The 115,343-nt window shown below is 68.7% G+C and carries 81 protein-coding genes (1 of these 81 running past the window's edge); 51 read left to right on the top strand and 30 right to left on the bottom strand.

Annotation, left to right across the window (positions count from 1 at the left end):
• A protein-coding gene (locus QZ814_RS14585; protein ID WP_294333576.1) for a tryptophan halogenase family protein crosses the window boundary here: on the bottom strand, window positions 1-966 show its 5' portion. The gene continues 561 nt to the left of window position 1, outside the view; the window shows 966 of its 1,527 coding nt (coding positions 1-966); the start codon lies at window positions 964-966; its stop codon lies off the left edge, out of view.
• A 116-nt stretch (window positions 967-1,082) separates the two neighbouring features.
• Here QZ814_RS14585 and QZ814_RS14580 point away from each other — a divergent pair, with 116 nt between their 5' ends.
• The 4 genes from QZ814_RS14580 (at window position 1,083) to QZ814_RS14565 (ending at window position 7,436) form a co-directional block, all read left to right on the top strand.
• On the top strand, window positions 1,083-2,978 hold the full coding sequence (locus tag QZ814_RS14580; protein ID WP_294333573.1) for an NPCBM/NEW2 domain-containing protein: 1,896 nt from the start codon (window positions 1,083-1,085) through the stop codon (window positions 2,976-2,978).
• A gap of 135 nt (window positions 2,979-3,113) precedes the next feature.
• On the top strand, window positions 3,114-3,671 hold the full coding sequence (locus QZ814_RS14575; RefSeq protein WP_294333570.1) for a PAS domain-containing protein: 558 nt from the start codon (window positions 3,114-3,116) through the stop codon (window positions 3,669-3,671).
• Window positions 3,668-7,114, top strand: a complete 3,447-nt coding sequence (locus tag QZ814_RS14570) for a chemotaxis protein CheB (protein ID WP_294333568.1) — start codon at window positions 3,668-3,670, stop codon at window positions 7,112-7,114. The genes QZ814_RS14575 and QZ814_RS14570 overlap by 4 nt, the downstream gene beginning before the upstream one ends.
• On the top strand, window positions 7,083-7,436 hold the full coding sequence (locus tag QZ814_RS14565; protein ID WP_294333565.1) for a response regulator: 354 nt from the start codon (window positions 7,083-7,085) through the stop codon (window positions 7,434-7,436). Before QZ814_RS14570 ends, QZ814_RS14565 begins: the two co-directional genes overlap by 32 nt.
• A 2-nt stretch (window positions 7,437-7,438) precedes the next feature.
• Here QZ814_RS14565 and QZ814_RS14560 read toward each other — a convergent pair whose 3' ends face one another.
• Window positions 7,439-8,422: a phosphatase PAP2 family protein gene (locus tag QZ814_RS14560; RefSeq protein ID WP_294333563.1), complete on the bottom strand. Its 984-nt coding sequence runs from the start codon at window positions 8,420-8,422 to the stop codon at window positions 7,439-7,441.
• A gap of 245 nt (window positions 8,423-8,667) precedes the next feature.
• On the opposite strand from QZ814_RS14560, the gene QZ814_RS14555 reads away from it, so the two are divergent.
• Window positions 8,668-9,222 (top strand): hypothetical protein, encoded by a 555-nt coding sequence (locus QZ814_RS14555; RefSeq protein ID WP_294333560.1) that lies wholly within the window; start codon window positions 8,668-8,670, stop codon window positions 9,220-9,222.
• A gap of 1 nt (window position 9,223) precedes the next feature.
• Here the strand turns inward: QZ814_RS14555 and QZ814_RS14550 are convergent, their stop codons facing one another.
• Window positions 9,224-9,619, bottom strand: coding sequence for a rhodanese-like domain-containing protein (locus tag QZ814_RS14550; RefSeq protein ID WP_294333558.1), 396 nt, complete (start codon window positions 9,617-9,619; stop codon window positions 9,224-9,226).
• 84 nt (window positions 9,620-9,703) lie between these two features.
• Here QZ814_RS14550 and ftrA point away from each other — a divergent pair, with 84 nt between their 5' ends.
• Window positions 9,704-10,675 (top strand): transcriptional regulator FtrA, encoded by a 972-nt coding sequence (ftrA, locus tag QZ814_RS14545; protein ID WP_294333556.1) that lies wholly within the window; start codon window positions 9,704-9,706, stop codon window positions 10,673-10,675.
• Between the two features lie 154 nt (window positions 10,676-10,829).
• Entirely contained in the window at window positions 10,830-13,121 is a 2,292-nt protein-coding gene (locus QZ814_RS14540; protein ID WP_294333554.1) for a GH92 family glycosyl hydrolase, read from the top strand.
• On the opposite strand, the gene QZ814_RS14535 is transcribed toward QZ814_RS14540, so the two are convergent.
• Genes QZ814_RS14535 through QZ814_RS14520 form a run of 4 tightly spaced genes read right to left on the bottom strand, consistent with a single transcriptional unit; the run spans window position 13,118 to window position 16,477 of the window.
• On the bottom strand, window positions 13,118-13,723 hold the full coding sequence (locus tag QZ814_RS14535) for a response regulator transcription factor (protein WP_294333551.1): 606 nt from the start codon (window positions 13,721-13,723) through the stop codon (window positions 13,118-13,120). The two genes, QZ814_RS14540 and QZ814_RS14535, sit on opposite strands and share 4 nt — an antisense overlap.
• Window positions 13,720-14,784, bottom strand: coding sequence for a sensor histidine kinase (locus tag QZ814_RS14530; protein ID WP_294333549.1), 1,065 nt, complete (start codon window positions 14,782-14,784; stop codon window positions 13,720-13,722). Before QZ814_RS14530 ends, QZ814_RS14535 begins: the two co-directional genes overlap by 4 nt.
• A gap of 32 nt (window positions 14,785-14,816) precedes the next feature.
• Window positions 14,817-15,569 (bottom strand): ABC transporter permease, encoded by a 753-nt coding sequence (locus QZ814_RS14525; RefSeq protein ID WP_294333547.1) that lies wholly within the window; start codon window positions 15,567-15,569, stop codon window positions 14,817-14,819.
• Window positions 15,566-16,477, bottom strand: a complete 912-nt coding sequence (locus QZ814_RS14520) for an ABC transporter ATP-binding protein (protein ID WP_294333545.1) — start codon at window positions 16,475-16,477, stop codon at window positions 15,566-15,568. Before QZ814_RS14520 ends, QZ814_RS14525 begins: the two co-directional genes overlap by 4 nt.
• A gap of 176 nt (window positions 16,478-16,653) precedes the next feature.
• On the opposite strand from QZ814_RS14520, the gene QZ814_RS14515 reads away from it, so the two are divergent.
• The 10 genes from QZ814_RS14515 to QZ814_RS14470 all read left to right on the top strand — a co-directional run bounded on the left by QZ814_RS14515 (window position 16,654) and on the right by QZ814_RS14470 (window position 29,651).
• Window positions 16,654-17,106 (top strand): MarR family transcriptional regulator, encoded by a 453-nt coding sequence (locus tag QZ814_RS14515; RefSeq protein ID WP_294333543.1) that lies wholly within the window; start codon window positions 16,654-16,656, stop codon window positions 17,104-17,106.
• A 65-nt stretch (window positions 17,107-17,171) separates the two neighbouring features.
• A complete protein-coding gene (locus QZ814_RS14510; protein ID WP_294333521.1) occupies window positions 17,172-18,602 on the top strand; it encodes an aldehyde dehydrogenase in 1,431 nt (476 codons plus the stop codon).
• A gap of 18 nt (window positions 18,603-18,620) precedes the next feature.
• A complete protein-coding gene (locus tag QZ814_RS14505; RefSeq protein WP_294333519.1) occupies window positions 18,621-19,457 on the top strand; it encodes a p-hydroxycinnamoyl CoA hydratase/lyase in 837 nt (278 codons plus the stop codon).
• A 36-nt stretch (window positions 19,458-19,493) separates the two neighbouring features.
• Window positions 19,494-21,569, top strand: coding sequence for an acetate--CoA ligase family protein (locus tag QZ814_RS14500; RefSeq protein ID WP_294333514.1), 2,076 nt, complete (start codon window positions 19,494-19,496; stop codon window positions 21,567-21,569).
• Between the two features lie 29 nt (window positions 21,570-21,598).
• Window positions 21,599-22,423 (top strand): p-hydroxycinnamoyl CoA hydratase/lyase, encoded by an 825-nt coding sequence (locus QZ814_RS14495; protein WP_294333511.1) that lies wholly within the window; start codon window positions 21,599-21,601, stop codon window positions 22,421-22,423.
• A gap of 128 nt (window positions 22,424-22,551) precedes the next feature.
• Window positions 22,552-23,973, top strand: a complete 1,422-nt coding sequence (locus tag QZ814_RS14490) for an aldehyde dehydrogenase family protein (protein WP_294333508.1) — start codon at window positions 22,552-22,554, stop codon at window positions 23,971-23,973.
• A gap of 29 nt (window positions 23,974-24,002) precedes the next feature.
• Window positions 24,003-24,890 carry an AraC family transcriptional regulator gene (locus tag QZ814_RS14485; RefSeq protein WP_294333506.1) on the top strand — a complete coding sequence of 296 codons (888 nt, stop codon included), beginning with the start codon at window positions 24,003-24,005 and terminating at the stop codon, window positions 24,888-24,890.
• Between the two features lie 90 nt (window positions 24,891-24,980).
• Complete coding sequence (locus QZ814_RS14480) at window positions 24,981-27,587, top strand: TonB-dependent receptor (protein WP_294333504.1); 2,607 nt, start codon at window positions 24,981-24,983, stop codon at window positions 27,585-27,587.
• Between the two features lie 13 nt (window positions 27,588-27,600).
• On the top strand, window positions 27,601-28,683 hold the full coding sequence (locus tag QZ814_RS14475; RefSeq protein WP_294333502.1) for an NAD(P)-dependent alcohol dehydrogenase: 1,083 nt from the start codon (window positions 27,601-27,603) through the stop codon (window positions 28,681-28,683).
• Window positions 28,680-29,651 carry an alpha/beta hydrolase gene (locus QZ814_RS14470; protein WP_294333500.1) on the top strand — a complete coding sequence of 324 codons (972 nt, stop codon included), beginning with the start codon at window positions 28,680-28,682 and terminating at the stop codon, window positions 29,649-29,651. The genes QZ814_RS14475 and QZ814_RS14470 overlap by 4 nt, the downstream gene beginning before the upstream one ends.
• Here the strand turns inward: QZ814_RS14470 and QZ814_RS14465 are convergent.
• A complete protein-coding gene (locus tag QZ814_RS14465) occupies window positions 29,630-30,535 on the bottom strand; it encodes an alpha/beta hydrolase-fold protein (protein ID WP_294333499.1) in 906 nt (301 codons plus the stop codon). The two genes, QZ814_RS14470 and QZ814_RS14465, sit on opposite strands and share 22 nt — an antisense overlap.
• 145 nt (window positions 30,536-30,680) lie before the next feature.
• Here QZ814_RS14465 and QZ814_RS14460 point away from each other — a divergent pair, with 145 nt between their 5' ends.
• On the top strand, window positions 30,681-32,141 hold the full coding sequence (locus tag QZ814_RS14460) for a DUF4403 family protein (protein WP_294333497.1): 1,461 nt from the start codon (window positions 30,681-30,683) through the stop codon (window positions 32,139-32,141).
• Window positions 32,142-32,145: 4 nt separating this feature from the next.
• On the opposite strand, the gene QZ814_RS14455 is transcribed toward QZ814_RS14460, so the two are convergent.
• Complete coding sequence (locus QZ814_RS14455) at window positions 32,146-33,243, bottom strand: lactonase family protein (protein ID WP_294333495.1); 1,098 nt, start codon at window positions 33,241-33,243, stop codon at window positions 32,146-32,148.
• Window positions 33,244-33,332: 89 nt separating this feature from the next.
• On the opposite strand from QZ814_RS14455, the gene QZ814_RS14450 reads away from it, so the two are divergent.
• Complete coding sequence (locus QZ814_RS14450; protein ID WP_294333493.1) at window positions 33,333-34,313, top strand: SDR family oxidoreductase; 981 nt, start codon at window positions 33,333-33,335, stop codon at window positions 34,311-34,313.
• A 19-nt stretch (window positions 34,314-34,332) separates the two neighbouring features.
• On the opposite strand, the gene QZ814_RS14445 is transcribed toward QZ814_RS14450, so the two are convergent.
• Window positions 34,333-36,285 (bottom strand): energy transducer TonB, encoded by a 1,953-nt coding sequence (locus QZ814_RS14445; RefSeq protein WP_294333491.1) that lies wholly within the window; start codon window positions 36,283-36,285, stop codon window positions 34,333-34,335.
• A 103-nt stretch (window positions 36,286-36,388) separates the two neighbouring features.
• Here QZ814_RS14445 and QZ814_RS14440 point away from each other — a divergent pair, with 103 nt between their 5' ends.
• From QZ814_RS14440 to QZ814_RS14430, 3 genes are all read left to right on the top strand, one after another.
• Window positions 36,389-36,784: a hypothetical protein gene (locus QZ814_RS14440; RefSeq protein ID WP_294333489.1), complete on the top strand. Its 396-nt coding sequence runs from the start codon at window positions 36,389-36,391 to the stop codon at window positions 36,782-36,784.
• Between the two features lie 148 nt (window positions 36,785-36,932).
• The gene (locus QZ814_RS14435; protein ID WP_294333487.1) at window positions 36,933-38,627 is read left to right on the top strand and encodes a DUF1800 family protein; all 1,695 of its coding nucleotides are present in this window, start codon (window positions 36,933-36,935) and stop codon (window positions 38,625-38,627) included.
• Window positions 38,628-38,638: 11 nt separating this feature from the next.
• Window positions 38,639-40,009: a DUF1501 domain-containing protein gene (locus tag QZ814_RS14430; protein WP_294333485.1), complete on the top strand. Its 1,371-nt coding sequence runs from the start codon at window positions 38,639-38,641 to the stop codon at window positions 40,007-40,009.
• A 167-nt stretch (window positions 40,010-40,176) separates the two neighbouring features.
• On the opposite strand, the gene QZ814_RS14425 is transcribed toward QZ814_RS14430, so the two are convergent.
• Genes QZ814_RS14425 through QZ814_RS14415 form a run of 3 tightly spaced genes read right to left on the bottom strand, consistent with a single transcriptional unit; the run spans window position 40,177 to window position 45,226 of the window.
• Window positions 40,177-41,922: a DUF885 family protein gene (locus tag QZ814_RS14425; protein ID WP_294333484.1), complete on the bottom strand. Its 1,746-nt coding sequence runs from the start codon at window positions 41,920-41,922 to the stop codon at window positions 40,177-40,179.
• Window positions 41,919-42,962, bottom strand: a complete 1,044-nt coding sequence (locus QZ814_RS14420; RefSeq protein WP_294333482.1) for an Ldh family oxidoreductase — start codon at window positions 42,960-42,962, stop codon at window positions 41,919-41,921. Before QZ814_RS14420 ends, QZ814_RS14425 begins: the two co-directional genes overlap by 4 nt.
• Window positions 42,959-45,226 (bottom strand): beta-L-arabinofuranosidase domain-containing protein, encoded by a 2,268-nt coding sequence (locus tag QZ814_RS14415; RefSeq protein WP_365898735.1) that lies wholly within the window; start codon window positions 45,224-45,226, stop codon window positions 42,959-42,961. The genes QZ814_RS14420 and QZ814_RS14415 overlap by 4 nt, the downstream gene beginning before the upstream one ends.
• Window positions 45,227-45,476: 250 nt before the next feature.
• Here QZ814_RS14415 and QZ814_RS14410 point away from each other — a divergent pair, with 250 nt between their 5' ends.
• From QZ814_RS14410 to QZ814_RS14365, 10 genes are all read left to right on the top strand, one after another.
• Window positions 45,477-47,858, top strand: coding sequence for a DPP IV N-terminal domain-containing protein (locus QZ814_RS14410; protein WP_294333477.1), 2,382 nt, complete (start codon window positions 45,477-45,479; stop codon window positions 47,856-47,858).
• Window positions 47,859-47,866: 8 nt separating this feature from the next.
• On the top strand, window positions 47,867-50,611 hold the full coding sequence (locus QZ814_RS14405; protein WP_294333474.1) for a DUF5695 domain-containing protein: 2,745 nt from the start codon (window positions 47,867-47,869) through the stop codon (window positions 50,609-50,611).
• Window positions 50,612-50,823: 212 nt separating this feature from the next.
• Complete coding sequence (locus QZ814_RS14400; protein ID WP_294333472.1) at window positions 50,824-53,820, top strand: TonB-dependent receptor; 2,997 nt, start codon at window positions 50,824-50,826, stop codon at window positions 53,818-53,820.
• A gap of 70 nt (window positions 53,821-53,890) precedes the next feature.
• Complete coding sequence (locus QZ814_RS14395; RefSeq protein WP_294333614.1) at window positions 53,891-55,771, top strand: rhamnogalacturonan lyase; 1,881 nt, start codon at window positions 53,891-53,893, stop codon at window positions 55,769-55,771.
• 12 nt (window positions 55,772-55,783) lie between these two features.
• Window positions 55,784-57,001: a rhamnogalacturonan acetylesterase gene (locus tag QZ814_RS14390; RefSeq protein WP_294333470.1), complete on the top strand. Its 1,218-nt coding sequence runs from the start codon at window positions 55,784-55,786 to the stop codon at window positions 56,999-57,001.
• Between the two features lie 148 nt (window positions 57,002-57,149).
• On the top strand, window positions 57,150-58,631 hold the full coding sequence (locus QZ814_RS14385) for a glycosyl hydrolase family 28-related protein (RefSeq protein WP_294333467.1): 1,482 nt from the start codon (window positions 57,150-57,152) through the stop codon (window positions 58,629-58,631).
• Window positions 58,632-58,646: 15 nt separating this feature from the next.
• On the top strand, window positions 58,647-58,961 hold the full coding sequence (locus tag QZ814_RS14380; RefSeq protein WP_294333465.1) for an L-rhamnose mutarotase: 315 nt from the start codon (window positions 58,647-58,649) through the stop codon (window positions 58,959-58,961).
• On the top strand, window positions 58,958-61,942 hold the full coding sequence (locus tag QZ814_RS14375) for a beta-galactosidase (RefSeq protein ID WP_294333464.1): 2,985 nt from the start codon (window positions 58,958-58,960) through the stop codon (window positions 61,940-61,942). The genes QZ814_RS14380 and QZ814_RS14375 overlap by 4 nt, the downstream gene beginning before the upstream one ends.
• Entirely contained in the window at window positions 61,939-62,883 is a 945-nt protein-coding gene (locus QZ814_RS14370) for an alpha/beta hydrolase (protein ID WP_294333462.1), read from the top strand. Before QZ814_RS14375 ends, QZ814_RS14370 begins: the two co-directional genes overlap by 4 nt.
• A gap of 84 nt (window positions 62,884-62,967) precedes the next feature.
• Window positions 62,968-64,020: a glycoside hydrolase family 88 protein gene (locus QZ814_RS14365; protein ID WP_365898749.1), complete on the top strand. Its 1,053-nt coding sequence runs from the start codon at window positions 62,968-62,970 to the stop codon at window positions 64,018-64,020.
• Here QZ814_RS14365 and QZ814_RS14360 read toward each other — a convergent pair.
• Together QZ814_RS14360 and QZ814_RS14355 are read right to left on the bottom strand one after the other, a co-directional pair.
• The gene (locus QZ814_RS14360) at window positions 64,017-67,166 is read right to left on the bottom strand and encodes a CusA/CzcA family heavy metal efflux RND transporter (protein WP_294333458.1); all 3,150 of its coding nucleotides are present in this window, start codon (window positions 67,164-67,166) and stop codon (window positions 64,017-64,019) included. The two genes, QZ814_RS14365 and QZ814_RS14360, sit on opposite strands and share 4 nt — an antisense overlap.
• Window positions 67,167-67,171: 5 nt before the next feature.
• Window positions 67,172-68,425, bottom strand: coding sequence for a TolC family protein (locus tag QZ814_RS14355; RefSeq protein ID WP_294333612.1), 1,254 nt, complete (start codon window positions 68,423-68,425; stop codon window positions 67,172-67,174).
• A gap of 126 nt (window positions 68,426-68,551) precedes the next feature.
• Here QZ814_RS14355 and QZ814_RS14350 point away from each other — a divergent pair, with 126 nt between their 5' ends.
• The gene (locus tag QZ814_RS14350; protein WP_294333455.1) at window positions 68,552-69,229 is read left to right on the top strand and encodes a response regulator transcription factor; all 678 of its coding nucleotides are present in this window, start codon (window positions 68,552-68,554) and stop codon (window positions 69,227-69,229) included.
• Window positions 69,216-70,559 carry an ATP-binding protein gene (locus QZ814_RS14345; protein WP_294333453.1) on the top strand — a complete coding sequence of 448 codons (1,344 nt, stop codon included), beginning with the start codon at window positions 69,216-69,218 and terminating at the stop codon, window positions 70,557-70,559. Before QZ814_RS14350 ends, QZ814_RS14345 begins: the two co-directional genes overlap by 14 nt.
• Here QZ814_RS14345 and QZ814_RS14340 read toward each other — a convergent pair.
• Entirely contained in the window at window positions 70,556-72,289 is a 1,734-nt protein-coding gene (locus QZ814_RS14340) for an MFS transporter (RefSeq protein WP_294333451.1), read from the bottom strand. The two genes, QZ814_RS14345 and QZ814_RS14340, sit on opposite strands and share 4 nt — an antisense overlap.
• Before the next feature lie 192 nt (window positions 72,290-72,481).
• Here QZ814_RS14340 and QZ814_RS14335 point away from each other — a divergent pair, with 192 nt between their 5' ends.
• Both QZ814_RS14335 and QZ814_RS14330 read left to right on the top strand, forming a co-directional pair.
• Window positions 72,482-76,510 (top strand): Pls/PosA family non-ribosomal peptide synthetase, encoded by a 4,029-nt coding sequence (locus QZ814_RS14335; protein WP_294333443.1) that lies wholly within the window; start codon window positions 72,482-72,484, stop codon window positions 76,508-76,510.
• Window positions 76,507-77,214: a 4'-phosphopantetheinyl transferase superfamily protein gene (locus QZ814_RS14330; RefSeq protein ID WP_294333441.1), complete on the top strand. Its 708-nt coding sequence runs from the start codon at window positions 76,507-76,509 to the stop codon at window positions 77,212-77,214. The genes QZ814_RS14335 and QZ814_RS14330 overlap by 4 nt, the downstream gene beginning before the upstream one ends.
• Here the strand turns inward: QZ814_RS14330 and QZ814_RS14325 are convergent.
• From QZ814_RS14325 to QZ814_RS14290, 8 genes are all read right to left on the bottom strand, one after another.
• Window positions 77,168-78,574: an efflux transporter outer membrane subunit gene (locus QZ814_RS14325; protein ID WP_294333439.1), complete on the bottom strand. Its 1,407-nt coding sequence runs from the start codon at window positions 78,572-78,574 to the stop codon at window positions 77,168-77,170. The genes QZ814_RS14330 and QZ814_RS14325 overlap by 47 nt on opposite strands.
• 157 nt (window positions 78,575-78,731) lie before the next feature.
• Window positions 78,732-81,908, bottom strand: coding sequence for a multidrug efflux RND transporter permease subunit (locus QZ814_RS14320; RefSeq protein ID WP_294333438.1), 3,177 nt, complete (start codon window positions 81,906-81,908; stop codon window positions 78,732-78,734).
• 161 nt (window positions 81,909-82,069) lie between these two features.
• A complete protein-coding gene (locus QZ814_RS14315; RefSeq protein ID WP_294333437.1) occupies window positions 82,070-83,320 on the bottom strand; it encodes an efflux RND transporter periplasmic adaptor subunit in 1,251 nt (416 codons plus the stop codon).
• Window positions 83,298-83,711 (bottom strand): hypothetical protein, encoded by a 414-nt coding sequence (locus QZ814_RS14310; RefSeq protein ID WP_294333436.1) that lies wholly within the window; start codon window positions 83,709-83,711, stop codon window positions 83,298-83,300. Before QZ814_RS14310 ends, QZ814_RS14315 begins: the two co-directional genes overlap by 23 nt.
• Before the next feature lie 374 nt (window positions 83,712-84,085).
• Complete coding sequence (locus QZ814_RS14305; RefSeq protein WP_294333435.1) at window positions 84,086-84,697, bottom strand: TetR/AcrR family transcriptional regulator; 612 nt, start codon at window positions 84,695-84,697, stop codon at window positions 84,086-84,088.
• Window positions 84,698-84,793: 96 nt separating this feature from the next.
• Window positions 84,794-84,988, bottom strand: a complete 195-nt coding sequence (locus QZ814_RS14300; RefSeq protein ID WP_294333432.1) for a hypothetical protein — start codon at window positions 84,986-84,988, stop codon at window positions 84,794-84,796.
• 130 nt (window positions 84,989-85,118) lie between these two features.
• Complete coding sequence (locus QZ814_RS14295) at window positions 85,119-88,085, bottom strand: TonB-dependent receptor (RefSeq protein WP_294333430.1); 2,967 nt, start codon at window positions 88,083-88,085, stop codon at window positions 85,119-85,121.
• A 123-nt stretch (window positions 88,086-88,208) separates the two neighbouring features.
• Window positions 88,209-91,223 (bottom strand): glycosyl hydrolase family 28-related protein, encoded by a 3,015-nt coding sequence (locus QZ814_RS14290; protein WP_294333611.1) that lies wholly within the window; start codon window positions 91,221-91,223, stop codon window positions 88,209-88,211.
• Between the two features lie 134 nt (window positions 91,224-91,357).
• Here QZ814_RS14290 and QZ814_RS14285 point away from each other — a divergent pair, with 134 nt between their 5' ends.
• The gene (locus tag QZ814_RS14285) at window positions 91,358-91,906 is read left to right on the top strand and encodes a gluconokinase (protein WP_294333428.1); all 549 of its coding nucleotides are present in this window, start codon (window positions 91,358-91,360) and stop codon (window positions 91,904-91,906) included.
• Here the strand turns inward: QZ814_RS14285 and QZ814_RS14280 are convergent.
• The gene (locus tag QZ814_RS14280; protein WP_294333426.1) at window positions 91,896-92,573 is read right to left on the bottom strand and encodes a FadR/GntR family transcriptional regulator; all 678 of its coding nucleotides are present in this window, start codon (window positions 92,571-92,573) and stop codon (window positions 91,896-91,898) included. The two genes, QZ814_RS14285 and QZ814_RS14280, sit on opposite strands and share 11 nt — an antisense overlap.
• 286 nt (window positions 92,574-92,859) lie before the next feature.
• Here QZ814_RS14280 and QZ814_RS14275 point away from each other — a divergent pair, with 286 nt between their 5' ends.
• Complete coding sequence (locus tag QZ814_RS14275; RefSeq protein WP_294333610.1) at window positions 92,860-93,057, top strand: response regulator transcription factor; 198 nt, start codon at window positions 92,860-92,862, stop codon at window positions 93,055-93,057.
• 7 nt (window positions 93,058-93,064) lie between these two features.
• Here QZ814_RS14275 and QZ814_RS14270 read toward each other — a convergent pair whose 3' ends face one another.
• Window positions 93,065-93,397 (bottom strand): type II toxin-antitoxin system RelE/ParE family toxin, encoded by a 333-nt coding sequence (locus QZ814_RS14270; RefSeq protein WP_294333424.1) that lies wholly within the window; start codon window positions 93,395-93,397, stop codon window positions 93,065-93,067.
• A complete protein-coding gene (locus tag QZ814_RS14265; protein WP_294333422.1) occupies window positions 93,394-93,675 on the bottom strand; it encodes a type II toxin-antitoxin system Phd/YefM family antitoxin in 282 nt (93 codons plus the stop codon). Before QZ814_RS14265 ends, QZ814_RS14270 begins: the two co-directional genes overlap by 4 nt.
• Before the next feature lie 183 nt (window positions 93,676-93,858).
• Between QZ814_RS14265 and QZ814_RS14260 the strand changes: the two genes are divergently transcribed.
• The 5 genes from QZ814_RS14260 to QZ814_RS14240 all read left to right on the top strand — a co-directional run bounded on the left by QZ814_RS14260 (window position 93,859) and on the right by QZ814_RS14240 (window position 103,689).
• A complete protein-coding gene (locus tag QZ814_RS14260) occupies window positions 93,859-95,058 on the top strand; it encodes an AAA family ATPase (RefSeq protein ID WP_294333421.1) in 1,200 nt (399 codons plus the stop codon).
• Window positions 95,059-95,089: 31 nt separating this feature from the next.
• Window positions 95,090-96,169 (top strand): ParB/RepB/Spo0J family partition protein, encoded by a 1,080-nt coding sequence (locus tag QZ814_RS14255; protein ID WP_294333419.1) that lies wholly within the window; start codon window positions 95,090-95,092, stop codon window positions 96,167-96,169.
• A 187-nt stretch (window positions 96,170-96,356) separates the two neighbouring features.
• Window positions 96,357-97,565: a replication initiator protein A gene (locus QZ814_RS14250; protein ID WP_294333416.1), complete on the top strand. Its 1,209-nt coding sequence runs from the start codon at window positions 96,357-96,359 to the stop codon at window positions 97,563-97,565.
• 572 nt (window positions 97,566-98,137) lie between these two features.
• Window positions 98,138-100,843, top strand: a complete 2,706-nt coding sequence (locus QZ814_RS14245; protein ID WP_294333414.1) for a Tat pathway signal sequence domain protein — start codon at window positions 98,138-98,140, stop codon at window positions 100,841-100,843.
• A gap of 71 nt (window positions 100,844-100,914) precedes the next feature.
• A complete protein-coding gene (locus tag QZ814_RS14240) occupies window positions 100,915-103,689 on the top strand; it encodes an EAL domain-containing protein (protein WP_294333412.1) in 2,775 nt (924 codons plus the stop codon).
• Here the strand turns inward: QZ814_RS14240 and QZ814_RS14235 are convergent.
• The gene (locus tag QZ814_RS14235; RefSeq protein ID WP_294333410.1) at window positions 103,674-105,200 is read right to left on the bottom strand and encodes an MFS transporter; all 1,527 of its coding nucleotides are present in this window, start codon (window positions 105,198-105,200) and stop codon (window positions 103,674-103,676) included. The two genes, QZ814_RS14240 and QZ814_RS14235, sit on opposite strands and share 16 nt — an antisense overlap.
• A 116-nt stretch (window positions 105,201-105,316) precedes the next feature.
• On the opposite strand from QZ814_RS14235, the gene QZ814_RS14230 reads away from it, so the two are divergent.
• The 3 genes from QZ814_RS14230 (at window position 105,317) to QZ814_RS14220 (ending at window position 107,836) form a co-directional block, all read left to right on the top strand.
• Entirely contained in the window at window positions 105,317-106,654 is a 1,338-nt protein-coding gene (locus QZ814_RS14230; protein ID WP_294333408.1) for an oligogalacturonate lyase family protein, read from the top strand.
• A gap of 52 nt (window positions 106,655-106,706) precedes the next feature.
• A complete protein-coding gene (locus QZ814_RS14225) occupies window positions 106,707-106,940 on the top strand; it encodes a hypothetical protein (RefSeq protein WP_294333406.1) in 234 nt (77 codons plus the stop codon).
• 128 nt (window positions 106,941-107,068) lie between these two features.
• Entirely contained in the window at window positions 107,069-107,836 is a 768-nt protein-coding gene (locus tag QZ814_RS14220) for a ThuA domain-containing protein (protein ID WP_294333403.1), read from the top strand.
• Here the strand turns inward: QZ814_RS14220 and QZ814_RS14215 are convergent.
• Window positions 107,833-108,180 carry a hypothetical protein gene (locus QZ814_RS14215; protein WP_294333401.1) on the bottom strand — a complete coding sequence of 116 codons (348 nt, stop codon included), beginning with the start codon at window positions 108,178-108,180 and terminating at the stop codon, window positions 107,833-107,835. The two genes, QZ814_RS14220 and QZ814_RS14215, sit on opposite strands and share 4 nt — an antisense overlap.
• Window positions 108,181-108,405: 225 nt before the next feature.
• Between QZ814_RS14215 and QZ814_RS14210 the strand changes: the two genes are divergently transcribed.
• From QZ814_RS14210 to QZ814_RS14200, 3 genes are read left to right on the top strand one after another with little or no spacing between them, the layout of a single operon-like run.
• The gene (locus QZ814_RS14210) at window positions 108,406-109,329 is read left to right on the top strand and encodes a dihydrodipicolinate synthase family protein (protein WP_294333399.1); all 924 of its coding nucleotides are present in this window, start codon (window positions 108,406-108,408) and stop codon (window positions 109,327-109,329) included.
• An 8-nt stretch (window positions 109,330-109,337) separates the two neighbouring features.
• Window positions 109,338-110,336, top strand: a complete 999-nt coding sequence (locus tag QZ814_RS14205; protein ID WP_294333397.1) for a 4-hydroxyproline epimerase — start codon at window positions 109,338-109,340, stop codon at window positions 110,334-110,336.
• Between the two features lie 24 nt (window positions 110,337-110,360).
• Window positions 110,361-111,767, top strand: a complete 1,407-nt coding sequence (locus QZ814_RS14200; RefSeq protein WP_294333395.1) for an amino acid permease — start codon at window positions 110,361-110,363, stop codon at window positions 111,765-111,767.
• Window positions 111,768-111,771: 4 nt separating this feature from the next.
• On the opposite strand, the gene QZ814_RS14195 is transcribed toward QZ814_RS14200, so the two are convergent.
• A complete protein-coding gene (locus QZ814_RS14195) occupies window positions 111,772-112,416 on the bottom strand; it encodes a GntR family transcriptional regulator (RefSeq protein WP_294333393.1) in 645 nt (214 codons plus the stop codon).
• Between the two features lie 126 nt (window positions 112,417-112,542).
• Here QZ814_RS14195 and QZ814_RS14190 point away from each other — a divergent pair, with 126 nt between their 5' ends.
• Window positions 112,543-113,775, top strand: coding sequence for an FAD-binding oxidoreductase (locus QZ814_RS14190; protein ID WP_294333391.1), 1,233 nt, complete (start codon window positions 112,543-112,545; stop codon window positions 113,773-113,775).
• Window positions 113,776-113,785: 10 nt separating this feature from the next.
• On the top strand, window positions 113,786-114,970 hold the full coding sequence (locus QZ814_RS14185) for a Xaa-Pro peptidase family protein (protein WP_294333388.1): 1,185 nt from the start codon (window positions 113,786-113,788) through the stop codon (window positions 114,968-114,970).
• The last annotated feature ends 373 nt before the right edge of the window (window positions 114,971-115,343 follow it).

Genomic DNA, 115,343 nt, shown 5'->3' with positions numbered 1-115,343 from the left:
GCGGATCAGCCGCGCCTCGTGCGCCGCGCCGCCGAGATGCGCGTCAAGGATCTCCGCCGCCCGCGCATCGTCGAGATGGGCCGAAGAATAAACGCAGCCGATGCCACGCGCATGCTGCAGCCCGATGTCCCAGGTCCAGCCGGCTTCGTGCGCAGCGGCAACCGTGGTGGTCGCGATCGGCGCCTCGGGGTCTACATGGGGCAGCTTGCAGGCCAGCGCACGGTCGGTGAACAGCTGGTGCCGCACCGAGGTGAAGGGCGCGCCCAGCGCCTTGCCGATCAGCGCCGCCTCGAACCCCGAGCAATCGATGTAGAGATCGGCAGTGAGGCCGCCATGCTCGCGCGTCTCGATCCAGTCGATCGCGCCCACGGCATCGACATGCGCGTCGAACGCCTCGTCTTCGAGATGGGTGACACCGAGTTCGATCGCCCGGTCGCGCAGCAGCTGCGCCAGCCGCACCGCATCGAAATGATAGGCATAGGTGAGCGGGCCCCCGAACCCCGCCTCCTCGGCGCGCTTGGGGGCGCGGCCGCGCGCGGCGACGCGGTTCTGGATGGTCATCGCCTCGGCGAAGGGCGCGCGCGTCGCCTCGGGCTGGAGCAGCCAATAGGGCACCAGCCCGGCGCCTTCGGTGTGGAACGGCGCCTCGAACGGGTGGAGGAACTGGTGGCGCGTACCGTCGGCGCGGGGCGCATGCAGCCAGTCGTCGAAGCGGATGCCCTGCTTGAAGGTTGCGCTGGCGGTGCGCACGAACGCCCGCTCGTCGATTCCGAGGAACTGCAGCGTCTCGCGGATCGTCGGGAAGCCGCCCTCCCCAACGCCGACGATGCCGAGCGCGGGCGATTCCAGCACGGTGATCGCGAAGCGTGCCTGATGGGCGATGTCGAGATAGCGGGCGAGATAGGCCGCAGTCAGCCAGCCCGCGGTGCCGCCGCCCAGGATCAGGATCCGCCGCTCGGGGTTCATGGGCTCCTTGCTACGGCGCCGGCGCGGCCGGGGCAATGGTCGTAGGGTCACCGAAAGCAGTTGCCTCCCACCCGCCACCCCGGTTAGTCCGACAAATAATAACGGGAGCAGGGTGCATGGCGATCAGGACGTTGGCAGGCATGGCGGCGCTGCTGCTGGCATCGGCGAGCCTGCAGGCCGCTCCGCGCGATCCGCTCGCCCCCACCGGCCGATGGTCGGCCAACACCGATGGCCGCGCGCCCACCCCGCCGATGGGCTGGAACAGCTGGAACGCCTTCGCCACCGATGTCGACGAGGAGAAGGTGCTCGCCTCGGCGCAGAAGATCGTCGACACCGGGCTCGCGGCCAAGGGCTATCGCTACATCAATCTCGACGAGGGCTGGTGGGACCATCGCCGCGCCGACGGCCGCATGCTGGTGCGGGCGGACAAGTTTCCCTCCGCCGCCACGCCGGGCGGCGCAACCTCGTTCAAGCCGTTCACCGATCGGCTTCACGCAATGGGGCTGAAGGCCGGCATCTACACCGATCTCGGCCGCAACACCTGCGCCCAGGCCTATGGCCCCAACGAGCCCAACCTGCCGCGCGGCAGCGTGCTCGAGCGCGAAGTGGGCCTCTACGGCCATATCGACCAGGATATCGCGCTCTATTTCGGCGAATGGGGCTTCGATTACGTCAAGATCGACGGCTGCGGCCTGCGCGCCTATGGCGAGGACAGCCCGCTGGTCCGCGCCGGCCGCTATCGCGCGCTGGCGCCGATCCTCGACCTGGACAGCATCAACCGTTCGAACATCCCGGCGGTCCGGGCAATGTTCACCCAGGTGAAGGCGGCATTGGTCCGCGCCGATCCGGACGGCGACTATCTCCTGTCGCTGTGCATCTGGGGCTCGGCCGATGTGCGCAGCTGGGCCAAGGACGTCGGCAACATCTCGCGCACCAGCGACGACATCACCCCGCACTGGACGCGGCTGCTCACCAATTTCGACACCGCCGCGCGGCGGCCGCTCTACGCGCATCCCGGCTCCTGGAACGATCCCGACATGCTGTTCATCGGCAAGGGCGAATTCGATGCCGACCACCTCACCGAAGCGCGCTCGCACTTCGCGCTCTGGGCAATGGTCTCCGCACCCCTGCTGATCGGCGCGGACCTTCGCACCACGCCGCAGTCGCTGATGGACATCTTCGGCAACGCCGCGCTGATCGCGATCGATCAGGACCCCGCCGGCAACCAGGCCGTGCTCGCCTTCGACAGCGACGATTTCCAGATCCTGGTGAAGACGCTGGCGGACGGCGACAAGGCAGTCGCGCTGGTCAACCGCACCGCCGCCCCGACCGAGGCGATCCTCACCGCCCAGCATATCAAGCTGCGCGACGATGCGGATGTGGCGCTGACCGACCTCTGGACGGGCGCCAGGTCCAGCTTCCGCAAGGAGCGCAAGTTCGCGCTCGCACCGCACGAAACCCTGGTGTTCCGCGTGCAGGGCAGCCGCGTGCTCGCCGACGGCTTCTACCTGTCCGAACTCCCCGGCAGCGTGAATCCGGCGGTGGACGGCGTGACCGTGCCGATGGCCGATCCGTCGATCCACCGCGCCGTCGTCGCCTGGACCGGCACGCGCGGCGCCGGGCAGCGGCCGCTCTATGGCGGCTGGGGCGGCGCGCAGGCGGACAGCACGCCCTATGGCCGGGAACTCGCCGTGGCGGGCCGCCATTTCACCGCAGGGCTGGGCGTGCTCGCCAATTCGCGGCTCGAGGTGCGCAATGCCCGCTATCGCCAGCTCACCGCTTCCGTGGGTGTCGACGATTCGGCGACCGATGCCGCCGGCGGCGTGACCTTCGCCATCTATGGCGACCGACGCCTGCTGGCCACCAGCGGACCGATGCACCGGGGCATGCCGGCCAGACCGATCACGGCGGACGTGCGCGGCGTGAAGATCGTCGAACTGGTCGCCCGCGCGCCGGGCGCAGTGAACGAGCGGCTGCCACTGGCCTGGGGCGACGCCGCCTTCCACCGATGATCGGAACGCCCGCGAAATCAATCGGCTAGCGTCTACTCGCCGATCGAAGTCGGTTGTTTCGCGGCCAAACCGCGCCTATCTTGGATCAGTTTACGGGACAGGTCGTTCTGCTTCCCTATCGAGGCCCAAGCAGACATGACCCCGCACCTCCCCCCCGCGCTCCGCGATTATTTCGAGAGCTCACCCGTCGCGCTGTCGCTCGGCGAGGCGTCTGGCGATCATCCGCTGCTGCTGACCAACAAGCGGTTTCGCGATCTGACCGGCTACGCCACGAGCGATATCGTCGGCCAGAATTGCCGCTTCCTGCAAGGCGACAGCGACAATCAGAAAGCGCGGGCCCGCATTCATGCCTTTCTCGGCGACGATGCCCAGGCGAGCGTGCGGACCGCGATCGTCAACTTCCGCAAGGACGGCACGCCGTTCGTCAACCTGCTCTACATGTCCAAGCTGCGCGCGCTCGCCGGCGAGGTGCGCTATATCTTCGCCTCGCAGTTCGACGTCAGCCGCACCCAGCCCGAGCTGCTGGCGGACTATGACGCGGCACTGGGGCAGACGATCGCCCGGCTCGCGCCGGTGGTCGCCGAGAGCGGGATCGCGGTGGAAGGCACGCTGATCACCATCGCCAACACCGCCGCGACAATCGCCCAGGCGAAGATGACGCTCGCCGATCTCGATTCGAGCAGCTTCCTGTGAACGCGCCGTTCGACGCCAAGACGAGCACCTTGCCCGTGGTGGGCATCGGTGCCTCCGCCGGCGGCCTGGAGGCGCTGCGCGAGATGCTGGCGGCCGCCCGTGCACCGACCGGCATGGCCTTCGTGATCGTCCAGCACCTCGATCCGAACCATGAGAGCATGCTGGCGCAGCTGCTCGATCGCCAGACCAGCCTGGAAGTGCTCCAGTGCGAAGGCGGTGAACAGATCGCACCGGACACGGTGTATATCATCCCGCCGGGCCACGGCCTGGCAATCCGCGGCGGCACGCTGGAGCTCACCGACTTCGCCCAGCCACGCGGGCTGCGCCGCCCGATCGACGATTTCTTCCTGTCGCTCGCCGCCGACCAGCAGGGCAATGCCGCCTGCGTGATCCTCTCCGGCACCGGCGCCGACGGCACGATCGGCCTGCGCGCGGTGAAGGAACATGGCGGCGTCTGCCTCGTCCAGACCCCGGAAAGCGCGCGCTATGACGGGATGCCGCTTTCGGCCGTGGGCACCGGCCTGGTCGACTTCGTCAAGGCGCCGGGCGAGATGATCGACTGCCTGCACGCCTTCTTCCATCGCAGCGTCGACGGGGAGCAGCAGCACGAAGCGTCGCTGGTCGCCGACCATGTCGACGAGCTGTGCAAGGTGCTGCGGACCGCGGTAGGCCACGATTTTTCCGGCTACAAGCGCACCACGCTGGTGCGCCGGATCGAACGGCGGATGCACGTGCTCGGCATGACGAGCGGCCGCGCCTATCTCGCCCGCGCCAAGTCCGACGCCGACGAATGCGAGGCGCTGTTCCGCGACCTGCTGATCAACGTCACGCGCTTCTTCCGCGACGCCGATCTGTTCGATCGCCTCCGCACCCAAGTGGTGGAGCCGCTGATGCGCAGCTGGACCGGCGAGGAGGATATCCGCGTCTGGATCCCCGGCTGCTCCTCGGGCGAGGAAGCCTACAGCATCGCGATGCTGTTCGCCGAGGCGGCACGCAAGCTCGCCATGCCCGCGACCGGCGTGCAGATCTTCGCCACCGACATCGACGAGCAGATGCTGCAGATCGCGCGCAACGGCGTCTACCCCGCCTCCGCGCTGGTCGACCTGCCGCCGGCGATGCGCGAACGCTACACGCTGCCGCATGCCGAGCGGTTCCAGATCGTGCCGCAGATCCGCGACATGATCCGCTTTTCCAACCACAGCCTGGTCAAGGATCCGCCTTTTTCGCGGATCGACCTGGTCTCGTGCCGCAACCTGCTGATCTATTTCGACGATCGCCTCCAGCAATCAGTGATGCCGCTGCTCCACTATGCGATCCGGCCCGAAGGCTATCTGTTCCTCGGCCCGTCGGAGAGCATCGGCCGGTTCGATCATCTCTTCCCCGCGCTCGACCATCAGGCGCGAATCTTCCAGCGTTCGCCGGGGGCGCCCAACTATCCGATCGACCTGCCGGGGAGCGCGCGCGGGCGCAGCCCCCGCGAGGACCGCCATGCGCGCCAATCCGGTCGGGTCAGTGCCGAGGAAACCGCGGCGGTCCGCCGCCTGATCGATCGCTACGCGCCCGCCAGTCTCGTGCTCGACCAGGAAGGCGTGATCATCGCCGCCTATGGCAGGCTCGGCCGCTATTTCGACTTTCCGGTAACGCGCACCGGCGGGTCGAGTGCGATCGGTCTGGCGCGCCCGGGCCTGCGCAACGTGCTGGGACCGCTGCTGCGCGCCGCGCGCGACCAGCGCAAGCGGGTGGTCGCGCGCGACGTGGCGGTCGAATCCGAATATGGCACCCAGCAGATCGACGTGGTGTGCGATCCGCTGTCGGACGGCACGCTGCTGTTCGTGTTCCGCGAAACCGCGCCGTTCCGCCCCGCGCTGGACGAAGATGCCGCCGAACTCGATGCCGGCGACGATCATCTCGATGCGCTGGAAGACGAGCTGCGCGTCACCCGTCACCGGCTTCGCACCACCGTCGAGGAACTGGAGACGGCGAACGAGGAGCTGAAGAGCTCCAACGAAGAAATGATGTCGATGAACGAGGAGCTCCAGTCGACCAACGAGGAGCTGTCCACCGTCAACGACGAGCTGAAGAGCAAGGTCGACCAGCTGACCGTCGCCAATTCGGACCTGCGCAACTTCTTCGAATCGACCGACCTCGCGGTGGTGGTGCTCGATGCCGATCTGCGCATCCGCAGCTTCACCGAGGCGACGACGGCGCTGTTCCCGCTCCAGGCGAGCGATCGCGGACGGCCGCTCGCCGACGTCGCCAGCCGGCTTTCCGGTACCGACTATCTTGCCGACGCACGCGCGGTGATCGCCGGCGAGGGCCCACTCCAGCGGCGCGTCAGCACCCAGGACGGCAGCCGCACGCTCTCGATGCGTACCCTGCCCTACCGGGCGCAGAACGGCACCACCGACGGCGCGACGCTGGTGCTGACCGACATCACGGATGCCCTGTCGCTCGAGCGCGCACTGGCGGCCGAGCGCGAACGGCTCGACATGGCGATCCGCGCAGGCGGCATCGCCGTGTGGGAGTATCGCGTCGACACGGGCGAGACGCTGGTCGATGACCATGCCCGCGCAATCCTGGGCATCGGCGCGGACATCGCCTCGAACGATCCGGCGGCCCGGCTGGAGCGGCTGCATCCCGACGACCGTCCGAGGTTCGATGCCGAACTCGCCCGCGTGATCGCCGAGGGCGGCGACCTGGAGATCAGCTACCGCATTCTGGAAGGCGACGACGTCCGCCGCATCAAGACCTTCGGGCGGATGGTCGACGGTGCAGAGCCGCGCCGGCTGGTCGGCGTGTCGATCGACGTCACGCCCGAATATGCGTTAGCGGAAACGCGCGAGCTGATGCTGCGTGAGATGAACCACCGGGTGAAGAACCTGTTCGCGATCATCAGCGGCATGATCTCGGCCGGCGCCCGCAGCCATGACGATGTACACCGCTTCGCCAACGACATGCGCGAGCGGATCGCCGCACTCGGCCGCGCCCATTCGCTCGCCTCGCCGGCGGGCGCACTGCAGTCGATCGACCTTGCCGAACTGGTCGAGGCGACGCTCGCGCCGTATCGGGACCATGCGGCGATCCAGATTGATGGCCCTAGCGTAAAGATTCATCGGACCTGTTTGTCGCCGCTTGCGTTGATGCTCCACGAATGGGCGACGAACTCGGTCAAATATGGCGCGCTGGGACCTGCATCGGGCGAACTCGATGTGGCGTGGCGGCGGGTGCCCGACGGGGTTCGCCTCGACTGGCGGGAAACGGGAGACCGGCCCGTTTCGGTGGAATCGGGCACCGGCTTCGGCACGATTCTGGTACAAACCTCGTCGCGCCAGCTGGGCGTTTCGGTAACCCGCACGGCGGAGGATCGCACCTTCGCCATCCAGATACATCTGCCTGCGAAAGTGCTTGCGAATGACGAAGACGGTGATGCTCATCGAGGATGAGCTGTTCGTGGCGCTGGACGTGCAGGACGTGGTGGAAGAAGCCGGCTTCGCGGTGGATGGGCCCTATATGTCCGTCGCCGAGGCGCTCGAGGCGGTGGCCCATCACCTGCCCTGCTGCGCGATCCTCGACGTACGGCTGACCGACGGCGAAGTGTTTCCAGCGGCCGATGTCCTTCGCGACGCGGGCGTGCCGATCATCTTCCATTCGGGCCATGCCGACGCAACTTCGCTGCGCGGCCGTTATCCGCAGGCGGTGGTCTGCTCCAAGCCCTGCTCGCCCAGCGCGCTGCGCGCCGCGGTCGAAGGTGCGCTGGCCAGCTGAGTTCAGCCGGCGGTACGGGCCCGCCAGCGGATGAGGCGTGTCGCCAGGAACCAGGCGACGAGCGCGACGCCGGCCCCCAGGATCAGGTCGATCAGGTAATGCGTGCCCTCTACCGGGGTTGAAAGGAGCATCGCGCACGGAAGGGCCGTGAGCCACCAGCGCAGCGGTCCGCATTTCTGCGCGCCGGCGATGTAGAGCGTCGCCGAGGCCGCGTGGAAGCTCGGCGCCGAGACCAGCCCGCGCAACTGCCCCAGATCGACCACGGTCAGGGTGTGAGCGCGGAGCGCGGGAATCAGGTCCGGCTGCCATAGCTCGCTGACCGGCATGTATGGGATCGGATCGTGCCACAGATAGGAGAAGGGCCCCACCGCCGGCATCTGGCTGTAGATCGCCAGCGTCATCACTGCCGCGATCGCGAAGGCGGCAAGGAAGCGATGGGCCTGGCGGCGCTGGCCGGTCAGCGCGAACCAGCCGAGCAGCAGCGCCGGTGTGAGGAAGATGCTCTGATAGGCAGCCACCCCGAGCAGCTGGAGCGAGCGGTGCGCCGCGACAGTGCGATACCAGGCGAGCCAATCGAACTGCAGCAGCTCGTCCACCCGCTGCAGCCCCGCGTCGGCGAAGCCCTGGCTCATCGCCGCGATCGGGTAGGAGCTGACCGCCCCGATCAGCGCCAGCGCCATGAACAGCGTATAATATTCCACCACATCGGCGAGCACGAGGCTCCAGCGCCGGCGATCGCGCAGGCACCAGCCCCGCACCAGCGGCCCGAGCGCCAGCACCCCATAATAGGGAATGTTGCTATGCGCGAAGGGATCGATACTGAGCCCGGCACTCCACAGCAGCAAGGCACAGGCCGAGACGGCGGCGATCAGGGCGAGCCGGACCTGCCCGCCCGCGAAGCCGATCCCAGCATCGATCGTGGCCGGAGGTTGCGGCAGAAGCGACGCGGAAGTCGGAAGCGCGGTGGAGTGGCGTTGATCGGTCAAGTACGGCTCATCGAACTAGCAGGGGCGACCCGCCTGCCTCTGCCCGCGCGCCGTGCCCGATCCTAGCGCGCCGATGCCCCCGCGCCTAGCCCGACTGCGGAACCTGCCGTGAATGGCACTTTACCCGCGGTGAAGTGCCACGGCCGTTCGTTTTCCCCACCGGCAAAGTGCCATGGCTGGTCCAAGTGCGGCGGCGTGCACGCAAGGGATTCACAGGCGAATCGCGATGTGCTTAGATTCCTGCTATGTTCCAGCACGATCTCTTCGCCGCCGCTCCCCCAGCCGCGCCGGATGCGGCCTCCTCCGCCCCGCCGCTGGATCTGCCGGCGGTGCTCGACCGGCTGAGCGAAACCTGCGAGCGGCCCCGCTACAGCTTCATGGTGCTCCAGCTGATCGCCCAAGCGAGCGCGCGCAGCGGCTGGGCCGGCCCCTGGATCGAAGCGAACGGCCGTCGCCTGCCGGTGCGCGACTGGCTGAGCGAGGCCCTCACCCCCGTCGCCCGCCGCGATCCGCGCCGGCTGGGCCTCGCTGCCCGGGTCCGCGCCGATCTGGAAAAGGCCGGCACGCTGCCGCTCGATCCCGACGCGGCGGAGCGCGCGATCGATGCGGAGGTGCAGCACCGCATCCGCCTTTCGGGGCGCACCAATGTCAGCCGCGCGGTGTCGGAGCTGGTGCGGGCCGGCCTGGTTCGCCGCCATTATCGCGGCTACCGCGTCGATCACGAGAATCGCGGTGCGCAGCGCCACGCCGTCTATGCGGTGACCGACGAGGCACGGCGCGCGCTGCAGCTCGGGGCCTAGCTCAAGCGCGGGCCAGCGGGAAACCCTCGTCCAGCCAGCCCGTGATCCCGCCCGCCATCAGCTTTACCGGGCGCCCGAGCCGTGCCAGCCGCAGCGCCGCCCGCGCCGCGCCGTTGCAATGGGGGCCGGCGCAGTAGACGACGAACAGCGTCTCGGCCGGCCAGTCGGCCATCTTCGAGGCGATGATCTTCGCGTGCGGCAGGTTGATCGCGCCCGCCACATGGCCCGCGGCGAACAGCTCGGGCCCGCGCACGTCGAGCAGGACGAACCCGGGCTCGGGCTGCTGGAGCGCGGCATGCGTGTCCCAGCAATCGCTCTCGAAGCGGAAGAGCGCGGCAAAATGGGCTTCTGCGTCGGCGGCGGGGGCCGCCGGGATCGCGGTTACGGCATTGGTCATTGCGAACACCTCCTGTCGGGTTCGCTTCTGCGCTTGCGGTCAGCCCCTTGGCGAGCGGCAGGATTGCCGTCTATCGAAAGGATCATGCCAAGTTCGCCCCCGAACCGCGCCGTCGTCGCGCTCGCCTATGACGGGCTTTGTGCCTTCGAATTCGGAATCGTCGCCGAAGTCTTCGGGCTGCCCCGCCCGGAGATGGGCGCGGACTGGTATCGCTTTCAGGTCTGCACGGAGCGGCCCGGACGGTTGACCACCAATGCCGGCCTCGCCGTCGAGGTGGGGGCGGGGCTGGAGGCGCTGGCCGAGGCGGGCACGATCGTCGTCCCGGGGTGGCGAACGCAGGATCCCGCCCCCTCCCCCGAACTGCGCGGGGCGCTGCTTGCCGCCCATGCCCGCGGCGCACGCCTGGTGACGATCTGCTCGGGCGTGTTCCTGCTGGCGGCGCTGGGCCTGCTCGACGGCCGCCGCGCGACGACGCACTGGCGCTATGCCGAGGCACTGCAGGCGGCCTTCCCCGCCGTGACCGTCGATGCCGATATCCTCTATGCGGAGGACGGCACGCTGTTCACCTCGGCCGGTTCGGCCGCCGGCATCGATCTGCTGCTCCATCTCGTCCGCCAGGATTACGGGCCCGATGCCGCCAACAGCGTCGCGCGGCGGATGGTGGTGCCCGCGCATCGCAGCGGCGGGCAGGCGCAGTTCATCGAACGGCCGGTTCCCGTCCATCCCCGCAGCCAGCTCGCCGCATTGCTCGATCGCATCCGCGCCGACCCCGCCCGCACCTGGACGATCGCCGCGATGGCCGATGCAGCGGTGATGAGCCGCCGCACCTTCGCCCGCCGCTTCCAGGAGGCGACCGGCAAGACGCCGGGCGCCTGGCTGATCGCCCAACGTGTCGACGTCGCCCGTACGCTGCTCGAGACGACGACGCTGCCGATCGAGGACGTCGCCCAGGCATCGGGCCTGGGCAGCGCCGCCAATCTGCGCCAGCATTTCGCGTCGCAGGTCGGCATCCCACCCCATCTCTATCGCAGACAGTTCCAACGCCGCGCCGCCTGAGCCGGCCGCTTGCAAAGCGGGACGATCCCTGAAATCAGCGCAGCACCGTGCGGCCGGGGGGCCGCGACACGAAAGGGGGCATATCCACGTATCGCCGCGCGATCAGCGCCGCTTCGCTCCCCATCGATGCTGCCTTCGAGGAATGACCATAGCCATGCGCCTGCTCGCTACCCTGCTCCTCTCCACCGCGCTCCTCGCCGCGCCCGCCTTGTCGCAACAGGCGCAGGATGCGGCGGCGCGGGTCGATCCGTTCGTGGGGGTCGACGGCGGCGGGGTCGCGGGCGGCAATACCGTGCCGGGCGCAGGCGTGCCGTTCGGCTTCGTGTCGTTCAGCCCCGACACGACCAACGGCGACACCAACGGCTATGATTCGCACAGTCCGATCATGGGGTTCAGCTACACCCATGTCAGCGGCACGGGCGGCTCGGCCAAATATGGCAATTTCCGGGTCACGCCGATCAGCGGCGATCTGCGCGTCGCGCATCTCCACTTCGACCGCAGCGACGAACGCGCCGCGCCGGGGCTCTACCGCGTCGGGCTGCGCAACAGCGAAGGCCGCACGACCCAGGTCGAGCTGACCGCCACCCGTCTCGCCGGTTTCCAGCGCCTGACCTTCCCCGAGGGGGCGCCTGCGCATGTCGTGCTCGATGCGAGTTCGGTGATCGCGATGCGCGGCAGCGGCCAGCGCACCCGCAAGGCGCATGTCCAGCTGATCGACGAGCGCCACATGGCGGGCTGGACCGAGGTGGAGGGCGGCTGGAACCCGGTGCCCTACAAGCTCTATTTCTATGCCGAGTTCGATCGCCCGGCGATGGCCTTCGGCGCGTGGAAGGCCAGCCGGGGCAGGATGGAGACGCTCCCCGGCGTCGGCGAGGCCGAGGGCGGTACCCAGACCAAGGCGCCCGCCGACCGCCAGGCGCTGATGATCGAGTACGACACGCGCATGGAGTTCGCCCACCGGCTGGGCACCTATTTCACCTTCGATCCCAAAGCCGGCCGGCAGGTGCGGATGAAACTGGCGGTATCGTTCCTCGGCATCGACAAGGCCCGCGCCAATCTCGCCGCCGAACTGCCCGACTGGGATTTCGACGCGGCGGCCGCACGGGTGCGGAACCAGTGGAATGCGGTGCTCGACAAGATCCAGGTCGAGGGCGGCACCGAGGAACAGCGGCGGATCTTCGCCACCGCGCTCTACCGCACCCACACGATGCCGCACGACCTGACCGGCGAGAATGTCTGGTGGCAGTCGGCCGAGCCGCATTACGAGGATTTCTACACGCTGTGGGACACGTTCCGCACCGTCCATCCGCTGCTCACCCTGATCCAGCCCGAGCGCCAGCGCGGGATGATCCGCTCGCTGATCGATACCTATGCCCACACCGGCTGGATGCCCGATGCGCGCATCGCCGGCGGCAACGGCATGACGCAAGGGGGGTCGAACGGCGACGTGGTGATCGCCGACGCGGTGGTGAAGGGGCTGGGCGGGTTCGACACCGCGCTTGCCTACCGGGCGCTGGTCAAGAATGCCGAGGTGGAGAGCGACGCACCGTTCCTCCAGGGCCGCGTGCTCGAAGACTACAAGGCGCTCGGCTATGTCTCGGTCACCCAGACCCGCTCGGCCTCGCGCACGCTCGAATATGCCTATGACGATTTCGCGATCGGCGCGGTCGCCAGCCAGCTCGGCAAGAAGGAGGACGCCGCCCGCTACCGCACCCGCGCTGCCAACTGGCGCAACCTGTGGGACGACCGGCTCGGCTGCATCCACCCGCGCTACCCCGACGGCAGCTGGCTGGAGAATTACAGCTGCACCTATGAATATCCCGATCGCTCGACACCGTGGTGGGAAGCACCCTTCTACGAAGGGAACGCACTGCAATATTCCACCTATGTGCCGCACGACGTCGCCGGGCTGATGGCGAAGACTGGCGGCAGCGCCGGCTTCGTCGCCTGGCTCGACCGGCTGTTCGACGGCCATTATTCGCAGGGCAACGAGCCCGATATCCTCGCGCCCTATCTCTACATCCATGCCGGCCGTCCGGACCGCACCGCCGCGATCGTCCGCGACCTGATGGCGAAGCACTATCAGCTCAGCCGTACCGGCCTGCCGGGCAATGACGATGCCGGCGCGATGTCGAGCTGGTATGTGTGGAACGCGATCGGGCTCTATCCCAATGCCGGCCAGCCTTATTACTATATCGCGTCGCCGATCTTCGCGCGCAGCCGGATCGCGCTGGAGGGCGGGCGCAGCTTCACCGTGGTGGCGAAGGACGTATCGGACACGAACCGCTATGTCACCGCCGCGCGGCTGAACGGCAAACCGATCGACCGCGCCTGGATTGCCCATGCCGAACTGGCGGCCGGCGGCACGCTGGAGCTGCAGATGGGCCCGGCACCCTCGGCCTGGGCGACCCGCTTCACCGCGCCGCCGGACGGCTATCGCCGCTAGAGCCAGCCATTGGCGCGGGCGGTACGGCCGGCCTCGATCCGGTTGACCGCCCCCAGCTTGCCCGCCGCCTCGGACAGATAGTTGCGCACCGTGCCGGGCGAGAGGCCGAGGCGCCGGGCGATGTCCTTGTTCGAAAGCCCCTCCTCCGCCAGCCGCAGCGCGTCGCGCTCGCGATCGGTGAGCGGGTCGCTGCCCGCTTCCCAGGCAGCCGCGGCGAGGTCGGCGGGGATCACCCGGCCACCCGCCGCCACGGTGCGGATCGCCGCGACCAGCTCGTCGACCGGCGTGTCCTTGAGCAGATAGCCGCGCACCCCGGCGGCACGGGCGCGCTCGAGATAGCCCGGCCGCGCAAAGGTGGTGACGATCACCACCGCGGTGCGCGCCTTGTCCGCCGCCAGGATCTGCGCACAGTCGAGCCCAGTGCGGCCGGGCATCTCGATGTCGGTGAGCAGGATATCGGGCGTCAGCTCCCGGACGAGCGCCAGCGCCTCGTCGCCATTGGCGGCGCGGCCGACGATCGCGAAATCCGGTTCCAGCGCGAGCAGCGCGGCGATCGCACCGAGCACCAGCGCCTGATCCTCGGCGAGGACGATGCGGATCATGCCGGTACGCTCGCTTCCAGCCTGGTGCCGGGCTGGAGCGACAGCAGCTCCAGCCTGCCCCCCGCCGCCGCCAGCCGCTGACGCATGCCGCGCAGACCATTGCCCTCGCGGAACGACAGGCCGACGCCGTCATCCTCGACCACCAGCCGGGCGTTCCCTGGCCCCGCCTCAAAGTCGATCGTGCAGCGGCGGGCGCCGGCATGGCGGATCACGTTGGTCACCGCCTCGCGCAGCGTCATCGCCAGGATCGCCCCGGCATCGGCGGGCACCCCCGCGGGATCGCCCGTGACGACCGGCTCGATCCCCGCCGTTTGCAGCGCCGCCAGCGAAGCCGAGGCCTCGGTGGCAAGCGAGCCGCCCAGCTGCCCGGTGAGTGCCGCGCGCACTTCTGCCAGCCCCGAGCGGGCGGCGGTCGCAATCGCCTCCAGCTCGGCCTTGGCCGTGTCGGGATCGCGCTCGACCAGCCGCCCGGCGAGATCGGCCTTGAGCGCCACCAGCGTCAGCGTACGGCCGACCACGTCGTGCAGGTCGCGGGTGATCCGCTCGCGCTCGGCGGTACCGGCGAGACGGCGCACTTCCTCCTGGCTGGCAAGCAGCGCCTGGGTGCGCTCGTAAAAGGCGAAGCTCGACATGGTGGCGACGCCGCTCATCACCACGAACAGCACGCCCGGGGCGAACCACAGGATCGGCTGTTGCCAGGCAAGGCCGGTACCCGCGGTCGCCACCGCGATCACCCCAATCGCAATTCCCGCGTGGCGGCGGGAGCGCAGCCGGGCGACCGTCACCCCGGCATAGATACAGAAGGTCGTCCAGCCGAGCGGCAGCGGCGCCACCGCGACGCCGAGCGCCAGCATCGCCGCTGCGATCGGAATCAGTGCGCGATCCGGCACCCGGGTCGAGAACAGATAGAGCGGCAGGAAGACGCCGATCGCCACCGCCGCCGCAAGGACGGTGGTGGCGTCGGGCTTGGCCCAGAGCCAGGGAAAGGGCACGAAGATCAGATAGGCGAGCCAGGGCCAGCCATTGCCGCGCAGGCGGCGATAGGAGATCTCGGTCTGCATCGCGCCAGCCTCGCGGATTGTCGTGGTCCCGGTCAAGCCGGACTGCGCCGCCAGCCGGTCCAGGCCCAGGCGGCGGCCGCCGCCGTCATCGCCAACACCACCGCGCCGTGGGTCCAGGGCGACCCCGCCACCGGCAGATCCAGGATCGCGCGGGCGATCTGACCGAGATGATAGGAGGGGGTGAACCCGCCCAGCGTCTGCATCCAGCCCGGCAGCAGTGCGCTCGGCACCCACAGCCCGCCGAGGATCGAGAAGCCGAGGAACAGCGCGTTGGCGATCGCCACCGCCCCCTTGGCAGTCATCCGCATCCCCATGCCGAAGCCGATCAGGGCAAAGGGGATGGCAGAAGCCAGGTGGAGCAGCGCCAGCAGCGCCCAGGTTCCCGCCGACATCCGGGCACCGGCGACGATCGCCAGCGCATAGATCAGCGACAGCGCAAACGCCGTGATCGTCACCGCTGCCGCGAGCTTGGCCGCGACATAGGCGCCCGCCGGCATCGGCGAGACGCGCTTGAGCTCGATCAGCCCCTGCTCGCGCTCGACCGCGACGCCGGCGCCGAAGCCGAACAGCGCCGGACCGGTCGCCGCGAACACGCCGTAGCCGGCGAGCGTCGAGACGGCATAGCCGGGCACCTCGGGATGCGGCAGCGCGAGGATGAACAGCGCGTAGAAGGCGGCGGGGGTCAGCGCGGTCGGCAGCAGGAACTGCGGCAGGCGCAGGCTGCGCTTCACTTCGGTGACGGCTTCGCGACGCCAGACGCCAGTGGGTGCGGCAAGCGCGGTCATGCGGCGATCCTTTCGTCGGTGGGGGCCAGCAGCGTGGCGATGGCATCTTCCAGCGTCGCATCGGCGATGCGCAGGCCTTCCAGCTTGGTATCCGCGTCGAGCAGCGCCCGCGCCGTCACCGCGGCATCGGCGCTGACGATCCGCAGGTCCGCCCCTTCCATGCCCGCCTCGCGGACGGCCGGGAGCAACGCGGCCGCGGCCGGCAGCAGCGTGGAGCGGCAGCGGATCACCGATCCGCCCGCCCGCGCGCGCAGCGCCGCCGGGGTATCGTCGGCGACGATCCGGCCCGCCTCCATCACCAGCACGCGATCGGCCAGCGCATCGGCTTCGGCGAGGTCGTGGCTGGTCAGCAGCACCGCCGCGCCGTCATCCGCCAGGTCGCGCACCGTGCCCCACAAGGTCCGCGCCGAACCGCGGTCCATCGCGGCAGTCGGCTCGTCGAGGACGAGCAGGTCGGCGCGGCCGCAGATCGCCAGCGCATATTGCACCCGGCGCGCCTGTCCGCCCGACAACTGGCCGCAGCGACGATCGGCAAGGTCGGCGATGCTGGCCAGCGCCAGCGTCTCGCCGATCGGACGCGGATCGGGATAATAGCCGGCATGCACCGTCACCAGTTCGCGGATGGTGAGCACGTCGGGCAGCCCGGCGCTTTGCAGCATCACCCCCAGCCGGCGGCGCGCGGCCGGGCGGCGCGGATCGAGCCCGAACAGGCTGGCCGTCCCGGCATCGGGCGCCAGCCGGCCGGTGAGCAGCGCGACCGAGGTCGTCTTGCCCGCGCCGTTGGGCCCGAGCAGCGCGGTCACTTCGCCCGCGCGGATGGAAAGATCGAGGCCGTCGAGCACCGTGCGCCCGCCCAGCCGCTTGGACACAGCGGATAGCCGTGCCACCGCCGCAAGATCGTCGTTCATGCTGTTTCTCCCGGCAGGCGAGCGGTGTTCCCCCCTGCCTGTCGTCACCGATCCTGCAACCGCCACGGCGCCGCGCACAGTGACACTTGTCACCCGCCGCGCATGCCATCGCGCAGGTGCGGGGTTGAAGCCGCCCCGGCGCCGCGACTAGGCAGGCAGCGGAACAGGGAGACAGCATGGCCGCGGACGACGACACCATTCCGTTGGGGGCACTCGACAGCTTCGTCGGCTACCATATGCGACGCACGTCCGCGCTGATGGCGGCGGACTTCAACGCGGCGATGGCCGGCACCGGCATTCGCCAGGTGCTGTTCGGCGTGCTGTCGGTGATCGCCGCGAACCCCGGCATCAACCAGGGCCGGATCGGCGCGGCGCTCGGCATCCAGCGCGCCAATATGGTGGCGCTGATCAACGAGCTGCTCGAGGCGGGGTACATTGTGCGCACCGTCTCGCCCGAGGATCGCCGGGCCTTTGTCTTCGCCCTCACCGATGCCGGGTCGGCGGTGGTCGCCGACGGCCTCGAGCGGATCCGCCGTCATGAAGACCGGCTGTTGGCGGCGCTTTCGACAGGCGAGCGGGAGACGCTGATCGCCTTGCTGAAGCGCGTGGAGGCCGCCGCGCCCGACTGATCGAAACCCGCTTGCAGCCCCTCTCCGATTAAGTTATGCCTCATAACAATAAGAGGAGAGGCACGATGTCGACCGTCATCGAGCAACCGGCGAAAACCGCCACGTTCGATCGCCTGAACCCCGTTACCGGGGCCGTTGCATCCACCAGCCCGGCCGCCGGTATTGCCGACGCGGAGGCTGCGGTGGAACGCGCCGCCACCGCCTTTGCCAGCTGGTCGATTCTCGGACCCACCGCCCGACGCGCCGCCCTGATGCGCGCCGCCGATGCGCTCGAAGCCCGCGCTCCCGCCTTTGTCGACGCGATGATGGGCGAGATCGGCGCGACCGAGGGCTGGGCCCGCTTCAACCTGATGCTCGCCGCCAACATGGTGCGTGAGGCCGCCGCGCTCACCACCCAGATCGGCGGCGAGGTGATCCCGTCGGACAAGCCCGGCTGCATCGCCATGGCGGTGCGCGAGCCGGTGGGCGTGCTGCTTGGCATCGCGCCGTGGAACGCGCCGATCATCCTCGGTGTCCGCGCGGTCGCGGTGCCGCTCGCCTGCGGCAACACCGTGGTGCTCAAGGCCAGCGAGCAGTGCCCGCGCACCCATAGCCTGATCGCCGAGGCCTTTGCCGATGCCGGGTTGCCGGAGGGCGCGGTGTCGATCGTCACCAACGCGCCGGAAGATGCCGCCGAGATCGTCGGCGCGCTGATCGACCATCCGAAGATTCGCCGGATCAACTTCACCGGCTCCACCCATGTCGGCAAGATCATCGCCCAGCGTGCCGCCGGGCATCTGAAGCCCGTGCTGCTCGAACTCGGCGGCAAGGCGCCGCTCATCGTGCTCAACGACGCCGATCTCGACGAGGCGGTGAAGGCCGCCGCGTTCGGCGCCTTCATGAACCAAGGCCAGATCTGCATGTCGACCGAGCGGATCATCGTGCTCGATGCGATTGCCGACGCGTTCGTCGAGAAGTTCGCGGCGAAGGTCGCGACGCTGACGGTCGGCGATCCGCGGGAAGGCACGGCGCCGCTCGGCGCGGTGGTGGACCGCAAGACCGTCGGCCATGTCCAGTCGCTGGTCGCCGATGCGGTGGCGGCAGGCGCAGTGCAGATCGCCGGCGGACCGGCGGACGGGGTGCTGATGCCCGCCCATGTCATCGACCGGGTCACGCCCGCGATGCGGCTGTTCCGCGAGGAGAGCTTCGGCCCTGTCGTCGGCATCCTCCGCGCCGCCGACGAGGAAGCGGCGATCGCGCTGGCGAACGACAGCGAATACGGCCTGTCCGCCGCGGTCTTCACCCGCGACACCGCGCGCGGCCTGCGGGTCGCGCGGCGGATCCAGTCGGGCATCTGCCATGTCAACGGCCCGACCGTGCATGACGAGGCCCAGATGCCGTTCGGCGGCGTCAAGGCGAGCGGCCACGGCCGCTTCGGCGGCAAGGCGGGCATCGATTCCTTCACCGAGCTGCGCTGGATCACGATCGAGACCCAGCCCGGCCATTATCCGATCTAACTAGACCAAGGACTGCACATGACCGAGACGAGCAGCAACGGCGTCGTAGCCTACGACGTCGAAGGCGGAATCGCGTGGGTACGCTTCAACCGCCCGGACAAGCGCAATGCCATGTCGCCGACGCTCAACCGCGACATGATGGAAGTGCTCCACGCGCTCGAATTCCGCGACGATGTCGGCGTGCTGGTGCTGACCGGCGAAGGTTCGGCCTGGACCGCCGGCATGGACCTCAAGGAATATTTCCGCGAGACCGAAGCCGGAGGCCTGGGCGCCGTGCGCCAGGCGCAGCGCGAGAGCTATGGCTGGTGGCGGCGCCTGCGTTGGTACCAGAAGCCGACCATCGCGATGGTCAATGGCTGGTGCTTCGGCGGCGGCTATGGCCCGCTCTTCGCCTGCGACCTCGCCTTCGCCGCGGAAGAGGCGCAGTTCGGCCTCAGCGAGATCAACTGGGGCATCCTCCCCGGCGGCGGCGCGACCAAGGTGGCGGTGGAGCTCACCTCGTTCCGCAACGCCATGTACCACGCGATGATGGGCGAGAATATCGATGGCCGGAAGGCCGCCGAATGGGGCCTGGTCAACGAGGCGCTGCCGCTCGACCGGCTCAAGGCCCGGGTCACCGACGTTGCGAACGTGCTGCTCACGAAGAACCCGGTGGCGCTCAAGGCGACCAAGGACGCGATCCGCCGCGTCTCCATCATGAGCTACGACGATGCCGAGGACTATCTGGTCCGCGCGCAGGAAGCCGCCAACAGCTACGACAATGAAGGCCGCAAGGAAGGCATCCGCCAGTTCATCGACGAGAAGAGCTACAAGCCCGGTCTCGGCGCCTACGACAAGGATCGCAGCCGCGGCTGACCCTTTCCCTGCCCTTCTGACAAACGGACGCCAGCAATGGATCTCGCCCGCCTGCTCACCCCCCGTTCGGTCGCCATCGTCGGCGCATCGGAGAAACCCGGCGCGCTCGGCGCCGCGGTGCTCGCCAACCTCGTCCGCCACGGCTTTGCCGGCGACATCCACCTGATCAACCCCAAGCGCGACACGATCGAAGGGCGGCCCTGCCTCGCCGGAATCGACCAGCTGCCGGAGGGGGTCGACACCGCCATCCTCGCCATTCCCGGCCCCGCCGTGCTCGACGCGATCCGGGCGCTGGCGGCGCGCGGGGTGGGCGCGGCGATCATCTTCTCGGCGGGCTTCGCCGAGGGCGGCGCCGAAGGGCTCGCGGCACAGGCCGAGGTCGCGCGCATCGCCCGCCAGCACGGCATGGTGGTGGAGGGGCCCAACTGCCTGGGCCTGACCAACTATGTCGCAGGCGTGCCGCTCACCTTCGTCGAAATGCCGCCGATCGAGACCCGGGACCGGCCCTGTGTCGGCATCGTCTCGCAATCGGGGGCGATGGCGGCGGTGCTGGGCACCGTGCTGACCGGCAAGCAACTCGGCATCTCGGCCTGGATCTCGACCGGCAACGAGGCCGCCTCGGGCGTCGAGGACTATGTCGCCTGGATGATCGACGAGCCGAACACGCGGGTGATCGCGATGATCGTCGAGCAGTTCCGCAAGCCCGCCCGGTTCCTCGAACTGGCGGCGCGCGCCAGGGCGGCGGGCAAGCCGATCGTGCTGCTCCACCCCGGCACGTCGAGCGCCGCGCGCGAAAGTGCCGCGACGCACACCGGCGCGATGGCGGGCGACTGGGCGCTGATGAAGACCAAGGTCACCCGCGCAGGCGTGGTGGTGGTCGAAAATCTGGAGGAACTGGGCGACGTCGCCGAGATCCTCGCCCGCACGCCGCCGCTGCAGCAGGGCGGGGTGGCGGTGCTCGGGGAATCGGGTGCGTTCAAGGCGCTGACGCTCGATCTCGCCGAGCGGATCGGCCTGCCGCTCCCGCCGATCGGCGGGAAAACCCATGACGCGATCCGCGCGACGCTGCCGGACTTTATCGGCGTCTCCAATCCGATGGACCTGACGGCGCAGGCGCTGGTCGACCCCGACCTATACCGCCGCACGCTGGCGCCGCTGCTCGCCGATCCCGCCTATGCCGCAGTGGTGCTGGGCATCATCCAGACCGATGCCGGTACCTGCGCGCGCAAATTCCCGCCGATCACCGAAGCGGTGCGCGCGCTTGCGCCGACCAAGCCGCTGATCTTCGCCGGGCTGGACGAAGGCGCACCGGTGCCGCCCGAGATGATCGCCGCGCTGCACGCTGAGAAGGTGCCCTATTTCCCGACCGCCGACCGTGCCTGCCGCGCGCTCGCCCGGCTGCTCGATGCCGAGCGGCACCAGGCGGCGAAAGCGATCGCACCGGTGACGCTCGAACTGCCCAGCGGCGTCGTGCCGGAATATCTGGCCAAGCAGGCGCTTGCCCCGCTCGGCATCTCCTTCCCCGCCGGCGGCTTCGCCCAGACGCCCGACGAGGCCGTCGCGATCGCGGAGCGCGTCGGCTACCCGGTCGCGCTCAAGGCGCAGGCCGCCGCGCTCAGCCACAAGAGCGACGCGGGCGGCGTGCTCCTCAACATCGCCGACGAACCGGCGCTGCGGGCCGCCTGGCGCAAGCTTTACGCCAATGTCGCCGCCTATGATGCCGGGCTTGCGCTCGACGGCGCGCTGGTCGAGGCGATGGGCGCACGCGGCGTCGAGCTGATCGTCGGCGCGCGCAACGATCCCGATTGGGGGCCGGTGATCTTGGTCGGCCTGGGCGGGGTCACTGCCGAGCTGATGCGGGACGTGTGCCTGCTCCCGCCCGACCTCACCCGCGACAGCATCGTCGCGGCGCTGCGCCGGCTGAAGGGTGCGGCATTGTTCGACGGCTATCGCGGCAGCCCGGCGGTCGACCTGAACGCAGTCGCGGAGATCGTGCAGACGCTCGGCCGGCTGCTGGCCGGCACGCCTGCCATCCGCGAGATCGACCTCAACCCGGTGATCGCCCGCCCCGACGGCGCGGTGGCGCTCGACGCGCTGATCCTCACCGCCTGATTCCAGAACGAACTGCCAGGAGAGCTTCGATGATCACCAAGGACGGCGTTTCCTACCGCGTCGAGGATCGCATCGCCTGGGTCTATTTCGCCCGACCCGAAAAGCGCAACGCGATGAACCCGACGCTCAACCGGCGCATGGCGGAGGTGTTCGACGAGCTCGAGTTCCGCGACGATGTCGGCGTGCTGGTGCTCGGCGGCGAAGGCAATGCCTGGTCGGCGGGCATGGACCTCAAGGAATATTTCCGCGAGACCGAGGCGCAGGGGCTGGGCGGGATCCGCAAGTCGCAGCGGGAGAGCTATGGCTGGTTCCGCCGGCTGCGCTGGTTCCAGAAGCCGACGATCGCAATGGTCAATGGCTGGTGCTTCGGCGGCGGCTTCGGCCCCCTCTTCGCCTGCGACCTGGCGGTGGCGGCGGACGAGGCGCAGTTCGGCCTCTCCGAGATCAACTGGGGCATCCTGCCCGGCGGCGGCGTGACCAAGGTGGTCGTCGACCTGCTGCCGATGCGCGACGCGATGTGGCTGACGCTGACCGGCGACCTGATCGACGGCAAACAGGCCGCGGCGTGCCGCCTGGTCAACGAGAGCGTGCCGCTCGAACGGCTGGAGGCGCGCGCCCGCGAGATCGCGGAGATCCTGCTCAAGAAGAACCCGGTCGCGCTGAAGTTCGCCAAGGATGCGGTGCGCCGCGTGGGCAACCTCACCTATGACGAGGCCGAGGACTATCTCGTCCGGATGCAGGAAGCGGCCAATTTCCACGACAAGAGCGAGGGCCGCAAGGAAGGCATCCGCCAGTTCATCGACGAGAAGAGCTACAAGCCGGGCCTCGGTGCCTATGACCTTGCGCGCGGCTGAGCGGCGGGCGGGTCCGAGGTCCGGCCGAGCCCCGTGGGTTTCCTTGTCCGGGCGCCATGCGCGGGATAGTTTTGCGGAAAAGAGAAGATGTGCCGCATTGAGTCGCGGCCTGCTTTAGGAGAATGGTCTTGGAACGCACCTTCAAGCTGTTGATCAATGGCGAGGCCGTCGACGGCGCCTCGCAGTTCGACGTGATCAATCCCGCCACCGCCGAGCCCTTCGCGCGCTGCCCCAAGGCGGACGCGGCGCAGCTCAATGCCGCCGTCGCCGCCGCCAAGGCCGCCTTCCCGGCCTGGGCCGCGACACCGATCGAGGAACGTGCCGCCAAGGTGGAAGCCGTCGCCGCAAGGCTGCAGGAGCGGCTGAGCGAATTCGCCAGCCTGCTCACCACCGAACAGGGCAAGCCGCTTGACCAGGCGACCGGCGAAGTGATGGGCACGGTGTTCACGCTGCGCGCCTTCACCCAGATGCGGCCCGAGACCAAGGTACTGCGCGACGAGGGCGGCAACCGCGTCGTCGAGCATCGCACGCCCCTGGGCGTGGTGGCGGCGATCACGCCGTGGAACTTCCCGATGATCCTTGCTGCCAACAAGATCGGGCCGGCGCTGGTCGCCGGCAACACCATGGTGCTCAAGCCCGCGCCGACCACGCCGCTCACCTCGCTGCTGATGGGCGAGATCTTCGCCGAGCTGCTGCCGCCGGGCGTGATCAACATCATCTGCGACCAGAACGATCTGGGCGCGCTGCTCACCGCGCATCCGGACGTCGCCAAGGTGGCCTTCACCGGCTCGACCGCGACCGGCAAGAAGGTGATGGCCAGCGCCGCCGACGGGGTGAAGCGCGTCACGCTAGAGCTGGGCGGCAACGACGCCGCGATCGTGCTCGACGATGTCGAGCCGGCACTCGCTGCCAAAAAGGTGTTCCAGGGCGCGATGTACAATGCCGGGCAGATCTGCGTGGCGGTCAAGCGCGCCTATGTGCCCGAGGGCATGTACGAGGACTTCTGCGCGGAGATCGCCGAACTCGCCCGCAACACCGTGGTCGACGACGGCGCCAAGCAAGGCGCGAAGGTCGGCCCGGTGCAGAACAAGATGCAGTTCGAGAAGGTGAAGGCGCTGATCGAGGACGCCAAGCAGCGCGGCACCGTGCTCGCCGGTGGCGAGCCGCTCGATCGGCCGGGCTATTTCATCGCGCCGACGATCGTCCGCGACCTCGACGACGATGCGCCCCTGGTCCGCGAGGAACAGTTCGGCCCGGTGCTGCCGGTGCTGAAATATCGCGACATCGAGGAGGTGATCGCCCGCGCCAATGACTCGGAATACGGCCTGGGCGGCACGATCTGGGGCCGCGACGTCGCGCGCGCGACCGAGGTGGCGATGAAGATCGACAGCGGTACGGTGTGGGTGAACCAGCACCTCGCCATCGATCCGCGCATTCCGTTCCGCGGATCGAAGCAGTCGGGCCTCGGCGGCGAGCTCGGCCAGGCGGGGCTGCACGAATATACCCAGGCCCATATCGTCAACGCCGTCGAACTGGAGCCGGCCGCCTGAGCGCGGTCGAACATTTCACCACCCAGGCGGTGCCGCTCCAGCGGCGGCACCTCTTCTGGCGCGACATCGTCGCCGAAGCCTTTCCGGGCATGACCGCCATCGCCCCCGAAGGCATCCGCGCCGATCTCGCCCGGTGGCGCCTGGGGCCGGTGGGCCTCGCCCGCGCCCGCAGCGCGCGGGCGCAGGTGCGGCGCGAGAGCAATCGCGACGGGCACCATCTGCTGCTCCACCTCCAGCGCCGCGGGCGGCTGACGATGCTCCACGGCGAAGAGGCCGTGTCCGGCGGGATGGGCGACCTGCTGATCGCCGACGACAGCCGGCCCTATGCGATCGACATTTCGGACGCCAACGAGTGCCTGATCCTCCAGGTGCCCGCCGCCCTGCTCGGCGACGATATCGGCGTCGACGCGCTGCACGGCCGGCTGCTGCCGGGGCAGGATCCGCACGTCGCTTTCCTCAACCACATGCTGCTCGGCCTTTGGGATCAACGGGCGATGCTCGGCGATGTCGACGATGGCGTCGGCGCGCTGCTGGTCGATGCCACCCGCCTGGTCTGCCGCCAGCAGCGCCATGCACCCTTCCTCGCGGCAGGCACGGAGACGCCGGTTGCCTATGCGCTCGGGCATCTCAACGATCCCGAGCTCGGCACCGCGAGCCTGTGCGCGGCGACGGGCCTCAGCCCGCGGGCGGTGCAGAAGGCGTTCCTGCGCGAGACCGGCCTCACCCCTACGGCCTTTGTCACCGATCGTCGGCTCACCCGCGCCGCCGAGCTGCTGGTGGCGGAGCCGGGGCGCAGCGTCACCGACATCGCGTTCGCCCTGGGATTCAACGACGCGGCGTTCTTCAGCCGCTGCTTTCGCCGTCGCTTCGGCACCACGCCGCGCGAATGGCGGTGCCACGGTGCGCATCTGTCCTGATCCCGGTGCGCGCCCGTCCAAGACGGCGCGCGGCGCAGGGGCTAGCCTCCTCCCATAAGCGCCGCAAAGGCGCGTCATCGGGAGAGGAAAATGCGCATTGGTCTCGCCACGGCCCTGCTTGCTTCGGCGGCATGGGCGGCGCCCGTCTGGGCACAAACCACCGAACCGCCGGCCCAGCCGGAGGCCAAGCCGCAGGACAGCGGCGGCATCGCCGAGATCGTCGTCACCGCGCAGAAGCGCGCGGAGAACGTGCAGGACGTGCCGATCGCCATTTCGGCGTTCGGCGCCAACACGCTGCAGGAACGCGCCGTCGGCAGCGTCGCCCAGCTTTCGGCCATCGCCCCCAACGTGAACCTCGATGCCGGCACGCCTTTCTCGGGCTCGCCCGCGGTGCTCTCCGCCTATATCCGCGGCATCGGCTCGGACGACTTCGCCTTCAACATCGATCCCGGCGTCGGCCTCTATCTCGACGGCGTCTATCTCGCCCGCACGGTGGGCGCCAACCAGGACCTGATGGACGTCGCGCGGGTCGAGGTGCTGAAAGGCCCGCAGGGCACGCTGTTCGGCCGCAACACGATCGGCGGCGCGATCTCGATCGTCACCCGCGATCCCGGCAAGGAATTCCGCGTCCAGGGCGACGTGACCACCGGCAGCTACAAGCGGCTTGGCGTGCGCGGCGCGATCGACATCCCGATCACCAGCGAGCTCGGCACGATCCTCAGCTTCGGCGTGCAATCGCGCGACGGCTTCCTGACGCGCATCCCCTATCCGGACCAGCGCGCCAACAACACGCCGTCCTACACCGCCTTCTCCGCCGCCGGGTACGGCAATTCCCCGCGTGAGGGCGGCAACGACAACTGGAACCTGCGCGGCAAGGCCAAATGGTCGAACGGCGGGCCGCTCACCCTCACGCTCTCCGGCGATTACAGCCGCGACAAGGGGACCAGCGCCAACAAGCTGATCGCCACCGCGGAGACGGTGCCGGGCAATTTCGCCGGCACGGCCAACCTGCCCGGCACCGCGTTCGATCCCACCGGCACCACCGGCTTCAACTTCGCCGGGCTCTATAACTTCTGCATCGGCGCGACCTCGGCGCAGATCGCCGCCCGCAACGCCCAGGCGCTGTGCGGCACCTCCGGCACCCAGTTCAACCCCCGCTTCCAGGTGCCGAGCTATGCCGGCGTCAACGTCGACGCCAATCCGAACAACAATCGCCTGCCCTGGGACAGCCGCTATGTCCTCGCGGATCCGGACAAGAGCTACGCCACCGGCAACAGCTTCTCCGACCTCAAGAACTGGGGGTTCTCGGGCGTCATCGACTATGACCTGAGCGACACCATCGCGCTCAAGTCGATCACCGCCTATCGCCAGCTCGACTGGGCCGCCGGGCTCGACGCCGACGGCTCGCCGCTCAATTTCCTCCAGCTGAGCTTCACGATGCGCCAGTGGCAGTTCAGCCAGGAAGTGCAGCTGCTCGGCAAGGCGCTGGACAACAAGCTGAACTATGTCCTCGGCGGCTACTATTTCAAGGAAGCCGGCAACCTTCACGACTACGTGACCTTCGCCGAGGGCCAGGTGCAGGTGGACGGCCCCAACCGGCTGGAGACCGCCAACTATGCCGCGTTCGGCCAGGTCGACTATCGCGCCACCGACTGGCTGGGCCTCACCATCGGCGGGCGCTACACCAACGAGAAGAAGCGCTTCGAGGGCGGCCAGCAGGAGCTGAACGGCTTCAACTACAAGCTGTTCGGCTGCTCCGACGCGAACGGCAACATCACGCCGAACGGCGCCTTCCCGCTGGCACCCGTGACCTGCCAGACTGGGCTCGGCTATCCGGATCCGAGCAATCCGGTGCGCGTCTATGTGCCGGGGGTGAACCGCAAGAAGTTCAGCGACTTCTCGCCCAAGTTCGGCGTGCAGCTCCACCCCAGCGACGCCATCATGGTCTATGGCAGCTGGTCGCGCGGCTACAAGACGGGCGGCTGGACCACCCGCCTCACCAACCCGCAGGGCAATGTCGCGCCCGATTTCAACGAGGAGAAGGCGACCACGGTCGAGGTCGGCGTCAAGTCGACGCTGTTCGACCGCAAGCTCCAGCTCAACGCCGCTGCCTTCACCACCGAATACAAGGACATCCAGCTCAACATCCAGATCGGCACCTCGCCCACCATCGCCAATGCCGGCGACGCGCGGATCCGAGGGTTCGAGCTGGAGGCGATCGCCGCCCCGGTGCGCGGCCTCACGATCAACAGCTCGATCGGCTATATCGACGCCTATTATACCCGCGTTTCCGCCGCCGCCGCAGCCGTGGGCGGGCCGAGCGTGTTCCAGGCCGGCACCGTGGTCGGCGCCCCGCTGCCCAAGACGCCGAGCTGGAAGCTGAACGTCTCGCCCCGCTACGAAACGCGGATCGGCAATGGCGGCTCGGTGATCCTGCTGGCGGACTGGAGCCATGCGAGCAGCGTGTGGAACGATACCCAGCGCACCTATGTGCTCCGGCGCGGCGCGGTCGATCTGGTCAATGCCAGCATCGCCTATCAGGAGCCGGGCGACCATTGGACGCTTACCGTCGGCGGCACCAACCTGACCGACAATCGCTACCTCACCTCCGGCGGCTCGAACATCGCCGACGGCACCTTCTTCGGCACCTATAGCCGACCGCGCGAATGGTATGCGCGCTTCGGCTTCAAGTTCTAACGGGAGCGCATCCATGGACATCCAGGCAGCCGTCACCGAGGCGGCAGGCGGCAGCTTCCGCATCGAGACGCTGCGGATCGATTCGCCGGGGGCCGAGCAGGTCCTGGTGCGGATCGTCGCCTGCGGCGTGTGCCACACCGACATGGTGATGCGCGACGGTGCGCTGCCGGTGCCCTTCCCTGCCGTGTTCGGGCATGAGGGCGCGGGCGTGATCGAGGCCGTGGGGCCGGGCGTGACCGGCCTCGCCCCCGGCGATCATGTGCTGCTGAGCTTCGACAGCTGCGGCGCCTGCCCCGCCTGCCATGACCACCAGCCGGGCTATTGCCCCGAATTCTTCCCCCGCAACTTTCTCGGCGCACTCGCGCCCGACCAGGGGGGCCTCTGGCGTGGGACGGACCGGATCGGCAGCAACATCTTCGGCCAGTCCGCCTTCGCCACCCACGCGCTCGCCCATCCGCGCAACGTGGTGAAGGTGGATGCCGATCTGCCGCTCCACCTGCTCTCCCCGCTCGGCTGCGGCATCCAGACGGGCGCCGGCACGGTGCTGGAGACGCTGAAGGTCGATGCCGGCCAGTCGATTGCGATCTTGGGGGCGGGTGCGGTGGGGCTCGCGGCGGTGATGGCCGCGGCGATTGCCGGCGCCGGCCGGATCGCGCTGCTCGACCGGCACGCGCACCGGCTCGATCTGGGTCGGGAGCTTGGCGCCACCGAGACCGCGACCAGCCTCGACACCCTGACCGGGCCGTTCGACCATGTCGTCGACACGACGGGGGTGCCGGCACTGCTCGGACAGGCGGTCGACCTGCTCGCCGCGCGCGGCACGCTGGCGCTGGTCGGCGCCTACCCTTCCGACCCCAAGCTCGTGATCGACGCCTCGGCGGTGATGAGCCTCGGCCGGCGCATCGTCGGCGTGGTCGAGGGGGGCATCGATCCCCAACGCTTCGTGCCCGAGCTGATCGAGCATTACCGCAACGGCTGGCTCCCGATGGAGAAGCTGGTGCGCACCTATCCGTTCGCCGCCATCGACCAGGCGGTCCACGATTCCGAAACCGGCGCCGTGATCAAGCCGGTGCTGCTGATGGAGCAGAACGCATGACCCCAGCCCAGCCCAGGCCCGACGTTGCCGCCTTCCTCGCCTATCTCGCGGAAAACGCAGCACCACCGCTCTCGACGCTGCCGGTCGAAGCCGCACGACTGGTGATGCGGGCCAACTGCGCGGTCGCCGATCTGCCGCCAGTGCCGCTGGCGCGGGTCCAGGACTGGTCCATTCCCGGCCCTGCCGGGGCGCTCCCGGCACGGCTCTACGACCGCCGGCTCGATCGCATGTCCGGCCCGCTGGTATTGTTCTTCCACGGCGGCGGCTTCGTGATCGGCGATCTGGGCACGCACCACAGCTTCTGCACCTGGCTGGCCGATACGCTGGACCTGCCGGTGCTGTCGGTCGACTATCGGCTGGCGCCCGAGCACCCCTTCCCCGCTGCCGTCGAGGATGCCGAAGCCGCCGCCCGCTGGATCGCGGACGCGCCGGACGTGTTCGGGTTCCAGGTGACCGGCCTGATCCCGTGCGGCGACAGTGCCGGCGGCAACCTCGCGATCGTCACCACGCAGCAGCTTGCCGAGCGCCCGGCGCGGGTGCCCGTCCGGGCATGCTGGGCGCTCTATCCCTATGTCGGCGGCGGCACGGATTGGCCGTCCTACCATGCCTTTGGCGAAGGCTATTTCCTGGCCAGCGGCGACATGGCGTGGTTCGACGAACAATATGGCGCGACGCACGGCGACCCCCGGCACGATTGCCTGCTCGGCGCCATTCCCGCGGTGCCGCTGCTGCTGCACACGGCCGAACTCGATCCCCTCCACGACGCTGCCAACGCCTATGCGGACAGGGTGGAAGCCGCGGGGGTGGCCGTCCAGCGGCTGGAGGCCAACGGCATGATCCACGGCTTCATCCATTTCCGCCAGGCGCTGCCCTCGGCGCAGGCGGACTGCGCCGCCTTCGCCACCGCGGCCAGGGACATGCTGGCTGCCGTCGACGCCTCGTCGGACTATCCGCTGCTGGCCGGCTGATCGCGCCAGATCCAGCGCAGCACGTCCGGCAGGATCGCGCCGCCATCGGCATCGGAATGGCCGCCCGCGGTCCAGCGGAACCCGATATCGTAGCGCGCCCCCGTCTGTCCCTCGGCATCGGCATGCGCGTTCGCCCATTCCAGGCTCTTCAGCATCTGCTGGTTGGCGAGGAACCAGTTGCCATGCTCGTTGTCGAGATCGCCCCGGCCATCCTGCAGGAAGATGCGCAGCGGCCGGATCGGGCGCTTGCGGATCAGGCCGGGATAGATGTCGCCGCCATAGGTACGCGGCGTGCCATCGGGGCCGAAAGTCAGGCCGATCGAGGTGTAGCTGCCGATGAAGCTGAGCACGTTGCCGAACGCCTCCGGATGCCGCCACGCCACGGTGAAGGCGGCGATCGCGCCGCTGGAGGTGCCGCCGATCGCGCGCCGACGGGGATCGGTGGCGAACCGCCAGCGCGCCGCCACTGCGGGGAGCAGTTCGTCCAGCGTCATCCGGGCATAGGCGTCGGACAGCGCGTCATATTCCTGCACCCGATGATCGGGGTTCTGCATGCCGAGCGTGTCCGGATAGCGCTCCGATCGGTTGCCGGGCGTCACGAAGATGCCGAGCGTCGCCGCGATCGCCTTCGCCGCGATCAGCGTGTCGAGCACCGCCGGCACCCGCAGCGATCCGCTCGGGTTGATCGCACGCTGGCCGTCCTGGAACAGCAGCAGGTTCGGTGGCTTGGCGGGGTCATAGCCGGCGGGCAGATAGACCCAGTAGCGCCGCACGGTGCCCGGATAGATCTTGGAATGGAGCTCGAACGGCCCCTCCAGCCGGCTCTGCGCCGCGACTTCGGCCGGCAGCAACAGCGCCACTAGTGCCAGGAATATCGCCCGCATGCATCGCTCTCCCAAGGTTCTGAACGATCTAGCAGAGGCGGCGAGGCTGGTCGCCTCCCCGATGGTCGTACAGCCGTCCGGGAACGCGATCGCCGCTTGAGGGGTTCAGGCGCTTCGTTCCGGCGGGACAACGAGAGGAATGGGGATGCGCGCAACGGTTGTGCTGGCGATACTGCTGTTCGCGCTTGCCGGCTGCTCTGGCAAGCGCGGGAGTGGCGCACCGCCGCACGCCGACGACAGGATCACCGTCCCGCCGGAGCTCTCCACCCTCACCCTGCCGCTCGACGCCGGGCTCAGCGATCTGGCCACGGCGCTGGAACGGGCCGTGCCGCGCCGGCTGTGGGGCATCGACGCACCGGGCCAAACCTGCGTCGCCTCCAAGCGGGTCGACCTCGGCATCGCCACGGTGAAGACGCCCAAGATCAAGTGCCGCATCGTCGGCGAAGTCACCCGCGGCCGGATGACGATCGGCGGCAGCGGCGAGACGATCCAGCTGGCGATGCCGCTCCACGCCGTCGTCCATGCGGAGAATGTCGCCGGCGTCGCCAGCGAAACCGCGACCGCCGACGCCATGGCGCATGCCGTGATCCACCTGTCGCTCGCACCCGACTGGACCCCGCACGGCAAGATCGCGATCGACTATGCCTGGGCCGATGCGCCGCATGTCGATCTGCTCGGCCAGCGTATCGAGTTCACCGACCAGGCCGATCGCAAGCTGGCCCCGATCATTGCCAGGCTCGAGCGCACGCTCCCGCGCGAGCTGCAGAAGCTGGGCGTGCGCAAGAAGATCGACGAGGCATGGCGCTCGGCCTTCACCACCCTGTCGCTCAACCGCGAGGATCCGCCGGTGTGGATGCGGGTGACGCCCAAGCAACTGCGCTATGGCGGCTATGCGATCAACGGCAACCATCTGCAGCTGCGCCTCGGCATGGAGGCACGCACCGAGACCTTCGTCGGTCCGCGCCCGGCCGATCCCACCCCTACCCCGCTGCCGGCGATGCAGCCGCTCACCGGACCGATCGGCAAGGTCTCGCTGTTCCTGCCGGTGATCGCCGATTATCGCGAGCTGGAGCCGGTGCTGATGAAGGCACTGGTCAAGCGCCAGGCCCGGCCGTTCGACGTGCCCGGCGTCGGGCCGGTGCGGGCCAGGTTCGAAAAGGCGACGATCTACGGCACCAAGGGCAAGCAGATGGCCGTGGGCCTGCTGTTCTCGGCCGAGGATGTCGCCGGGCGGATCGGGCGGACGCGGGGTACGGTGTGGCTGACCGCGACGCCGGTGAACCTGCCCAATTCGCGCCGGGTCGACTTCCAGAATCTGGGGGTCAGCGGCACCACCGACATGACCGGCGGCGACCTGATCCTCCAGCTGATGAACGCGCCCGGCATGGGCAGCTTCATTGCCGCCGCGCTTAGCCAGAATTTCGAGCGCGACTATGCCGAGCTGCTCGGCAAGGTAAGCCGTGCGATCGCCAGCCGGCGCGAGGGACCGCTGCGGATCGACGCCCGTATGGACCACACCCGTACCGGCACGCTCCAGGCCTCGGGCCAGGGGCTGTATTTGCCGGTCTGGGCCGAAGGCACCGCGACGGTGCGGCTCGCGCGCTGAGGGCTCAGGCGGAGAGGAACACCACGCCGGGCAGATCGGTCCCGTGTGCGGCCGGGCCCAGCCGGCCGTCCTTGGCCAGCGCCAGTCGGGCGATGTTGCCCGAGCGCTCGTTGGCGACGAGCAGCTCGCCGGCGTCCTCGCGCAGCAAGAACAGCCGGGGCCAGTGGCCGCCGCAGGCGGCATGCTGGATCGGCGTCAGCCCGCCGGCGCCGTCGATCGCGAACACCGCGATGCTGTCATGCCCGCGGTTGGAAATGTAGAGCCGCGTGCCGCCGCGATTGACGGCGATATGGGCACCGGCGGAGGCGCCGGTGAAGCCCTTGGGCAGCGTCGACAGCATGGAGAGCGCGCTGAACCGGCCGTCGCGATGCGCGCGCAGCACCGTCACCGTATTGGCCAGCTCGGTGACCAGATAGGCGATCGGCAACCGCGGATGGCGGGCAAGGTGGCGGGGGCCCGCGCCGGGGTCCGTGCGATAGGCGATGCTGGTGTCGATCGCCCCCTCGGCGTCGATGCGGTGCAGGAACACCGCGTCGGCGCCCAGATCGACCGCATGGAGCTGCGTGCCGCCGCCGCTGAAACCGACCCAATGCGCGTGCGGGCCGGCTTGCCGCTCGCGATTGGGCCCGCTGCCCTCGTGCGCGATCCGCTTCGCCTCGCCGACGAGGCGGCCGGCACGATCCAGCGTGAACAGCGCGACGCTGCCGCTCGAATAGTTGGCAACTGCCAGCCGGCGACCGTCCTGCGACAGGGCGGCGTGGCACGGATCGGCGCCCAGCGTCGACGCGTCGGCGATCCGCTTCAGTGAAGGATCGTAAACGCCCAGTCGTCCCTCGGTCTGCTCGTCGAGAAGGTAGCGCAGGCCGGTCGCGCCGCGCACGCCGAACGAGGCGTTGCGGATCGCTGCTACCGGCGCCCCCGTGCGCCAGCCCTCGGTCCCGTGCAGCAGCGGGACCAGGCCCGGGCCGCCCTCGTTCACATAGGTGCCGGCGATCAGGCCGCCCTCGACGGAGCGGGCCAGCAGGGCGGCTGGGCAGGCGCCGAGCGCGACGGCGGAGCCGATCAGTGCGCGACGGCTCAGCGAAGATGCAAAACGGGTCATAGGGTATTGAAGCCTTTCACTTTCTTGCCGTCAACGCTGAACCTTTGCGGGCACCGCGCGCTGAGCCCCACGCAACAGGGAGCAGCACCATGACCGCAGGATCCAGCCGCCGCGATCTTCTGAAAACCGCTGCGGCCGCCGGTGCCGCTACTGCCGCCGGCCCCGCCTTCGCGCAAGCCGCGAACACCGCCCCGGCGCCCGATCCGCAAACCAAATACACCGACCAGCCCTTTCCGGAGCAGCGCCAGAAATGGCCGGCGCTCCAGCGCGAGATGCATCCGGTGCCCGATTGCGGCGAGCACAGCTATCGCGGGTCCGGCAAGCTCGCCGGCCGCAAGGCGCTGGTGACCGGCGGCGATTCCGGCATCGGCCGGGCCGCGGCGATCGCCTTTGCGCGCGAAGGTGCCGATGTCGCGATCAACTATTTCCCTACCGAGGAGCCGGACGCGCAGGACGTCGCCAAGCTGCTGCGCGCCGAGGGCCGCAAGGTGGTGCTGCTGCCCGGCGACCTGACCGACCAGGGCTTCTGTGTCGATCTCGTCGCCCGCGCCCATCGCCAGCTCGGCGGGCTCGACATCCTGGTCAACAATGCGGCCTATCAGCAATCGAAGGCGTCGATCGCCGAGATCAGCTTCGAACAGTTCGATCGCACGCTGAAGACCAACCTCTATGCGATGTTCTGGATCACCAAGACGGCGATCCCGCTCCTCAAGCCGGGCTCGGCGATCATCAACACCGCCTCGGTCAATTCCTTCTCGCCCGAGAAGGAACTGCTCGACTATGCGACGACCAAGGGCGGCATCGCGATCTTCACCAAGGGGCTGGCCAAGCAGCTCGCCAAGCAGGGCATCCGCGTGAATGCGGTGGCCCCCGGCCCGATCTGGACGCCGCTACAGGTCGCCGGCGGCCAGCTGCCGGGCGAGATGGGCAAGTTCGGCCAGGATACCCCGCTCGGGCGCGCCGGCCAGCCGGCCGAACTCGCGCCGCTCTACGTCGCGCTCGCCTCGAACGAATTCAGCTACACCGATGGCAGCGTGTTCGGCGCCAATGGCGGCACCGGCGCGGTGTGACACGCCGGCGCCGTGCCGCTCAATGCGACAGCCGGAACATCACCGGCGTGGATTCCGCCGTGCACGCCACGCCGTCTTCCGGACGATAGCTGGTGGTGTAGCGAAACGACTTGGCCATGCCGACCCCCGCCTCGTCGAAGACGAAAGCGGGGTAGGCCGAGACGATCCGCGGCGCGATCGTGCGCCCGTCGGTCGCAACGTCGAACTCGATCTTCACCCAGCCCTCGAAGCCCATTTGCTGCGCCGCCATCGGGAATGCGCTGTCGACATTGCCGACCCCACGCACCGCGGGCTTGAGGCCGAGCAGCGAACATTGCCGGCTGGTAAGGCCGGTCTTGGCGAAATATTGCTGGGCCGCCGCGACATCGCCCTTCCCCGCCGCGATGTTGGCGCGCTGGAGCAGCGCAGCGACCTTCAACGGGTGCCGGTCGGGCAGCGCATTGCCCTCCGTCACCCCGGCGAGCAGGGCATCGCCGTCCGCGGGCGCGCGGCGGCGGAAGCGCGGCATCGCGATCATCACCCGCAAGGTCGCCGCGCTCAGCGGATCGTTCTGGAAGTCCGGCCGCGCAAGAAGCGCGCGCAGCGCGGCGTCCTGGGATCCATATTCATGGCTGACCGATGCTTCGGTGATCGCAAGATAGGCGCGGGCGGCAGCGGGCGCCGACAGCGCATCGCCCAGCGTCACTGCCTCTGCGAGCGCGGCCTTGCGGTCGGGCTGGCTCACGGTGCCGTTGTCGCCCAGCGCGAGCAGCACGAAGAGCATGGCCGCGCGATCGCCCTTTGCCCGGGCCTCTGCCAGCGCGGCGCGTTCGAGCGGGGCGGCCTTGGCAGCGGGCATGGCGGCCCAGCCCGCGTCGGCGACATGCTGCGTCTCCAGCCAGTCGGCAAAGGCCTGCTTCAAGGGTGCGGTGAGCGGTGGCCGTTCGATTCCGGTGGTGCAGCGAAGCTCGACCCGCGTCGTCGAGCGGAACAGCGGCGGAATGCTCTGCGCGGCCTCCGGCGTCCACGACCAGCCGGAGACCATGCGGCCAAAGGCGACGGCAGCGGTCCGCCCGGCCGGCACATAGATCGGCAGCACGCCACTCACATGGCCGTCCTCGGCCAGCGAGAATTCGATGATCGCGGAATCCTCGGGCTTGAGCCCATATGCCTCGCCGCAGGGCGGCAGGTCCATGTCGCGCGCCCGGGTGAACGGCGAATCCTTGAAGCGGCCGGCACCGGTATAGGCAAGGTAGTTACGGGCAGAGTCGATATCGTGATCGAGCCAGGCCGCGATCGCGAGGTCGGACCGGGTGCTGAGGTCGGAGACGTCCACCTTCAGGTCGAGCCCGCCCTGCTTGCGCAGGCTGTCCTTCAGTTCGGCATAGCCTTCCTTCACCCGCCCGGCGTTGAGCAGGGCGCGGGCATATTGAGTCTGGACCGCGGCCACGTCGCGCTTGCCGAAGGCGGGGTTGCCCTGCACCAGCGCGCGCGCCTCGGCGGCGTAGCGCAGGGCCTCGCCGTCATGATCGAACATCAGCACCTGGGCCAGGCCGAGGAGCGGCCGCACGCGGTCCCTCCCGGTGCTGCTCTCCAGCACGGCGCGGTATTCGGCGGCCGCGGCGGGATAGTCGAACCGCAAGGTCGCGATCCGGGCCAGGGCGAGGTGCGACTGGCGCACCTCCTCCGCGAAGTCCGCCCCGCGCGCGGCCAGCACCGGCAGGCCGCGCCGGATCGCCGCCTCGCCCTCGTCGGCATGCTCGAGCATCGCGAGGCAATAGCCCTTGCGCACGTCGACGGCGGCCCGCACCGTCGGCGCGGACATCGCCTTCTGGTTCTGCTCGATCTGCTCGAAGGCCTGGACGGCTTCGGTGCACTTGCCCTCTGCCGCAGCCTTGGTCGCGGTGTCGAACAACTGCTGCAGCGTCGGCGCGGCCTGCTGCTGCGGATCGGCGGCGCCGGCCAACAATAGCGCAAGAATCAGCGATGACATTGTGATACCCCCAGGATCGATGACGCCACTCCACCACGCGCGGGCCATGATGTCGAGAAGCAGCCGCCGGAAAAACCTTCGAATAGCCGGTACTGCACTGCTATTGCTGCTGTTTCCCGGTCAAGGTGCGACCGCATCGGAGCAGGCCGTCTATCCGCCGGAGACGGTGCTGCTGTTCGTCGCCGCCTGGTGCGCACCGTGCCATGGCGAGCTGGCGCATCTCGCCGAGATCAGCCGGAGTGCCCGGCCCTATCGCGTGCTGGTGGTGCCGTTCGACGACGGCCGCGCCACGCGGGCGATGCTGGACGGGGTACCCGCCACCCAACGCTGGCTGCCGGACCGGCAGACCCAGCGCCGACTGGCGCAGATGGTTGCCGCCGAAAGCGCCGGTCTGCCCTTCAGCGTGGCGATCGACCCCCATGGCCGCACCTGCGCGCGCCATGCCGACGCGCTGACCGGATCCACGGCACAGGCGCTGGTCGCGCGCTGCCGCGGCTGAACACCGGACCGAGAACGCCGCGCGCTCCAGACCCTTCCCAGGCATGCGCCGAGGGGCTCTGCAGGGTCCTGGTAAGCATGTTCGCATCCCGCTCCTTAACCGGCGCGCGCCTAGAAAAGGGCGTCGCGGCGACGCAGGGAGGCGGGGCGTGTATAGCGTATCACGGAATGTCCTGGCGGCCGGTGCCGCCATGGCATTGGCGCTGCTCGCGGGGTGCGGCGGCGGTGGGAGCGGCAGCAGCGGGTCGGCCAGTGGCGGGCTGGTCAGCATCACCCCGTCGCCGACCCCGGCAGCCGCCGGCACCGCGATGGACGACGGCGTCCGCCTCGCCCAGCAGGCAAGCTTCGGGCCCACGCCCGCGCTGGTCGATCGCATTCACAGCCTGGGGGTGAGCGGCTGGCTGGACGAACAGTTCGCCGCCACCGGCAGCACCTATGGCGACCTCGCCAGCGATGTGCGCGGCGACAGCTGCGCCGCCACCGACAGCGCCTGTACGACGCTGCACTTCACCCGCACGCCCGTCGCGATGCGCTTCTATGCCGATGCGATCAGCGCACCCGACCAGCTGCGCCAGCGGGTGGCGTTCGCGCTGTCGCAGATGATCGTCGCGTCGGAAGCGGCGGTGCGCTCGACTGCGGGCATCGCCGGGTTCAACCAGCTGTTCCTCACCTACGCCTTCGGCAACTATCGCGACCTGCTGCTCGCGGTCACGATGAACGGCTATATGGGCGATTATCTGGACATGGCGGACAGCCGGAAAGGCACGCCGTCCGAAAACTACGCTCGCGAATTCCTCCAGCTCTTCTCGATGGGCCCCGACCAGCTGGCGATGGACGGCACGCCGCAGCGCGACACGTCGGGCGGCACCCTCCCCAACTATACCGCCGACGACATCCGCGAGGTCGCCCGCGCGCTGACCGGCTGGACCTATGCCCGGGTCGGCAGTGCGGCGATCACCGACAACCAAGCGATCGCCTATGCCCAGCCGATGGTCATGGTGGCAGCGCGCTATGACAGCGCCGAGAAGAAGTTTCTCGGCACCACGGTCGCCGCCGGTGCCTCGCAGCAGGCGAGCGTCGCGGCGGTGATCGATGCGGCGTTCAACCACAGCTCGACGCCGCCCTTCGTTGCCCGGCACCTGATCACCCATCTCGTCACGCCCAACCCGTCGCCTGCCTATATCGGCCGGGTCGCGGCGGTGTTCGTCAACAATGGCAGCGGCGTGCGCGGCGACCTGAAGGCCGTGGTCCGCGCGATCCTCACCGATGCCGAGGCGCGGGCGCCCCAGGCCTCGAGCGGCGGCAAGCTCAAGGAGCCGGTGCTGGCGATGACCAGCCTGGCGCGCGCGATCGGCTTCACCACCGACGGCTATGTCTTCCAGGCGCGCGACGCGACCATCGCCGAGCCGGTGATGCGCGCGCCCTCGGTGTTCAATTTCTACCCGGACGACTTTCCGCTGCCCGGCAGCGCGACACTGCGCAGCCCGGCCTCGAAGCTGTTGACCAGCGCCACCGTGCTGCGGCTCCACAACCTCGTCTATGATTGGACGGTGAGCGGCGATGCCGGGCGGAGCGAATATGCCGCGGTCGCCGCCATTCCGGGCAGTTCGGGGTCGGCGCCGGTCTGGGCCGACTGGGAGGCGTTCGGGGACAATGTCGACTCCATGGTCGATCGCATCAACCTGCTGCTCTTCGCCAAGGGCCTCACCCAGGCCCAGCGCGATGCGCTGAAGGCAGCGGCGATGGAGATCAGCAATGTCGATCCCAAGCTGCAGGCCCGCAAACGGGCGCAGATGATGCTCTACATCGCGGCGACCAGCCCGATGTTCCTTGTCGATCGCTGAGGAACCCGCCGATGCCGCTTTCCCGTCGCGATTTCGTTCGCCTTACCGCCGGTACCGGCGCGCTTGCCGCGCTCGGCCAGTTCGGTCGCACCGCCGCCATCGCCGCGCCCACCGGCAGCTTCCGCGCCATGATCGGCATCTTCCTGTTCGGCGGCAATGACGGCTGGAACATGGTGATCCCCACCGATGCCCGGCACGCCAGCTATCTCGCCGCGCGCGGCAGCGTCGGCATTCCCCGCGCGTCGCTGACGCCGCTGACCAACAGCAGCTATGCGCTCCACCCGGCAATGGCGGCGCTGCGGCCGATCTGGGACGAAGGCTCGCTGGCGCTGGTGCTCAATGCCGGCACGCTGTTCGCACCGCTCACCAAGGCGACCTACCAGTCGCGCACCGATCTGCGCCCCGCCAATCTGATGAGCCATTCGGACGAGCAGGATCACTGGCAGGGCCTGCGCGCCCGCGAGACCAGCCGCGACGGGTTCCTCGGCCGCATCGCCGACAAGATGGCGGGCGGCACGCTGCCGCCGGTCATCTCGATGGCCGGTGCCGCGATCGGCGTGCTCGGGCGCCAGACCACGCCGCTGATCCTGCCGAGCAGCGGCGGACTGCCCGGCCGCAGCGGCTTTACCGCCGGCGGTACCGCAAAGAACGGCGCGATCACCGCGCTCGGCAGCAATGCCGATGGCTATGCGGTGCTCGACGGCGTCGCCCGCGACCTGACGCGCAGCTATGATCAGGCGGTCACCGCCAATACCATCCTCGCCGGCACCGCGCCGACCGACGCTTATTTCGTCAATCCTGCCACCGGTGCCGCGCTGACCAGCGACCTCGCCAAGCAGCTGATGATCGTCTCGCGGATGATCGCCGCGCGCGGGACGCTGGGCCACGCGCGCCAGAACTTCCTGGTGAGCCAGAGCGGCTACGACACCCATTCGGGCCAGGTCCAGGCCGGCGCCACCGCCAACGGGCTCCACGCCAACCTGCTGGGCGACCTCGCCATGGCGATGGCGGGGTTCCACAAGGCGATGGGGTCGCTGGGGCTGGCGGGCAACGTCACCAGCTTCACGATGAGCGATTTCGGCCGCACCTATCTGGGCAATGGCCAGAACGGCACCGACCATGCCTGGGGCAGCAACCATCTGGTGATGGGCGGCGATGTCGCCCCCGGCGCGGTGCTCGGCCGCTATCCCGATCCGGTGCTGGGCGGGGCGGACGACATCACCAAGGAAGGCCGCTTCGTGCCGGCAGTGGCGCAGGAGGAATATCTCGGCGCGATCGCCCGCTGGCACGGCGTGGCGGACGCCGACCTGCCTTATGTCTTCCCCAACTGGTCGACCTGGAGCAGCGCCGGGCGCGGGCCGCTGGCGCTGTTCAAGGCTTGAGGTCCGAAGGGAGGCGCACAACGCCCGCCAACGTCCGTCATCCCGGCGGAAGCCGGGATCCATTCGCATCTACGTCGCGGCAAAAGCCTCGCAGGTGACCCCAATGGATCCCGGCTTTCGCCGGGATGACGCTGGTGGAGGAGCACCAGTTAGACGCGTCACGCGCGTTACCGCTCCTCGTCCGGGTACGGGCCCTTGCCGCCGTCCTGGATGAACTGGTCGGTGCGCTGGTCGATTACGGTCAGCGGCACCGATCCCAATTGCAGCATCGCGTCGTGCCAGGCGCGGATGTTGAACTTGGGGCCGAGCGCCTTTTCGGCGCGGGCGCGGGCGTCGAGGAAAGCGAGCTCGCCCATGTAATAGCTCAGCGCCTGACCGGGCCAGGCGATGTAACGATCGACCTCGGTCTCGATCTCGTGATTGCTGAGCGCGGTGTTGTCGCGCAGGAAGGCCTGGGCCCGCTCGCGCGTCCAGCCCATCGCGTGGATGCCGGTATCGACCACCAGCCGCGCCGCGCGCCACATCTGGTAGCTGAGCATGCCGAAGTGATCATAGGGCGTCTCGTACATCCCCATCTCGACGCCCAGCTTCTCCGAATAGAGCGCCCAGCCCTCGCCATAGGCCGACAGATAGGTGTCGCGGCGGAAGGGCGGCAGCGCCTTGTTCTCGTTGGCCAGCGGCATTTGGAAGGCATGGCCCGGCGCACTTTCGTGGAGCGTCAGCGCGGTGAGCTGGTAGAAGGGCCGCGACTTCAGGTCATAGGTGTTGACCAGATAGACGCCCGGGCCGCCGCGCCCGCCGGTGTAGAAGGGCGCGAGATCGTCCGGCACCGGCACGATCGCGAAGCGGCGGCGCGGCAGATGGCCGAAATATTGCCCGGCCTTGCCGTCGAACTGCTTGGCAGCCCAGGCGGCGTGGTAGAGCAACTCGCGCGGTGTCTTGGCGTAGAATTGCGGATCGGTGCGCAGGAAGGTGAGGAAGGCGGGCAGATCGCCTTCGAACTTGGCCTCGGCCTTCACCGTCATCATCTCGGCGCGGATCTTCGCCACTTCGCGCACCCCCACGGCATGGACCTGCTCGGCGGTCATGTCGCGGGTCACATATTCGCGGATCTTGGACTGGTAATAGGCCTTGCCGTCGGGGAGCGTCGTTGCCGCCAGCGCAGTGCGGGCGCCGGGGATATATTCCTTGCGGAGGAAGTCGAGCAGCTTGGCATGCGCCGGGATCACCGCCTCGCGGATCGCCGCCGCCCCTTCGCGGCGCAGCTCGGCCTGGACCGATGCCGGAATCGCGCCCGGAAATTTCTGGAACGGCGTGTAATAGAGATTCTGCTCGACCGGGGCTTCGACGACCTGCGCCACGCCGATGTCGCGGCCGGTGAGCGTCACCTTGGGGGGCGTGAACCCGCGCGCGAGCCCGGCGCGCATATTGGCGATGTTCTGGTCGAAATAGCGCGGCATGTCGCGCAGCGTCTTGATATAGGCGCGGTACTGGTCCTCGCGGACGAAGCTGTCGCGCGCCGATCCGGCGAGATCGCTCCAGAAGCTGGTGTCCGAGGTGAGCGGCTTCTCGTAATCGCGGAAGCGCTGTTCGGCGAGCAGCGCGTCGATCTGCCCCTTGTAGACCAGATAATCGATCCGCCCCTTGGAGCTGAGCTTGGCGGGATCGATCGCCGCGAGCTGGCGCGACACCGCGGTCCAGCGCGCGAGCCGCGCCGCCTGCGCGGCGGGCCCGACATCGGGCAGGCCGCCCTTGGCGGCGGGCGTGTCCTCGCCCGGGCCCTGCTGCTCCGTCCGCCACTTATACTCGCTGTCGATGATCGCCTTGAGCCTGGCGTCGGGGCTCGCAGGCTTCGGCGCGGGCGCGGCGGCGGTGGCGAGCAGGGCGACGGTGAGGAGAAGAATGGGCTTCATGACGTGAGGCTCGCTTCCAGCGCTAGAATATCGGCATAGAGCTTGTCGGGGATGCACACCCCTTCGGCAAGGCTGCGCGCGCGGGCGGCGTAGCGGCGGGCCGAGGGCAGACGGGCACCCTGATCTTCGATCGCATCGAACAGCGCCTCGGCGCGGAGCAGGTGCCCGGCGACCGCATCGCCGAGGAACCCGGCCGGGTCGATCGCGACGATCAGCTCGCCACCCAGCGGCGAGGCGCCCGCGCCCGCATCGGCCGCGATCGATTCCGCGCTGGTCCAGTCGCCGATCAGGGGGCCGGCGATCAGTTCCACCATCGCGGCGAGCGCCGAGCCCTTGTGGCCGCCAAAGGTGCGCATCGCGCCGTCGAGGATCGCGGCGGGATCAGTGGTGGGGCAACCCTCGGCGTCCACGCCCCAGTCCTCGGGCACCGCCTTGCCGGCGCGCCGGTGAAGCTCGATCTCGCCGCGTGCGACCATGCTGGTGGCGAAGTCGAAGACGAAGGGCGGCGCCGGTGCCGGGCGCGGCCAGCCGAACGCGATCGGATTGGTGCCGAACACCGGCCGAGTGCCGCCGGCGGGGGCAACCCAGGCATGGCTGGGGGTGAAGGCGAGCGCGACCAGCCCTTCCTCCGCCAGCGCCTCCACCTCGGGCCAGAGCGCGGCGAAATGGACAACGTTGTTGAGTGCCAGCGCAGCAATGCCATAGGTCCGCGCCTTGGCGATCAAGGCCGGCTTGCCAATGTCGAAGGCAAGCTGCGCGAAGCTGCCGCCACCCTCGACCCTCGCCAGCGCCTTGGCCGGCTCGGACAATATCGGCACGGCATCGCGCACCACCTTGCCCTTGGCGATGGTGTTCGCCGCGACCAGCAGCCGGTAGATGCCGTGCGAGGCACAGCCGTCCCGCTCGCCCGCCACCATCGTCTCGGCGACGGCCTCGACGTGGTCCTCGGCAAGCCCGGCAACCCGGAGCACGCGCCGGGCAAGCGCACGGACCTCGTCCAGCGCCAGCCGGACGCCGGGTTCCTTCGTCGCTACGCTCACGGCTTGGCGGTGAACAGCACGACGCCGAACACGGGCCCTGCACTGCTGCGATCGTGCGGCACGAAGCGGACGCGCACGCTCTTCTTGCCCTTGGTCAGCGCCACGGGCAGCGGATAGGTGACGTCGTAGAACTTGCCCGGCTGCTGCTTGTCGTCGAGGGACTGGGTCGCGATCTTCGCGCCGTCGACCAGGATGTCGAAGCTGCGGTCGCGCTCGCCGCCCCAATAGGTCGCCTGGAGCAGCAGCGGGCCGTCCTTCACCTTCATGGTGAAGTCGAACCAGCCACCGGAGCGCGCGTCGCGCCCCTGCCGCCCGCGATAGGATACGGGGTAGGAAATCTCCGAGCGCAGGTCATGGTCGCGCTCGGGCTGCATCTCGCCCAGGTGCATCACGTCGACCGAGCGGGCAGCCACGTCCTGCAGCCGCGCCTGCTCGGCGAGGAAGGCGGCCTGTTCCTGCCGCCACCGCGCCTCGCTGAAGCGCTTGAAATAGACTGCACTGCGCCGCTCGACCTGGCGGTAGAAGGGCACGAAGCGAAGGTCTGCCGGGCGCACGACACCGCGCGTCTCGAACACCGCGGGCTCGGGCGCAGGGGTGAAGGCGGCGAGCAAGTCCGTCCCGACCAGCGCCGGATCGGCGGCATTCCACGGCGTCGAGGTCGGGCCGAGGTCCCCCGCCAGCACCATCGGTCCGCGCAGCACCGCGACGGTGTTGTCGTCGCCCGGCGTCGCCTCCAGCCGCAACGCCATCGGCAGGGTGATCGCCAGCACGTCGCCCCTCTTCCAGCTGCGCACGACGATCGCGTAGCCGCGATCCAGGGTGGCACCCGCGGGCTTGCCGTTCACGGTCACCACCGCCTTGCCCTCCGCCCAGCCGGGCACGCGCAGCGCGATCGCGAGGCGCCCGGCACGGGCAAGCTGCTCCACCTTGAGCGTTGCCGTGCCCTCGAACGGATAGGCGGTGTCGAGCACCAGCTTCGCGCCTGCCGCCTTCCAGTCGATCTCGGCCGGGATATAGAGGTTGACCAGCAGCGCGCCCTCGCCCTGCCAGAACGCCGCCTCGCCATGCTTGGCGTGGCTCTCCAGCCCCGAGCCGATGCAACACCAGAACGCGTCCTCGTTCGGTTGCGAATATTGACGCTCGGCGCCGCTCATCAGCGGGGTCATATAGGTGAAGCCGCCGGTCTTCGGGTTCTGCGCCGCCATCACATGGTTGAGGTGGGCACGCTCATAATAGTCGAACAGCGCCCCGTTCGGCTGCCAGGCGAACAGGTGGCGGGTCAGCTTGAGCATGTTGTAGGTGTTGCAATGCTCGCAGGTCTGGTCGGTGATGTGCTGGGCGATGCTGTCGGGCGCGGAGAAATATTCGCGGTCGGCATTGCCGCCGATCACATAGCTATGGTGCGCCGTCACCCGCTCCCAGAAGACGCGCGCGGCGGTGGCGTCGCCGGCATCGCCGGTCAGTTCGTGGATGCGCGCCAGCCCGATGAGCTTCGGCACCTGGGTGTTGGCGTGGAAATTGGCGAGCTTGTCCTCGCGTGCCTTCAGCGGATCCAGCACGCGATCGTCGTAGAGCCGCTTGGCGACGACCATCCAGCGCGCATCGCGGGTGCGCGCATAGAGTTCGGCGAAGCTCTCGTTCAGGCCGCCATATTCGCAGGCCAGCATCTGCTGCATCTGCGCGTCGTTCAGCGCGGCGAACACCTTCTCGAAATAGCTCGCCAGCCCCAGCGTCACCTGCAGCGCCTGGGGATTGCCCCAGCCGGCATGAACGTCGAGCAGCCCCGCGAAGAGCTTGTGCACCGTGTAGAGCGGCGACCAGCTGCCGTTGAGATCGAACCCACCGGACTTGATCTCCCCGCGCATGATCTCGGGGAAGATCTCCTCACCGTCGACGATCGTCCCGTCCTTCCGCTTGCGCCCGAGCGCGCCGACATAGCCGGTGCCGCGCTTCGCCTGCGCCGCGGCCAGTTCCGCCACGATATAGTCGGCGCGGCGGCGGATCTCCGCATCGCCGGTCTGCTGCCACATCAGCACCAGCGCGGTCAGATAATGGCCAAGCGTGTGCCCCGCGATCGTGTCGCTTTCCCAGCCGCCATAGATCGCGCCCTTGGGCTCCAGCCCGGCATATTTGCGGAAATTGTGCAGCAGCCGGTCGGGCTCCAGCTGGAGCAGCGCGCGATGGTTGACCTCGACCGCGCGTGCATAGTCGGACGGGCGGAGGCGGATGGCGGTGAGAGGGAGCGGCGACAGCGTTGCAGGCAAGCTGGCACCGGCGGCGCGGGAAACGCCAGGCAAGGCACCCGTCGCGAACAAGGCCCCGCCCGCTCCTGCCAGCAATTCTCTCCGCGTGCGCCCCATCACGACCCCCTATTCGATCGTATACGATCTACGGGCACGGGGTGGCCCGGTCAAGCAGACAACCGGCGGCTCTACCAGTATCTTATACCGTATAATATCCTTGACCCTTGTCCGTTGTCCTGATCTACATTCTTCAGAATCGGGGGACGTGCGGATGACTGTATCGGATCGGCGGGGTAGTACCAGTGGTGGTCTGACGCGCCTGCTCGCCCAGGTGGCGGTGATATCGCTGATCCCCACGTCCTTGGCTTTCGCGCAGACCGCCCCGGCGCCTGCCGTCCCCAGCATCGAAGCACGCTATGCACAGGCGGATCGCTATCTCGGCGACGGGCTTGCCAAGTTGGTGGTCGATCGCAGCCTGCGTACCGTCTTCACCACCGACAGCGCCGGCATCGTCTATCGCCACGGCCGAGAGGGCGAACGGATGGTCGCCTATTATGATCTGGCGACGGGCCAGTCGCGGACGATCGCGCCGGAAGTGACGATCGCCGATGCCCTCGCCAAGCTGCAGAATGGCGCGTTCAAGCCCGCGGCGCTGCCGATCGAGGATCCCAAGATCGAAGGCGGCACGCTCCAGTTCAGCGCGTTCGGCAAACGCTGGGCCCTGGCGGCGGACGGCACGCTCGCACCCGCCGCCAAGGGCGCCCCGGACGGCGAGGAAGCGCTGTCGCCCGACGGCCGCTTCCGCATCGTCGCGCGGGACTTCAACCTCTTCGCTGTCGAGGTGGCGACGGGGCACGAGGTCGCACTGACCGAGGACGGCACCCGCGACCAGCCCTATGGCCGCGGCATTCCACAGCTCGCCGACATCCTCGCCCAGGGCACCGAAGACCCGACGATGCCGGTCTCGGTCCGCTGGTCGCCCGACAGCAAGCGGATCGTCACCTGGCGGCTCGATACGCGCGACGCGATCCGGCTGGGCATCGTCCAGGCGACGCCGCCGGGAACGATCTACCCGCGCACCTTCCGCTACATCTATCCGCTGGCGGGCGCCGAGAAGCTGCCCCAGGCGACGCGGCTGGTGATCGACGTCGAGCAGGCGCTGCGCAAGCACAAGGCGCGGCCGGTGGCGCTCGACATCCCGAGCGAGTCGCTGCTCTACCCGAACGACCCGGACATGGGCTGGGTGAACGGCAAGGTCCGCGCGCAGTGGACCGAGCGCGGCTACAAGCAGCTCGCCGTCTACCAGGCCGATCCGGCAACCGGCGCCGCGACGGTGGTGGCGCGCGAGGCGCTGGCGCCCAACGTTTCGGTCGTCTCCAGCTTCCTGCAGCCGGCGCCCGAGCTGGGGGGCGAGCTGCTCGTCTCCGAACGCACCGGTTGGGCGCAGCTCTATCTCGTCCGTCCCGACGCGCCCGAGGGCGGCATTCCGCTCACCCGCGGGAACTGGGAAGTGATCGGTATCCATCATGTCGATGCGACATCCGGCGCCATCCTGGTGACCGGCGTCGGCCGCGAGAAGGACCGCAATCCCTATTACGCCGCGCTCTACCGGGTGAGCACGCGCGGCGAGCAGCCGGTGCTGCTGACCCCCGAGCCGATGCACCACGAGGTGCAGGTAGCGCCCGACGGCAAGACCTTCGTCGACGCGATGTCGACACCGAGCGAGCCGACCCGCACCGTGGTGCGCAGCGCGATAGACGGTCGCATCCTGGCCGAGCTGGGCCGGGCCGATCCCGCCGCACTGCTCGCCAGCGGGTATCGTATGCCCGAGCCGTTCCAGGGTGTGGCGGCGGACGGCACCACGCCGATCTGGGGCATGATCTATCGCCCGGTCGGGTTCGATCCCGCCCGCAGCTATCCGGTGATCGACAATGTCTACACCGGCCCCACCACCACCCAGGTGCCGACGAACTGGACCTCCGCGGTGTTCGCGCCCGGCTCGAGCGTCGCCCAGCTCGGCGCGATCGTGGTCATGATCGACGGGCGCGGCACCTCGCGGCGGGGGCGTGCCTTCCGCATGCACGCCTATCAGAATCTCGGCGAAGTGGGGCTCGACGACCATATCGCGCTGATCCGCCAGATGGCGACGCGCTACCCGCAATTCGATCTGTCGCGCGTCGGCGTGTTCGGCGGGTCGGCGGGTGGCTATGATGCCGCGCGCTTCGTGATCCGCCGGCCGGGCTTCTTCAAGGTCGGCGTCGCCTCCTCGGGCAACCACGACCTGCGGCTCGACAAGGCGTGGTGGCCCGAAGTGACGATGGGCGCGGCGAGCCCCAATGACTGGGCGCGCAACTCGAACATGGTCGCGGCGCCCAATCTCGGCGCCAAGCTGCTGCTGATCCACGGCGACATCGACGACAATGTGCCGATCACCGAGAGCTTCCAGCTCGCCACCGCGCTGATCTGGGCAGGCCGCGATGTCGACATGGTGGTGCTGCCCAACACCACCCATGCGGTCTACCAGCCTTTCTTCTGGCGCAAGTTCCGCGACTATTTCGTGCAGCACCTGCTCGGCGAAGCGCCGCCCGCCGACATCCGTTTCGACACGCCGGCGTGGCACGACGAACTGCCGCTGCTGCACCCCGAGAAATGAGTTTCCCGATGCGAACTCCCCGCCTGATCCTCGCCGCCGCCGCCCTCGCCGGGGTGAGCAGCCTGCCCTTCGCCGCGCCGCTGTTCGCGCAGGACAAGCAGGCCGCCACGCCGGTCTACCCGCCGATCCGCACCACGCCGGTCAAGGTAGGGGCCTTCCTGCTCGCGCTGCGCAGTGACACCGGGACCCTCGCCCGCCTGTCCCCCGCCGCCGAGCCCGGTTTCGATTTCGTGCCCGGCAACCGCGAGGCCGAGCGGCAGGGGGACGGCTATAACCACATCGGCGACATCAACCTCCGCCTGCGCACGCCCGGCGGCATCTGGCGGGACTTCGCCTCGGCCCGCGCGCGCAGGCCGATCGTCGCGCTGCCGCTGGCGCCGGGCGTGTTCGCCGCCGCCGACATCACCGCCAGCATGGGCGAGGGCATCCCGCTTCGCATCGAGCGCCGCTGGGCCGACGTGGCGGGGGTGCCGGTGCTGCGTTTCCGGCTGGTCAACCGCTCGGCCACGCCGGTCGAGGTGGGCGGGCTAGGTCTGCCGATGGTGTTCGACAACATCATCCAGGACCGCACGCTCGAGACGGCGCACGCGCAAGCGAGCTTCGTCGATCCCTATATCGGCCGCGACGCCGGCTATCTCCAGGTCACGCGGCTGAACGGCAAGGGTCCTGCGCTGCTGGTGCTGCCGGACGGCAAGACGCCGCTGGAAATTTACGCGCCGCTCAAGAACCCCGGCGAGCCCCTCGCCATCTTCACCGACAAGAGCCGGCGCAGCCAGGTGTCGGAGGGCTTTTACGACTGGACGGTCGCGTCCAGGGGGTTTGTCGAACAGGAATGGCACAAGGCGGGCGAGCAGTGGAACCCGGCGACCAGCTTCACCCTCGCGCCGGGCGAAGCGCGCACGATCGGCGTGCGGCTGGTGCAGGCGCCCTCGATCCGCGGCATCCAGTCCACCCTCGTCGCGCAGGGGCGCCCGGTGGCACTCGGCGTACCCGGCTATGTCGTGCCGACCGACCTCGAGGCCGCCCTCTTCGTGAAATATCCCCAGCCCGTCGCCCGGCTGGACGTTGCCCCCGCCGGCGCGATGACGGTAACGGCGGCGGGGCTCGTGAACGGCTGGCGGCGCTATGCGGTGCGGGGCACCGGCTGGGGCCGGGCGCGCCTCACCATCACCTATGCCGACGGCACGGCGCAGACGGTGCAGTATTTCGTCACCAAGCCGCTCGAACAGACCATGGCCGATCTCGGCCGGTTTACCACGACGAAGCAGTGGTTCGACGATCCGAAGGACCCGTTCGGCCGGTCCCCCGCGATCCTCAGCTACGATCGCGAGGCGGGCAAGGTCCTCACCCAGGAGCCGCGCGTCTGGATCGCCGGCATGAGCGACGAGGGCGGCGCCGGCGGCTGGATCGCGGCGATCATGAAGCAGCTCGACAATCCCGATCCGGCCGAGATCGAACGACTGGAGACGCTGGTCGACAGGACGATCTTCGGCAAGCTGCAGGTCGCCGAGGGCGCGCATATCGGCGCGGTGAAGAAGAGCCTTTTCTACTATGACCCGGAAGCGCTGCCGGGCTATTACGATCCCGAGTTCAACTGGAAGACGTGGACGAGCTGGTCGAAGAAGGATGCCGGCGACCTCGGCCGCTCGTTCAACTATCCGCATGTCGCGCTCGGGTACTGGACGCTCTACCGGCTGGCGCGCAACCATCCAGGGCTCGTCACCCATCACGACTGGCGCTGGTATCTCGACCATGCCCGGCTGACGATCGTCGCGATGATGCGCGATGCGCCCTATTACACCCAGTTCGGCCAGATGGAGGGCGAGGTGTTCGTCGACATCCTCGACGACCTCAAGCGCGAAGGCATCGCCGACGGCGCCGCCCAGATCGAGGCGTTGATGAAGTCCCGCGCCGACCACTGGGCGAGCCTCGCCTACCCATTCGGCAGCGAGATGGCGTGGGACTCCACCGGCCAGCCGGAGGTCTATGCCTGGATGCGCTATCTCGGCCATCCCAAACAGGCGGCGGAGACGGTGGAGGTGATCCTCGGCTATGATCCGCTGATCCCGCACTGGGGCTATAACGGCAACGCCCGCCGCTATTGGGACTTCCTCTATGGCGGCAAATATCCGCGCATCGAGCGACAGATCCACCATTACGGCTCGACCAACAACGCGCTGCCGCTGTTCGAGGCGTTCCGCGCGAACCCCGCCGACCTGCACCTGCTGCGCGTCGCCTATGGCGGGTGGATGGGCGGCATCACCAACATCGATCGCGACGGCTTCGGATCGGCGGCGTTCCACAGCTGGCCGGACCGGATGGAATGGGATCCCTATACCGGCGACTATGGCTCGGGCTATTTCGCCCATGCGTACGGCGCCGCCACCTATCTGGTGCAGGATCCGACCTTCGGCTGGCTCGGCTATGGCGGCAATGTCCGCGTCGCGGCGGATGCGGTGACGATTGCGCCCAGGGACGGCGCACGCAGCCGGCTGTTCGTAGCACCGGCCGGGCTGTGGATCACGCTGGACGCCGGCAAGATCGCCAGCGCGCGCTACGTGCCCGCGACCGGCGTGGTGGCGCTGACGCTCGACCCGCGCAGCGCGATGACGCCCGTCGCCCGCATCCGCCTGGAAAAGACCACCGCCGGGCGCGGCTACCGCGTCGACGGCGGCACCCTTGAGCGCGGCGCCACCGCCGTCCCGCTCAAGGCGGAGAGCAGTACCGTCCGGCTGCTTCCCGCCCGCCCCTGATCCGACGGGCGAGCCGACGCACGGCTCGCCCCCTTTCCCGCGCCACCTGGCCATGCCGTCCGTCGCGTTGCGCCGGCGGACTTTCGTGCTGCGCAAAAAATCCACTTGGCTAAATGGTGGAACTACGTAATACATATTGGGAAATCGCGGCGTAAGACCGTGGCAACCGACGGGCCGATCGCCCGCGGCACCAGAGAAAAGGGAGAGGAAAGATGTCGCATCGTTCCGCATTGCACGCCGTCGCGGTTCGGGGTGGCGCCTCGGGGTTCGCACTTGCCATCGCCATCGCAGCCGCCGCACCGGCCCTGGCGCAGACCGCCGGCACCCCCGCGCAAGACCAGACCACGCCGCCGCCCGAAGAGGCCGAGATCGTCGTCCGCGGCTTCCGCGCCTCGCTGGACAGCGCACTGAGCCTGAAGCGCAACGAAACCGCCGCCGTCGATTCGATCGTTGCCGAGGACATCGGCAAGTTCCCGGACAGCAACCTCGCCGAATCGATGCAGCGCGTGCCCGGCGTGGCGCTGTCGCGCGGCGATGGCGGCGAGGGCCGCAACATCTCGGTCCGCGGCCTGGGCGCCGCTTTCACCCGCGTGCGCATCAACGGGATGGAGGGCAGTTCGCAGACCGGCTCGTCCGATATCTACGGGGCTGGCAACTCCGGCCGCAGCTTCGACTTCAACGTCTTCCCGACCGAGATCTTCTCGGCGCTGGCGGTGCGCAAGACCACCTCCGCCGATGTCGAGGAAGGCTCGCTCGGCGCAACGGTGGACCTGAGCGCCCCCAAGCCGCTCGACCTCAAGAAGGACTTCACCCTCACCGCCACGCTGCGCGGCGTGTACAACGAGGTCAGCAAGAAGACCGACCCGCGCGGCTCGCTGCTGGTCGCCAAGAAGTTTGCCGATGGCCGCTTCGGCGTGCTCGCCAGCTTCGCCTATCAGAAGCGCCATATCCGCGAGGTCGGCTATTCGGCCGTCGACATCCTGTCGGCCAACACCAATGGCTATGATCCGGACGGCACCGGCCCCGCCCCGATCCAGCCCTTCTGCACGCCGATCGGCTACGCCCCCGTCAGCCCCAATGTCGCAAGCAAGGGCTCGTCGAACACGCTGTGCAGCACCGGCAATCCGCGCACCAGCACCACGGCCGCCTACAACACCATCGCCAATCTGCGCCGTGCCGATCTGCCCAACGTGCCGGGCAGCGGCGCCTTCCTGCCGCGCCTGCCGCGCTATGTGAATTCGGAGCAGAATACCGAGCGCCTCGGCGGCACACTCTCCCTCCAGTTCAAGCCCGACGATGACACCGATATCGGCGTCGACGCGATCTATTCGCGCTTCGACGTGACGCGCCGCGACAACTATATCGCCGGCATCTCGTTCGGCCGCTCGATCACCAACAACGGCCAGCCGATGGTCTCGGTGCGCGATGCGCAGTTCAGCTCGAACGGCTCGCTGCTCTACGGCCTGTTCGACGGCGTCGACGTGCGTTCCGAAGGCCTGGTCGACCACTGGATTTCGGACTTCCTCCAGGTCAACACCCACCTCAAGCACCGCTTCAACGACAAGCTGCAGGTCGAGATGCTGGTCGGCAAGAACCAGTCGGTCTGGTGGAATCCGAAGCGCTTCCAGACCTTCATGGACGCGATCGACACGCCCAATTTCTCGATCGACTTCCGCAATGGTCGCAGCACGCCGCTGATCGGCTTCGGCTTCGACGTGTCGAACCCGGCAAACTTCAACTATGCCCCCGGCCGGTCGGACGGCACGGTGCTCGGCGGCTTCAGCTTCCAGGGCAAGCCGTCGAAGAACCAGACCGACAATTTCACCGGCGAGCTGAACGTCGACTACAGCCTGAGCGAGGCGATCAAGCTGCGGTTCGGCGGCCAGTATCGCAACGCCGACTTCAACGCCTATACCTCGCTGCCCTATACGTCGCAGACGATCGTCCAGGCGCTGCCGGCGGGCACCAGCCTCGCCAGCATCACCACCCAGATCAGCGGACTGGACCAGTTGTTCGGCAGCGGCGCGCCCAAGAGCTGGGCGGCGATCGATGCCGACAAATGGTCGCAGGTGTTCAACTATGACGCGATCCAGTTCTGCAAGACCGAGTGCGGTGCGACCGCCTCGCGCATCCGGGAATCGGTGAAGAGTGCCTACGCGATGGCGACCTTCGACACCGGGCTCGCGCTACCGTTCAAGGTCCGCGGCGATGTCGGCGTGCGCTATGTGAAGACCGACATGCTCGCCGCCGGCTATATCAGCGTCGCGGCGACCGGCCAGACGCCGACCAACCTGCGCGGACAATATGCCCAGGTGGTGCGCGGCTATGACGACTGGCTGCCCTCGGGTAACCTGGTCATCGAACCGGCGCGTAACCTGCTGCTGCGCTTCGCCGCGGCGAAGGTGATGGCACGACCGGACCTGGGCCAGCTCGCGCCGACCAGCGGCATCACCGCCACCACGCGCACCGGCAACATCAACAACCCCTATCTCGATCCCATCCGCGCCGACACGTTCGATGCGGCGGCGGAATGGTATTTCCAGCCGGGATCGCTCCTCTCGGTCGCCTATTTCCACAAGAACATCAAAACCTTCGTGCAGCGGGTGACGAGCCAGATCCCGTTCAACCAGCTGGGCCTGCCGGTGGCGTTGCTCGACAACAGCGCCACCGCGCCGACCGAGATCTTCACCGTCGGCCAGCTGGTGAACACGCCGGGCGGCAAGCTGAACGGCATCGAGGTCAACGCGCAGGTGCAGTTGCGCTTCCTGCCGGGCTTCCTCAAGAATATCGGCGTGCTGGGCAACTACACCCATGTCACCTCGAAGATCCGCTACATCCTGGCGAGCGTGAACGGCGTGCCGACCGTCACCACCACGGCGGACCTGGTCGGCCTGTCCAAGAATACAGCCAGCGGCACGGTGTTCTACGAGGACAACAAGTTCAGCATCCGCGCGACGGCGAGCTACCGCGATCGCTATATCCGCGCGATCCCCGCCTCGCCGGGCAGCGACCTGCAGGGCAATTCGCCCAACACCTTCGTCGACGCCTCCGCCTCGTTCAACCTCAACGATCACGTCAAGCTGATCGTCGAGGCGCAGAACATCACCGACGAGCGCAACAACCTCTATATCGACAGCGTCCGCCGCGACACGCTGTTCCAGACGCGGATCGGGCGCACCTTCAACTTCGGTGTCAATTTCCAGTTCTAGACCGAACCTCCCCTCGGGCCGCCGCCACACCCCGGCGGCCCGCATTTTTGCGTTTCCAGGAGTTGCCGTGATGCGTGTCGCCCTGCTCGCCGCCGCCCTTGCCGCCCCGCTCGCGGCGCAGACCACCGATGTGCTGAACGGACGACAGGTGGAGCGGCTCGACCGCGCGCTGATCGCGGTGCCGGGGGCGAACGGCGGGGTGCATGTCGCCTGGCGGCTGCTCGGCACCGACTCCAAATCCACCGGCTTCACGCTCTACCGCGACGGCAAGCCGATCGCGCGCATCGCCGTCAACCAGCCGACCAGCTTCCTCGACAAGGCCGGTACGCCGGCGTCGCGCTATGCGCTGGCGGTGAACGGCGGCGCGGCCGGGGCGCCCGTGGGCGTTTGGGCGGGGGGCTATCTCGCCGTGCCGCTCGACAAGCCGGCAGATCGCACCACCCCCGAGGGCGAGACCTATAGCTACAGCGCCAACGACGTCTCGGTCGGCGATCTCGACGGCGACGGCCGCTACGAGCTGATCGTCAAATGGTACCCCAGCATCGCCAAGGACAATGCCTTTGCCGGCTATACCGGCGAGACGCTGATTGACGCCTATACGCTGGAGGGCAGGAAGCTCTGGCGGATCGACCTCGGCCGCAACATCCGGTCGGGTGCGCATTACACCCAGTTCATGGTGTTCGACCTCGACGGTGACGGCCGCGCCGAAATCGCGATGAAGACCGCCGACGGCACGATCGACGGCACCGGCAAGGCGATCGGCGACCCCTCGAAGGACTGGCGCCACGGCGACGCATCGGTGGAGGTGCCCGATCGCACCGGCTCCACGGTCACCGGCGATGGCCGCAAGATGGCAAACCTCAAGGGTAGGATCCTCAACGGGCCCGAATATCTGACCGTATTCGACGGGCGCACCGGCCGCGCGCTGGCGACCGCCCCCTATGCGCCCCCGCGCGGCGCCGATACCGAAGCCGGCCTCAAGGCGTTGTGGGGCGACGGCTATGGCAATCGCTCCGAGCGCTATCTGGCCGGCGTCGCCTATCTCGACGGGCACCGGCCGAGCCTGGTGTTCGGCCGCGGCTATTATGCCCGCTCGACCCTCGCCGCCTGGGACTGGCGCGACGGCAAGCTGACCCAGCGCTGGCTGTTCGACAGCGCGACGCCCGGCAACGAGACATACGGCGACAACGGCAACCACCAGCTCTCGGTCGCCGATGTCGACGGCGATGGCCGCGACGAGGTGATCTACGGATCGATGGCGATCGACGACGATGGCAAGGGGCTGTGGTCCTCCGGTCTCGGTCACGGCGACACCATGCATGTCGGCGATCTCGATCCCACGCGGCCGGGCCTCGAGAAGTTCGGCGTGCATGAGGAGATGCGGCGCAGCGGCAATCGCGGCGCGGCGATGCTCGATGCGCGCACCGGCGAACTGCTCTGGTCCACCCCCGCGACCAGCGATACCGGCCGCGGCATCGCCGTCGACATCGACCCGCGCTTCCCCGGCGCGGAGGCCTGGGCGAGCAACTCGCCCGATCTCTATGATGCGCGCGGCAAGGTAATCCCCGGCGGCCATCCGCGCGCGGCCAATTTCAGCATCTACTGGGACGGCGACGCGCTCGCCGAGCTGCTCGACGGCACCCGCATCACCAAATGGGACTGGACGACGCACTCCGAGAAACTGCTGCTCGATCCGCCGGGCACGACCTCGAACAACGGCACCAAGCGCAACCCCTCGCTCTCCGCCGACATCCTCGGCGACTGGCGCGAGGAGCTGGTGCTGCCGAGCACCGACAGCCGCGAGCTGCGCATCTACGCGACGCCCTGGCCCACCGCGATCCGGCTGCCGACGCTGATGCACGATCCGGTCTATCGGCTGGGCATCGCCTGGCAGAACACGGCGTACAACCAGCCGCCGCACCTCTCCTTCGATCTTGCCACCCACAAATAGGCCGTTGACGCGATGTGGATGCTGGCGATGCTCGCGATGGTGACCGGTCCGCAGACCTTCGATCTCGCGCCCGGTGCACCGGCGCAGCCCGGCAGCGTCGCGGTGGCCGAGGGCACGCCCTACCAGCCGGGCGGCTTCGGCTATGAGCCGGGGGGCAAGGCGCGCGAGCGGCTCTTCTCGGTAGCTGTGCCCGAGGGCAATTACCGGGTGACGGTGCGCCTGGGCGATGCCCGCGTGGCCTCCCGCACCACGGTGAAAGCGGAATCGCGCCGGCTGATGCTGCGCGCGATCACCACCGCGCCGGGGCAGTTCGTCACCGCCAGCTTCGTCGTCAATGTGCGCACGGCCACGCTCACCGCGCCGCCGGTCAATGCCCCCGGCGGCACGGCCGTGCGGCTCAAGTCGCGCGAGGCGGGCAGCTATACATGGGACGACAAGCTCACCCTCGAATTCCTCGGCGATCCGCGCGTGCAGCGCGTCAGCATCGAGCCGGTGACGGTGCCGACGGTCTTCCTTGCGGGGGACTCCACGGTGACGGATCAGCGCGCCGAACCCGCCGCCAGCTGGGGCCAGATGCTGCCGGCGCTGTTCCAGCCCGACATCGCGGTCGCCAACCATGCGGAATCGGGCGAGACGCTCAAGTCCTTCGTCACCGAGCTTCGCTTCGACAAGCTGTTGTCGCAGGTGAAGCCGGGCGACTGGGTGCTGATCCAGTTCGGCCATAACGACCAGAAGGCCGACTGGCCGCAGACCTATGCCGACCCCGCCGTGACCTATCCGGCGTGGCTGCGCACCTATATCGCCGAGGTCCGCCGTCGCGGCGGCACGCCGGTGCTGGTCACCTCCCCCGAGCGGCGCAATTTCGATGCCGGCCGCGTCCGCCACACGCTCGCCGACTATGCCGAAGCGATGCGCACGGTCGCACGGGAGGAGAAGGTGCCGCTGGTCGATCTTCAGACGGCGACGATCGCGCTCTACGAAGCTTATGGTCCGACCGAGGCGGCAAGACTGTTCAACGACGGCGGCCGCGACAAGACGCACCACAACAATGATGGCGCCTGGCTGCTGGCTCGGGCGGTGGCGGCAGGGCTGGCCGAGGCGATTCCCGAGCTGGGCGCGCACCTTTACCCCGACGCCCGCCGCTTCGATCCTGCGCATCCTCCGGCGATCGACAGCCTGGCACTGGCGCCGAGCCTCGCCGCCAGCAGCGAACGTCCGGCGGGCAGCTGATGGAATCGGCACAAAGATCCTCCCCGGCACGGGGAGGGGGACCATGCGCAGCATGGTGGAGGGGGGCCTCCCCACACGATTCCCTTGTGGAGATCCCCCTCCACCACGCCTTCGGCGCGGTCCCCCTCCCCGTGCCGGGGAGGATCTGATGCGCACCGGCCTCGTTCTCGACGTCCGCGCGCACGGCGCGCGCGGCGACGGCGTGGCGCTCGACGGCCCCGCCATCGCGGCCGCGCTCGACACCGCGCACCGCGCAGGCGGCGGCCTCGTCCTGCTCCCGCCGGGCACCTACCGCAGCTTCTCGCTGCGCCTGCCCTCCCGCGTCACCCTCGCGATCGAGGCCGGCGCCACCCTGCTCGCCGCCACCCCGGGCCCGGATGGGGCCTATGACCTGCCCGAGGATCGCGGCCCCCAGCGTTACCAGGATTTCGGCCACAGCCACTGGCACAACAGCCTGATCTGGGCCGAGAATGCCGAGGACATTGCGATCCTCGGCAAGGGGACGATCAACGGCGCCGGCCTCACCCGCAACGGCCCCGGTACACCGTGGAGCGCCCAGCGCGGCGAGCGCCCGCTGTCGATGGCGACGATGACGCCCGCCGACGTCGCCCGGCTCGAACAGGATGCCGCCGCGATGCGCGGGCAGGGCAACAAGGCGATCGCGCTTGCCCGCTGCCGCCGCGTGACCATCGCGGACCTCAGCCTCTTTCGCGGCGGCCATTTCGCGATCCTGGCGAGCGAAGTGGAGGATCTGCACTGCACCGGCCTCACCATCGACAGCAACCGCGACGGCATCGATCTCGACGGCGTCCGCCGCGCGCGGGTGGCGCGCTGCCGGGTCAACACCCCCAACGACGACGCCATCGTCCTCAAGACCAGCCTCGCGCTCGGCCGCACCTCCTGCGAGGACGTGGCCATCGAGGATTGCACGGTTTCCGGCTATGACCTCGGCACGCTGCTCGACGGTACGAAGGGCCGCACCCAGCAAGTCTCCCCCGATCGCGACAGGGTGACCGGCCGCATCAAGCTCGGCACCGAGAGCAATGGCGATTTCCGCCGCATCTCGATCACCAATTGCCGCTTCGAGCGCAGCCGCGGTCTCGCGATCGAGAGCGTCGACGGCGGCACGATCGAGGATGTGCTGGCCGAAAACCTGACGATGGACGAGGTCACCACCGCCCCGCTGTTCCTCCGCCTCGGCGCGCGCCTGCGGGGACCGGAGGGAACGCGCATCGGTGCGATCCGCAACATCGGCATTCACGGGGTCCACGCCGCCGGGATCGATCCCCGCTTCGCCGCGATCCTCGCCGGCCTTCCCGGCCATCCGATCGAGGATGTGCGCCTGTCCGACATCGACCTGCAGTTCGAGGGTGCCGTGGAGGGTCCGCCGCCCCCCACCCCGGCCGAACTGGCCGATGCCTATCCCGAGCCGAGCATGTTCGGCCCCACCCCCGCCTGGGGGCTGTGGGCGCGCCATGTTCGCCGCCTCGCCGCCGCCCGCCTGTCGCTGCGCCGTACCGGCATGGATCTGCGTGCGCCGATGCTGCTCGAAGACGCCGCCGATGCGCGGATCGCATTTGACGCGGACGCGCCGCACCGCTACCATATAATGCATAGTAATTCCATATAGTGGCGCGGAGGGGAAATGCGGGTACAGGCGTTCCGGATGCAGCTCAAGCCCGGCATGGCGGCGGCGTACAAGGCGCGCCATGACGCGATCTGGCCCGAACTGGCTGCGCTGCTGCACGATGCCGGCATCCGCGACTATTCGATCTTCCTTGACGAGGCGACCGGCGCGCTGTTCGCGGTGCTGAAGCTCACCGAGGACGCCACCAACGACCAGCTCCCCGCCCATCCGGTGATGCGCCGCTGGTGGGACCATATGGCGCCGCTGATGGAAGTCGCGCCCGACAACCAGCCGCTCGAATGGCCGCTCCGCCCGGTCTTCTACCTGCCATGATCCGCACCGCCCTCTTCGCCTCTACGCTGCTCGCCACCCTGCCCGCCGCCGCGCAGGAAGCGAAGCCGACCGCCAATCTCGCCGCACCGGTGAAGACCTTCGGCCGCGTATCCTATGATGCGCGCTCGCTGATGATCGACGGCAAGCGCACCGTGATCTGGTCGAGCGAGATGCATGCCTTCCGCCTGCCCTCGCCCGATCTGTGGCGCGACGTGCTGCAGAAGATGAAGGCGAGCGGGTTCAACACCGTCGCCTTCTATTTCGACTGGGGCTTCCACAGCCCGAAGCGCGGCGTCTACGACTTTTCCGGCATCCGCGACATCGACCGGCTGCTCACCATGGCGGAGGAGGAAGGCCTCTACGTCATTACCCGCGCCGGCCCCTATGTGAATGCCGAGCTCACCCGCGGCGGCTTCCCCGGCTGGCTGGTCAACCAGCGGTCGCGCGCGCGCACCGACGATCCCGACTATATGGCCGCTGCCGACGAGTGGCTGACCCAGGTCCATGCGATCATCGCCCGCCACCAGATCAACGGCGACGGCAAGGGCCACAAGGGCTCGGTCATCCTCCACCAGATCGAAAACGAGCTGGCGCTGACCACGCCTTCGCAGCGCCGCTACATGGACCATCTCGCCGCCAAGGCCCGCGCAGACGGCATCACCGTGCCGCTGTTCCACAACGACCAGGGTCGCAACGGCTATTGGGTGCCGGCGGGCGGCGGGGTGGAGAAGACCGTCGAGGGGCCGAACGACCTCTATGCGTTCGATGGCTATCCCGGCGGCACCTGCACGGTGGCGGGCAAGCCGACGCGCGGCTCCGCGGCACCCGACTGGGGCTTTTACGGCCCCGGCGGCGCGAAGGGCGGCGCCTCCGCCTCGCCCAACACGCCCGGCTTTCTCGCCGAATTCGGCGGCGGCTGGTTCGATTACTGGGGCTCGAACGGCGGCTACGAGTGCAACGCGGTCCAGCGGGGCAAGCGGTTCCAGCGGGTGTTCTACGGCACCAACCTTGCCAACGGCATCGGTATCCAGAGCTTCTACATGGGCTTTGGCGGCACCAGCTGGGGCTGGCTGCCGGCGCCGGTGGTGTTCACCAGCTACGACTATGGCTCGGCGATCGCCGAGACCCGCGCGCTCCGCCCCAAGGCGGAGGAGCTGAAGCAGCTCGCCGGGCTGATCCAGAGCGTGCCCGATCTCGCCGGCATGGTGCCCGCCGGGCCGGTGGCGGTCTCGTCCGAGCGCATTCAGATCTATCACAACAAGAGCCCGGAGACCGACGCGCGCTTCCTGCTCGTTACTCACAAGCCCTCCAACGGCCAGACCGACGACCGCTTCACCGTCACCGCCGACCTGCCCGACGGCCGGTACAGCTGGCCGATGGCGCTCAACGGGTTCGACGCGAAATGGCTCGTCGCGGGCGTGACGCTGGGCGGCCAGCGGCTTGTCTATTCCAGCTCCGAGCTGCAGGTGGCGCTCCGCCAGGACGGGCGCGACCTGCTGCTGCTCTACGGCCGGGCGGGCGAGCCGGGCGAAACCGTGCTGCGCTATCGCTCGGCGCCGAAGGTCGAGGTGCTGGGAGGCACCGCCACCTCCAGCTTCGATGCGGCGCGCGGCGACCTGAAGCTCACCTACACCCACAAGGGTCTTACCCGCCTGCGGATCACCGGCGGCGGGCGGCCGGACAGCCTCCTGCTGGTCGGCGACGAGGCCGAAGGCGCGCGCTCCTGGCGGATGGGCGATGTGCTCGTGCGGGGCCCCGCGCTGGTGCGCCGTGCGACACAGCAAGGCAGCAATCTTGTCCTTGCCGGCGATACCGAGGGGCCGACCCCGCTCGAAGTCTGGGCCCCCGCCGCGACGCGCAGCCTGCGCTGGAACGGCGCCCCTCTCGCGGCAACGCGCACCCCGTCCGGCAGCCTGGTCGCGACCAAACCTCTCCCCGGCCCGGCGCCTGTCACGCTGCCGGCGCTGGCCTGGGTGTCCGCCCCCGGCACGCCCGAGGCAGCCCCCGATTTCGACGACAGCAGCTGGCAGGCGATCGACAACCGCGCCTATGCCAGCATCACCGCCCGGCCGGACGGCGTGCCCAACCTACTGATGGACGCCTATGGCTTCCACGACGGCGATGTCTGGTATCGCGGCCGGTTCGAGGGCAGCGCGGCGGCCGAGCGGATCCGCATCCATTATGGCGCAGGCGGATCGGGCATGCTCCAGCTGTTCTGCGACGGTCAGCTCGTCGGCCAGCACGAGCTGCCGAGTGGCCTCCCCCGCCCGATCACCACCGGGGTCGCCGAGTTCGACCTGCCCGCCGCTGCCCGCACGCCGGGCGCGCATGTCCTCTCCGTGATGGTCCGCAACAACGGCCACAACTGGGATCTCGATGCCGACGATTTCCACAAGGAGGCCCGCGGGATCGTCTTCGCCTCGGTCGAGCCCGCTGGGGGCCCGAGCTTCGCCGTGCCGGTGACGTGGAAGATCCAGGGCCGCAAGGGCGGCGAGGACCTGGCCGATCCCGCACGCGGCGTCGCCAACACCGGCGGCCAATATGGCGAGCGGATGGGCTGGCACCTGCCCGGCTTCGACGATCGCGGCTGGAAGGCGGCGACATCCGTCGGCCCGGGCACGACATGGTACCGCACCCGCTTCACGCTCGACGTGCCCAAGGGTCAGGACGCGACGATCGGGGTGGCCTTCGGCGACACGAGCAAGCCGCGCTCCCCCAAGGCCCGCTACCGGGTGCTGCTGTTCGTCAATGGCTGGAACATGGGGCAGTTCATCGCCCATGTCGGCCCGCAGCGCATCTTCCCGGTGCCCGAGGGCATCCTCAACCATCGCGGACCCAACAGCATCGCGCTCGCCGTCACTTCGGACGGTGCGCCCGGCAATACGCTGGAAGCGGTCAAGCTGGTGACGCTGCGCAACGTGCGCGGCGGCCTGCCCGTCGCGATGGTGCCCGCCCCCCAGCGCCCGGAGGAGCTCAAATGATCACCCGCCGCACCCTGCTCGCGGCCTCGGCCGCTGCGACCGCCGCTGCCGCGCTCCCGGCCCGTGCAGTCCCGATCGAGCGGCTGCCGCTCTGGCCAGGGCGTCCGCCCGGCGGCGAGGGCGTGACCGCCAAGGACGAATGGGTCAAGCGTTCGCCCACCGGCGGCGAGGACGACATCGCCTGGCCACATGTCGCGACCCCGATGCTCAACGTCGTTCCCGCCGAACGACCCGACGGCTCGGCGCTGCTGATGATCCCCGGCGGCGGCTATACCCGAGTGGCCCTCGGCCGACAGGGCTCGGCCATTTCGCGGCATTTCGCTGCGCAGGGCACCACCGTGTTCGAACTGCTCTACCGCCTGCCGCATGACGGCTGGGCGGCCGGCCCCGACGCCCCGCTGCAGGACGCACAGCGCGCGATGCGGCTGATCCGGGCGGGCGCGGCGCGCTGGAAGATCGATCCGGCGCGGGTGGGCGCCATCGGCTTTTCTGCCGGCGGGCACCTCACCGCCAGGCTGGGCAGCCGCGCGAGCCTTGCGACCTACGCCCCCGTCGACGCGGCCGACCAGCTCTCCGCCCGGCCGGTGGCGCTCGGCCTGTTTTTCCCGGTGATCACCCTGCGTAGCCCCGAGGCGCATGGCGGCTCGCGCAAGGAACTGCTCGGCGCCAACCCGAGCGAGGAGCAGGTCCGCCGCTTCTCCGCCGAGCGCGACCTGCCCGCCGACATGCCCCCCACCCTCGTCGCGCATGCCGCCGACGATCCGGCGGTGCAGCCGGCCAACAGTCTGCTGATGTTCGCCGCGCTGCAGGCGGCGAAGATCCCGTCCGAGCTGATGATCTTCGAGAAGGGCGGCCACGGCCTGCCCCTGATCGAGCCCGACGGCACCCCCCATCCCTGGCCCGGCCTGTTCGCGCGGTTCGCGCGCCGCCACGGCCTCTGACCCCTTTCACCCACGGAGACACATCCCTTGGCCGCCTCGCACGACATTCCCCGCAGCCTCGTCACGCAGAAGATCGACCTGCTGATGGACAATCTCGTCCACATCCAGGACGAAACCGGCGAATTCCTGCTCCACCTCGAAGACGGGCGCATCATCGACACCAAGGGCTGGGCGGGCTGGGAATGGACCCACGGCGTCGGCCTCTTCGGCATGTGGCGCTATTTCGAGCAGACCAATGACCAGAAGGCGCTGGGCATCATCAAGGGGTGGTTCGCCGATCGCTTCGCCGAGGGCACGCCGACCAAGAACATCAACACCATGGCGCCCTTTATCACCCTCGCCTGGCTCTACGAGTATGAGCCCGATCCCAGCTACCTGCCCTATCTCGACACCTGGGCCGAATGGCTGATGGCGCCGGACGGGCTGCCCAAGACCGAGGAGGGCGGCTTCCAGCACATCGTCTACAACGACGAGAATCCCGGCGAGCTGTGGGACGACACGCTGATGATGAGCGTGCTGCCGCTCGCCAAGATCGGCCTGCTGCTGGGTCGCCCGCACTATGTGGAGGAGGCCAAGCGCCAGTTCCTCGTCCACATCAAGTACCTGTTCGACAAGAAGACCGGCCTCTGGTTCCACGGCTGGGACTTCACCGGCCGGCACAACTTCGCCGAGGCGCTGTGGGCGCGCGGCAATTGCTGGGTGACGATCGCGATTCCGGAGATCATCGAGATCCTCGATCTGCAGCCGGGCGACGCCTTCCGCACCTTCCTGATCGACACGCTCGCCGCCCAGGTGAAGACGCTTAGCCAGACGCAGGACGAAAGCGGCCTCTGGCACACGCTGGTGATCGATCCGACCAGCTATCTCGAGGCCTCGGCCACCGCGGGCTTCGCCTATGGCATCCTGAAGGCGGTGCGGAAGGGCTATCTGCCGCGCACCTATGAAGCGGTGGGCCTGAAGGCGGTGCGCGGGGTGCTCGACAATATCGACGCGACCGGCGAGCTGCAGCAGGTAAGCTTCGGCACCGCGATGGGCGACAGCCTGCAATTCTACAAGGACATCCGCCTCACCTCGATGCCCTATGGCCAAAGCCTCGCGATCTGCGCGCTGGGCGAGCTGCTGCGCACCTATATCTAGGCGCGCGCGGCCCGGCCGAGGATCCAGCGATAGAGGCTGGGCAGCAGCACCAGCGTCAGCAGCGTCGAGGTGACGATCCCGCCGATCACCACCGTCGCGAGCGGGCGCTGGACCTCGGCGCCCGCGCCGCTCGCGATCGCCATCGGCAGGAAGCCGATCGAGGCGACCAGCGCGGTGGAGAGCACCGGCCGCAGCCGGTCGCGCGCGCCCTGGCGAACTGCATCCTCGATTGGCAGCTCCTCGCCCTCGCGGCCATCCCGCAGGCCGTTGATATGGTCGATCAGCACCAGCCCGTTGAGCATCGCGATGCCAGAGAGCGCGATGAAGCCGATCGCCGCGGTGATCGAGAAGGGCATGCCGCGCAGCCATAGCGCGAGCACGCCGCCGGTGATCGCGAACGGGATGCCGGTATAGACGATCGCCGCCTCGCGGAGGCTGCCAAGGGCCGCATAGACCAGCGCGAAGATCAGCAGCAGCGCCAGCGGCACCACGATCGCCAGCCGCCGCTGCGCCGCCTCGAGTTGGTGATACTGCCCGCCGAACTCGATGCGATAGCCGGGCGGCAGCTTCACCTTCTGAGCCAGTTCGGCCCGGGCCTTGTCGACATAGCCGGCGAGGTCGCTGGTCGACAGGTTGACCATCAACGCGGCGCGTCGGTTGCCGTCGTCGTGGAGGATCGGCTCGACCATCTGCGTCTCGCGCAGCCGCGCCACGCGCGACAGCGGCACCATGCCATATTGCCCGACGCGCAGGGGCAGCGCGAGGATCGCCTGCGGGTTGGCGCGCAGCCCCTCGGCCATGCGGATCACGATGGTGTGGCGCGCGGCATTGTGCGGGATGAAGCCGACCTCGGCGCCCGCCACCGCATCGCCGATCGCCTTGTTCACCTCCTGCGTGCCGATCCCGAGGCGGAGCAGCGCAGCATGGTCGAGCTCGACCACGATCGTCTTCGGCCGACCTGCGGTTTCGAACTCCACGCTGGCGGTGCCGGGCTGCTTCTCCAGAAGGGCCCTGGCCTGCGCAGCCGCGCGTTCGAGGACATCGTAATCGTCGCCATAGATCTTCACGGCGACGTCGGCGCGCACGCCCTCCAGCATTTCGTTGAAGCGCATCTCGATCGGCTGTGCGAAGGCGAAAGTCTGCTCGGCATAGACCTGATGGGCAACTTTCTCGATGCCGGCGATCAGCTCGGCCTTGGTGCGCGGCTTGCCCTCGCCTGCGGGCCAGTCCTTTTCGGGCGCATAGAAGATGTACAGGTCGTTCTGCTCGGGCGGCATCGGATCGGTCGCCACCTCGCTGGTGCCGATGCGCGAGAACAGGTGGGTGACCTGCGGGTAGGCCTTGCGGATCGCCTGCTCGGTCGCCTGCTCGATGGCGAGGCTGCGCTCCAGCGACATGCCGACCGGGCGATAGACCATCGCGGTGATCGCGCCCTCGTCGAGCTGCGGGGTGAACTGCGAACCGAGCGTCCGGAAGGTGAGGAAGGTAGCACCCAGCAGCGCCACCGCGCCGATCACCAGCAGCACCGGATGCGCAAGCGCTGCCGAGAGCACCGGAGTATAAGCGCGGTTGGCGAGGCCGATCAGGCCCTTCTCCTCGCCCGGTTCGGCATGGGATGTCGGCGCACGGAGCAGCCAGGCCGAGAGCATCGGGACGATCGTGAAGGTCCAGGCAAGCCCGGCGACGATCGCCAGCATCACCGCCTGCGCCATCGGCTGGAACAGCTTGCCCTCCACCCCGCCCAGGCTCAGCACCGGCACATAGACGAGCGCGATGATCGCGATGCCGAAAAAGGTCGGCCGCGCCACGCTGCGCGCCGCCTCGGCGATGATCGCGCGGCGTTCCTCGGGCGAGAGGTCCCCACCCTTTTCCTGCCGCCGCACCGCCAGCAGCCGCAACGCATTCTCGACGACGACGATCGCGCCGTCGACGATCAGTCCGAAATCGAGCGCGCCGAGGCTCATCAGATTGCCCGACACCCCGATCGCATGCATGCCGGTGACGGTGACGAGGAAGGCGAGCGGAATGACCAGCGCGACGATCAGCGCCGCGCGCCAATTGCCCATCACCACCAGCAGCACCAGCGCCACCAGCAACGCGCCTTCGCCGAGATTGCGCTCCACCGTCGCGATCGTCCGGTCGACCAGATCGGCGCGGCTATATTGCCGGTCGATCACCATGCCCTTGGGCAGCGCGTCCTGGATTTCGGGCAGCGCCGCCTCGATCCGCAGCGCCACCTGCCGGCTGTTCTGGCCGACCAGCATCATCGCGGTGCCGAGGACGGTCTCGCGCCCATTCTGCGTCGCGGCACCCTGGCGCGGGCCATGGCTGGTGACCACGGTGGCGAGGTCGCGCACCTGCAGCGGCAGCACGCCCGCGGCGAACTTGACCGGGATCGCGCCGATCTCCTCGGCCGTCATCACCCGCGCATCGGTCCGCACGGCAAAGCGCTCGGCCCCGCGCGCGACGATGCCGCCGCCGGCATTCTCGACATTGCCCGCCACCGCCTGTGCCAGCTCGCCCGCCGTCACGCCGTGCGCGGTGAGCCTGGCGGGGTCCGGCTGGACGACATATTGCTCCTCCAGCCCGCCGTTCGAATTGACGTCGGCGACGCCGGGCACCGCGCGGAGCATCGGCCGGACGGTATATTCCTGCGCCTCGTACAGCTCCATCAGCTGGCGCTCGGCCGACATGCCCGGCGGCGGCCGGCGCCATTCGAGCGTGTAGTAGTAGATCTCGCCCAGGCCCGTGGTGATCGGCGCGAGCTGCGGCGTGCTCCCCGCGGGCAACTGGTCGCGGACCGCGTTCAGCCGTTCGGTGACGAGCTGGCGCGCCTTCAGCGGGTCCGTCCCGTCCTTGTAGAGCAGGGTCACCTGGCTCAGCCCGGTCTTGGTGAGCGAGCGCGTCTGGTCCAGCCCGGGCTGGCCGCCCATTGCCCGCTCGATCGGCAGCGTCACCAGCCGCTCGATCTCCTCGGGCGCAAGGGCTGCCACGGGCGTGTTGATCTGCACCTGCACGCCGGTGATGTCGGGGATCGCATCGATCTGCAGGCTGAAATAGGACCAGAGCCCCACCGCCGCGACGATCGCGCTGAGCGCCGCGACGGCGAGCCGGTGATGGGTGACCCAGTGGAGCCAGCGGTGCATGGAGTTCAGCGCGCCAGCGGGTTGCCGCCATTCAAGGCGCGCAGCTGGAGCAGCGCCTCGATCGCGTCGCGCCGTGTGTCGAGGATCGCGCCGGTCGCCTCCATATAGGCCTGCTGCATCTGGGTGTAGGTGGTCAGCGGAATCGCCCCGAGCCGATAGTTGCGATCGGCCTCCGCGGCGGCGGCGGCAAAGCGCTGGGCCGAGGCGCCGTCCCATTTCGCCAGCGCCGCGCGCTTCGCCTGATATTGCGCGGCCTGGTCGAACACCTCGCGCAGGATGCGGCGCTCGGCGGCGATCAGCGTGGCGTTGGCCTGGGCCTGCCGTCCCTGCTCGGCGGCGACGTCGCCCGCCTGCCGGTTCCACAGGGGAATGCTGGTAGTGAGGCGCACGCCGACATTGGTCTCGCGAATGTCCGAGCGGGCGCGGTCATAATATGGGCCGACGCTGACCACCGGAATCCGCGCCTTCCTCGCCAGGTCGACCCGCAGCCCCTGCTGCTCGAACTGGGCGCGCAGCGCCTGGAGCTCGAAATTATTGGCGCTCGTGCGTTCCGCCAGGAGCGCATCGGCCGGTAGATCGGGCAGGCCCATGTCGGGCCGGACGATGCGGACGCGTGCGGCGAAGGGGGCGCCGCGCAGCTGATTGAGCTCGTAGAGGATCGAATTCGCCTCGGCATCCGCCGCCGCCGCGGTGCGCTCGGCACTGATTGCGCTGGCCTGGAGCGCGGTCGCCTCGAGCTGCGGCGCGGGGCCGGCGGGGTCGCGCGCGACGATCACCTGCGCCAGCGTCCGCATCCGGTTGGCGACCGCGCGCGCCGCCGCCGCTTTCTCGTCCGCCGCGAACAGCCGGTAGCCGAGCGAGCGCGCCCGCGCCGCCAGCGTCGCGTCGAACTGCTGCAGCCCGATCCGGGCGAGGGCTATCTGCCGGTCCGCGATCGCCCGCCGCAGCGCGATCCGCCCGCCGAACTCGATCGGCTGGGTCACCGAGACGGCATAGGTCATCCCTTCGCCGTTCAGCGCGCCAGTTTGCACGTCGGTCGCCCGGCGCTGGCCGAATTCGACGGTCGCCTCGGGATCGGCCCAGCGGCCGACGGCCTCGCGCTCCACGCCGGCGGTCTCGATCTGGCGCTTGTAGAATTGCCGCTCGGGATTGTTGGTGACGACGTCCTGGGCCAGCGCGTCGAGCGACAGCGCGGGGCCGCTCTGCGCCAGCGCCGGCACTGCCACACAGAGCCCCAGGGCAGCCGCCAGCATCCGCATCTTCGGTCTCCGATCCATGGTGCCGCCCCTACCGGCGCCGCTTGGCGGGCGTCGACTAAAACCGCGTTCAGACTCTGAACCGCAATTCAGTTGACCCCGCGGCGCTCGCGCACAAACACCGCAGGCGTGACGCAGATCCTGCTCCTCGAAGATGATTCCGGCACCGCCGACGAAATCCGGCTGGAACTCGCCGCCGCCGGCTTCGCAATCGTGCACCGGACCACGCTGGCCGGGGCAGCGGAAACCGTACGCGCGGGCGGTATCGACCTGCTGATCGTCGACCGCCAGCTGCCCGACGGGGAAGGGCTGGACCTGATCGCAGCACTTCGCGCCGACGGCTTCCGCACGCCCGCACTGGTGCTGAGTGCGCTCGGCAGCCTCGACGACCGCGTCCGCGGCCTGCGCGCGGGCGGCGACGACTATCTCCCCAAGCCCTTCGCGCTGGTCGAGCTGCTCGCCCGCGTCGAGGCGCTGCTCCGCCGCCCGGACGAGCGGCGCGACACCCGGCTGATCGTCGGGCCGCTCGATCTCGACCTGCTCGAAGGCAAGGCCAGCCGCGCCGGGCGCCCGCTCGACCTGCTGCCGCGCGAGCTCAAGCTGCTCGACTATCTGGTGCGCCGCCCCGGCCGGATCGTCACTCGCTCGATGCTGCTTCAGGACGTGTGGGGCTACAGCTTCGAGCCGAACAGCAACGTCGTCGACGTCCATATCGGCCGCCTGCGCCGCAAGGTGGATGGCGAGGGCGAGGTGCAGCTGATCCGCAACGTGCGCGGGCAAGGCTATGTCTTCGATGTTCCGGCCTGATCCCCGCACCCGCGCGACCTGGCGCTGGGGCGGCGCGATCGCCGCGATCCTGATCCTCCAGTCGCTGGTGCTGGCGGGGATCTTCTGGGTGACCGCGACCAGCAACCATCGCCGCGCGATCGAGCATATCCTGGCCGACGATTGCAGCTTCTTCGCGCTGACCCCGCCCGCCGAGCGCGCCGAGGAACTCCGCGAGCGGCTCGCCCGCGACATCCACCGCGAGCGGTTCCTGGCGCTGTTCGACGCGAACGGGCGGCGCATCGCCGGCAATGTCGCGACGCTGCCGGTGCCGGTGCCCGATGCGGGCGCATCCTTCGTCGCGCCGGTCGCCCCCACCGAACTGCCGGGCAAGACCAGCGACGTCGCCCGCCTGACGCTCTGCCCGCTGTCGGACGGGACGCGCCTGCTCGCCGGCATGGACCTCGACGATACCGAGGAGGCGCTGCGGCTTACCTGGCAGTCGCTGCTGTTCGGGCTGCTGCCGGGGCTGATCGTGGCGCTGGGCGTCGGTCTCGTCGCCGGGCGGCGCGCGGCGCGGCAGGTGGATACGGTACGGCTGCTGACCGAGCGCATCGTCTCCGGCGACCTCAGCCAGCGCCTGCCGGTGTCGGCGCGGCCGGACAGCTTCGGGCTGCTCTGCGCGCACATCAACACGATGCTCGACCGGCTGCAGATGCTCGTTGCCGAGGTCCGCGGCATCGGCGACGACATCGCCCACCAGCTCCGCACCCCCCTCACCCGGCTGCGCGCCGGGCTCGAACGCGGTCTGCGCGAGGCCGAGGATCGCGCCGGCTTCGAGGCGGTGATCGAGCGCGGCCTAGCCGAGATCGACAGCCTGCTCGGCATCGTCGCAGCGCTGCTGCGGCTGCGCGAGCTGGAGGACGGCGAACGCCGCAGCCGCTTCGCGCACGTCGACCTGCAGCAGCTGGTCGAGGATGCCTGCGACCTGCACCGCCCCGTCGCCGAGGATCGCGGCATCACGCTCCGCTGCGACTGCGTGGCCGTGCCGCCGATCGAAGGCGATGCCAGCCTGCTGATCGAGGCGGTGGCGAACCTGATCGACAATGCGATGAAGTTCGGCCCCGCCGGCGGCACGGTGACGGTACGGCTGGAACGCGCAGCAGGCGAGGCCCTGATCACCGTGGCGGACGAGGGCGACGGCGTGCCCCCGGCCGAGCGCGCGCTCGTCACCCAGCGTTTCTATCGCGGACGGCGCGACGGGGCCGGCGCCGGGCTGGGCCTGGCGCTGGTCAAGGGCATCGTCGATCTGCACGGCTTCACCCTAGGCTTTGCGGCCGAGGGGAGCGCCGTCACGATCCGCTGCGCCTAGCCGTCGACGTCGCGGCGGAAGGTCTCGGGCAGGAAGAACAGCCCGAACACCAGGGTCGCGGCGGCGACCACCACCGGATACCAGAAGCCGTGATAGATGTTGCCGTTGGCCGCGACCATCGCGAAGCCGATCGCCGGCAGCAGTCCGCCGAGCCAGCCATTGCCGATATGATAGGGCAGCGACATCGAGGTGTAGCGGATACGGCTGGGGAACAGCTCGACCAGCATTGCCGCGATCGGCCCGTAGACCATCGTGACCAGCAGCACGAGGTAGAAGAGCAGCGCCACGACCAGCGGCTTGTTCATCGCCGCCGGATCGGCCTTGGCCGGATAGCCGACCTTGGCGAGCGCGCCGGTGACCGCCGGCTTGGCGGGAATGTCGCCCCTGGCGGGAACGGCCGGGGCGCCGACCACTTGCGCGGTGAAGGTCGCGATCGCATGTCTGCGCGCATCACCGGTGAGCTGGCGCGGGTCCGGCGCCGTGAAGCGCTGGCCGCCGATGGTGATCGTCGCGAGCGAACCCGGCGCCGCCGCGACATTCTCATAGTTGATGCCGGCCTTGGCGAGCGCGTTCTTGACGATGTCGCAGCTGGTCGTGTCGAACTTGTTCTGGCCGACGGGATCGAACTGCGGCGAGCATTCGGCCGGATCGGCGGCCACCGTCACCGGCGCCGAAGCGAGCGCCCGGGCCAGCGCCGGGTTGGCGGCATTGGTCAGCGCGTGGAAGACCGGGAACAGCGTCAGCGCCGCCAGCGCGCAACCGGTCAGGATGATCGGCTTGCGCCCCACCTTGTCCGACAGCCAGCCGAAGAACAGGAAGAAGGGCGTGGCGAGCAGCAGCGCGGTGATCGCCAGCGTGTTCGCGGTCAGGCCGTCGACCTTCAGCATCTTCTCGAGGAAGAACAGTGCGTAGAGCTGGCCGGTATACCAGATCACCGCCTGGCCCGCGATCGCGCCGAAAAAGGCGATCAGCACGATCCTGAGATTGCCCCAGCGACCGAACGCCTCGGTCAGCGGCGCCTTGGAGGCGGTGCCTTCGGCCTTCATCTTCTTGAACACCGGCGATTCGTGGAGCTTCAGCCGCAGCCAGAGGCCCACCGCCAGGAACAGGCCGGACAGCAGGTACGGCACGCGCCAGCCCCAGTCGGCAAAGGCGGCCTCGCCGACGCCGGTGACCGGCGAGCGCACGGTGATGACGATCAGCAGCGCCATCGCCAGCCCGGCCGTCGCGGTGATCTGGATCCAGCTGGTGTAGAAGCCGCGCTTCCCCGCCGGCGCATGCTCGGCGACATAGGTCGCCGCCCCGCCATATTCGCCGCCCAGCGCCAGCCCCTGGAACATGCGCAGCACGACCAGCAGGATCGGCGCTGCCACGCCCGCCGTCTTGTAGGTGGGCAGGCAACCGACGAGGAAGGTGGAGAGCCCCATCACCAGCAGGGTGAGGATGAAGGTATAGCGCCGCCCGACCATGTCGCCGATCCGGCCGAACACCAGCGCCCCGAACGGCCGCACGAGGAAGCCCGCGGCGAACACCAGCAGCGCCATGATGAACGAGGTGGTCGGGTTGAGCCCGGTGAGGAACTGGGCGGCGATGATCGTGGTGAGCAGGCCGTAGAGATAAAAGTCGTACCATTCGAACACGGTGCCGAGCGAGCTGGCGGTGATCACGAGTTTCTCGCTGCGGGTCGCCTCGTGGTGGCGCGGCATGGCATCGGGCGGGCTGGTCGCCATCGATCGTCTCTCCCTGGTGCGCGGGTGGTTCCCGCATGTCGTTCGGTTATGCTCCGGCAATACTGACAAGCTGCGGCGCGCTTGCCTAGTCGCCATCCCGCGCGGCACGCGTTGAACGAATCGAACCGCTCCGGCTTTTCCGCTACGGTTAGCCCGTTTGCAGATGGACGTTCGGAGCGTAAGCACCCACTCATGAGCCCAAGGACCGACGACACTGCTCCCAGCGAACCCGTGCAGACGGTGTTCGCCTCGATTGCCCCCTCTCCCGCCTTGCGCGAGGAGGAACCCTATGCGCGCGACGAGCTGTTGCACGAGATTTTCGAGGCGGCGTGCCGCCAGCATGGCTGGCGCTGCGCGGTGCGCCAGCTCGGCGACGATCCGGAGAGCAGCCGCCGCACCGCGCTCAGCTATGTCGAGCTGCGCGACCGCGCGCTGCGTTTTGCCCACCAGCTGCGCGGCATGGGCGTGCAGCGCGGCGACCGCGTCGTGCTCTGCCTGCCGCGCGGGCTCGACCAGTATATGGCGATCCTCGGCGTACTCTGGGCCGGCGCCTGCTATGTGCCGGTCGACTGGACCTATCCCCAGGACCGCATCGACTTCATCGTCGAGGATAGCGGCGCGGTGCTGGTCGTCACCGAAAGCGCCCGCGCCGCCGAGATGACCATCCGGGTGCTCGCCGTGGACACCGCGCTGGGCGACCTTGCCGCGCGCGAGGCGCTGCCGCTGAGCCGGGCCGAAACCGGCGCCACCCCCGACGACCTCGCCTATATCATCTATACCTCGGGCACGACCGGCCGCCCCAAGGGGGTGATGATCACCCATCGCAACGCCGCGCACCTGGTTCGCTCCGAAAGCGCGATCCTCGCGCTCGACACCGACGACAAGGTATTCGGCGGGTTCAGCCTCGCCTTCGACATGTCGGTCGAGACGATGTGGAGCGCGTTCTTCGTCGGCGCCGAGCTGCTCGTCGCGGGCGAAGCACTGGCCAAGGCCGGACCGGACATGGCCGAGGTGCTCGCCGCCGAGAAGGTGACGATCTGGCACGTCGTGCCCTCGCTGCTAACCCTGGTCGAGACCGAGATGCCGGCGCTGCGGCTGCTCAACCTCGGCGGCGAGGCCTGCCCGCCCGACCTGGTCGATCGCTGGGCGCGGCCGGGCCTGCGCATCCTCAACACCTATGGCCCGACCGAAACGACCGTGACCGCGACCTGGACCGAGGTCCAGCCCGGCCGCCGTGTCACCATCGGCCGGCCGCTCCCCGGCTACACCGCCTGGATCGTCGACGAGAAACTGTGGCCGGTCCCCGCCGGTGCGGAAGGCGAATTGGTGCTCGGCGGCCCCGGTGTCGGCGCGGGCTATGTCAATCGTCCGGACCTCACCGCCGAGAAGTTCGTTCAGACCCCGTTCAACGGGCCCGACGGCAAGCCGGCGCTGATCTATCGCTCGGGCGACCTCGTTCGCCTCGATGCGGTCGGCGACATCGACTTTATCGGTCGCATCGACACCCAGGTGAAGATCCGCGGCTTCCGCGTCGAGCTCGGCGAGATCGAAGCGGTGATCGCCGACGATCCCGTTATCGCCCAGGCCGTGGTCCATCTCTTCCGCGACGAGGACGGCGCCGAATTCCTCGCGGCCTTTATCGTCGCGCGCGGCGGCGCGGCGGTCGATCTGGACGCGGTGCGGGCGCGCGTTCGCGAGCGGCTGCCCAATTACATGCGCCCCGCCGGCTACCAGCTGCTCGACGCGCTCCCCACCCTGCCCGCCTCGGGCAAGGTCGACCGCAAGGCACTCCAGCGGCCGGCAATCGCCCCGACCGGCGAGCGCGAGACCGTGGCCCCGGCCACCCCGCTGGAGGCGCAGCTCCACGCCGTCTGGACGGAGGCGTTCGCGCCGCAGAAGGTTTCGGTCACCGACGACCTGTTCGAGGATCTGGGGGGCCATTCGCTCAAGGCCGCGCGGCTCGTCTCGGCGATCCGCAAGACGCCGGGGCTGGCCGGCATCTCGATCCAGGATCTCTATGCCGCCCCCACCATCCGGGCGCTCGCCGAGCGGCTGAAGGACAAGGTGACGGGGGAGACCTCGGCTGCCGAGCTGCCCTTCCACCACACTCCCGCCCTCACCCGCTGGCTGTGCTGGATCGCGCAGACGATCGCGCTGGTGCCGATCTACGCGATCGCCGGGCTGCAATGGTTCTTCCCGTACGTCGCCTATGTGCATCTGTCGGGCGACCTGAACCGCGCGCCGGCGCTGATGGTCAGCGGGCTCAGCTTCCTCGCCATTCCCCCACTGGCGATGCTCGCCTCGATCCTGGTCAAATGGGTGGTGATCGGCCGCTACCGCGCGGGCGATTATCCGCTGTGGGGCAGCTATTATTTCCGCTGGTGGTTCGTCCGCCGCTTCTCGGAGGTGATCGCGACCCCCTATCTCGCCGGCACCCCGATGATCCGTGCCTATTACCGGCTGATGGGCGCAAAGATAGGCAAGCGCGCCTTTATCGGCCGCGGCAACATCGATGCGGCCGATCTCGTGTCGATCGGCGCGGACGCGGTGGTCAGCGACTATGCGATGCTCGCCACTACCTCGGTCGAGCGCGGGCTGCTGCGCATCGGCGCCGCGACAATCGGCGCGGGCGCGTTCGTCGGCTCGATGGGCGTCGTCGGGCGCGACTGCACGATCGGCGAGGGCGCGGCGCTCGAGGACCTGTCGGCGCTGCCGGTGGGCACCACCATCCCGGCCGGCGAGCGCTGGAGCGGATCGCCCGCCCATGTTATCGCGACCGGCATCCCGCGCCAGGGCGATGGCGAGGCCGGCCCGGTCCGGCGCCTGCTCACCGGCATTGCGCTGACCATCGGCGCGCTGCTTCTGCCGATCGTCGCGATCCTGCCGATCGCACCTGGCCTGCTCTGGATGATCGAGATCGACTGGAACACGGAGAGCTACAGCTATCTGCTGATCTCGCCGCTGCTCGCGGTCACCTATGTGCTGCTGATGTGCGTGCTGACCGTCGCGGCCAAACGGCTGTTCCTCGGCCGCGTGCGACCGGGGCGCTATTCGATCCATAGCTGGTTCTATGTCCGCTTCTGGTTCGTCCAGCAGGTCAACGACCTCGCGCTGCGGCTGCTCCACCCGATCTACGCGACGCTCTACGTGGTGCCCTGGTACCGCGCGCTGGGCGTGAAGGTCGGCCGAAGGGCGGAGATTTCCACCGCGGCGGCGATCGTGCCCGACCTGGTCGAGGTGGGGCCGGAGAGCTTCATCGCCGACGCCGTGCTGTTCGGAGCGGCGCGCGTCGAGCCCGGCGCAATCCAGCTGGCGCACACCAAGATCGGCCGCCGCTCGTTCATCGGCAACTCCGCGCTGCTGCCGGCCGGTGCCACGATCGGCGACGGCGTGCTGATCGGCGTGCTCTCCAAGCCGCCCGAGGACGGCAGCGCCGCCAATCCGGACGGCACCTGGTTCGGATCGCCGCCGATCTCGCTGCCGGTCCGCCAGACGGTGGGCCTGTTCGACGAGGGTGCGCGGTTCAACCCCAGCAAGCGGCTGATCGCCACGCGCCTCTGCATCGAGGCGATCCGCGTGACGTTGTCGCTCACCCTGTTCGTCGCCTTCTTCAGCCTGCTGCTGTCGATCGTCAGCGAGCTCGACGATCTGCGCGGCGGCGGCCACTGGATCATCGTGACCTTCCCGTTCCTCTATGTCGGCTTTGCGCTGGCGTGCGGGTTGTCGGTGGTGCTGCTGAAATGGCTGGTGATGGGGCGGTACAAGCCGACCACCCAGCCGCTGTGGAGCACCTTCGTGTGGCGGACCGAGCTGGTGACCGCGACCTACGAGAATCTCGCCGTGCCCAACCTGCTCGAGCCGCTGCGGGGCACGCCGTGGCTCGCCGCCTATCTCCGCCTGCTCGGCTGCAAGATCGGCAAGCGCTGCTATATCGACACCACCGACGTGACCGAGCAGGACCTGGTGCGGATCGGCGACGATGTCGCGCTCAACGATTTCGCCGGCCTCCAGACGCACCTGTTCGAGGACCGGGTGATGAAGGTGAGCGGGGTTACCGTGGGCGACCGCGCGACGATCGGCTCCTATGCGATCGTGCTCTACGATGCCGAAATCGGCGAGGACGTGCAGCTGGGGGATCTGTCGGTGGTGATGAAGGGCGAGACGCTGCCGGCCGGCACCGCCTGGGAAGGCTCGCCGGCGCAGCTCGCGAAAGAGGTTTGAGCCCGCCGGTATGGCTGTCCGGGCCGATCGCGGACTGGCCGGCAGGGGATCGGCCGATCGCCTGGCATGTTCGGCTGGACGATCCGGGGGTGGCGCAGCTCTACGCCGCCGGCGCCGTACGGGCGGAGGACCTGCGCGATCTGGCGAACAAGCCTTGCGCCGAACTTCGCCTCCGCCGCCGGCAGCTGACGCGCCTGCTGCTCGCCCGCGTGGCCGAGCTGCATCCGGATCGGCTTCAGCTCGGGCGGTCACCGCTGGGTGCCCCGCTGGTGGCCGAACCCGCGGGCTGGCATGTGAGCGTCGCGGGGCGCGGGCCCGAGGCGCTGATCGGCGTGTCGCGGGCGCCGATCGGGGTGGATCTGGAGGAAATGCTGGATACGCCCCTGCCCGAGGACGCCCTCACGGCGCGAGAGCGGCTAGCCTCGCACACCGCCGATCCGCTGGCGTGGACCGCCTGCTGGGTCGCCAAGGAAGCCCATGCCAAGCGGATCGGCATTGCATCGTCGGTCGATGCTGCTTCGATCGACACCCATCCGGCCGACTCCGGCTGCTGGATCGCGACAACGAAAGACGCGCGCTCGCGCTGTCACCTTCGCCAAGCGGGCGCGCTGCTGCTGGGCGTGGCGGTGGCGGACGGAACCGCCACCGCCGCTCGGCTCACGCCGTCCGCTGCCAGCCGCCGCCGAGCGCGCGGAACAGGTTGACCTGCGCCTCGGCGATCGCCGCATCCGCCGTCGCCAGCGAGGCCTGGGCATCGGCGAAGGTGCGCTCCGCATCGAGCAGGTCGAGCGAGTTGATGTCGCCCTCGGTCTGGCGCGCACGGGCGATGCGCACCGCCGCTTCGGCCTCGTTGAGCGCCGCCTGCAGCGCCGTGCGCCGTTCGAGCGCGCGGCCATAGGCGGAGAGCGCGGTCTCGGTCTCCTGCAGCGCGGTCAGCACCGTGCCGTCGAAGGTGGCGAGTGCGGCGCGGCTATCGGCTTCGGCGGCCGCGATGCGCGCGCGCGCCGGGGCCGGGTTCACCGTCCAGTTGATCAGTCCGCCGACCAGCCAGCGCAGCGGCCCCGCGCCGAAGATGTTGCCGAAATCGTTGCCGGTGGATCCCCCCGACGCGCCGAGCGAGATTCGCGGATAGAGATCCGCCGTCGCCACGCCGATCCGCGCGGTGGACGCCGCCAGCCGGCGCTCGGCCGCCCGCACGTCCGGGCGCCTGGCGAGCAGCGCCGCGCCGTCGCCGACCGGAATCGGCTGATCGAGCCGCAGCGTCGTCCGGCGCTCGCGCGCTTCGGCGGGCAGTTCGGCCGGGGTCTTGCCGATCAGCGTGGCGAGGCGGAACAGCGCCGCATCGCGCTGAGCGGCGAGCGCGGGCACATCGGCCTGGCGCTGGTTGCGCAGCGCCGCGATGCGCGCGACGTCGAGCCGGGTCGCCAGCCCGACGTTGCGGCGGCGCTGGGTGAGGTCGATCGACTGGTCGAGCAGGGCCACGATATGCTCGGCCACCGCCAGCCGCTCGGCCGACGATACTGCATCAGCATAGGCCCGCGCCGTATCCGCCGCGACGATCACGCGGACCGCATCGGCATCCGCCTCGGCGGCGGCGACATCGCCGCGCGCGGCCTCGACATTGCGCGAGATGCGGCCAAACAGGTCGACCTCATAGGAAACGCTGAGGCCGGCATCGACCTGCCAATCCTCCTGCGCAGTGCCGATCGGACGCTGGCCGACGGGCAGGCGGCCGTAATTTGCACCCGCACTGGCGGTCCCCTGCGGTAGTCGGTCCGAAGTTGCGCCGCGCAACGTGGCGCGGGCCCGCTCGATCCGGGCAACCGCGACGCGAACGTCGGTGTTGGCGGCCAGCGCTTGCGTCACCAGCCTATCGAGCACCGGATCGTTGTAGAGCCGCCACCAGCCCTCCTGCACCGGGGCGGTCGACACCGCCGGGGTGGTCGAGAGGAATGCCCCCGCGGCGCTCTGCGGCCGGGCGGGTGCGGTGTAGTTCGGGCCGGCGGCGCAGGCGGAAAGCGCCAGCGCCGAGACTGCGGCCATGATCGAAGCCATGCGTTGCATGCGAAATCTCCTGAATGCTTGAGACCCCTTCCCCCGCCGTCACCCCAGCGAACGCTGGGGTCTCCCTGGGGCTGGGCTGCAACGGTGCAGCGCATCCGGTGGAGATCCCAGCTTTCGCTGGGATGACGACTGGAGGATGGGTCGCCTTCCCTTTCCCTTACTCGGCCGGCTGGAGCTGGTGATGCTCGCCACCCTGCCCGCGCCGCCGGGCGAGCCGCGCTCCAGCCGCGCGGCACACCACGTAGAAGGTCGGCGTGAACAGCAGGCCGAAGCCGGTGACGCCCATCATCCCGAAGAACACCGCCGTCCCCAGCGCCTGGCGGAGCTCGGACCCCGCACCGCTCGCGATCAGCAGCGGCACCGCGCCGAGGATGAAGGCGAAGCTGGTCATCAGGATCGGCCGCAGCCGGTCCTGCGCCGCCCGCACCGCGGCTTCCACCGGCGACAGGCCGTCGCGGACCTCTGCCTGGTGGGCGAACTCGACCACGAGGATCGCGTTCTTGGCGGCGAGCGCGATCAGCACGACGAGACCGATCTGCGTCAGCACATTGTTGTCCATGCCGCGCAGGTTCACGCCCGCCATGGCCGCCAGCAGACACATCGGCACGATCAGGATGATCGCCAGCGGCAGCGTCAGGCTCTCATATTGCGCCGCCAGCACCAGGAAGACGAACAGTACCGCCAAGGCGAACACCAGCCCTGCCGTGCTGCCCGCCATCTTCTGCTGATAGGCGATGCCGGTCCACTCGCCCGCATAGCCCGCCGGCAATTCGGCCGAGAGCTTCTCCATCGCGTCGAGCGAGGCGCCCGAGCTGTAGCCCGGCGCGGTATCGCCATCGACTTCCACCGCCGGGAACAGGTTGTAGCGCGTCACGCGGTACGGGCCCGTCTTGTTCGCGAAGGTCGCGACCGATCCGATCGGCACCATGCCGCCGGCATCCGAGCGCGTCTTGAGGTTGGCGATGTCGGCCTCGGTCTCCCGGAAGGGCGCGTCGGCCTGCGCGGTCACGCGGTAGGTGCGGCCGAGCATGTTGAAGTCGTTGACGAAGGCCGAGCCGAGATAGACGTTGAGCGCTTCGAACACCCGCTCCGGCGGCACGCCCAGCATCTCGGCCTTGCGGCGATCGATATCGGCGAAGACGCGCGGCGTCGCGGTGTTGAAGAAGGTGTAGACCTGGGCGAGCCCCGGCGTCTTGTTGGCCTGGCCGATCAGCCCGAAGGCGGTATTGCCCAGCGCCTGATAGCCATGCTCGCTACGGTCCTCGACCATCAGGCGGTAGCCGCCGGCCGAACCGATACCCTGGATGAGCGGCGGCGGGACCACGAGCAGCATCGCCTCGTTGATGTCCGCGGTGCGCTTGCGCGCCTCGGCCATGATGCCGGCGATGTTGACGCCGAGCTTCTTGCGCTCCTCGAAGCTCTGCAGCGGCACATAGGCAGCGGCGCTGTTCGGAGCGAGCGTCTGCGACGGGCCGTCAAAGCCCGCGAGCATCACCGAGCCCTTCACGCCGGGGATCGGCAGGATGCGCGCGACGACCTTGCGCATCACCTCGTCGGTACGTTCGAGCGACGAGCCCGGCGGCAGCTGGATCACAGTAAGGAAATAGCCCTGGTCCTGCGCCGGGATGAAGCCGACCGGCGTCACCCAGAAGGTCGCGACCGTCGCGGCGATCAGGCCGAGATAGGCGACCATCATCCGCTTGGGCCGGGTGACCAGCGTGTGGGTGAGGCGGGCATAGCCGTTGCTCATCCGCTCGAAGCCGCGGTTGAAGGCGTCCGCCGCACGCCCGAACACGCGGCCGATCCGCCCCTTTGCCTCGCCCTCGTGATGCTTGAGCAGCACCGCGGCGAGCGCCGGGGAGAGCGTCAGCGAAACGAGCAGCGAGATGGCGGTGGCGACCGAGATCGTGACCGCGAACTGCTTGTAGAAGGCGCCCGAAAGCCCATTCAAAAACAGCGTCGGCAGGAACACCGCGAACAGCACCAGCACGATCGCGACCAGCGCGCCCGACACTTCGTCCATCGAGGTACGCGCTGCCTGGAGCGGGGTCATGCCCTGCGCCAGGTTGCGCTCGACATTCTCGACCACGACGATCGCGTCGTCGACGACGATGCCGATGGCGAGCACCAGTCCGAACAGCGACAGGTTGTTGAGCGAGTAACCAAGCGGCAGCAGCACCGCCATGGTGCCGATCAGCGAGACGGGGATCGCCACCACCGGGATGATCGCCGCCCGCCACTTCTGGAGAAACACGATCACGACGAGGACGACGAGCACCACCGCTTCGCCGAGGGTGTGGTACACCGCGTCGATCGACTGGGCGATGAACTCGGTGGGGTTGTAGATCACGCGATATTCGAGGCCCTTGGGGAAGGTCTTCGAGATCGTGTCCATCTCCGCCTTGATCCGCAGCGCGGCGGCGAGCGCGTTGGAGCCCGGGCGCTGGAAGGCGGCCAGGATCACGGTCGGCTGGTTCGAGAGATAGGTGTTGGAGGAATAGTCGGCGGCGCCGAGCTCGACGCGCGCCACGTCGCTCACGCGGACCTGGCGGCCCTCGCTATCGGTGCGGATGACGACGCGACCGAACTCGGCCGGGGTCTTGAGGCGGCCCTGCGTCTCGACGTTGAGCTGGAAGGCATTGCCGCTGCGCTGCGAGCCCGGCTGGCCGAGCGATCCTGCCGCGACCTGGATATTCTGCCCGCGCAGCGCCTGGACGATATCGCCCGCGGTGAGGTTCAGCGCGGCGGCGCGGCCGGGATCGATCCACACGCGCATCGCATAGTCACGCGCACCGAACATGCGCACGTCGCCCACGCCTTCGAGCCGCGCGAGGCGGTCCTTAACCTGGGTCAGCGCATAGTTGGAGATGTAGCTGCGGTCGATCGAGTTGTCCGGCGAGATCAGGTTGACGACCATCAGGAAGTCGGGGCTGGTCTTGCGCGTGACGACGCCGAGCCGCTGCACTTCCTCGGGCAGGCGCGGGATCGCGACCGCGACGCGGTTCTGCACCAGCACCTGCGCGGCATCGAGGTTGGTGCCGGTCTTGAAGGTGACCGTAATGGTCACGTTGCCGTCGCCGGTCGACTGCGACGACTGGTAGAGCATGTCGTCGACGCCGTTGATTTCCTGCTCGATCGGCGCGGCGACGGTTTCCGCCACGGTCTCGGCCGACGCGCCGGGATAGCTGGCCGTCACCGTGACCGTCGGCGGCACGATGTCGGGATATTGCGAGATGGGCAGCGCGAAATAGGCGATGCCGCCCAGGATCGTGATGATGATCGCGATCACCGCCGCGAAGATCGGGCGGGTGATGAAGAAGCGTGAGAGGCGCATGGCCTTCTCCTTTTGCGAGCGAAATGGGCGCGACAAATCAAGCCCCTCCCCTTCAGGGGAGGGGTTGGGGTGGGGCTGTGTCTCACCGAGACCAGCCCCTGTTCTGGAATCCCTCCACCCCAACCCCTCCTCCCAGGAGGAGGGGCTTGAGAGGGCGGAGCTCAGTGCGCGAAGGTAGCCTGGCCGTTGACCGGCGCGGAGACGACGGGGGCTTCCGATGCCGCCGCCGGCGTGATGACGCCGGCCTTGGGCTGCACCTTGCCGCCGGGCTGGGCGAACTGGATGCCGGCGATCACCACCTTGTCCTGGGGCGTGAGGCCCGATCGGACGATGCGGAGACCGTCGACCACCGGGCCGAGCACCACGGGCTTGGGCACCACGGTGCCGTCGGCGCCGACGGTGAGCACCAGCTTGCGCGCCTGGTCGGTCTGGATCGCGGCGTCGGGCACCAGCAGCGCCTGCGCCTTGCCGCCCGCGGCGAGCCGCATGTTGCCGAACATGCCGGGCGTCAGGAACATGTCCTTGTTCGACAGCACCGCGCGGGCCCGGATCGTGCCGGACTTGGGATCGAGCCCGTTGTCGGTGAAATCGATCTGCCCCTTCCAGCGATACTCGCCTTCGTCCTGCAGCCGGATCTCGACCGGGCTGGCGGACGACCCCGCCGCGCGCTTGGCCTTGAGGAACAGGGCTTCCGAGCCGTCGAAGGTGAAGTAGATCGGATCGAGCGCGTTGATCGTGGTCAGGAGCGTACCCCCCTGCCCTTCGCCGGCGGCGACCAGATTGCCGGGATCGACCTTGCGATCGGAGATGCGGCCCGAAATCGGCGCACGCACCTGGGTGAATTCGACGTCGAGCGCACGGGCGCGAACCCGCGCCTCCGCTGCCGCCACCGAAGCGGTCGCCGCACGGACGCGCGCCTGGAGCCGTTCGACATCGCTCTTCGACACCGCCTCGACGCTGACCAGTCGCTGGGCGCGATCCAGATCGGAACGAGCGAGCGCCAGATCGCTCTGCGCGCTCGCAAGACCGGCCCTGGCCTCCGCCAGCGCGGCGGCGAACGGACGCGGATCGATGGTGAAGAGGAGCTGGCCCTGCTTCACCACCATGCCGTCCTTGAAATGGATCGCGGTAACGGCGCCCGACACGCGCGGCCGCACCTCGACGGTGCGGCTCGCCTCGAAGCGGCCGACATATTCGTCCCACTCGTTGACTTCGCGCGACAGCGGCGTGGCGACGGTGACAACGGGTGCGGCCGGCGCGGCCACCGCAGGTGCGTTGCGCCCGCCAAGGCTGAAGCCGGCGGCGACCACGCCTACCGGCACGACGACCAGGGCAGCCTTCTGCCAGGTGCGCAAGCGCTTGGGGCGGCGTGCGACCGCCGCCTCGCCCTCAATGGGCGTATGCATGTTCATGATGGTTCCCCTGATTCAGCGCCGCGCGACCGCGGCTGATGCTGGTAAGCAGCGTCTCGAGCTGACCGGGCGTGTAGCCGGCCTCGTAGAAACGCTGGATTTCGGACTGCGGCACGCGGAAGCCGCGATGCCAGGAGACGACAGCGACGCGGCGCAGCGCCTCGAGCTTGGGGTCGGCCAGCCGCGGATTGCCGCGGTCGCCACCGAAGATCACGCCGAGCGCGATCGAGAGCCGGCTGGGTGCCTCCAGCGACGAGAGGCGATCGCCCTGTGCGATGGCGACGACCTGCCATTCCAGCGCGCTCAGCTTGGTTTCCTCGCGGGTGCTGGCGAGAAAGGCGGGAAGGGCCGCGGCGTTGCCTGCCATGTCGGCGAGATCGAGATATGCCATGTCATTCTCCCTCGGTTGCACCGGCGGCGAGCAAGGCTCCGCCCTTCCCGGAAGCGCCTGTCGCGGTGCCGGGTGCCGGGATGATGTGTTCTGGTCGTGCGTCATGGATCGCAGCGGTAGCGCGCTCCGTCCATCTGCCCGCAGGCAGCGCCCGTTAGGTCGTAGGTATGAAGAGGTTGAGCCTAGGGCTCACCCCGTTTCTTGCGTGCAAGCTGGCGCATGTCCGCGTCTCCGTCTGCCCCGCGAGCCCCGGGGGGCGGCGGATCACTTTCTATACCAAGTGGTATATAAGTCACGCTGCGGTGCGTCAACAGCCTTTTTATACCGGCCGGTATTTTTCTTCGCAAGCCGGATTTTCACGGTAGCGAAATGAGTTATCGGGTCGGCCACATCGAGAGGCTGGTCTGTACGAGCCGTTCGAGATCGGCGCAGGTCGCCCCTGCCCCGCTTTGCAGCGCAATGCCCTGCAACAGCGCGATCAGATAGGCGGTCAGCCCCTCGGGATCGGCATGGTCGGGAAGATCGCCTTCCGCCTTCGCCCGTTCGAACCGCGCGACGATCGCACGCTTGGCCGACTCGCCGCGCTTCAGGACTTCCTCGCGGATCGACTCCGCCTCGGCCCCGCAGGCCACCGAGTTGATCACGCCCATGCAGCCTTTGGGATCGCTGCTGTCGCGCTGCCGTTCCAGCGCGCCGCGCAACAGTGCGTCCGCCACGCCCCGCGCGGTCGGCGCTTCCAGCGCGCGCCCGATATAACACAGCTTCTCGCGCTCGTAGAGCGCCAGCGCCTTGCAGAACAAGGATTCCTTGTTGCCGAAGGCAGCGTAGAGGCTGGGCCGGGTGATGCCCATCGCTTCCGTCAGATCGGTCAGCGACGCGCCCTCATAGCCCTTGGTCCAGAAGATGCGGAGCGCCGCCGTCAATGCCTCGTCGACATCGAACTCACGGGGGCGGCCCTTGGCAACGGTACAAGCAGCGGTTTTCATAACGAGCGGTATATAACCCTAGTGGCAAAGGATTGCCAGTACGCGCTTGTCCGCAATCGCGGTGGAGACGGCGCCCGCCTCCACCGCGCGCGATCGTTACGGGCGAACGCCGCGCACGCCGTTCAGCACGGCCAGCGCCGCGATGCCGAGAAAGGCCGCGCTGGTCCAGGGGCGCGCCTTGGCGAAGCTCTTCGCCTTCTCGGTGATCGGAGCGTCGCCCGAGAAATGGGCGCGGATATCGTCGGTAAGGGCCGTCTTGCCGTTCGAAACGGTCTTGGTCGCGTCGGTCATGGTCGTCTCCGTGGATCCGGGCGCGGGAAGCCGCGCACCTCGCCTCAACGTCCGCCGGGGCCCTGGTTTCCCCAAAAACAAAGGTCCCGGCGTTGCGGCCGGGACCAGGAGTCGTCGGGGGACGAGGGGATCAGAAGTTGAAGCGCACCCCGACGCGATAGGTGCGGCCGATCGTGTCGTAGAGCGCCGGGTTCACGTCGAGGCCGGTATTGGTCTGCGGCGAGGGCGCGGGATCGACGTTGAACAGATTGTCGACCTTGAAATAGGCCTGCACGCCGGTGGTCACCTTGTACGATCCGCCGACGTCCACATAGAAGGCGCCGGGCATGAAATTGCGGCTGATCGTCGGGTTGTTGCCGGTCGAGGCCGGGCATCCGCTCTGGCAGACGACATATTGGTTGCCGAACACGCCGTCGGAGAACCAGCGCTCCTGCACCAGCAGGCTGAACCGGTCGTTGTCGTAGCTCTGGATCGCCAGCCACTTCCAGCTGGGCGTCGCGCCGGTATTGGCGCCAGCATTGTCCACCGTCGCGACGCCAGCGATGCCGGCGCGGACCAGGAACTCGCTGACATGCGTGCCGAGCGCGCGGACGGTGAAGTTGCCCGGCAGGCCCAGCGGGCGCGCCCAGCGATAGCTCGCCTCGATGTCGACGCCGCTGGTCTTCCAGCTCGCCAGGTTGAACGGCTGGACGTTGATGAAATTGCCGCCTTGCACCGGGCTGTTGAGGACGAAGCCACCGCAGAAGGCCTGGTTGCCCTCGAAACAGAAGCGGACGATCTGGTCGGCCGAAAGCGTCGAGACCACACCGCTCAGCTTGATCGTGTAATAGTCGACCGACAGGCTCAGGCCCGGCAGCCAGTGCGGATTGGCGAGGGTGATGCCCACTTCGGTGTTGCGGGCGATTTCCGGCTTCAGGTTCGGGTTGCCCACCGTGTTCTGGAATGCCTGCACGGCGCCCGCCGGCGGGAAGGGATTGGCGAAGTTGGGCAGCGTCGTGACGGTCGGCGCGGCGAACAGTTCGGACAGGTTGGGCGCCCGCACGTCGCGCGAGGTGACCGCGCGCAGGCGGATGCCGTCGATCGGCGTCGCCCAGGTGCCGCCGACCTTCCAGGCCCAGACCGTACCGGAGGTACTGTAGTGGGTGTAGCGCGCGGCGGCGTTGAGGTTGGCCCGGCCAAGGCTCTCGCTGTCGAGCAGCGGGAGGTTGGCCTCGGCCGAGGCTTCGTAGACATTGTACTTGCCGCCACCATTCTTGTAGTTGCCCGCGGCCCAGTTGCTGCCGGTCTGCCCGTTGAGCAACGGGTCGACCGGATAGGCGGCACTGTTGGGGCTCGACGCCCCAGCTCCGTACGGATCGGCGTTCACGCGGTAGAACTCGCGGCGATATTCGCCGCCGATCGCGAGGCTGAGCGGGCCGGCCCACAGATCGATCAGATTGCCCGACAGGTTGGCGCTCACCACGTCCTGGGTCAGCTTGGTGTGCTGGAACGGCCCGTTGGCCGGCGTGACATAGGCCAGTGCCGCCGCCGAGGGCGCGAAGCCGCCGAAGATGTTGATCGGCTGGCAGCCTGCGGCGCGCGCGCCCGCATCGGCACAGACGATCGCGCCGTTGAGGGTGATCGCGTTGGTCGCGGCGACATAGCGGTTCTGCAGCACGATATCGTGGACGTTGATGTCCGAGATGGTGACGCCGTGCTCGTAATAGGCGTCGTAATTCCACTCGCCGCCCGCCGCCGTGAACTTGCCCTTGCCGCCGAGCACGCCGCGATACTGTCGGCGATCGGTATAGACCTGCGGATCGGGGAAGGCGCCGTTGCTGGTACCGAAGTTGAACGAGGTGACGCCGGCGCTGGCGCAGCGATCGCGGACCAGCTGCGGCAGGAAGGGGTTGGCGCACTGCACGGTGAGGTTCGGGCGGTTATAGCCCGGGCTCGGCTGGTTGTTGGTCTTGACCTGGCCGATGTTGAGCGTCGCGTAGATCTCGTTGCCCGGCGCGATGTCGTAGCCGATGCGGGTATAGCCGACGACGCGCTGGAGCTTGGAGACCAGCGACGCGCCCGACCCCGGCGCCCCGGTCAGGTCGCCGCCGACGCAGAAGGCGTTGCCCGGATAGCAGTTGCTCACCCGGCCATTGCCGAGCGGCTGGCCGCCCGAGCCATAGTTGAAGTTGTACGGCGTGCCGTTGGCGTCGAACGCGATGCCCTGGAGCGGGCCGTTGTTGATCAGGCCGTAGCGGGCGTACTGATAGGGCTGGGCATAGTCGCTATAGACGAACTGCGGCGACCCGTTGTTGGTCTGGTTGGTGTTGAGCAGCGTGGTCGCCTTGTACCAGGTGCGGCTGCGGGCAAGGTCGGTACCGAAGTCACCCGGGCCGACGCCGCCGTCATGGGCATATTCGCCGCTGACGATCAGGTGCAGCCGGTCGCCGGCGAACGACCGCCCCCAGGCGCCCTGTGCCAGGATCTGCTTGTTGTCGCCGTACGTGGTAATGCCGCCCTGCACATTGGCCTTGAAGCCGGTGAACCGGGTATCGGTGACGAAGTTGACCACGCCGCCCACCGCATCCGAGCCGTAAGAGGCGGAGGCGCCGCCGTTCACGACGTCGACGCGCTGGACCAGAAGCTGCGGGAACAGGCTGATGTCGGGCACGCCGGTCACGTTGGCGGCGGCGACGCGCTGGCCGTCGAGCAGCGTCAGCGTGCGGATCGTGCCGAGCCCGCGCAGCGAGAAGGAGCTGAGGCCCTGCTGGCCGCTCGAGGTGCTGAACGTGCCGGTGGCCGCGCCGGTCGAGCCCTGGAGCGAGGGCAGCTGGGCGATGGTGTTGAACAGGTTGGGCTGCGCATTGGCGGCGATCTGCTCGGCCCCGATCACGGTGGTCGGCGTCGGCGCGGTGAAGCCGTTGGCGACGATGCGCGAGCCGGTGACGACGATCTGGTCGTTCTGCTGGGTCTGCGCGGTCGTGTCCGCCTGGGGCACCGCGGCGGGCGCGGGGTCGGCGGTGGTCTGGGCCTGCGCCGTGCCGGCAGCGCCCATGGCCGCCAGCGCGATCAGGCTGGCGCCGCAAAGGCGCCGATGCGAAGTGAAAATGCCCTTCATTTGGTCGAACCCCTCCAATGTTTTCCGGTCGTTACCCGACCCGTGGCGATGCTGGTTCGACGCTAGTCCGGCCGGGGCCCGCCGACACCTACGACATAGGTGGTAGACGGCCCCGGCAGCGCCTTAGGGCCGCGTCGCGTAGAGCGCGTGGTGGGTGAGGAGGAACAGCGTGCGCCTGTCCTCGCCGCCGAACAGGATCTGCAGGGGCCGCTCCGGCACGTCGATCCTGCCGACTTCCTTGCCGTCCGCGGCGTAGACGAACACCTGCCCGTTCGCGACATAGACGCGCCCGTCCGGCCCCACCGCGACGCTCTCGCCGCCGCGGTTGGCGAAGGGCTTGAGGTTCACCAGCGTCCCCGCCGGCCCGACGGTGCCGGCATACGTGACGTTCTCCGACCCGTTGGTGACGAACAGCCGCTCGCCCTGCTTGCCGCCGACGAGCCCGTTGGCATTGAGCGCATGCGACCAGCGCCAGCCGACATGGTCGGTCGGCCCCTGCTGCCACACCCGGAAGGCGGGCAAGGCGATGCTGCCGTCCGGCGAGACATAAGCCTGCGCCTTGGGCTCGCCGGCTTGCCTAGCGAACAATTCGGCCATGGTGGTGAACTGATAGGTTTGCTGATTCAGCTGGTCGCGAAATTCGCCGTTCGCCCACCAGTTGACCGGGAGCAGCGTCTTCGCGCCCTGGGCGATGGGCGTCGGCTCGATGCGGGTAAGCTGGTCGCGCGGACCATCGGGATCGATCGAATAGACGGCGCCTTTCGGCCCCAGCGACGAGAGCACCAGCAGATGGCCCGAGGCGTCGATCGCGAGGTTGACCGGATCGAGCGCATGGTCGCGGATCACCTCCAGCCCCTTGGCCTCGGTCCAGCGCTGGATGCGCTGGAAGCGGCGGTCGATGAAGTAGAGCCGGCCGGCCGCATCCACCGTCGCCCCGGAGATCGAGTAGAAGCCGTCCTCGAGCTTCTCGACCTTGCCGGTCAGCGGCTTCTCCGCCACCTGCCGCTCGACCGCCCCGATATCGAGCCTGGCGAACTCGCGCTCGCGCACCAGCCGCTTGCCGGTCACGTCCTGGATCGCGTTGTCGAACGGATATTTGCTGGCGCGCAGGAAGGTGCCGCAGCCCTCGTCGTCGCAAGCCGCATAGCCGCTCTCGGCATTGGTGTGGAGATTGCGGAAGCGGATGTCCGAGGCATTGAACAGCCGCACCGCGCTCAGCGCCGGGTGGTAGCTGCGGGTCACCCGGTAGGTGTGATAATTGGCGAACAACAGGTTGCGCGAATTGCGGATTTCCAGCGAGACGGCGTCGGGTCCATCGCCGACTTCCTGCTCGGTCTGGGGGGCAAGGAACTCCCAGTTGGCGACATTGTCGAGCACGATCTCGTTGCGGACGTGATGCTCGACCGACATCTCGTACACATGCCCCGGCGTGCTGGTGTTGGTCACATAGAAACCGGCCTGGGCGAAGGTGTTCGGGCTCCACACATCGGTGAAGGTGCCGCCGCCATTGTCGGTGACCCAGATGCTCGGATATTGCGCGTCCCAGCGGCCGTCGGCGACCGGATCGCCGCTATGCGCCTGCTGGGTGCCGAGCGACTTGCCGTCCGCAGTGGGCGTGCCGCCGCCACCCATGATCTTCACGTCGTGCATCAGGCTGTTCGCACCCGAGCGCCACAGCACCGCCGAGGCGCGCGGGTTCACCCGGCCGGTGAACAAGCCGAGGCCGGAGACGATGTTGTCGCCGCCCTGCGGCGTCTCCAGGATGGGCACGACGCTGCCGAGCCCCGCATGGACGGGATTGTTGTCGGGAAGGGTGAGCTGGGTGATCGCCGGGTGCAGGCCGATCAGCACGGTGTCCGGCCGCAGCTTCAGCCGGTCGGTGACTTTGTAGAAGCCGATCGGCAGGTAGAGCACGCGGTTGCCGTCGATCGCCTTCTGGAGCGCGGCGGTGTCGTCGGTGGTCCCGTCGCCCTTCACGCCCAATTTCCGGACGTTGACCCATTCCGCCATCGGCGGCAGCGCGCGGACGGCGGGATCTCGCGGCGCCGGGAGAGGCCCAAGCGGTTCGACCTCTGCCTGAAGATCGTACGTCCCCATCTCGCCCAGCGTCGGCACCTTCAGGCCATAGGAGAAGGCGCCGACGCGGTATGCCCGGCCCTTCCCCGCCACCGTCTTGCCGCTCTCGCGGAAGCGGGCGAAGACCGGGCTGTCGATCGCCACCGCATTGTCGAAGCCCACTTGCGTGAACACGTTGTTTTCGTTGGAGATCACCACGCCGGCTTTGGACACCCGCTCGAACCGCACATCCTTGCCGTAGAGCGAGTCCGAATACCCGCGGTCGATCTCGATCCCGACGGGCGTGTCGCGGATCGCGACGTTGACCAGCGTCAGGTCCACCTCATGCTCGCGGATCGCCGCCTCGCGCTGACCGTCGAAGGTCGAATCGATCAGGGTGAACTGCCAGGCGGGCGAGGTCTTTTCGGTGACGATGCCGTAGCGTCCGCCCTTGAACGCCACCTTCTCCATCACGTTGCCGGCCTGATAGACCCCGGCAAAGCCGGAGCCGATGCGGAACTCCATGTGGCTGAGAAAGCCATGCTGCGCCATGCGGAAGCGCACGCCGGCCGCCGCGGGATTGCCGGCACCGATCTCGATGTCGACATTGCTCATTGCGGAATAGAAGGTGCCCGAATTGGCGTCGCGGACGATCCTGTCGCGCGGCACCACGGTGGGCACCGGGACCGGCACCTTGCCGACGGCATATTGGTCGTCGCCGGCGAACACGATCATCGTGGAGACACCCTGCTGGAAGCCGGGCGTATTGGCGCCGAGCAGGATCACCGGCCGCGTCGCGCCGATGCCGTAGAGGCGCACGCCCGCGGGCACCACCAAGGTGCGGCTGATCCGGTAGCGGCCGGAGGGCAGGAAGACGATGCCATGGCGGGTGGCGTCCCGCGCATCGTCCAGCGCCCTCTGCAACGCGGCGGTGTCATCCGCCTTGCCGTCGCCCCGTGCCTTCACCGTCACGGCGTGGGGCTCATCGGGCGCGGTCGGAAAGATCGAGGCCTGCTGGGCGAGAGCGGGGACCGTCAGCGAGGTCGCGACGAGCAATCCGGCGAGCAGGCAGCGCATATGTATCCCCATCCTAACTATCTGATTGCAGGGAATAACCAACGTACAGTCGCCCGACACCTGCGACCAAGGTCGTAGTTTCCAGCGCGCGCCCGGCCTTTCAGAAGCGGGTTCGCCCCTTCGTTCGGAACCATACCGCCATGCCCAGCCTGCCCGCCGGATCGCCCATCCCTGGCGCCGTGATCGTGATGGGGGTCAGCGGCTGCGGCAAGTCGACGCTCGGCGCGCTGCTTGCCGAGGCGCTCGGCTGCCCGTTCCTCGAGGGCGACAGCTTCCACGCCCCCGAGGCGGTCGCCAAGATGCGCGACGGCGTGCCGCTTACCGATGCCGATCGCTGGCCATGGCTCGACCGCTTGGCGGCGGCGGTGGCGGAGTCGATGGCGCAGCATGGGCGCGCCGTGGCGGCGTGCTCCGCCCTGCGCCGCGTCTATCGCGATCGACTGCGCGAGCGGATCGGCCGCCCCGTGCAGTTCGTGCTGCTCGACGCCGACCGCGCGCAGCTGATCGCGCGCATGACCAGCCGTCCGGGGCATTTCATGCCGGCGAGCCTGCTCGACAGCCAGCTCGCCACGCTCGAACGCCCCTCCCCCGCCGAATCCGCCCTCGTCCTTCCCGCCGCCCTGCCCGCGGCCGAGTTGCGCGACCGGGTCCTGGCACATCTCGGGGAAGTCCGCGCGCTCAGGGCATGAGCCGGCGGCGCCCCTCCCCCAGATGCCAGCGCATCGCCAGCGCGGCGCGCTCGGGATCCTGGGCGCGGATCGATTCGACGATCACCTCATGCTCGTGGAGCATCACGGCCACGACTTCGGCCGAGCGCGAGCGCGAAATGTCGACGCCCGCCTGCATCACCTTCTCGACATCGGGCCAGAGTGCGTCGAAGGCGTTCTGGAAGGCATGGTTGCCGGTCGCGTCGGCAATGGCGCGGTGCAGTTCGCGATCCTCGACATGGGCGGGCGCGCTCGACAGCAGCGCCCTGCGCAGCCCCTCCAGCGCCGCTTCCAGCGCTGCCATCTGCTCGGGCGTGCGCCGCACCGCCGCCAGCCGTGCCGCCTCGGTCTCCAGCACGAAGCGCACCTCGTAGCTGCCGAGCGTCAGCGGCAGCTCCGCGAGCGGCATGAACGCGGCCAGCCGTTCGGACGGGCGGCCCTTGACGAACGAGCCGGCCCCGCGCCGCACTTCGGTAATGCCGTCGGAGACCAGCCGCACCAGCGCCTCGCGGATGATCGCGCGCGACACGCCGCACATTTCCGCCAGCCGCGCCTCGGATGGCAGCCGATCGCCGACCTCCAGCCCTTCCGATTTGATCCATTCGACGATCGCCGCATAGGCGTGATCGGAAAGCCGCGGCTGCGTCATCGCCCCGCCTCTCGGGCTTGCGTCGCTACCATGTCCCTCCCCTGCCCGCCCCTTGTCTATCGCGGGAACCTATCAGACAGGTTTATGCGTATACCGCGCCAAATGCCAGCATTTCCCCACTATTGCTTCGGCTTGGCGAGATTGGGGCTTGAACCTGTCAGACAAATCTGCGTAGTTAACGTTAACGAATCTGGAGGCGCAGGCCTCGCAAGCGGATCGATCAGGGAGAGAGGGCATGCACGCCGCGACTCAAGCGCAACCGGCCGAACGGACCAGCGGGGAAGCCATGGCCGCGCCCCGCCTCACCCCCACCCAGCTGCAGGTACTCCGCTGCGTCCATTCGGGCCTGCTCAACAAGCAGATCGCCTATGAACTCGGCATGGCCGAGGCGACGGTGAAGGTCCACATGACCGCGGTGATGCGCAAGCTCAACGTCCGCAACCGCACCCAGGCCGCGATCGCGGCCGGCCAGTTCGGCTGGTAACGCGGGATCAGGCCGAAAGCAGCCGCCGTTCGAGCAGCGCCTGAACGTCGCGGCGGCCATCCGCGATCAAAAATATGAACACGTGATCGACGATCACGCGGTAGATCAGTCGATAGGGCGGCGCGACTAGCTGGCGAAACTCGCGGATGCCGAGCGCATCGAGTTCGCGCGGGACGCTGCCGCGCTCCGGATAGGTTTCCAGGCTGTCGACCTTTGCCAGCATCGCGTCGAGAAAGGCATCGGCCTGTTCCGTCGAGCGATTCTCGCCGATCCAGCTATGGATATCGGCCAGGTCGGCCTCGGCGCCGGCGGTGAGGTAGACGGTGTAGCGACCACTCATGCCGTGCTGTCGGTCGTACCCTTGCGCAGTCGGGCGATGGCGTCGCGGGCCGGCGCGACCCGGCCCGCTTCGATGTCCCGCGTGCCCAGCGCCAGCAGCTTGAGCAATGCCAGCGTTTCCTGCGTCTCCTGATAGCTGGCGACATCCTGCAGCACGGCGCGTGCCTCGCCATTCTGGGTGATCACCAGCGGCGCGCCCCCCGCGGCCAGGCCGCGCAGCACATCGGCAGCATTGGCTTTCAAATAGCTGACAGGCTTGACCTGTTCGGTGTAGCGCATTCCGGTCTCCGACCCTTATCGATGTGATTTCAGACCATTATCAGTCTGAATATAGTCTTGACGCGCGTCGATAACAATTGTGCGCCCGACAAGTTGCGCCGTTTCGGTACGAACCTTGCCGGTTTGAACGAAATATGAGATATGTCCCATAACTCTCATTCAACCGCGCGAGGCGAGGCACGAATGCATTCAGACATTGAGCGGATCAGTGAACTTGCCGATGCCGGCGAGCGGATGATCGAACGACTGCGCCGGAAGGCATTTCTACCGGAAAGCCGCAAGGGACTCCATGTCCGGTTCGGCATTGCCGAGGCGGCCCAGCTGCTCGGCTGTTCGACCAACCGCATCCGCATGGCAGAGGAGGACGGCCGCCTGCCCCCGCCCCCGCCGAGCGAGAACGGCCGTCGCCCGGGGTATACGGTGGAAGAGCTGCTCAACATGCGCCGCGTGCTCGGCGCCTCCCCTGCGCGCGCGCCGCTCGACGTGCCGGCGATCATCGCGGTGCAGAACTTCAAGGGCGGCGTCGGCAAGTCGACGGTCACCACCCACCTCGCCCATTATTTCGCGGTGCAGGGCTACCGGGTCCTCGTGGTCGACTGCGACAGCCAGGCGACGACGACGACGCTGTTCGGCTTCAACCCGCATTTCAACATCACGCGGGAAGAGACGCTCTATCCCTATCTCTCGATCGATCCGACCCAGGCCGACCTACTCTATGCGGTGAAGAAGACGCCGTGGCCGAATGTCGACCTCATCCCGTCGAACCTCGAACTGTTCGACGTCGAGTATGAGCTGGCGGCCGCCGGTGCCGATGGCGGCTCGATCCTCGCCACCCGCTTCCGCAAGCTCAAGGCCGGGCTCAACGATCTCGCCCGCGACTATGACGTGGTGATCCTGGATCCCCCGCCCGCGCTCGGCACGATCAGCCTGGCGGTGATGCAGGCGGCCAACGCCTTGCTGGTGCCGCTGGCCGCGACCACGCCGGATTTCTGCTCCACCGTCCAGTTCCTCTCGATGATGGACCAGGTCCTGCACCAGCTGACCGAGGCGGGCATCGACGTACAATATGACTTCGTCCGGCTGATCTGCTCGAAGTTCGACGGCAACGATCCCAGCCATGCGATGGTCCGCCAGATCATGGAGCAGGCGTTCGGCCCGGCGCTGCTGCCGGTGCCGATCCTGGAATCGGCCGAGATCAGCCACGCGGCGATGCGGATGATGTCGATCTACGAACTGGATCGGCCGATCGGTACCGCGCGCACCCACAAGCGCTGCAAGGCCAATCTCGACGAGGCGCTCGGCCAGGTCGAGGCGCTGGTGCGCCGCAACTGGGGCCGGGTCGCGCCGGCCAGCGAAGAGGATGTCGTCAATGAAGCGGCCTGAGCGCGCCGCGACCGGGCAGAAGGGCTGAACCGTGGCACGTACCCAGAAAGACTATCTTGCCGATCTGCTTGCGGAAGAAGCCGCGGCCGAAGCGGCGCTACCCGCCGCGGAAGCCCCGCCTCGCCCCGCCTCGGCCCCCGAGCCGGAATTGCCCGCACGGCTCACCCGCACGCGCGGCACCACCCTGCTCGGTCGCGAATCGGCGCTCGCCCGGGTTGCCTCGGGCGAGGTGCGGCAGGTCACGCAGCTGCTGCTCGATCCGGCGCGGGTGCGGATCTGGCCGGGCAATGCGCGCGTCTATGCCGATCTGACCGAAGAGAATGCCCGCGAGCTGATCGACTCGATCGTCGCGGAGAACGGCCAGAAGGTCCCCGCCGTCGTTCGTCGCATCGAAGGCGATCCCGATCATGACTATGAGGTGATCGCCGGCACCCGTCGGCATTTCGCCATCTCGTGGCTACGCGCGAACAGCTATCCCGAGATGCAGTTCGTGGCGCAGGTCGCCCAGCTTGACGATGAAGCCGCCTTTCGTCTCGCCGATCTCGAGAATCGCGCCCGCAAGGACGTGTCGGACCTCGAGCGCGCCCGCAATTACGCGGAGGCGCTCAAGGACCATTATGGCAACCACCTGACCCGCATGGCGGAGCGGCTGAAGCTTTCCAAGGGCTGGCTGTCGAAGATGATCAAGGTTGCCGGGATCCCGGATGCGGTGATCGCCGCCTTCGCCTCCCCGGCCGATGTGCAGCTCAAGCCCGCCTACCCCCTCGCCCAGGCCCTGGACGACAAGACTGCCGCCAAGGCCATCCATGCCGAAGCGCGGTCGCTGGCCAGGCTGCAGGCCGAGCGCCGCGCCGTCGGCCAGCCCAGCGTGCCCGCCGCCGACGTGCTGCGCCGGCTGCTCGCCGCCCCCGCCGGTCCGGCGACACCGGAAGCGCTGTTCTCCTGGGCTTCGCCGACTGGCCGGACCGCATTGAGCGTGCTCTCGGTCAACCGCCAGGGCGTGACCGTTCGCCTGCACGCCGGGTCCGGCGCCGGGCACGAGGAGCTGGCCGATGCGTTGCGGCTGGCGCTCGAACAACTCGACCGCGAAGGTCGCGGGCTGCAGCGGTGACAGGGTTTCCCCGGGGAAACGGACGCGGCGGACTTGCGCTGCGTTTCCCCGGGGAAACGACCCTCCTGCTGGCCGACCCCACCCGCCGGCAGTCGCCGCGCACGCCCTGTCCATCACCAGGCGCACCGACCCGTCACGTCCGTTTCCCCAGGGAAACGCCCTTCCCCGCCCGCCAAGCCGAGGCCGCATGACCCAAGCCGATCGCAAGTCGATCCCCGACCAGTTCGACCTGTTCCTCCCCTATCTCGCCGACATGCCGCTGCGCGATCAGCGCGAAATGATGGAGCGCCCGTTCTTCAGCCTGGCGAAGACCAAGCGCGTCAAGCCGATCGATTACCGGAGCCCCGACGGCAAGCTGTGGGTCCATGTCTCGGCCAATCCCGATTACGGGATGGCGACGATCTGGGACGCCGACATCCTGATCTACTGCGCCAGCGTTCTCGCCGACATGGCCCGGCGCGGACGGAACGACATCCCGCGCAAGCTCCACCTGATGCCCTATGATCTGCTGCGCGCGATCGGGCGCCCGACGACCGGCCGCGCGTACGAGCTGCTCGGCCAGGCGCTCGATCGCCTCGTCGCCACGACGATCAAGACCAACATCCGCGCCGAGAACCGCCGCGAGGCGACGTTCAGCTGGCTCGACGGCTGGACCCAGCTCGTCGACGAGAAGACCGAACGCTCGCGCGGCATGACCATCGAATTGTCCAGCTGGTTTTACGAAGGCGTGCTGATGACCGGCGGCGTGCTGTCGATCGACCGCGCCTATTTCGACCTGACGGGCGGCCGCGAGCGCTGGCTGTACAAGGTCGCCCGCAAGCATGCCGGCGGGGCAGGGGAGGCCGGTTTCGCCATTTCGATGCCGACGCTGTTCGAGAAATCGGGCGCGGAGGGGCAGTATCGCCGCTTCAAGTTCGAGATCGCCAAGATCGCCGAGCGCGACGAGCTGCCCGGCTACACGCTGGCGCTGGAAACCCCCGCCGGCAAACGCGAGCCCAACCTGCGGATGCGGCGGCGCGCGGAAGGGGAGGGGCCTCATCAGGCGAAGCCGCTCCCGGAGGCAGGGCCGCTGCCCGCACTCTCGGCACCGCCCCCCCCGTCGATGTCCTCCGCTGTCGAAACAGGCCCCGACCAGCCGCCGATCACGGCCGAGGCACGCGCGCTGATCCGCCGCTCCCTCACCAGCCTGGCGAGCCGGGGGACCAGCGGCATGATCACCGACGCGACGCTCGATCTGCTACGACGCGAATGCCCTGGCTGGGATTATCAGGATCTGCACCACCAGTTCCGCAGCTGGGTGGAAGGCGATCCGGCGCGCACCCCTGCCAACTACCAGAACGCCTTTATCGGTTTCGTTCGACAGTGGCACGCGAAGCACAAGCACCAGCTACGCTGATGCGACCGGCCGACCGTTCCCGAAGTGTCGGGCGCTCCACCGCGGTTGCAAAATGCGACCATCCTTGGGCAGCGGATTTGAACCTCTTCGGGAGTGGTACCGGCTCAACTGATTCAAGTTCCGGAAACTCGACGCGGATCCGTGCCGTTTCGACGGGCCTTGGCACCAGGTTTCGACCCTTCGGGAACAAGGGTCGACCCTCCAGGAACGTCGCTTCGACCTTTCGGGAACGCGTGCTTCGATCTTTCCGGAACGTTGCGTCGACACATGGGGAACGCAGGAGCGGCCGCGACTCGTGCGCTTCCGACGGATTCCGCCGGAAGCCCCGTCCCTTAACTCTCTAACGAATCGAAAAACTCTCTAACCCTTCGTCGAGATTTTTCTCTTCTTGAGGAGAGAGAGAGAGAAAAGAACGCCAGTCCGACGCCGGCCCCCCACGGGTGCACGAATTCGCGCAAATCGTCGGAAACCATGCAGCCAACACGCCCGAACGCAAAATCCACATTGTGGCGTAGATACTCACATAATAGAACAATCCGGATCATGCGTTTTGACCGCAAGGAGAGGATCAAATGGGCCCCACCGTCGCGCGCCGCCCCGTCCTGCAAGCGTTGGCCGCCACTCCCTTGATCGCCGCAACCGGTCCGGGAAAGCCGTCGGCCGCCGTCCACGCAGATGCAGCCTGGATCGATGGCACCGCTCCCGACGCGCCTGGCGAAGGCTCCAGTTTTGGCCTCGCCTGGCCACGCGGGGTTTTGCGCGAGAACGTCGCGCTCGCCGGCACCGCCCCGGACGGCACACCGCTACCGCTACAGAGCTGGACATTGGCCCGCTGGCCCGACGGCTCCCGCAAATGGACCGGACATGCCGTACCAGCCTCCTCCCAGGCGCCTGCGAGCATCCGCGTCGCTCCGGGAACGCCCAAGCTCCCCGCCACCCCGGTTATCGTCCGCGAAACCCCGGAGGCCGTCGAACTCGCGACTGGCAACCTTGTGTGGCGCATCCTCCGCACCGGCGCCGTACAGATCTCCGCGACGGACAAGGATGGGTCGCTGCTGATGGGACCAGCCCAGCTCGTCGCCGAACTCCGGCGCGATGGCCCCGAAGGTCCTCGTACGGCGCTGCTAGGCGAGGTTGAGACGGTCGTCGTCGAACAGGCCGGCCCGGTGCGGGCAGTCGTCCGCATCGATGGGCGCCATCGCGGCGGCGGCCACGCGGTCCTGCCCTTTACCGTGCGGCTCGAATGCTTTGCAGGCGCGGACGGGCTTCGGATCGTCCATAGCTTTATCCATGATGTCGATCCCGCAGCGATCGTCGTCTCGGGCATCGGTATCGCGGCGACGGTGCCGATGCGCGGCGCGCTGCACGATCGCCATGTCCGGATCGCGACCGGCGCGGATACCATGTTCGCCGAAGCCGTGCGGCCCCTGACCGGTCTGCGCCGCGACCCGGGCGCCGCCTTCCGCACCGCGCAGGTAGCGGGACGGGCGGTGCCGCCCCTCGACCAGATGCGCGCTCCGGTGCCGGCGCTTCTCGAGCGGATCCCGGCCTGGGACGGCTTCCGGCTGTGCCAGTTCTCCGCCAACGGCTTTACCCTCGCCAAGCGGACGGCCGCGGACATGGCGTGGATCGATGCGGGGGAGGGGCACCGCGCCCCGGGCCTCGCCTATGTCGGTTCGCCCTGGGGCGGCGCGGCGATCGCGGCGCGCTGGTTCTGGCAGCGCCACCCTACGGAGTTGGCAATCGAAGGCGCGATCGGCGACACCGCCCGGCTTACCGCGTGGCTATGGTCGCCACGCGCCGCACCGATGGACCTGCAGCCCTATCACGGCACGATGGGCCTGGAGGACTATGCAGCCCAGAACCAGGGGCTGAATATTACCTATGAGGATTATGAGCCGGGCTGGGACACACCAAAAGGGATTGCGCGCACCAGCGAGCTGATGCTGTGGGCGTTTCCCGCCACGCCGCCCACCGCGCGGCTCCAGGCGCTGGCCAATGCAGCGGCCGCGCCGCCGCGCCTGATGGCGGATCCCGCGCAGCTGCACGCGGCGCGGGTCTTCGGCGACTGGGGACTGCCGGACCGGACCACGCCGATGCGCACCGCCATCGAGGACCAGCTGGCCCGCCTCGTCGATTTCTATGCCGGGGAAGTCGATCGCCGCAACTGGTACGGGTTCTGGAACCATGGCGACGTGATGCACAGCTATGACGGCGATCGGCACCAGTGGCGGTACGACATCGGCGGCTTCGCCTGGGCCAACAGCGAGCTCTCCCCCGATCTGTGGCTCTGGTACACCGCGATGCGCAGCCGCGATCCGCAGGCGTTCCGCCTCGCCGAGGCGATGACGCGCCACACCAGCGAAGTCGATGTCTATCATCTCGGCCGCTTTGCCGGGCTCGGCACGCGGCACGGCGTGCAGCATTGGAGCGACAGCTCGAAGCAGCCGCGGATCAGCAACGCCAATTACCGGCGGATCTTCTACTATCTGACCGCCGACGAACGCACCGGCGACCTGATGCGCGCGCTGGCGAGCTCGCACGAGGCGCTGCGCACGGTCGAGATCGGCCGCAAGGTTCCCGGCGGGGATCACGCCGCGCTGCCCCCGGGCGTCATCGAGATGAGCTTCGGCACGACCTGGGCGGTGCTGGCGGGCGCGTGGCTCACCGAATGGGAGCGCAGCGGCGATGCGACATGGCGCGCGCGGATCGAGGCGGGCATGGACAGTATCGGGCGGCTGCCGCGTGGCTGGCTCACCGGGAGCGCACCCTATGACCTGGCGAGCGGCCGCTTTCTCGATCGCGGCGCCAGGATCGAGCTCTCGCATCTCAACGCGGTGTTCGGCGCGGTGGAGATCAATGCCGAACTGCTGCGTCTTCTCGACGTGCCGCGCTACCGTGCCGCATGGGGCGACTATTGCCGCTGGTACAACGCGCCCAAGGCGGAATGGCTGGCGAAATGGGGGGCGCCCTTCGGTCCGCGCAACCTGCGCGAGGCGCATTCGCGGCTCACTGCCTATGCCGCCCATGCGGACGGCGATGCGGCGTTGGCGACGCGGGCGGCCGAGGAATTCCTGTCCGGCGATGCCGGGCTGGGGCTGACGTTCGCCGATCCCCGGCGCCCCTTGCCGGGGGGCGGGGTCGAATGGCCGGGCATTTCCACCAACGCGGCCGCGCAATGGGGGCTGGCGGCGATCCAGAACCTCGCGCTGATCCCGGACGCGCTGGACCGGAGCACACCCGGCACGCCGCGCGGCCAAACCGATGCGGGATCGTAACAATATTGTGGATCATCAAAGACATATGTTAACGGATCGGCGATAGACCCGGCGACAAACAACGAGGTATCATGGTCGCTATCGCCTATTGCATCGTCGGAGGGCACGATCTGCGGCTGGTCGCGCTGGCCGGGGCGATGTGCCTGCTGACCGCGCTCACCGCCGTATTGATGCTGCGCCAGGGGACGCACGCGCCGCGCAATGCCGCTAGCTGGAAGGCGGCAGGCGCGCTGGCGACGGCCTTCGGGATCTGGGCGACGCACTTCATCGCGATGCTCGGCTATGCGCCGGGCTTCCAGTTCGGCTTCGCGGTCGAACTGTCGGCGGTGTCGCTGCTGGTCGTGGCCGGCGCCATGCTGGTCGCGTTCCAGATGGTGGCGCAGCGGAGCAGCGCGGCGCGGCTGGGAGCCGCCGGGCTGCTCGCCATGACCGGCATCGGCCTGATGCACTATATCGGCATGGCGGCGCTCGACATGCCCGCGCGGATCCGCTGGCATGCCGGCTATGTCGTGCTGTCGATCCTGTTCGGGGTGGTGCTCTTCGTGCCCGCGCTGGTCCTGGCCGTGCGGCGCACCACGGCATGGACCGGGGTGGCGGCGGCCCTGCTGATGACGCTGGCCGTGGTGAGCCTTCACTTTACCGGGATGACCGCGATCGAACTCATCCCGTGGCAGCGCGACGGGGCAGGCGTGAACCTGTCGCCGCGGTCGATGTCGATCCTGCTCGCGGTCATCACCGTGCTGCTGCTCGCGGTCTGTCTCTGCAGCGCATGGATAGCGCGGCGGACCCGCGCCGCGATCGCCGCCAGCGAGCGCCAGTTCAGCATCCTCGCCAAGGGCATCTCGGACTGCGCGCTCTGCATGCTCGATGCGCAGGGCCGGGTGGCCAACTGGAACACGGGCGCAGCCCGCCTGAAGGGCTATGCCGAGGCGGAGGTGGTGGGCAGCCATTTGTCCCGCTTCTACCCGCCCGAGGAACGCGCCAGCGGTGCGGCCGAAGCCGCGCTTGCGACGGCGGCCGCACAGGGCAAGTCCATCGGCCAGGGCTGGCGGCTGCGCAAGGACGGCTCCCGCTTCTGGGCGCATGTGACGATCGAGCGTATGGCCGGCGAGGACGGGCGACTGCTCGGCTTCGCCAAGATCACCCGCGACATGACCCAGGCGAAGCTGGACGAGGACCGCATCGCCGAGGCGCAGCGCCACCGCGACGCGGCGCTGGAGAACATGCACCAGGGGCTGTGCCTGTTCGACGCCGAGGAACGGCTGATCCTGCGCAACGATCGCTTCCTGAAGCTCTGGCGCCTGCCGTTGGACGCGTGCCCGCCGGGTACCACCCTTGCCGAGGTGAGCCGCCAGGCGCTGAAGGCGCGGGTAGGGGGGGTGGTATCCGAGGCCCGGGTGGAGGAAGCGCGGCGCCGGATCCTCGCCGCGCTCGAGGAAGGCAACGATCCGCGGATCGTTGCCGAATATGACGCCGATTTCGTCCTCTCGATCGACAGCCGCCGACTGCCCGGCGGCGGCTGGGTCACCACCTTCGAGGATATCAGCGAACGCCGCCGATCCGAGGCGCGGATCGCCCATATGGCGCTCCACGACGCGCTGACCGGCCTGCCCAACCGCGTACGGTTCCATAGCTGGCTCGATGCGGAGATGGCGCGGGCAGTGGGGGGGGCCACGCGCCTTGCGGTGATCGCCATCGACCTCGACCGCTTCAAGGAAATCAACGACTCGCTCGGCCATGCCGAGGGCGACCGGGTGCTGCGCGACATCGCCGAGGCGCTCCAGGCGGTGCTGCAGGACCAGGAAATCGCCGCGCGCATGGGTGGCGACGAGTTCATCGTCGCCAAGCGCTACGAGAACCCGGCGGAGCTGGAGCCATTCGTCGCCCGCGTCGAGGCCTGCCTGCTCGGCGGCTTCGCAGCGCACGGTTCGCTGGCGGTGGGTGCCAGTATGGGCGTTGCGGTCTTCCCCAGCGACGCCGGCGACCGCGAGACGCTGCTCAACAACGCGGACCTCGCCATGTACCGCGCGAAGGGCGATTTCGCCGAGCGGATCTGCTATTACGAGCCGGGCATGGACGAGCAGGCGCGGTACCGCCGGGTGATCGCCAATGATCTCCGCTATGCCGCCGCGCGCGGCGAATTGCGGCTGCTCTACCAGCCGCAGCGTGCGCTCCAGTCGGACGAACTGGTCGGCTATGAGGCACTGCTGCGCTGGGCGCACCCCAAGCTGGGCGGTATCCCGCCGATGGACTTCATTCCGATCGCCGAGGAGACGGGCGAGATCATCCGGCTGGGCGAATGGGTGCTTCGCACCGCTTGTGCCGAAGCCGCGGCCTGGCCGAACGCGCACAAGGTTGCGGTCAACCTCTCGCCGGTCCAGCTGCTCAAGCCCGATCTGCCGGAGGTGATCACCGCTATCCTGGTGGAAACCGGCCTCGCGCCGACCCGGCTTGAACTGGAGATCACCGAGACGGCGCTGATCGCTGACAAGACCCGCGCGCTGCACAGCCTGCGCCGGATCAAGGCATTGGGCGTGCGGGTGGCGATGGACGATTTCGGCACCGGCTATTCGTCGCTCGACACGCTCCATTCCTTTCCGTTCGACAAGATCAAGATCGACAAGTCGTTCCTCGCCGAGTCCGAACGCAGCGAGCAGGCGCGGGCGATCATCCGGGCGATCCTGGCGCTCGGCCGCAGCCTGTCGATCCCGGTGCTGGCGGAGGGGCTGGAGACGGACGCGCAGCTCGACCTGCTGCTCCGCGAGGGCTGCGCCGAGGCGCAGGGCTATCTGTTCGGTCGCCCCGGCACGATCGAGGCGGAAACGCGGGTTCAGGCGCTCGGCTGACCGCGCACGCCTGCCACCGGATTGTTGCCCCAGAGCTGGTCGTAGCGCCAGCCGGACAGGTCCTCGACGATGGCCTGGGCGTCGCGGGAGGCGGGCGCGCGCTCGCCGCGCTTGAAGCGGTCGATCTCGGCCATCAGCACGTCATGGGTCGCCGCGTTGAGCCGGAAGCGGGTGGAGACCAGCATGCCGGCGATCAGCACGCCCACCGTGCCGATGCCGAGTACCAGCGCGATGGTGTGGATCGCCTGCGGGCTCTGCACCGCCGCGCCCTTGGCGAACCCGCCCGCGCTCATGATCGCGCCGACGCCGGCGACCGCGGCGGCCTGGGTGAGCTTGCGCACGAAGGTCATCACGCCCGCGAACGCGCCTTCGCGGCGTCGGCCGGTGACGATCTCGTCGACATCGGCCATGTAGTTGTACGTCGCCCAGGGGATGTAGTTGAGCGCGCCGCGACCGAGACCCGCGAGCGCGATCGGCAGCCACAGCCAGGTGCTGCCGGCGCGCACGCCCGTGTTCCACTCGACGAGCAGCACCAGCACGCCCGCCGCGAAGCTCAGCGCCGCCAGTTGATAGGCGCGGGCAGGGGAGCTGCGCAGCGCCAGGTTGATCGCCAGCATGACCGCGACGAACTGGACGATGTACATCGTCCCCAGCAGCGTCGACGCGGTGGTGATCGTGCCCGCCAGCGCGAAGACGACGAAGAAGGTGAAGGCGGCGTTGAACACGTCCTGGCTGATATAGCCGCCCAGATACATGCCGAGGTGGAGCCGGAAGGCGCGGATGCGGAAGGTGCTGAACAAATTGGTGTAGAGCCCCCGGATCGCCGCGCCCACGGATGCGCGCGGGGCGCCGGCGGGTCGCAACGCCGCCACCTCCGCCGCCGGCCGTTCCCAGCTGAAGCGGTAGAGCAGCCCCGCCGTCACCATGAAAAGCGCGGAGAACAGGATGCCCATGTAGAGGAAGGTCAGCGGGCTGTCCTTGCCCAGCGCCCCGATCAGCATGCCCGGCAGGAACCCCGCCAGGATCGCGCTCGCCTGCGCGAACAGGATGCGGACGCCGGCGAACTTGGCCTTGGTGCGATAGTCGCGGCCCATCTCGGCGGCGAGCGTCTCGTACGGGATGATCTCCATCGCGTAGACCAGCTCGAACAGCACATAGGTGACGAGATAATACCAGAAGCTCTGCCCCGCGACCCACATGATCGCGAAGGCGGGGAGGAGCGGGATCGCCGCGAGGATGAAGAAACGCCGGCGGCCGAAGCGTCGCCCGAGCGGGGTATCGCCCATCGCGTCCGAGAGATGGCCGATCACCGGCGAGGCGATCGCATCGAGCACGCGGGCGACGGTGAAAATCAGCGCGGCTTCCCACGCCTCGAGCCCGCAGAACTGGGTGTAGAAGATCAGCACCCAGCCCGAGATCACCGCCATTGATCCGGCGCCGAGCACGTCGTTCGAGCCGTAAGCGAGATAGTTGAACCACCGAACGGGACGGGCGGGGGCGCTGTGGGCCATGCTCTCTCCTGGATCCGGCTTGACGCGACGAACCGCATCTGCCGGCTGCTTTACTCCATATTTTGAACTGCTATCATACTATGTGAAACGATATCAAGCGATGTGGGAGAGCGATCATGGCACGGTTCGGGCAGCGCGCGCGAGAGCTGGCACTCGGAATCGGGCTGCTGCTCACGGCGGTGCCTGCCGCCGCCCAGCCCGCCGCCGAGTGGATCGACAAGACCACCGGCCACCGCGTCGTGCGGGTGAGCCAGGCGCCGGGTACGGTGAGCCTCTATTTCACCCAGAACGGCTTCCTGCCCCAGGGCGACAAGATGGCGGTGACCACGCCGCAGGGGATCGCGCTGGTCGACCTGAAGACGTGGCAGACGCAGCCGCTGGTCACCAAGGCGGGTGCGGTGCTGCTGTTCACCGGCCGCAAAAGCCGCAATGTCTATTTCGCCGAGCGCGGGCGCGACGATGCCGGCGGGCCGTTCGGCGTGTTCGTCGCCGATGCCGATACGGGCACGGTGCGGCGGGTGGCGACGGTGCCGGGAGGCTGGATCGGCTCGATCAACGCCGACGAGACGCTGCTGCTCGGCCAGGTCGCCAAGGCTATCGTGCCGCTGCGCCCGGACGGCACGCTCGCCCGCGCCGAGGGCGAGGTCAACACCCCCGGCATGAACGACTATCGGGCGAACGGGCCCGATGGAAGGCCCTTGCCCTATGCCGAGGCCAAGGAAGTGCACATGAACCGCCGCCTCGACGCGCACGTGCCGATGGAGATCTTCACGATCGACCTGCGCAGCGGCGCGCGGCGGGTCGTCACCGCCTCCACCGACTGGCTCAACCATGTCCAGTTCTCGCCCACGGATCCGCAGCAGATCCTCTATTGCCATGAGGGCCCGTGGCACCGGGTCGACCGGCTCTGGGCGATCCGCGCGGACGGGACGGGCAAGCGCCGGCTCCACACCCGCACGATGAACATGGAGATTGCCGGCCACGAGTTCTTCTCGCCCGACGGGAAATGGGTCTGGTACGATCTCCAGACGCCGCGCGGGCAGGTGTTCTGGCTCGCCGGCGTCGAACTCGCGACCGGCAAGCGCCGCTGGTACCATGTCGAGCGCAACTTATGGTCGGTCCATTACAACCAGGCGCCGGATGGCGCCCGCTTCTCCGGCGACGGCGGCGACCCCGAGATGGTCGCGCACGCACCGGACGGCAAATATCTCTACCTGTTCACGCCCCGGGCGATCGGGGACGTCGGCGGCATCCATGCCGACAATGCGGGGGACCTGATCGCGCCGGGCACGCTCGAGGCCGAGAAGCTGGTCGACATGAAGGGGCAGGACTATCGGCTGGAGCCCAACATGATCTTCACGCCCGACGGCACGTGGATCCTGTTCCGCGGCAATTTCGAGGGCGCCGCGCACCTCTATGCGGTGGCGGTAGCGAAGGCGGCGCCACCGCAATGATAATTTACATCAAGTCCCAGCAACCAGTTGAGGCAAAAGGCATTATGCTTGCATGCCCGCTTATTGCTTCCGCCTCCGTACGCCGGATCGCCATCCCCACCCGACGGAGCAGCGCGAACTTCCCGACCTTCGCCAGGCGCTGATCGCCGGCCACGGCCTCGCCCGCAAGCTGTTGCGGCACCGTGGCACCCGCGTACCGCTGCACGGCAGTCTCGACATCGAGGACGAGCGCAACCAGCCGGTGGCGCGGATCCTGCTGGCGGATCTGGCGCGGCAGCTGTCCTGAGCGACCGCGCCGGCTTGTTTCGCCCGGTCCGCCGGGGCATGCTCGCGGGGAGGGGGCGCGATGATCGATCACCTCGATATTACCGCCGCGATGCTGAACTCGCGGCGCAGCACATGGCGCGCGATGCGATGAGGCGGCTGCTGCGCCTGCTGCTCGCGCTCGCGGCGCTGCTGGCGCCCGCGCTGGGCTGCGCCGATCCGCAGTTCACCCTGCTGGTGATCGCGGCGCCCAGCAAATATCACTATGAATATATCCCCGTGGCGCGGGAGAGCCTCGAGCGGCTGGGGCGGCTCCACGCCTTCGCGCTCGACTGGCGCAAGGACGGCGCGGCGCTGGAAGGCGACCTCGGCCGCTATGCCGCGATCCTGATGCTCAACACCCCGGCCGACGCATTCACCCCCGCTCAGCGCGCCGGGTTCGAGCGCTACATGGCGGGCGGCGGCAATGCCATGGTGGTGCACCGCGCCGCCATCGTGCCGGCGGGCGCCTGGCCCTGGTACGAGAAGCTGGTCGGCCGCAGCTTCGTCAACCATCCGATGATCCAGACCGGGGTGGTGACCGTCCTCGACAAGGACTTCCCCGCCACCTTCGGACTGCCGATGCGGTGGCTGTGGAGCGACGAGTTCTACGTCACCACCAATCCCTTCGACATCGCGATCCACCGCGTGCTCGGGGTGGACGAGACCAGCTACGATCCCATGCGGATCTGGCCGGGGCAGGTGGGGCACCGGATGGGCAAGGACCATCCCGAGGCCTGGTATCATGGCGTCGGCAAGGGGCGGGTGTTCGTCACCCTGCTCGGCCACGAGGCGGAGATGTACCGCGACGACCGGTATCTCCAGCACCTGCTGGGCGGCATCCTCTGGACGGCCACGGGCCTCGGCATCCAGCCTTAGCCGGGCGCCGACGCCATCCGCGCGGCGCGACGGGCGGCGAGCACCGCATTGATCCGATCGGTGGAGCGATCCTCGACACAGGCCTTGAGTTCGCGCCGGGTGGGAACTCCCGAGGCGACGCACTGCTCGGCAACGTCGCAGGGGATGGCGTCGAGATCCGCCTGACCCGAACCGCGCAGGATCCGGCAGCGCTGCAGCGACACGCCGCCGGGATGCTTGTCGGTCTTGAGATCGACCTTGATCATCCGCAATTGCCGGGAGACGACGATGATCTCCTCTTCGGCCTGCATGGGGGCCTGCACGGGCGACGCGCTCTGCAGCAACAGCAGCAAGGGCAGAATCATCGGTCGCCTCTCCTCGGCGGGTGTTTTGCCGAAGCCTAGCAGGCGACGCGCGCGTTGCAATCGGGTGTGCGGCGAAGGGGACGGTTGCTCCCGCCGGGGCGCCCGTCGTGCGGCAGGACGCGACGCTTCCGGCCCGGCCGAAAATGTGCACAATCCCGGCAACCACCTTGCGCTGGTCGAGGATACGGTATACGAAATGCCAGCCTTTTGGAGGAACCTGTTCTCATGACTGCAGCCAAGACGCTTTGGACCGGCGTCTATCCCGCCGCGACGACCCAGTTCGGCGAGGATCTCTCGATCGATTTCGACGCCACCCAGCGGACCCAGACCGGACTGGTCGATGACGGCGTCGACGGGCTGATCCTGCTCGGTACCTGCGGCGAGAACAATTCGCTCGAGCCCGAGGAAAAGCGCCAGGTGCTGCGCGCCGGCGTGGAGGCGGTGGGGGGGCGCGTGCCGCTGGTCGCGGGCGTGTCCGAATTCACCACCGCACGCGCGATCGACTATGCCCGCGATGCGGAGAAGATCGGCGTCGACGCACTGATGCTGCTCCCGGCCATGGTCTATGTGCCGACCGCCGCCGAGCTGGAGGCGCATTTCCGCGCGGTGGCAGCGGCAACGTCGTTGCCGATCATGCTCTACAACAACCCGCCGGCCTATCGCGTCTCGATCGACACCGAGACGCTGGACCGCCTCACCGACGTGAAGAACATCGTCGCCGTCAAGGAAAGCGCGCCGGATCCGCGCCGGTTCACCGATCTCTTCAACCGCTATGGCGATCGCTACACGCTGATGGCCGGCCTGGACGACGTTGCGCTCGAAGGCCTGTTCCTCGGCGCCTCGGGCTGGGTGTCGGGCCTCACCAGCGCCTTCCCGGAAGAGTCGGTGCGGCTGGTCGCGGCGTTCAACGAGGGCCGGTTCGACGAGGCGCGGGCGATCTATCGCTGGTTCATGCCGCTGCTCCACCTCGATGCCGAGCACGACCTGGTCCAGTCGATCAAGCTCGCCGAGCAGATCATGGGCCGGGGCAGCGAGCGCGTCCGCCTGCCGCGTCTGCCGCTCGCCGGCGAGCGCCGCGCCCAGGTGATCGCCTGGGTCGAGGAAGCGGCGGCTACCCGGCCGAGCCGGCGCCAGGCCAAAGCGGCCTGATCGCCCCCATGCGCCGCACCTTCTTCTGCATCGACGGCCACACCGCGGGCAACCCGGTGCGGCTGGTGGCGGGCGGCGCGCCGCTGCTGCGCGGCGGCGACATGCTGGCGCGGCGTGCGGATTTCCTAGAGCGGTTCGACTGGATCCGCACGGGCCTCTGCTTCGAGCCGCGCGGGCACGACATGATGTCGGGCGGGTTCCTCTACCCGCCGACCCGCGACGACGCCGATTGCGGCATCCTGTTCATCGAGACTTCGGGCTGCCTGCCGATGTGCGGGCACGGCACGATCGGCATGGTCACCTTCGGGCTCGAGCACGGGCTGATCACCCCGCGCACCCCGGGGCAGCTGCGCATCGAGGTGCCGGCCGGCATCATCGACATCGCCTATGGCATGGAAGGCGGTCGGGTGCGCTGGGTGCGGATCCGCAACGTGCCCGCCTATGTCGCTGCCACCGGCATCGCAATCGACGTTCCGGGCTTCGGCCCGCTCTCGGTCGACGTCTCCTATGGCGGCAATTATTACGCGATCATCGAGCCGCAGGGGCCGTATACCGGGCTCGACGATCTCGGCGCCTCGCGCATCGTCGAGCTCAGCCGTACGATCCGCGAGCTGATGCGTGCGCAAGTAGAGCCGGTGCATCCGCTCGACGACCGTATCCGCGGGGTCAGCCACGTGCTCTGGGCCGACAAGCCCAGGGGCGAGGGAGCCGATGGCCGCAACGCCGTGTTCTACGGCGAGCGCGCGATCGATCGCAGCCCGTGCGGCACCGGCACGTCCGCGCGCCTTGCCCATCTCGAGCATCAGGGCCGGCTGAACGTCGGCGACCGCTTCGTCCATGAAAGCTATATCGGCAGCCGGTTCATCGGCCGGGTCGAGGAAGCGGTGATGGTGGGCGATCGCCCCGGCATCATCCCCTCGATCGAAGGCTCGGCGATCGCGACCGGCTTCAACACCATCTGGATCGACCGCGAGGACCCGTTCTGGGCCGGCTTCTCGGTCGTCTGATCACATATATTCACCGGGGGGCGCATGGGACTTTGGGGACCGATCAAGCCGATCGAACGCAGCACGGGCCATAGCGCGCATCGGCTGCGGCCCAGCCTGTCCTGGCCCCACCTGATCGCGCTGGGGGTCGGCGCGATCGTCGGCACCGGCATCTACACGCTGACCGGCGTCGGCGCCGAGCGGGCAGGGCCCGCGGTGATCCTCGCCTTCGTGATCGCAGGCGCGGTGTGCGCCTGCGCCGCGCTCGCCTATGCCGAGCTGGCGACGATGATCCCGGCGGCGGGCAGCGCCTATACCTATAGCTATTCGGTGCTCGGCGAGACGGTCGCCTGGGTGGTCGGCTGGAGCCTGATCCTCGAATATTCGCTGGCCTGCTCGGCGGTGGCGGTCGGCTGGTCGGGCTATCTGGTCGGCTGGCTGCAATCGGCCGGCGTGCACCTGCCGCCCTTGCTGCTGCAGGGCCCCCATGCCGGCGGCCTCGTCAACCTGCCGGCGGTGCTCGTCTCCTTCGCCATCGCGGGCATGCTGATGCTCGGTACCCGCGAGAGCGCGACGCTCAACATCGTGCTCGTCGTCATCAAGCTGGTGGCACTCGCCGTGTTCGTGGCGCTGGCGCTGCCCGGCTTCGATGTCGCGCATTTTCATCCGTTCATACCGCACGGCTTCGTCAGCCATGCCGAAGGCAGCACCACGCGCGGGGTGATGGCTGCCGCCGCCATTCTCTTCTTCGCCTTTTACGGCTTCGACGCGGTGGCCACCTCCGCCGAGGAAGCCAAGAATCCCGGACGCGACCTGACGATCGGCATCGTCGGATCGATGGCGCTGTGCACGAGCCTCTACATCCTGGTGGCGATTGCCGCGGTCGGGGCGATGCCGGCCTCGGTATTCGGCAATTCGCCCGAGCCGCTGGCGCTGGTGCTGCGCACGCTCGGCCACCCCTTCGCCGCCTGGGCGATCGCCGCCGCGGCGCTGGTCGCGTTGCCGTCGGTGATCCTGGTGATGATGTACGGGCAGAGCCGCATCTTCTTCGTGATGGCGCGCGACGGGCTGTTGCCCCGCGCCCTCGCCAAGGTCTCGCCGCGATCCGGCGCGCCGGTGCTGGTCACCGGCATCACCGGACTGTTCGTGGCGGGGGTGGCCGGCTTCCTGCGGCTCGACGAGATTGCCGAACTTGCCAATGCCGGCACGCTGATCGCGTTCATCGCGGTGGGCATCTGCATGATGCTGCTCCGCCGCCGCGCGCCCGAGGCGCCGCGCATCTTCCGCTGCCCGCAGCCCTATCTGGTCGGGACGCTTGCGGTGCTGGGCTGCCTCTACCTGCTCTTCTCGCTGCCGGAGAAGACCCTGGTACGCTTCCTGATCTGGAACGTTGCGGGCCTGGCCGTCTATTTCCTCTATGGCCGCGCGCGCAGCGTGCTGGCGCGCGGCTAAGGGCTCAGCCGTTCAGCTGGCGACGCAGATCGGCGAGGGTGCCCTCGATATGCGCACGGGCGAGGTCGCGGGCACGAAGGCCGTCGCCCCGTTCCCAGGCGGCGATCAGATCGGCATGCTCCAGATGTGCCCGGTCCTCGCGCCCGGCGGGCTCGAGATGCTTGTGGACGTAGCGCTCGGAGAGGATTTGCAGGCGCTCGACCAGCTGGGTGGTGAGCAGCCGCCCGCCGGGACGGACCAGCGCCATGTGAAAGTCGCGATTGCGCGCCGCCACCTCGTCGAGATGCTCGCCCGCGGCGAGATCGAGCGCCGCCAGCGCCTCGCGCGCCGCGGCACGGTCGGCATCGCCCGCGCTCGCCGCACCGGCGGCCACCGCATCCGGCTCGATCGCGAGCCGCAGCGCGTAGATTTCCTCCGCCTCGCTCGAAGACATGGCGCGGACGAAATAGCCCCGGTTCGCCTGGCCGATCAGCAGCCCTTCCTGCTCCAGCCGGGCCAGCGCCTCGCGCAGCGGGATCTTGCTGACGCCCAGCTGGTTGGCCAGCGCGTCCTGGCGGATCGCCTGATCGACCGGCAGCTTGCCGGAGACGATCTGCTCGCGAACGATCGTGAAGATCTGTTCCGAGAGCGTGCGGACGACGATGCTCATGCTGACTTTCCTTGCGGGAGACCTGGAATTTGCAGGCCATGCTCTACCGCAATCGGCAAGCGACTTTTCGCGCAACGGCCTACAAATACCGTATACCTATAGCATAAGATCGGCAAGGCGAAGTTGATGCAGCGCAAGATAACCGTGATCGGCGGCGGCGTCGTGGGTCTGACCAGTGCCCTTGCCCTGGCGCGCGCCGGCTGGGCCGTCCGGCTGATCGATGCCGATTCCGATCGACAGGCGGCATCGTGGGGCAATGCCGGGCATATCGCGATCGAGCAGGTCGAACCGCTTGCCTCCTGGGCGACGATCCGCAGCCTGCCGCGTCGGCGCTTCGGGGCAGGGGGTGCCGTGGCGCTGCCGCCCGGCGCGTGGCGCCACTGGCTGCCGTTCGGGATCCGGCTGGTCGGGGCCGCGCGGCCGGACGTGTTCGCGCGCGGGCAACGGGCGCTCTCCGGGCTGCTCGCCGCGGCGATGCCGGCCTGGCAGCGGCTGGCCGCCAGCCTCGAGGTGCCGGACCTGCTGCGCGTCCAGGGGCACATCGTCGCCTGGAGCGAGGCCGCCGCCGCAGAAGCCGGGCGGCGCGGCTGGCAGCATGCCGATACCGGCACCGCCACCTTCCGCGAGGTCACCGCCGCCGAGCTGCGCGAAGTGCCCGGCGTGCCGGCTGCAGGCGCCATCCGATTCACCAATACCGCGCAGATCGCGGACCTCGGCATGCTTGACCGCGCCTTGCGGGCTGCGCTGGTCGCCGCAGGCGGGGTGATCCTCCCGGCGCGCGCGACGGTGACTCTCGCGGGTGGGGAGGCGCGGGCCGCCGTCGACGGCATGCCGCTGGCAGGGGAGGGCCAGCTGCTGGTCACCGCGGGCGTCGCCTCGGGACGGCTGCTGGCTCCGCTCGGCCACCGCGTACCGATCATCGCCGAGCGCGGCTACCATGTCCGCGCTGCCGATCACGATTGGCCCGCCGACCTGCCGCCGCTGGTGTTCGAGGACCGATCGATGATCGTCACCCGCTATGCCGACTGCGTCCAGGCAGCGAGCTTCGTCGAGTTCGCCGGCATCGATACGCCGCCCGATCCCGCCAAATGGGAACGGCTCGAGGCGCAGGTCGCCGCGCTCGGCCTGCCGCTGCGCCCTCCCTTCACCCGCTGGATGGGCGCGCGACCGACGCTGCCCGACTATCTCCCAGCGATCGGCCGCAGCGCCCGCGCCGGCAACCTGCTCTACGCCTTCGGGCACCAGCATCTCGGCCTGACCCTCGCCGCGATCACCGGCGAAAGCATCGCCGCGCTCGCCGAGGGGCAGGGCGGCGCAATCGATCTGGCCCCCTTCGGCCTCCACCGTTTCGAAGCATGAGGAAGACAGCATGACCATCGGCGGATCCACCGCGGAACGCGAACTCGCCGCACTTGCCCCCTGGGCCGATCGCGCGCCCCCGATCTCCCTTGCCGAGCGCGAGGAGCGTCTCGCGCGCCTGCGCGCGCAGGTCGAAGTGATGGGCGCGCAGGCGCTGCTGGTGAACGCCGGCATGTCGCTGCGCTATTTCGCCGGCGTGCCCTGGGGCGCGACCGAGCGGCTCGTCGCGATGCTGGTGCCGCTCCACCGGGCGCCGATCATGATCTGCCCGCGCTTCGAGCTCGGCTCGCTCACCGCCGACATGGCGTTCGAGGCCGATATGCGCCTGTGGGAAGAGGATGAGGATCCCTTCGCGCTGGTCGCCGGCGCGCTGGACGGGGTGACGACGCTCGCGATCGACCCCGCGCTGCCCTTCCAGATGGCCGAGCGCCTCCGTCGCGCCGCGCCGAACGTCACGCTGGTCGACGGCGCCCCTGCCATCGACGGCTGCCGCATGCGCAAGTCGCCCGCCGAAATCGCGCTGATGCAGCAAGCCAAGACCATGACGCTGGCGGTACACCACGCCGCCGCGCGCATTCTGGCGCCCGGCATCACCACCGGCGCGGTCAAGCGCTTCATCGACCAGGCGCATCGCGCGCTGGGAGCGGCGGGCTCCAGCTTCTGCATCGTCCAGTTCGGCCATGCGACGGCCTTCCCCCATGGCCTTCCCGGCGAGCAGGCGCTGGAGGAGGGGCAGCTCGTCCTCATCGACACCGGCTGCACGGTGGAAGGCTACCACTCGGACATCACCCGCACCTATGCCTTCGGCCGGGTGTCGGACGAGGAACAGGCGATCTGGTCGCTGGAGAAGGAAGCCCAGGCCGCAGCCTTTGCCGCCGCCGAACTGGGCGCTCCGTGCGAGCAGGTCGATGCCGCGGCGCGTGCCGTCCTCGAGAAGGCGGGGCTTGGCCCCGACTATCGCCTGCCGGGCCTGCCGCACCGTACCGGCCACGGCATCGGCCTGTCGATTCACGAGCCGGCCTATCTGGTCCGCGGCGATCGTACGCCGCTCGATGTGGGGATGTGTTTCTCCAACGAGCCGATGATCGTCGTGCCCGATCGCTTCGGCATCCGCCTCGAGGATCACTTTCACATGACGGAATCGGGTCCGCGCTGGTTCACCGAGCCCCAGACGGCGATCGATCGGCTCGCCTGACCCCCGATTCTCGCCCTGCGGAAGGGCGATTCGGGCCCGATTCGCCGTGATTCGGCGCGCAAAGGTCATGAAATGGTCATGCGCGCCGAACTTTCCGAAGGCCAAAAATGGCGGATTTCCGAGGGTTTCATCGCCAGCGCGGGGGCAACCGCCACAAAAATGCAAAACGGTGTTGACGGGTGGGGGTGTCGGGCATAGAAGCCACTCCACCGACGCGGTGCTCTTCACTGAGGCAGCGGCGGTCAGCGAAATTCAGGCGCAGCGGCCGCCCCGAGAAAAAGGGGAAAGGCGCAGCGTCGATTTTTGTCGCTCTTTGACATTGTTGGTTTAGATGAAGGGACATGTGGGCGGCGGCTCCGGGTCTTGCAGCTTC

It is taken from the genome of uncultured Sphingomonas sp., from assembly GCF_913777625.1.
Classification (GTDB): domain Bacteria; phylum Pseudomonadota; class Alphaproteobacteria; order Sphingomonadales; family Sphingomonadaceae; genus Sphingomonas.
The sequence above is the reverse complement of the archived record's forward strand: the minus strand, read 5'-3'. Positions and strand labels throughout refer to the sequence as shown.

Bases quoted from the DNA above. Each gene is read 5' to 3' on its own strand.
- QZ814_RS14580 (WP_294333573.1), top strand. From the start codon at position 1,083: ATGGCGATCAGGACGTTGGCAGGCATGGCGGCGCTGCTGCTGGCATCG.
- QZ814_RS14575 (WP_294333570.1), top strand. From the start codon at position 3,114: ATGACCCCGCACCTCCCCCCCGCGCTCCGCGATTATTTCGAGAGCTCA.
- QZ814_RS14565 (WP_294333565.1), top strand. From the start codon at position 7,083: ATGACGAAGACGGTGATGCTCATCGAGGATGAGCTGTTCGTGGCGCTG.
- QZ814_RS14555 (WP_294333560.1), top strand. From the start codon at position 8,668: ATGTTCCAGCACGATCTCTTCGCCGCCGCTCCCCCAGCCGCGCCGGAT.
- QZ814_RS14550 (WP_294333558.1), bottom strand. From the start codon at position 9,619: ATGACCAATGCCGTAACCGCGATCCCGGCGGCCCCCGCCGCCGACGCA.
- ftrA (WP_294333556.1), top strand. From the start codon at position 9,704: ATGCCAAGTTCGCCCCCGAACCGCGCCGTCGTCGCGCTCGCCTATGAC.
- QZ814_RS14540 (WP_294333554.1), top strand. From the start codon at position 10,830: ATGCGCCTGCTCGCTACCCTGCTCCTCTCCACCGCGCTCCTCGCCGCG.
- QZ814_RS14535 (WP_294333551.1), bottom strand. From the start codon at position 13,723: ATGATCCGCATCGTCCTCGCCGAGGATCAGGCGCTGGTGCTCGGTGCG.
- QZ814_RS14530 (WP_294333549.1), bottom strand. From the start codon at position 14,784: ATGCAGACCGAGATCTCCTATCGCCGCCTGCGCGGCAATGGCTGGCCC.
- QZ814_RS14525 (WP_294333547.1), bottom strand. From the start codon at position 15,569: ATGACCGCGCTTGCCGCACCCACTGGCGTCTGGCGTCGCGAAGCCGTC.
- QZ814_RS14520 (WP_294333545.1), bottom strand. From the start codon at position 16,477: ATGAACGACGATCTTGCGGCGGTGGCACGGCTATCCGCTGTGTCCAAG.
- QZ814_RS14515 (WP_294333543.1), top strand. From the start codon at position 16,654: ATGGCCGCGGACGACGACACCATTCCGTTGGGGGCACTCGACAGCTTC.
- QZ814_RS14510 (WP_294333521.1), top strand. From the start codon at position 17,172: ATGTCGACCGTCATCGAGCAACCGGCGAAAACCGCCACGTTCGATCGC.
- QZ814_RS14505 (WP_294333519.1), top strand. From the start codon at position 18,621: ATGACCGAGACGAGCAGCAACGGCGTCGTAGCCTACGACGTCGAAGGC.
- QZ814_RS14500 (WP_294333514.1), top strand. From the start codon at position 19,494: ATGGATCTCGCCCGCCTGCTCACCCCCCGTTCGGTCGCCATCGTCGGC.
- QZ814_RS14495 (WP_294333511.1), top strand. From the start codon at position 21,599: ATGATCACCAAGGACGGCGTTTCCTACCGCGTCGAGGATCGCATCGCC.
- QZ814_RS14480 (WP_294333504.1), top strand. From the start codon at position 24,981: ATGCGCATTGGTCTCGCCACGGCCCTGCTTGCTTCGGCGGCATGGGCG.
- QZ814_RS14475 (WP_294333502.1), top strand. From the start codon at position 27,601: ATGGACATCCAGGCAGCCGTCACCGAGGCGGCAGGCGGCAGCTTCCGC.
- QZ814_RS14470 (WP_294333500.1), top strand. From the start codon at position 28,680: ATGACCCCAGCCCAGCCCAGGCCCGACGTTGCCGCCTTCCTCGCCTAT.
- QZ814_RS14465 (WP_294333499.1), bottom strand. From the start codon at position 30,535: ATGCGGGCGATATTCCTGGCACTAGTGGCGCTGTTGCTGCCGGCCGAA.
- QZ814_RS14460 (WP_294333497.1), top strand. From the start codon at position 30,681: ATGCGCGCAACGGTTGTGCTGGCGATACTGCTGTTCGCGCTTGCCGGC.
- QZ814_RS14455 (WP_294333495.1), bottom strand. From the start codon at position 33,243: ATGACCCGTTTTGCATCTTCGCTGAGCCGTCGCGCACTGATCGGCTCC.
- QZ814_RS14450 (WP_294333493.1), top strand. From the start codon at position 33,333: ATGACCGCAGGATCCAGCCGCCGCGATCTTCTGAAAACCGCTGCGGCC.
- QZ814_RS14445 (WP_294333491.1), bottom strand. From the start codon at position 36,285: ATGTCATCGCTGATTCTTGCGCTATTGTTGGCCGGCGCCGCCGATCCG.
- QZ814_RS14430 (WP_294333485.1), top strand. From the start codon at position 38,639: ATGCCGCTTTCCCGTCGCGATTTCGTTCGCCTTACCGCCGGTACCGGC.
- QZ814_RS14425 (WP_294333484.1), bottom strand. From the start codon at position 41,922: ATGAAGCCCATTCTTCTCCTCACCGTCGCCCTGCTCGCCACCGCCGCC.
- QZ814_RS14410 (WP_294333477.1), top strand. From the start codon at position 45,477: ATGACTGTATCGGATCGGCGGGGTAGTACCAGTGGTGGTCTGACGCGC.
- QZ814_RS14405 (WP_294333474.1), top strand. From the start codon at position 47,867: ATGCGAACTCCCCGCCTGATCCTCGCCGCCGCCGCCCTCGCCGGGGTG.
- QZ814_RS14400 (WP_294333472.1), top strand. From the start codon at position 50,824: ATGTCGCATCGTTCCGCATTGCACGCCGTCGCGGTTCGGGGTGGCGCC.
- QZ814_RS14395 (WP_294333614.1), top strand. From the start codon at position 53,891: ATGCGTGTCGCCCTGCTCGCCGCCGCCCTTGCCGCCCCGCTCGCGGCG.
- QZ814_RS14390 (WP_294333470.1), top strand. From the start codon at position 55,784: ATGTGGATGCTGGCGATGCTCGCGATGGTGACCGGTCCGCAGACCTTC.
- QZ814_RS14385 (WP_294333467.1), top strand. From the start codon at position 57,150: ATGCGCACCGGCCTCGTTCTCGACGTCCGCGCGCACGGCGCGCGCGGC.
- QZ814_RS14380 (WP_294333465.1), top strand. From the start codon at position 58,647: ATGCGGGTACAGGCGTTCCGGATGCAGCTCAAGCCCGGCATGGCGGCG.
- QZ814_RS14375 (WP_294333464.1), top strand. From the start codon at position 58,958: ATGATCCGCACCGCCCTCTTCGCCTCTACGCTGCTCGCCACCCTGCCC.
- QZ814_RS14370 (WP_294333462.1), top strand. From the start codon at position 61,939: ATGATCACCCGCCGCACCCTGCTCGCGGCCTCGGCCGCTGCGACCGCC.
- QZ814_RS14365 (WP_365898749.1), top strand. From the start codon at position 62,968: ATGGACAATCTCGTCCACATCCAGGACGAAACCGGCGAATTCCTGCTC.
- QZ814_RS14360 (WP_294333458.1), bottom strand. From the start codon at position 67,166: ATGCACCGCTGGCTCCACTGGGTCACCCATCACCGGCTCGCCGTCGCG.
- QZ814_RS14355 (WP_294333612.1), bottom strand. From the start codon at position 68,425: ATGCGGATGCTGGCGGCTGCCCTGGGGCTCTGTGTGGCAGTGCCGGCG.
- QZ814_RS14345 (WP_294333453.1), top strand. From the start codon at position 69,216: ATGTTCCGGCCTGATCCCCGCACCCGCGCGACCTGGCGCTGGGGCGGC.
- QZ814_RS14340 (WP_294333451.1), bottom strand. From the start codon at position 72,289: ATGGCGACCAGCCCGCCCGATGCCATGCCGCGCCACCACGAGGCGACC.
- QZ814_RS14335 (WP_294333443.1), top strand. From the start codon at position 72,482: ATGAGCCCAAGGACCGACGACACTGCTCCCAGCGAACCCGTGCAGACG.
- QZ814_RS14325 (WP_294333439.1), bottom strand. From the start codon at position 78,574: ATGCAACGCATGGCTTCGATCATGGCCGCAGTCTCGGCGCTGGCGCTT.
- QZ814_RS14320 (WP_294333438.1), bottom strand. From the start codon at position 81,908: ATGCGCCTCTCACGCTTCTTCATCACCCGCCCGATCTTCGCGGCGGTG.
- QZ814_RS14315 (WP_294333437.1), bottom strand. From the start codon at position 83,320: ATGAACATGCATACGCCCATTGAGGGCGAGGCGGCGGTCGCACGCCGC.
- QZ814_RS14310 (WP_294333436.1), bottom strand. From the start codon at position 83,711: ATGGCATATCTCGATCTCGCCGACATGGCAGGCAACGCCGCGGCCCTT.
- QZ814_RS14305 (WP_294333435.1), bottom strand. From the start codon at position 84,697: ATGAAAACCGCTGCTTGTACCGTTGCCAAGGGCCGCCCCCGTGAGTTC.
- QZ814_RS14300 (WP_294333432.1), bottom strand. From the start codon at position 84,988: ATGACCGACGCGACCAAGACCGTTTCGAACGGCAAGACGGCCCTTACC.
- QZ814_RS14295 (WP_294333430.1), bottom strand. From the start codon at position 88,085: ATGAAGGGCATTTTCACTTCGCATCGGCGCCTTTGCGGCGCCAGCCTG.
- QZ814_RS14285 (WP_294333428.1), top strand. From the start codon at position 91,358: ATGCCCAGCCTGCCCGCCGGATCGCCCATCCCTGGCGCCGTGATCGTG.
- QZ814_RS14280 (WP_294333426.1), bottom strand. From the start codon at position 92,573: ATGACGCAGCCGCGGCTTTCCGATCACGCCTATGCGGCGATCGTCGAA.
- QZ814_RS14275 (WP_294333610.1), top strand. From the start codon at position 92,860: ATGGCCGCGCCCCGCCTCACCCCCACCCAGCTGCAGGTACTCCGCTGC.
- QZ814_RS14270 (WP_294333424.1), bottom strand. From the start codon at position 93,397: ATGAGTGGTCGCTACACCGTCTACCTCACCGCCGGCGCCGAGGCCGAC.
- QZ814_RS14265 (WP_294333422.1), bottom strand. From the start codon at position 93,675: ATGCGCTACACCGAACAGGTCAAGCCTGTCAGCTATTTGAAAGCCAAT.
- QZ814_RS14260 (WP_294333421.1), top strand. From the start codon at position 93,859: ATGCATTCAGACATTGAGCGGATCAGTGAACTTGCCGATGCCGGCGAG.
- QZ814_RS14250 (WP_294333416.1), top strand. From the start codon at position 96,357: ATGACCCAAGCCGATCGCAAGTCGATCCCCGACCAGTTCGACCTGTTC.
- QZ814_RS14245 (WP_294333414.1), top strand. From the start codon at position 98,138: ATGGGCCCCACCGTCGCGCGCCGCCCCGTCCTGCAAGCGTTGGCCGCC.
- QZ814_RS14240 (WP_294333412.1), top strand. From the start codon at position 100,915: ATGGTCGCTATCGCCTATTGCATCGTCGGAGGGCACGATCTGCGGCTG.
- QZ814_RS14235 (WP_294333410.1), bottom strand. From the start codon at position 105,200: ATGGCCCACAGCGCCCCCGCCCGTCCCGTTCGGTGGTTCAACTATCTC.
- QZ814_RS14230 (WP_294333408.1), top strand. From the start codon at position 105,317: ATGGCACGGTTCGGGCAGCGCGCGCGAGAGCTGGCACTCGGAATCGGG.
- QZ814_RS14225 (WP_294333406.1), top strand. From the start codon at position 106,707: ATGCCCGCTTATTGCTTCCGCCTCCGTACGCCGGATCGCCATCCCCAC.
- QZ814_RS14220 (WP_294333403.1), top strand. From the start codon at position 107,069: ATGAGGCGGCTGCTGCGCCTGCTGCTCGCGCTCGCGGCGCTGCTGGCG.
- QZ814_RS14215 (WP_294333401.1), bottom strand. From the start codon at position 108,180: ATGATTCTGCCCTTGCTGCTGTTGCTGCAGAGCGCGTCGCCCGTGCAG.
- QZ814_RS14210 (WP_294333399.1), top strand. From the start codon at position 108,406: ATGACTGCAGCCAAGACGCTTTGGACCGGCGTCTATCCCGCCGCGACG.
- QZ814_RS14205 (WP_294333397.1), top strand. From the start codon at position 109,338: ATGCGCCGCACCTTCTTCTGCATCGACGGCCACACCGCGGGCAACCCG.
- QZ814_RS14200 (WP_294333395.1), top strand. From the start codon at position 110,361: ATGGGACTTTGGGGACCGATCAAGCCGATCGAACGCAGCACGGGCCAT.
- QZ814_RS14195 (WP_294333393.1), bottom strand. From the start codon at position 112,416: ATGAGCATCGTCGTCCGCACGCTCTCGGAACAGATCTTCACGATCGTT.
- QZ814_RS14190 (WP_294333391.1), top strand. From the start codon at position 112,543: ATGCAGCGCAAGATAACCGTGATCGGCGGCGGCGTCGTGGGTCTGACC.
- QZ814_RS14185 (WP_294333388.1), top strand. From the start codon at position 113,786: ATGACCATCGGCGGATCCACCGCGGAACGCGAACTCGCCGCACTTGCC.